The 115343-nt window shown below is 39.2% G+C and carries 92 protein-coding genes (2 of these 92 running past the window's edge); 63 read left to right on the top strand and 29 right to left on the bottom strand.

Annotated elements, in window-relative coordinates; genetic code table 11:
* From coaD to lpxC, 6 genes are all read right to left on the bottom strand, one after another.
* Positions 1-109, bottom strand: partial view of a pantetheine-phosphate adenylyltransferase gene (gene coaD / locus BLT94_RS03740; protein ID WP_014956127.1) — the start only. The gene continues 392 nt to the left of window position 1, outside the view; only the first 109 of its 501 coding nucleotides appear in the window; the start codon lies at positions 107-109; the stop codon falls past the left edge of the window.
* 24 nt (positions 110-133) lie between these two features.
* Entirely contained in the window at positions 134-676 is a 543-nt protein-coding gene (gene rsmD, locus BLT94_RS03735; RefSeq protein ID WP_092230544.1) for a 16S rRNA (guanine(966)-N(2))-methyltransferase RsmD, read from the bottom strand.
* A gap of 5 nt (positions 677-681) precedes the next feature.
* Positions 682-2028, bottom strand: a complete 1347-nt coding sequence (locus BLT94_RS03730) for a sigma-54-dependent transcriptional regulator (RefSeq protein ID WP_092230541.1) — start codon at positions 2026-2028, stop codon at positions 682-684.
* 30 nt (positions 2029-2058) lie between these two features.
* Positions 2059-4269, bottom strand: a complete 2211-nt coding sequence (locus tag BLT94_RS03725) for a sensor histidine kinase (protein ID WP_092230538.1) — start codon at positions 4267-4269, stop codon at positions 2059-2061.
* 37 nt (positions 4270-4306) lie between these two features.
* Entirely contained in the window at positions 4307-4822 is a 516-nt protein-coding gene (locus BLT94_RS03720; RefSeq protein ID WP_245742932.1) for a DUF4390 domain-containing protein, read from the bottom strand.
* An 86-nt stretch (positions 4823-4908) separates the two neighbouring features.
* Positions 4909-5781 carry a UDP-3-O-acyl-N-acetylglucosamine deacetylase gene (gene lpxC, locus BLT94_RS03715; RefSeq protein WP_092231104.1) on the bottom strand — a complete coding sequence of 291 codons (873 nt, stop codon included), beginning with the start codon at positions 5779-5781 and terminating at the stop codon, positions 4909-4911.
* Between the two features lie 183 nt (positions 5782-5964).
* Here lpxC and BLT94_RS03710 point away from each other — a divergent pair, with 183 nt between their 5' ends.
* The 10 genes from BLT94_RS03710 (at position 5965) to BLT94_RS03665 (ending at position 15010) form a co-directional block, all read left to right on the top strand.
* Complete coding sequence (locus tag BLT94_RS03710; protein ID WP_092230533.1) at positions 5965-7500, top strand: YifB family Mg chelatase-like AAA ATPase; 1536 nt, start codon at positions 5965-5967, stop codon at positions 7498-7500.
* Between the two features lie 169 nt (positions 7501-7669).
* Positions 7670-8596, top strand: coding sequence for an Hsp33 family molecular chaperone HslO (locus BLT94_RS03705; RefSeq protein ID WP_092230530.1), 927 nt, complete (start codon positions 7670-7672; stop codon positions 8594-8596).
* 6 nt (positions 8597-8602) lie between these two features.
* Positions 8603-9340 carry a metallophosphoesterase family protein gene (locus BLT94_RS03700; protein ID WP_092230527.1) on the top strand — a complete coding sequence of 246 codons (738 nt, stop codon included), beginning with the start codon at positions 8603-8605 and terminating at the stop codon, positions 9338-9340.
* Between the two features lie 35 nt (positions 9341-9375).
* A complete protein-coding gene (locus tag BLT94_RS03695; protein WP_014959060.1) occupies positions 9376-9681 on the top strand; it encodes a hypothetical protein in 306 nt (101 codons plus the stop codon).
* A gap of 34 nt (positions 9682-9715) precedes the next feature.
* Positions 9716-11566: an indolepyruvate ferredoxin oxidoreductase subunit alpha gene (gene iorA, locus BLT94_RS03690; protein ID WP_092230524.1), complete on the top strand. Its 1851-nt coding sequence runs from the start codon at positions 9716-9718 to the stop codon at positions 11564-11566.
* A 26-nt stretch (positions 11567-11592) separates the two neighbouring features.
* Positions 11593-12186: an indolepyruvate oxidoreductase subunit beta gene (locus tag BLT94_RS03685; RefSeq protein ID WP_092230521.1), complete on the top strand. Its 594-nt coding sequence runs from the start codon at positions 11593-11595 to the stop codon at positions 12184-12186.
* A complete protein-coding gene (gene aroQ, locus BLT94_RS03680; protein ID WP_092230519.1) occupies positions 12183-12638 on the top strand; it encodes a type II 3-dehydroquinate dehydratase in 456 nt (151 codons plus the stop codon). The genes BLT94_RS03685 and aroQ overlap by 4 nt, the downstream gene beginning before the upstream one ends.
* On the top strand, positions 12628-13359 hold the full coding sequence (mqnB, locus tag BLT94_RS03675; RefSeq protein ID WP_092230516.1) for a futalosine hydrolase: 732 nt from the start codon (positions 12628-12630) through the stop codon (positions 13357-13359). Before aroQ ends, mqnB begins: the two co-directional genes overlap by 11 nt.
* A 10-nt stretch (positions 13360-13369) precedes the next feature.
* Positions 13370-14152, top strand: a complete 783-nt coding sequence (locus tag BLT94_RS03670; protein WP_092230510.1) for a TatD family hydrolase — start codon at positions 13370-13372, stop codon at positions 14150-14152.
* Positions 14153-14272: 120 nt separating this feature from the next.
* On the top strand, positions 14273-15010 hold the full coding sequence (locus BLT94_RS03665; RefSeq protein ID WP_092230508.1) for a tRNA threonylcarbamoyladenosine dehydratase: 738 nt from the start codon (positions 14273-14275) through the stop codon (positions 15008-15010).
* Here BLT94_RS03665 and BLT94_RS03660 read toward each other — a convergent pair.
* The 3 genes from BLT94_RS03660 to BLT94_RS03650 all read right to left on the bottom strand — a co-directional run bounded on the left by BLT94_RS03660 (position 14994) and on the right by BLT94_RS03650 (position 18992).
* Positions 14994-16733, bottom strand: a complete 1740-nt coding sequence (locus BLT94_RS03660; RefSeq protein WP_092230506.1) for a long-chain-fatty-acid--CoA ligase — start codon at positions 16731-16733, stop codon at positions 14994-14996. The genes BLT94_RS03665 and BLT94_RS03660 overlap by 17 nt on opposite strands.
* Before the next feature lie 323 nt (positions 16734-17056).
* Positions 17057-18490: an RtcB family protein gene (locus BLT94_RS03655; protein WP_092230504.1), complete on the bottom strand. Its 1434-nt coding sequence runs from the start codon at positions 18488-18490 to the stop codon at positions 17057-17059.
* Between the two features lie 67 nt (positions 18491-18557).
* Positions 18558-18992 (bottom strand): archease, encoded by a 435-nt coding sequence (locus tag BLT94_RS03650; RefSeq protein ID WP_092230501.1) that lies wholly within the window; start codon positions 18990-18992, stop codon positions 18558-18560.
* Between the two features lie 454 nt (positions 18993-19446).
* On the opposite strand from BLT94_RS03650, the gene BLT94_RS03645 reads away from it, so the two are divergent.
* Both BLT94_RS03645 and nadB read left to right on the top strand, forming a co-directional pair.
* The gene (locus BLT94_RS03645; RefSeq protein ID WP_092230498.1) at positions 19447-20064 is read left to right on the top strand and encodes a TIGR04211 family SH3 domain-containing protein; all 618 of its coding nucleotides are present in this window, start codon (positions 19447-19449) and stop codon (positions 20062-20064) included.
* Positions 20061-21680 carry an L-aspartate oxidase gene (nadB, locus tag BLT94_RS03640; RefSeq protein ID WP_092230495.1) on the top strand — a complete coding sequence of 540 codons (1620 nt, stop codon included), beginning with the start codon at positions 20061-20063 and terminating at the stop codon, positions 21678-21680. The genes BLT94_RS03645 and nadB overlap by 4 nt, the downstream gene beginning before the upstream one ends.
* Before the next feature lie 109 nt (positions 21681-21789).
* Here the strand turns inward: nadB and ubiE are convergent, their stop codons facing one another.
* Entirely contained in the window at positions 21790-22491 is a 702-nt protein-coding gene (gene ubiE / locus BLT94_RS03635) for a bifunctional demethylmenaquinone methyltransferase/2-methoxy-6-polyprenyl-1,4-benzoquinol methylase UbiE (protein WP_092230492.1), read from the bottom strand.
* A gap of 103 nt (positions 22492-22594) precedes the next feature.
* Between ubiE and dnaJ the strand changes: the two genes are divergently transcribed.
* Together dnaJ and queD are read left to right on the top strand one after the other, a co-directional pair.
* On the top strand, positions 22595-23695 hold the full coding sequence (gene dnaJ, locus BLT94_RS03630; protein WP_092230489.1) for a molecular chaperone DnaJ: 1101 nt from the start codon (positions 22595-22597) through the stop codon (positions 23693-23695).
* Positions 23696-23716: 21 nt separating this feature from the next.
* Positions 23717-24100 carry a 6-carboxytetrahydropterin synthase QueD gene (gene queD, locus BLT94_RS03625; protein ID WP_092230486.1) on the top strand — a complete coding sequence of 128 codons (384 nt, stop codon included), beginning with the start codon at positions 23717-23719 and terminating at the stop codon, positions 24098-24100.
* 66 nt (positions 24101-24166) lie between these two features.
* On the opposite strand, the gene BLT94_RS03620 is transcribed toward queD, so the two are convergent.
* Positions 24167-25570, bottom strand: coding sequence for an NAD(P)/FAD-dependent oxidoreductase (locus BLT94_RS03620; RefSeq protein ID WP_092230484.1), 1404 nt, complete (start codon positions 25568-25570; stop codon positions 24167-24169).
* A 389-nt stretch (positions 25571-25959) separates the two neighbouring features.
* On the opposite strand from BLT94_RS03620, the gene BLT94_RS03615 reads away from it, so the two are divergent.
* The 9 genes from BLT94_RS03615 (at position 25960) to BLT94_RS03575 (ending at position 33685) form a co-directional block, all read left to right on the top strand.
* On the top strand, positions 25960-27513 hold the full coding sequence (locus tag BLT94_RS03615; protein WP_092230482.1) for a PAS domain-containing sensor histidine kinase: 1554 nt from the start codon (positions 25960-25962) through the stop codon (positions 27511-27513).
* A 2-nt stretch (positions 27514-27515) separates the two neighbouring features.
* Entirely contained in the window at positions 27516-28193 is a 678-nt protein-coding gene (locus BLT94_RS03610) for a response regulator (RefSeq protein WP_092230480.1), read from the top strand.
* A 217-nt stretch (positions 28194-28410) separates the two neighbouring features.
* Positions 28411-28596, top strand: a complete 186-nt coding sequence (locus BLT94_RS03605; protein ID WP_092230478.1) for a hypothetical protein — start codon at positions 28411-28413, stop codon at positions 28594-28596.
* Positions 28596-28904 (top strand): isoamylase early set domain-containing protein, encoded by a 309-nt coding sequence (locus tag BLT94_RS03600; RefSeq protein WP_092230475.1) that lies wholly within the window; start codon positions 28596-28598, stop codon positions 28902-28904. Before BLT94_RS03605 ends, BLT94_RS03600 begins: the two co-directional genes overlap by 1 nt.
* Positions 28905-29083: 179 nt before the next feature.
* Positions 29084-29971: a poly(R)-hydroxyalkanoic acid synthase subunit PhaE gene (locus BLT94_RS03595; RefSeq protein WP_092230474.1), complete on the top strand. Its 888-nt coding sequence runs from the start codon at positions 29084-29086 to the stop codon at positions 29969-29971.
* 180 nt (positions 29972-30151) lie between these two features.
* On the top strand, positions 30152-31345 hold the full coding sequence (gene phaC / locus BLT94_RS03590) for a class III poly(R)-hydroxyalkanoic acid synthase subunit PhaC (protein ID WP_092230473.1): 1194 nt from the start codon (positions 30152-30154) through the stop codon (positions 31343-31345).
* Positions 31346-31356: 11 nt separating this feature from the next.
* Positions 31357-32403, top strand: a complete 1047-nt coding sequence (locus BLT94_RS03585) for a GAF domain-containing protein (protein WP_092230470.1) — start codon at positions 31357-31359, stop codon at positions 32401-32403.
* A gap of 338 nt (positions 32404-32741) precedes the next feature.
* A complete protein-coding gene (locus BLT94_RS03580) occupies positions 32742-33236 on the top strand; it encodes a PilZ domain-containing protein (RefSeq protein ID WP_092230468.1) in 495 nt (164 codons plus the stop codon).
* A 239-nt stretch (positions 33237-33475) separates the two neighbouring features.
* Positions 33476-33685 (top strand): hypothetical protein, encoded by a 210-nt coding sequence (locus tag BLT94_RS03575; protein ID WP_092230466.1) that lies wholly within the window; start codon positions 33476-33478, stop codon positions 33683-33685.
* 120 nt (positions 33686-33805) lie between these two features.
* On the opposite strand, the gene BLT94_RS03570 is transcribed toward BLT94_RS03575, so the two are convergent.
* From BLT94_RS03570 to BLT94_RS03555, 3 genes are all read right to left on the bottom strand, one after another.
* Positions 33806-35008 (bottom strand): M24 family metallopeptidase, encoded by a 1203-nt coding sequence (locus tag BLT94_RS03570; protein ID WP_092230464.1) that lies wholly within the window; start codon positions 35006-35008, stop codon positions 33806-33808.
* Between the two features lie 649 nt (positions 35009-35657).
* The gene (locus BLT94_RS03560; RefSeq protein ID WP_014959036.1) at positions 35658-36122 is read right to left on the bottom strand and encodes a MaoC family dehydratase; all 465 of its coding nucleotides are present in this window, start codon (positions 36120-36122) and stop codon (positions 35658-35660) included.
* Positions 36123-36241: 119 nt separating this feature from the next.
* Positions 36242-36694 carry a polyhydroxyalkanoate synthesis repressor PhaR gene (locus BLT94_RS03555; protein WP_092230460.1) on the bottom strand — a complete coding sequence of 151 codons (453 nt, stop codon included), beginning with the start codon at positions 36692-36694 and terminating at the stop codon, positions 36242-36244.
* A 319-nt stretch (positions 36695-37013) separates the two neighbouring features.
* On the opposite strand from BLT94_RS03555, the gene BLT94_RS03550 reads away from it, so the two are divergent.
* From BLT94_RS03550 to BLT94_RS03525, 6 genes are all read left to right on the top strand, one after another.
* Positions 37014-37274 (top strand): hypothetical protein, encoded by a 261-nt coding sequence (locus tag BLT94_RS03550; protein WP_014959034.1) that lies wholly within the window; start codon positions 37014-37016, stop codon positions 37272-37274.
* A gap of 32 nt (positions 37275-37306) precedes the next feature.
* Positions 37307-37639 (top strand): hypothetical protein, encoded by a 333-nt coding sequence (locus BLT94_RS03545; protein WP_092230458.1) that lies wholly within the window; start codon positions 37307-37309, stop codon positions 37637-37639.
* Between the two features lie 218 nt (positions 37640-37857).
* On the top strand, positions 37858-39609 hold the full coding sequence (locus BLT94_RS03540; RefSeq protein ID WP_092230457.1) for a metal transporter: 1752 nt from the start codon (positions 37858-37860) through the stop codon (positions 39607-39609).
* Positions 39610-39948: 339 nt separating this feature from the next.
* The gene (tmk, locus tag BLT94_RS03535) at positions 39949-40665 is read left to right on the top strand and encodes a dTMP kinase (protein ID WP_092230455.1); all 717 of its coding nucleotides are present in this window, start codon (positions 39949-39951) and stop codon (positions 40663-40665) included.
* Between the two features lie 61 nt (positions 40666-40726).
* Entirely contained in the window at positions 40727-41152 is a 426-nt protein-coding gene (locus tag BLT94_RS03530; protein ID WP_092230454.1) for a DUF3842 family protein, read from the top strand.
* A gap of 113 nt (positions 41153-41265) precedes the next feature.
* Positions 41266-41460, top strand: a complete 195-nt coding sequence (locus tag BLT94_RS03525) for a CooT family nickel-binding protein (RefSeq protein WP_014959029.1) — start codon at positions 41266-41268, stop codon at positions 41458-41460.
* Between the two features lie 247 nt (positions 41461-41707).
* Here BLT94_RS03525 and gltA read toward each other — a convergent pair whose 3' ends face one another.
* Positions 41708-43120: an NADPH-dependent glutamate synthase gene (gene gltA / locus BLT94_RS03520; RefSeq protein WP_092230453.1), complete on the bottom strand. Its 1413-nt coding sequence runs from the start codon at positions 43118-43120 to the stop codon at positions 41708-41710.
* A gap of 35 nt (positions 43121-43155) precedes the next feature.
* Positions 43156-43989, bottom strand: a complete 834-nt coding sequence (locus BLT94_RS03515; protein ID WP_014959027.1) for a sulfide/dihydroorotate dehydrogenase-like FAD/NAD-binding protein — start codon at positions 43987-43989, stop codon at positions 43156-43158.
* A 375-nt stretch (positions 43990-44364) separates the two neighbouring features.
* Here BLT94_RS03515 and hmcA point away from each other — a divergent pair, with 375 nt between their 5' ends.
* The 10 genes from hmcA to BLT94_RS03465 all read left to right on the top strand — a co-directional run bounded on the left by hmcA (position 44365) and on the right by BLT94_RS03465 (position 54002).
* Positions 44365-45972: a sulfate respiration complex hexadecaheme cytochrome HmcA gene (gene hmcA / locus BLT94_RS03510; protein WP_092230451.1), complete on the top strand. Its 1608-nt coding sequence runs from the start codon at positions 44365-44367 to the stop codon at positions 45970-45972.
* 35 nt (positions 45973-46007) lie between these two features.
* The gene (hmcB, locus tag BLT94_RS03505; protein ID WP_092230449.1) at positions 46008-47177 is read left to right on the top strand and encodes a sulfate respiration complex iron-sulfur protein HmcB; all 1170 of its coding nucleotides are present in this window, start codon (positions 46008-46010) and stop codon (positions 47175-47177) included.
* Positions 47178-48347, top strand: a complete 1170-nt coding sequence (gene hmcC, locus BLT94_RS03500) for a sulfate respiration complex protein HmcC (protein WP_092230447.1) — start codon at positions 47178-47180, stop codon at positions 48345-48347. It abuts the gene before it with no gap.
* Positions 48348-48359: 12 nt separating this feature from the next.
* Positions 48360-48491: a sulfate respiration complex protein HmcD gene (gene hmcD, locus BLT94_RS22490; protein WP_085929938.1), complete on the top strand. Its 132-nt coding sequence runs from the start codon at positions 48360-48362 to the stop codon at positions 48489-48491.
* A 32-nt stretch (positions 48492-48523) separates the two neighbouring features.
* Complete coding sequence (hmcE, locus tag BLT94_RS03490; protein WP_014959022.1) at positions 48524-49201, top strand: sulfate respiration complex protein HmcE; 678 nt, start codon at positions 48524-48526, stop codon at positions 49199-49201.
* Between the two features lie 42 nt (positions 49202-49243).
* Entirely contained in the window at positions 49244-50632 is a 1389-nt protein-coding gene (gene hmcF, locus BLT94_RS03485) for a sulfate respiration complex iron-sulfur protein HmcF (RefSeq protein WP_092230445.1), read from the top strand.
* Positions 50633-50665: 33 nt separating this feature from the next.
* Positions 50666-51565 carry a universal stress protein gene (locus BLT94_RS03480; RefSeq protein ID WP_092230442.1) on the top strand — a complete coding sequence of 300 codons (900 nt, stop codon included), beginning with the start codon at positions 50666-50668 and terminating at the stop codon, positions 51563-51565.
* Between the two features lie 15 nt (positions 51566-51580).
* Entirely contained in the window at positions 51581-51934 is a 354-nt protein-coding gene (divK, locus tag BLT94_RS03475; RefSeq protein WP_092230439.1) for a DVU0259 family response regulator domain-containing protein, read from the top strand.
* Between the two features lie 21 nt (positions 51935-51955).
* Positions 51956-53449 (top strand): hybrid sensor histidine kinase/response regulator, encoded by a 1494-nt coding sequence (locus BLT94_RS03470; protein ID WP_092230437.1) that lies wholly within the window; start codon positions 51956-51958, stop codon positions 53447-53449.
* Between the two features lie 115 nt (positions 53450-53564).
* Positions 53565-54002, top strand: a complete 438-nt coding sequence (locus BLT94_RS03465) for an RrF2 family transcriptional regulator (RefSeq protein ID WP_092230435.1) — start codon at positions 53565-53567, stop codon at positions 54000-54002.
* Positions 54003-54022: 20 nt separating this feature from the next.
* Here the strand turns inward: BLT94_RS03465 and BLT94_RS03460 are convergent, their stop codons facing one another.
* Together BLT94_RS03460 and BLT94_RS03455 are read right to left on the bottom strand one after the other, a co-directional pair.
* Positions 54023-55594, bottom strand: a complete 1572-nt coding sequence (locus tag BLT94_RS03460; RefSeq protein WP_092230433.1) for a tetratricopeptide repeat protein — start codon at positions 55592-55594, stop codon at positions 54023-54025.
* A 129-nt stretch (positions 55595-55723) separates the two neighbouring features.
* Complete coding sequence (locus BLT94_RS03455; protein ID WP_175530258.1) at positions 55724-57181, bottom strand: sugar transferase; 1458 nt, start codon at positions 57179-57181, stop codon at positions 55724-55726.
* A gap of 464 nt (positions 57182-57645) precedes the next feature.
* Here BLT94_RS03455 and BLT94_RS03450 point away from each other — a divergent pair, with 464 nt between their 5' ends.
* From BLT94_RS03450 to BLT94_RS03385, 14 genes are all read left to right on the top strand, one after another.
* The gene (locus BLT94_RS03450; RefSeq protein ID WP_092230429.1) at positions 57646-64818 is read left to right on the top strand and encodes a non-ribosomal peptide synthetase; all 7173 of its coding nucleotides are present in this window, start codon (positions 57646-57648) and stop codon (positions 64816-64818) included.
* Between the two features lie 99 nt (positions 64819-64917).
* On the top strand, positions 64918-65697 hold the full coding sequence (locus tag BLT94_RS03445; protein WP_092230427.1) for a hypothetical protein: 780 nt from the start codon (positions 64918-64920) through the stop codon (positions 65695-65697).
* A 3-nt stretch (positions 65698-65700) separates the two neighbouring features.
* Positions 65701-66801 (top strand): glycosyltransferase family 4 protein, encoded by a 1101-nt coding sequence (locus BLT94_RS03440; RefSeq protein ID WP_092230425.1) that lies wholly within the window; start codon positions 65701-65703, stop codon positions 66799-66801.
* Between the two features lie 47 nt (positions 66802-66848).
* Positions 66849-67676, top strand: a complete 828-nt coding sequence (locus BLT94_RS03435; protein WP_092230423.1) for a ParB N-terminal domain-containing protein — start codon at positions 66849-66851, stop codon at positions 67674-67676.
* Between the two features lie 44 nt (positions 67677-67720).
* A complete protein-coding gene (locus tag BLT94_RS03430) occupies positions 67721-68899 on the top strand; it encodes a glycosyltransferase family 4 protein (protein ID WP_092230421.1) in 1179 nt (392 codons plus the stop codon).
* A gap of 74 nt (positions 68900-68973) precedes the next feature.
* A complete protein-coding gene (locus tag BLT94_RS03425) occupies positions 68974-70707 on the top strand; it encodes an asparagine synthase-related protein (RefSeq protein WP_092230419.1) in 1734 nt (577 codons plus the stop codon).
* A 192-nt stretch (positions 70708-70899) separates the two neighbouring features.
* Positions 70900-72168, top strand: a complete 1269-nt coding sequence (locus tag BLT94_RS03420) for a flippase (protein ID WP_092230417.1) — start codon at positions 70900-70902, stop codon at positions 72166-72168.
* A 143-nt stretch (positions 72169-72311) separates the two neighbouring features.
* Complete coding sequence (locus tag BLT94_RS03415; RefSeq protein WP_175530257.1) at positions 72312-73985, top strand: right-handed parallel beta-helix repeat-containing protein; 1674 nt, start codon at positions 72312-72314, stop codon at positions 73983-73985.
* Between the two features lie 77 nt (positions 73986-74062).
* Positions 74063-75145 carry a glycosyltransferase gene (locus BLT94_RS03410; RefSeq protein ID WP_092230414.1) on the top strand — a complete coding sequence of 361 codons (1083 nt, stop codon included), beginning with the start codon at positions 74063-74065 and terminating at the stop codon, positions 75143-75145.
* 22 nt (positions 75146-75167) lie between these two features.
* On the top strand, positions 75168-76145 hold the full coding sequence (locus tag BLT94_RS03405; protein WP_092230412.1) for a sulfotransferase family protein: 978 nt from the start codon (positions 75168-75170) through the stop codon (positions 76143-76145).
* Positions 76142-77227: a glycosyltransferase family 4 protein gene (locus tag BLT94_RS03400; RefSeq protein WP_092230410.1), complete on the top strand. Its 1086-nt coding sequence runs from the start codon at positions 76142-76144 to the stop codon at positions 77225-77227. The genes BLT94_RS03405 and BLT94_RS03400 overlap by 4 nt, the downstream gene beginning before the upstream one ends.
* Positions 77228-77344: 117 nt before the next feature.
* Positions 77345-79321, top strand: coding sequence for an alginate lyase family protein (locus tag BLT94_RS03395; protein ID WP_092230408.1), 1977 nt, complete (start codon positions 77345-77347; stop codon positions 79319-79321).
* Positions 79322-79390: 69 nt separating this feature from the next.
* The gene (locus BLT94_RS03390; RefSeq protein WP_092230406.1) at positions 79391-80704 is read left to right on the top strand and encodes a nucleotide sugar dehydrogenase; all 1314 of its coding nucleotides are present in this window, start codon (positions 79391-79393) and stop codon (positions 80702-80704) included.
* 6 nt (positions 80705-80710) lie between these two features.
* Positions 80711-81886: a glycosyltransferase family 4 protein gene (locus BLT94_RS03385; RefSeq protein ID WP_092230405.1), complete on the top strand. Its 1176-nt coding sequence runs from the start codon at positions 80711-80713 to the stop codon at positions 81884-81886.
* 8 nt (positions 81887-81894) lie between these two features.
* On the opposite strand, the gene BLT94_RS03380 is transcribed toward BLT94_RS03385, so the two are convergent.
* The 6 genes from BLT94_RS03380 to BLT94_RS03355 form a co-directional block, all read right to left on the bottom strand.
* Positions 81895-83151: a hypothetical protein gene (locus BLT94_RS03380; protein ID WP_092230403.1), complete on the bottom strand. Its 1257-nt coding sequence runs from the start codon at positions 83149-83151 to the stop codon at positions 81895-81897.
* 18 nt (positions 83152-83169) lie between these two features.
* Complete coding sequence (locus BLT94_RS03375; RefSeq protein WP_092230401.1) at positions 83170-84165, bottom strand: CpsD/CapB family tyrosine-protein kinase; 996 nt, start codon at positions 84163-84165, stop codon at positions 83170-83172.
* A 55-nt stretch (positions 84166-84220) separates the two neighbouring features.
* Positions 84221-85660, bottom strand: coding sequence for a GumC family protein (locus tag BLT94_RS03370; RefSeq protein WP_092230399.1), 1440 nt, complete (start codon positions 85658-85660; stop codon positions 84221-84223).
* Between the two features lie 26 nt (positions 85661-85686).
* Positions 85687-86778, bottom strand: coding sequence for a polysaccharide biosynthesis/export family protein (locus tag BLT94_RS03365; RefSeq protein WP_092230397.1), 1092 nt, complete (start codon positions 86776-86778; stop codon positions 85687-85689).
* A 12-nt stretch (positions 86779-86790) separates the two neighbouring features.
* A complete protein-coding gene (locus BLT94_RS03360; protein WP_092230395.1) occupies positions 86791-88146 on the bottom strand; it encodes an OmpA family protein in 1356 nt (451 codons plus the stop codon).
* A 111-nt stretch (positions 88147-88257) separates the two neighbouring features.
* Positions 88258-89460 (bottom strand): ExeA family protein, encoded by a 1203-nt coding sequence (locus BLT94_RS03355; RefSeq protein ID WP_092230393.1) that lies wholly within the window; start codon positions 89458-89460, stop codon positions 88258-88260.
* 419 nt (positions 89461-89879) lie between these two features.
* Between BLT94_RS03355 and BLT94_RS03350 the strand changes: the two genes are divergently transcribed.
* Together BLT94_RS03350 and BLT94_RS03345 are read left to right on the top strand one after the other, a co-directional pair.
* Complete coding sequence (locus BLT94_RS03350) at positions 89880-90587, top strand: FKBP-type peptidyl-prolyl cis-trans isomerase (protein ID WP_092230391.1); 708 nt, start codon at positions 89880-89882, stop codon at positions 90585-90587.
* Positions 90588-90593: 6 nt separating this feature from the next.
* Entirely contained in the window at positions 90594-91157 is a 564-nt protein-coding gene (locus tag BLT94_RS03345; RefSeq protein WP_092230389.1) for a flavodoxin family protein, read from the top strand.
* A 142-nt stretch (positions 91158-91299) separates the two neighbouring features.
* On the opposite strand, the gene BLT94_RS03340 is transcribed toward BLT94_RS03345, so the two are convergent.
* Positions 91300-93267, bottom strand: a complete 1968-nt coding sequence (locus BLT94_RS03340; protein WP_322787260.1) for a phosphoenolpyruvate carboxykinase (GTP) — start codon at positions 93265-93267, stop codon at positions 91300-91302.
* 174 nt (positions 93268-93441) lie between these two features.
* On the opposite strand from BLT94_RS03340, the gene BLT94_RS03335 reads away from it, so the two are divergent.
* Together BLT94_RS03335 and BLT94_RS03330 are read left to right on the top strand one after the other, a co-directional pair.
* Entirely contained in the window at positions 93442-94350 is a 909-nt protein-coding gene (locus BLT94_RS03335) for a PHP domain-containing protein (protein WP_092230385.1), read from the top strand.
* 33 nt (positions 94351-94383) lie between these two features.
* Positions 94384-95151, top strand: coding sequence for an alpha/beta hydrolase (locus tag BLT94_RS03330; RefSeq protein ID WP_092230382.1), 768 nt, complete (start codon positions 94384-94386; stop codon positions 95149-95151).
* Between the two features lie 17 nt (positions 95152-95168).
* Here the strand turns inward: BLT94_RS03330 and BLT94_RS03325 are convergent, their stop codons facing one another.
* Together BLT94_RS03325 and hrpA are read right to left on the bottom strand one after the other, a co-directional pair.
* The gene (locus BLT94_RS03325; protein WP_092230380.1) at positions 95169-95867 is read right to left on the bottom strand and encodes a cytochrome c biogenesis CcdA family protein; all 699 of its coding nucleotides are present in this window, start codon (positions 95865-95867) and stop codon (positions 95169-95171) included.
* A gap of 138 nt (positions 95868-96005) precedes the next feature.
* Positions 96006-100043, bottom strand: a complete 4038-nt coding sequence (gene hrpA / locus BLT94_RS03320; RefSeq protein WP_092230378.1) for an ATP-dependent RNA helicase HrpA — start codon at positions 100041-100043, stop codon at positions 96006-96008.
* Between the two features lie 259 nt (positions 100044-100302).
* Here hrpA and BLT94_RS03315 point away from each other — a divergent pair, with 259 nt between their 5' ends.
* The 5 genes from BLT94_RS03315 (at position 100303) to BLT94_RS03295 (ending at position 107237) form a co-directional block, all read left to right on the top strand.
* A complete protein-coding gene (locus BLT94_RS03315; protein WP_092230376.1) occupies positions 100303-101622 on the top strand; it encodes a (Fe-S)-binding protein in 1320 nt (439 codons plus the stop codon).
* 158 nt (positions 101623-101780) lie between these two features.
* Positions 101781-102539 carry a ParA family protein gene (locus tag BLT94_RS03310; protein ID WP_092230374.1) on the top strand — a complete coding sequence of 253 codons (759 nt, stop codon included), beginning with the start codon at positions 101781-101783 and terminating at the stop codon, positions 102537-102539.
* Entirely contained in the window at positions 102536-103405 is an 870-nt protein-coding gene (locus BLT94_RS03305; RefSeq protein WP_092230372.1) for a ParB/RepB/Spo0J family partition protein, read from the top strand. Before BLT94_RS03310 ends, BLT94_RS03305 begins: the two co-directional genes overlap by 4 nt.
* On the top strand, positions 103402-105114 hold the full coding sequence (gene ispH / locus BLT94_RS03300) for a 4-hydroxy-3-methylbut-2-enyl diphosphate reductase (RefSeq protein ID WP_092230370.1): 1713 nt from the start codon (positions 103402-103404) through the stop codon (positions 105112-105114). The genes BLT94_RS03305 and ispH overlap by 4 nt, the downstream gene beginning before the upstream one ends.
* A gap of 17 nt (positions 105115-105131) precedes the next feature.
* Positions 105132-107237 (top strand): FapA family protein, encoded by a 2106-nt coding sequence (locus BLT94_RS03295; RefSeq protein WP_092230368.1) that lies wholly within the window; start codon positions 105132-105134, stop codon positions 107235-107237.
* Between the two features lie 5 nt (positions 107238-107242).
* Here the strand turns inward: BLT94_RS03295 and BLT94_RS03290 are convergent, their stop codons facing one another.
* Entirely contained in the window at positions 107243-108139 is an 897-nt protein-coding gene (locus BLT94_RS03290; RefSeq protein WP_092230366.1) for an acyltransferase, read from the bottom strand.
* Between the two features lie 8 nt (positions 108140-108147).
* A complete protein-coding gene (locus tag BLT94_RS03285) occupies positions 108148-109632 on the bottom strand; it encodes a sigma-54-dependent transcriptional regulator (RefSeq protein WP_092230364.1) in 1485 nt (494 codons plus the stop codon).
* Between the two features lie 246 nt (positions 109633-109878).
* Here BLT94_RS03285 and BLT94_RS03280 point away from each other — a divergent pair, with 246 nt between their 5' ends.
* A protein-coding gene (locus BLT94_RS03280) for a type I polyketide synthase (RefSeq protein ID WP_092230362.1) crosses the window boundary here: on the top strand, positions 109879-115343 show its start. 6409 nt of this gene lie beyond the right edge of the window; only the first 5465 of its 11874 coding nucleotides appear in the window; it begins with the start codon at positions 109879-109881; its stop codon lies off the right edge, out of view.

Below are 115343 nucleotides of genomic sequence, written 5' to 3'. Positions count from 1 at the left end.
CAATCACCTGGTCAAAAATATCCAGGGCCCGTTCAATAATATCAATATGTCCGTTGGTTAAAGGATCAAAGGAACCGGGGTAGATTGCTATTCTTTTTTTGTCCGTCATCTATGCACTATCCTTTTTCTATTTTTATTTTTTGTTTATAAAGGAAATCATTGTTTTTGAGTATTTTTTTTGTCTGTAAATGTCAATGCCGGGAAGTTCAATTTGAAGGCTTTCCTTGCAAGAGTGTTCGGCAATGATGATACCATTCTCATTTAACAGATCTGTAAAAAATTCTTTTTCAAGGGTCTGTTCAATATACCCCTTCCCATAAGGCGGATCAATGAACACAATATCAAATTGCTGCCCATTGAGGCTTTTAAAAGGGCTTGCCTTTAAAATATCACAACAGATGACCGTGGAGTTTTTTTCAAACCGGCAAAGATTAAGGTTTTGACGGATGATATCACAGTCCCTGTCAATAAACGTGGTATGTTCAGCACCTCGGCTTAAGGCTTCTATTCCCAACGCACCGGTTCCGGCAAAAAGATCAAGCACTTTTGCCTTTTTGATGTTTTGTCCCAGGATATTAAAAACAGCCTCTCTTGTGCGGTCGGATGTTGGGCGGATCTGTCGCCCCTGAAGTTTGAAAAGTTTTCTGCCTTTACAACTGCCGCTGATGATTCTCATATCAATTATAAAATGCTTTTTTTAATATATTTTACACTTGTTCCAAGCTTTTGGGCCACAGATACCAGATCCCCGCCTTCCTGGGAAAGTTTCTGTTTTATGAATTCTTTTTCAAACCGTTTTCTGGCAAGTGCCAGATCATCTTCATAAAGAGAAAAGGTTTTTTGGATCAATTCCTTTGGTTTGCATTTGGGATTATAGGGTTCAGGAATATCCGCCACGTCAATATGGTTGCTTTCAACCATTATGTAGAGCCGTTCCACAAGGTTTTTTAACTCCCTGACATTGCCCGGCCATTCATAGTCCAAAAGGAGGTTAAGGGCGTTTTCAGAGATGCTTTTTTTTCTTCCTGAAGACTGTTTGGATAATTTTTCAAGAAAATTGTCCACCAGCAGTGGAATGTCTTGTTTTCTGTCTCTTAACACAGGTACATGAATGGGGATGACATTTAACCTGAAATAAAGATCCTTTCTGAAATTACCGGCTTCAATTTCCTTTTCAAGATTTTTGTTGGATGAAGCAATAAGGCGGACATCCATGTGAAGGGTTCTTCCCCCTCCAATTCTCTGGAATGTTTTTGATTCAAGGGCTCTTAATATTTTTGCCTGGGTATTGATATTCATATCCCCGATTTCATCCAGAAAGAGCGTGCCTCCCGAAGCTAATTCAAATTTTCCTTTGTTTTTTGATGTAGCCTCTTCAAAGGCTCCTTTTTCATGACCAAACAGTTCACTGTCCAGATTTTCTTCGGGAATGGCGGCACAGTTGATAATGATAAAAGGTTGTTCCGGTCTTGCACTGAATTGATGAATGGTTCTGGCAACCATCTCTTTTCCCGTGCCGTTTTCGCCGGTAATAAGGATGGCAGCATCTGAGGGCGCGGCACTCATGATTTGTCCGTATAGTTTTTGAACAGCAGGGCTGGTTCCGGTTATGGAATTTTTTTCAATGCTCTTTTTGCGCAGGTATCTGTTTTCTTCTTCAAGCTTTCTAAAGTTCAGTGCATTGTTGATGGTGACCATAACCTTGTCAATGGATAATGGTTTTTCAAGGAAGTCATAGGCCCCTGATTTTGTCGCATCAACCGCAGATTCAATTGTCCCGTGGCCCGTAATCATGACCACCGGAAGATTGGGGGTTATTTTTTTGATTTCTTTTAAGGTTTCAATTCCGTCCATTCCAGGCATCCAGATATCCAGCAGAACAATGTCAGGGGATTCGGTCTCAATTTTTTTTAATGCTTCATACCCGTTAAAGGCATGTATGACTTCAAATCCATCATCTGACAGAATACCTTCTAAGGATTCTATGATGGCTGTTTCATCATCAACAATTAATACGGCAGGATACATTCTTTTCTCTCCTGTTGTCATTATTTAACATTAAGCAGGCAGCTCAATAATAAATTTTGCACCTTTGGGTTTGTTATCCTGAACCCTTATTACACCATTATGATCGGAAATGATAGAGTTGACAATGGCAAGACCCAGTCCCATTCCAGATTTTTTTGTGGAAAAATAAGGTTCAAATAATTTGGTTTTTTCTTTATCGGATATGCCTTTGCCATTGTCGGCAAATTCAATCCTTACAATTTTTAGAATCTCATCATGGGAAACATCAATCAAAATCATGCCGTCTTTGTTTACAGCATATACGGCATTTTCAAACAGGTTGATAAATGCCTGTTTCATATGCTGATGATCCAGTTCCAACATGGGAATATTATGGGCAAACCTGTATTGGATATCTACATTTTCAAGGCCTTCCCTGTAAAGAGCAATGGTTTCAAGAATAATGTTTTCAATCCTGCATTGGTTAACATTGGCATCTGGAAATTTTGCAAATGCGGCAAACTGGTTGACAAGATTTCTAATCAGGTCCACATGTTCCACAATGGTGTCGGCACAATTGTTAAAAATTTCATCCTGGATTTGTTTTCCATATTTGCGTTTCAGCCTTTGAGCAGATAATTTTATCGGTGTTAAGGGGTTTTTTACCTCATGGGCAATCCTCCTGGCAACTTCTCTCCAGGCAGCCATTCTCTGGGCTTTTTCAAGTTCAGTGACATCATCAAACACCAGAACGGCACCGACATTTTTGTTCATATCATCTTTTAATATATTGAGGTTCAGGTAAAAGTGTTTGGGAGTGCCTGAAATAGCTGCGGAAAGTGGCAGCTCAAGGGTCTCATGGCCCTGAGAAACTTGTTCGTAAATTTTATTGGCAATTTGTAAATAGTCATTTTTTAAAACATCTTTGAAATTTTGATTTAAAATATTTTGGCTGTTAATATCCAGCATGGATTCGGCAGCTTTGTTGATGGTTGTAATGGTTCCTTTATTGTCAACGGAGATCACACCCGCAGAAATGTTTTTTAATACAATTTCAATGTATTGACGGCTTTTTTTAAGTTCAATGTTCTGTTGCTTGAGCATTTCTCCGGAAAACGCAATCTGCTGCCTTCCTGCGGCAAGTTGTTTGGTCATGGAATTAAAGGACTTGATAAGGGTTCCGATTTCATCATCTGTCTGAAAATCAATCTGATAATTTAAGTCCCCATCTGTAACTCTTTGCGTTCCTTCGGCAAATTTCATGATTGGAATTGTAATGGATTTTGCCAGTTGAAACCCGAACCAGACAGCACAGAAAACAACCAGCAAAGCAACAATTGAAAGTGCAATATAGTAAGATATCTGTGCCGGTCTTTTTGCCATTTTAAGCTGATGGTATTCTTCAATTCCCTTTAAAATAGCTTGTAGGTTTTGGGACAGTTCAGGTGATATCAGAGTGGTTATAACAATGAATGCACGGGCTTTTTGGGGGTTTGAACCAAAAGGAATGGTCGCAATGGTTCTTAAAAATTCACCTTGTTTGATGCTCTGGGAAATGGTGTGGCTGTTTTGTCCTTCAGTGATATTGGTCAAATCATTATTGGTCAGAAGGCCGAAATAAAGTTTATCCAGTTCATTTGCCAGGGACAGGCTGATGCGCTTGGCATCCGGCATATAAATTTCAACAGCATGCCGGTTGAATGCCCTTTGAATGACCTGGGAATACCGGGACAGCTTTTTCTCATTTTCTTTGTCCAGAAGTTTTCGGGAGTCTATTTGAAATGCAGCTCTTTTGGCAAAAAATTCGTTTTGTTCTTCAATATATTCATATAGTTTTTGACCGACTGCCAATGAGCTGTCCAAGGTCTGCTCAACCGGCGTGTTAAACCAGAAGGCAATACTTGTGGAAATAAATTGAATGGAAAAAAAGAACAAAACCGTTGTCGGCAGCAGTGCCAGTACAATAAATGCAGCAACCAGACGGGTTTTGAGTTTAGACCCCAGAATGTTGTTCTTTTTTTCATAGTAAAGCTTTGCAAGGTTTCTAAAGACCAGTAACAGCAATGCCAGCAACAGCAATAAATTGGTGTTGATCAGGATAAACATCAATACCGTGCTGGACAAGGGAAAACCACTTCCAAGGTCGGTGACACGGGTTTCAATAAAAGTCAGAATACCAACGGTAATCAGGATAATGAGAATTAAAGCTCCCTCATTTTTTTTAGGGGGCGGGTTCTGTTTTAAATGGTTTGATGGAGGCATATGTTTTGTTTCAGGCAAAAGTCAAGATTGTGCAAAACTAATAGGTAAAATTGATTAAATACCAGTTTGTTTCAAAATCCCAGAACGAGACAAAAAAGAGAACAGTGTGAAGTGATAAGGGCAGGGTAACTTTATCCAGTTTGGCCTTGATTCTGAGCTGGTATTTATCCCCTTTAACAAGTTGATTCAGGGGGATGATATTTAAATTGTCAATTTCAGTCATCAAGGATTTTGCTTTTTGAAATGACGGTGTAATGACTGGTGTTTCATTTTTCCATGGCCTTAAAACAGAGAACTCTTTTTTCAGGGGATTATACTTTAGCGTAGAGTTGATTTGAATATTGGAAATTTTTTTGTCAAACCATAACCCGCCTGTCTTATATAATGTAATATAAAACGAAAATGTGGTTGGGATACCATTCAGGGCGGCCTGGTTTAGTCTCTCCGTGAATGCTTGTTTTACATCAAAATAGGTTAGAAGATCATCTCTTGTGTTGGCAAGTTTGATATTTTTAATTACAGCCGTTTGCTTTGCAACTGCACTACAAGGCAATAAAAAGCAGAGAATTACAAATACTATGATATAGTGTTGAAAATTTGTGTTATGGAGAGAGGATTTTTTCATTATATATAAGGATATTATTTGAATTTTTCCGGTCCTGTTTCCCAGGCATCTTTGTTTTCTAAAAACTTTTCAATGAATAAATGATTCAGGGTGTGTCCTGATTTGTTGGTAACGATATGTCCCCGTATGGGCATGCCAAGCAGGGAAAAATCTCCAAGACTGTCCAAAAGTTTATGTCTTACAAATTCATCAGGATATCTTAGCCCTTCTTTATTTAAAATTTTATTTTTATCAAGAATGATGGCATTGTCAAGACTTCCGCCTTTGCCAAGGCTGAATTTTTTTAACAGTTCAATATCCTGCATAAATCCGAATGTCCTGGCGCAGCTGATTTCTTTTGTAAAATTGTTTTTTGCCCGATCAAATGTGATTTTTTGTTCCCCAATCATAGGGTGGTCAAAATGAATGCGGCAGGTTATTTTAAAACATGGTTCCGGGTACACAATCACTGATTTGTCATTATCTGTTACTTTAATGGGTTTTTTAACGATCAAAAAATGTTTTGGAGCCGATTGTTTTACAATACCTGCATCCTGGATCAGTTGCGTGAAAACTTTTGCGCTTCCATCCATAATGGGGATTTCATAATCATCGACTTCTACAAGGGCATTGTCAATTTCAAGGCCTGCAAAACAGGCCATCAGATGTTCAATCGTCGATACAATGGCACCATTGGTTCCTAATACCGTTGCAAGGCTTGTGTCTACAACCCGTTTGAAAAGCGCCTGGATATCCTGGGTGCCGGGCAGGTCAATCCGCCTGAATTTTATGCCGTGATTCTCCGGTGCCGGGTTCAGGATCAGGTGTGTTTGTTTTCCTGAATGAACCCCTGTTCCTGAAACACAGATGCGTTTTGAAAGTGTTTGTTGTAAAAAATATTTGGTCATAGCCTGTCGTTTTTTTATTATCAACTGAAAAATTTAGTTTGCCATATATATCCGGTTTTTATACACAAAGCAAAGTAAATGAGAAATTTCTTTGGTTCATTGCTCTTTTTTGATAGAGAATAGTAAATAAAATAATGCGAAAATCGTGATAAATATACTTTGACTATTTAAAAAGGATCCAAGTTGCTTGCAAAAGTAGACTCTTGTTCAGTGGTGGGAATTGACGGATTTATTGTTGAGGTTGAAGTTGATATCTCCTATGGTCTTCCTGTCTTTAACATTGTCGGGTTGCCGGAGGTTTCCGTCAGGGAAAGCAAGGACAGGGTGAAGACGGCCATCAAAAATTCCGGATATGCCTTTCCCATGGACAGGGTGGTGGTCAACCTGGCGCCTGCTGATGTGAAAAAGGACGGAACAGGGTTTGATCTGCCCATTGCCATGGGCATCCTGGCAGCATCCGGAGTTCTTTCACCGGACAAGATCAATGCCTATCTTATTTCAGGTGAACTTTCTCTTGACGGGAAGGTAAAGCCTGTAAAAGCCGTCTTGCCCTATGCTCTGGCGGCAAAAGAAAATGGATATCAGGGCATTATCATCCCCTTTGAAAATGCCCAAGAGGCTGCCATGGTATCTGGAATTGATGTGTTGCCGGTAAAAAGCCTGTCGCAAATTGTTGATTTTTTTTCAGGGGTTGGCAAAATTGAAACGGTTTATATGGACGTGACACCGCAGTCAAGTTTCGGAGATGATGCCTGTGAAATGGATTTTTCCGAGGTAAGCGGTCAATTTCATGCCAAAAGGGCCTTGGAAATAGCCGCTGCCGGTTCTCACAGTGTTTTGATGACGGGGCCGCCGGGATCCGGCAAAAGCATGCTGGCAAAAAGGCTTCCCACTATTTTGCCTGAACTGACATTTGAAGAAGCCATTGAGGTTACACGGATCTATTCTGTCCAGGGATTTATTGCAGATAAAAAACAGTATCTTTTTTCAAGACCCTTTCGATCGCCTCATCATACGATTTCAGAAGCAGGCCTTGTGGGTGGCGGATCAAAGCCTGCTCCCGGAGAAATCAGCCTGGCTCACAATGGGGTGCTGTTTTTAGATGAGCTGCCCGAGTTTAAAAAAAACGTGCTGGAGGTATTAAGACAACCCTTTGAAGATGGAAAGGTTTCCATTGTGCGGGCTGGCAGGAGAGCCGCCTATCCGTCACAATTTATGCTGGTGGCAGCCATGAATCCGTGTCCCTGCGGATATCTGTCCGATCCTATGGGCAAGTGTACCTGCACACAGCCCCAGATTCAAAAATACAGATCAAAAATTTCAGGGCCCCTGCTGGACAGAATTGATATCCAGATTGAAGTGCCAAAAGTTGCATATAAGGATCTTGCCGGCAAAACCAAAGGCGAAGCGTCTTGCCAAATCAGAAAAAGGGTCAATAAAGCCCGGAAGATTCAGGAAACACGATTTAAAAAAACAGGTTTGTTCTGTAATGCCAAAATGCACAGCCGCCACTTGAAAAAGTTTTGTCTCCTGGATGAGGAATGTGAAAAACTTCTTGAACAGGCCGTTGATGTTCTTGGGTTTTCCGTCAGGGCCTGCCATTGTGTTATACGGGTGGCAAGAACCATTGCCGATCTTGACGAAGAACCAAAAATTGAGCGGCACCATCTGAGCGAAGCCATACAATTCAGAAGTTTTGACAGGGGATTTGCACAATAATATTGAAAAAAGCAGGAAGAAGAAACGGTAAATATTATAGAATCAAGCTTTACATTAAGAATCCGCTATTTATAATATCTAAGACTGAGAGCAAGGGGAAATATTTGCAATCTGTTTCCAAAAGATAAAAGATAGTCAAAATAACCATAAGTTAAAAGAATGTTGGATTATGATTAAAAAAGATGTGTTTAATAATGATGTCAAAGCACAGTTCAAAGCTTCGGCAAAAGACAGGATATATCGGTTTATCATGGCTGATCAAACGATCAGGGGTGCAATTGTTCATAACACCCGGATGGTCAATGAAATGAGGGCAAACCATGAACTGGGGCCGCTGGAAACCCTGGTGCTGGGTCAGGCTTATATTGCGGCTACCCTTTTGTGTGCAAGCCTTAAAGATAAAAATGACAGGCTCAGTATTGATATCCAGTGTTCAGGACCCGTGAAAGGTCTGGATGTTGAATCCAATGTGTTTGGAGAAGTCCGGGGGTATCTTAAAACCCGCCAGATTAAGGTAACCCATCCTGAAAACATTAAATATTTATCAACACTTTATGGCGCGGGTTTTCTTACAGTGACAAAATACCTGGAGAATTATCCCACACCCTATTCAGGCAAGGTGGCCCTTGAGCATGGAAGCATTGCTGAAGATCTGGCCAATTATTTTTTGGTGTCTGAACAGATTCCCACCGGGTTTAACTTAAGTGTTTTTTTTGATGACAATCAAGAGGTTAAGGGCGCAGGGGGGATTTTTCTCCAGGCACTTCCGGGTGCAGATGCTTCCCGTGTCATTGAAGCTGAAAAAATGATTCAGGGCATTGATTCTCTGGGAAACTTGTTCTCCAAAGGGCAAACACCTGAAGAGATTATTAACAGGGAATTTTCAAGTCTTGAACCGCAATTTTTAAACAACAGCCGGGTGGAGTTTTTTTGCAGGTGTTCAAAAGACAGGATGGAAGGGTATTTGAAAAGTTTGCCGGATAAGGAGAAAAAAGATATCATGAAAAACGGCCCCTTTCCTTTAGAGCTTTGCTGTCATCATTGTAATTCCGTGTATCATTTCAGTGAAAAAGATCTTAAGGTGTTAGGCAGATAAGGTGCTATGAGGCTTGCGGTTATTTCAGACGTTCACAGCAATCTGGATGCATTCCAGGCTGTGCTGGCGGATATCTCAACACAAGCCATTGATGATATTATTTCACTGGGGGATAATATCGGATACGGGGCACAGCCTGAAGAAGTCATTGCCGGCTTAAAAAGGCATGACATATCATCTGTTCTTGGAAATCACGAACTGGCATTGCTGGATAAAGATTATTTGGCGACCTTTAACCCCTATGCAAGAAAAGCTCTGGTCATCAACCAAAAGAAATTATCCGATCCTGCAAAATATTATGTTTCAACTCTGAAATCTTGTCTTGTCCGTTATGGGTGTAGGTTTGTCCATGGTGTGCCGCCGGACAACATTGCCCGCTATGTTTTTCATGAATCTGATCAACGATTGATTCAGATCATGGAACTAATTAAACAGAGAATTGCATTTGTCGGCCACACTCATCAATTGAGAATTTATGAACTTGATCGGGGAAATCTTAAAAAGAAAAGTTTTATGAAATCAACCGTTACTCTTGAAAAAAACAGACGGTATATTATAAATAGCGGAAGCGTGGGGCAGCCACGAGATGGTTATAATGAAGCCAAATATGTGGTATGGGACTCCGTCCGGCAGAGTGTAACGTCAAGATTTGTGCCTTATGATTATCACGCTGCTGCAAAAAAAATTAAAAAGGCCGGCATACCAGGACTATATGCGGATCAGCTTGAGAAATCGGAACTTTGACAATAGCCTTCAACATAGAATGAAAGGTGTTAATAATGTGTAATCATTGTAGCGATCATAGTCATACTCACCAAACGTATCCTGAAATTGTTCAGATTATGCCGGTGCAAACAAAACTGTATGCTGTTTACAAAACAATCAAGCCCCTTGAATTTTCAGTTCAAACAGGGAAGGCAAATATCTGTCTTGTCCCTGTGCTGTTTATGGCTCTGATAAGGCAAGGGGAAAAAACCATGGTTGAGGGTTTTTTTGCTTTTGCCTCCATTAGCTCCTGCGAAGATGTTGAAGGGTTCAAAGGATATGCCTCATCCCTTGAGGACGCGGAAAAATTATATGCATAATAATTGTAAACAGCTTTTAAATTAAGGAGAACAGATGCACAAATTATTGAATGACAGCCCGGGTGAAAAAATCATGCTCCTGGGGAATGAAGCCATCGCAAGAGGTGCTGTTGAGGCAGGTGTGGCATTTGCCACAACTTATCCGGGCACCCCTTCTTCTGAAATTTCTTTGAATCTTTTTCAGATGTCTCAGGAATCAGACCTCTATTTTGAATACAGCACCAATGAAAAAGTCGCCCTGGAAGTGGCGGCTGCTGCTGCCAACTCAGGACTTCGCACCTTTTGCATGATGAAACATGTGGGATTGAATGTTGCGGCTGATCCTCTGATGACTCTGGCCTATGTCGGAGTGACTGGCGGCATGGTGATCCTGACAGCTGATGATCCGTCCATGTTTTCAAGCCAGAATGAGCAGGACAACCGTTATTATGCAAAATTCGGCAATCTGCCCATGCTTGAACCCTCATCCGTACCTGAAGCAAAAGAGATGATCAAGTATGCATTTGAACTTTCAGAGGAACTCAATCAGCCGGTCCTGTTAAGAACCACTACCAGAATTAACCATTCCAATGCCTATGTGACCTTTGGTGATATAAAACCAATGCAAACCAAAGGCAGATTTGAAAAAGATCCGGGCAGATGCGTTACGGTTCCGGTGGTCTCAAGGCAACTTCATGTCAAAGTGCTTGAGAAGATGAACCGAGCAAAAGGCATTGCTGAAACCTCCGAGTTTAACTTGATTGAAGGATCTGGAAAATTTGGTATTATTGCCAATGGTGTCAGCTATCACTATGCTCAGGATGCTGTAAAAGATCTTAGCATTGAAAACGATGCGAAAATTTTACGCCTGGGACTTTCCAACCCCATGCCGGAACAACAGATCAAAGATTTTCTGGCAGATTGCGAAAAAGTTCTTGTCATTGAAGAAGGCGAACCGTTCATGGAGGAAGCTGTAAAAGCCTTTGCCCAGGAGGCCGGGATAATCATACCCATTAGAGGTAAATCAGAAGCATTGTTTTCACGCCTCTATGAATATGATCCTGCCATGGTCAGAAAAAATATGGCTGATTACTTTGGTATTGAGTACACACCAACAGAAAAACTATCTGTCGACAATGTTCCTGAAATTCCCATGCGTCCGCCAAATCTTTGCTCCGGGTGTTCACACAGGGCAACATTTTATGAGATTCAGCAGGCAGCCAAAGATATGGATATCATCTGCCCCAATGACATCGGCTGTTATACTCTGGGATTTATGCCGCCTTTAAGTACGGGTGACTTTGTTATCTGCATGGGTTCTTCGGTCAGTTCTTCCTGCGGATTCAGCCAGGCCACGGATCAGAAAGTGGTCTCGGTTATCGGCGATTCCACCTTTTTTCATTCAGGCATGACAGGACTTGTCAATGCCGTATTCAACAACCACAATTTCACCCTGGTCATCCTTGAAAATGACATCACGGCCATGACAGGACACCAGCCCCATCCTGGTGTTGACATGGAAAGGTTCGGCCTGAGCGGATTCGGCCGGGTGAATATCGAAAAAGTGGTCAGGGCCTTTGGTGTGGAACATGTTTCCATCATCAAACCGTTCAAGGTGAAAAAGAGCATCGAAACCATCAAGGAAGCCCTGGCATACAAAGGTGTTTCCGTTATTATATCCCAGGAACCTTGTGCTTTATATGCAAAAAGCTTGAAATTGCTCAAGCCCAGAGCATTCAAGGTTTCCGACAAGTGTGTGGATCACAAGGATTGCATCAATACCATTGCCTGTCCATCCTTTTATCTTGAAGACGACAAGGTGAAGATTGATGCAGATACCTGTGTAGGGTGTGCAGTTTGTGCCCAGATATGCCCTGAAAATGCGATCACGCCTTTAAAAAAATAACCTTTAAAAAGAGGATCATATAAACAATGGAGACAACCAGATTAATCATCGTAGCTGTGGGCGGCCAGGGCAATCTTCTGGCATCCAAGGTGTTGGGTGAGGCGGCACTGATTTCAGGCGTGCCGGTCAGAATGAGCGAAATACACGGAATGGCCCAGCGGGGTGGTGTTGTTGAATCAGCCATCGTTTTTGGAGATGCAACCAGTTCAATTATTTCAGACGGTGAGGCAGATATCCTGATGGGATTTGAACCTGCTGAAACATTGAGAGCCTTAAACCGGTGCAGCAAGAACACAAAAGTGATCACCAATACAGCAACCCTGCCGCCTTTTACCGTGGCTATCGGCAAGGGGGTTTACCCGGATGTTGAAAATGTGAAAAACCTGCTCAAAGAAAAATGTGCAAGCCTTGTTGCCATTGATGCAATGAAACTTGCCAAGGAAGCCGGAAGCCCCATGAGTGTCAATATTGTTCTTTTGGGTGCCCTGGTCCAGTCAGGCGGACTTGGGTTTACAAAGGAAAATGTGATAGAGGCCATTAAAAGAAGGACAAAAAAAGCGTTTTTAGACATGAACCTTAAAGCTTTTGAAATGGGATATGAGGCGGCAAAAGGCGAATGACACAGAAAACAAAAAAAATTCAAGCGATTAACGGCCCTAATTTGAATATGCTGGGAAAAAGGGAGCCTGAAATATACGGTTCCCTTACCCTTGATGAAATCAATAAGGATCTTGCCCAAAAGGCGTTAAAATTGGGGGTGGATATTGTGTTTTTTCAGTCCAACCATGAAGGGGCAATTGTTGATAAAATTCATGAAATGTTTGAAGACAATATTGACGGCATCATGATCAATCCGGGGGCATTTACCCACACAAGTGTTGCATTGAGAGATGCCATGCTTTTAATGTCCTGCCCGGTCATTGAGATCCATTTGTCCAATATTCATAAAAGAGAAGCCTTCCGCCACAAATCATTGCTGGCGGATATTGTCACCGGACAGATCACCGGATGCGGTCCTTATGGATATACAATGGCATTAAATGCCCTGGTAAATATGATCAATGAATCCTGATCTTCTCATTTTATGTGCCACTCAAGTTGAGATGTCTCATTTTTTAACCCTGTGGCCGGGTGAGTCTAAGCAAGTGACCAGAACAGGTCTTACAATATTGTCCGGTAAGGTTCATGAAAAAACATATGACCTTGTACTGACGGGTGCAGGTGTTTTCAATGCCGCCCATGCGCTTACAGCTTATCTTGAACACGCATCTCCCGTATTAATTTTACAGACAGGTATTGCAGGCGTTTTTCAACAAACCGGTTTGAATATAGGTGATGTTGCCATTGCCACCCAGGAGCATTATATCCATACAGGTGTTCAAACAGATGCTTTTAAAAATGCTCCCCTGCCTTTTGATGTGCTAAAAGACGAGCCTTTAAGCCGGCAGGGGATTTATCCTTTTGACCCGGACATGGTCGATCAAACCCATGACAGGCTGTGCCGGGTTTTTTCAATCACAGGGACCCGGATCGTAAAAGGTTTGTTTATAACTGTTTCAACCATTACATCTTCCCTGAATCGTGCAAATCAGCTCTATTGCACTTTTTCTTCAGTGATGGAAGCCATGGAAGGCGCAGCCTGTAATCACATTGCGGCACTCTATGGCATTCCCATTATTGAAGTCAGGGCAGCATCCAATTTTGTGGGTGAAAGAGACAAGGAAAAATGGGATATTGATTTGGCGGCAAAGCAATTGGGCGTGGTTTGCACTTGTGTTTCCCATTTGATTTGATTGTGAAAGAATGAATTTTATTGATTCACATTGCCATTTGCATGATTCACGGATACTTTTTGATATCCCGCATATATTGGATCGCGCAGACAAAGCAAAAGTCAGGTACATGGTGTCCTGTGCCACCAGTGAAGATAATTTTGAGTTCACGGCAATATTGTCAGGGCAGTATCGTTCGGTTCTGCCCTGTTTCGGGATTCATCCCTGGTTTGTGAAAGCCCGATCCAAACAATGGAAAGAACGGCTGGAACAGTATCTTTTGGCTTATCTGTCCGGTATTGGCGAGACAGGGCTTGATTTTACCGATAAAACGGTTGACCGGGATGAACAGATCAAGGTGTTTGAACACCACCTGGCACTGGCAAGGGAGCTGGAACGTCCCATTACCATCCATATCAGGAAAGCCTGGGATGATTTTATCCATATTCTTAAAAAACATGGAAAACTAAAGGTTCCGGGATTAATTCACTCTTATTCGGGTTCGGCAGACATGATTCCTTTTTTTGAAACCCATGGCCTGTTCATCTCTTTTTCAGGTTCGGTGACAAATCCCGGGGCCAAAAAGGTTGTGGCTGCATTGAAACGGGTATCCAAAAATCGCTTTGTGATAGAAACGGATTCACCGGATATTTATCCGTATCTGTCTGAACCAACTGTTTCAAGACTCAATGAACCTAAAAATCTACCGGCTATCGCACAATTGGCATCCAACAGAATCGGCATGGAATTTGAAGATTTTTCACGGCATGCCTATGAGAACAGTTTGAATTTATTTCATTCAATATTCAAATGAAACTCTTTGCAAATCAAATGTTTGACATTCATTTCTTGTTGTACACAACCCCTTGGGTGAAATGACCGGTCTGCCATTGCAGTTACAGGGAAAAAAAGACAAATAATAAAAGGACACATAATGGATCAGTTTGCTCGAACCCGACAGCTTCTCGGGGCATTGGCAATGGAAAAGATACAACAGTCAACCGTGGCGGTTTTCGGCCTGGGGGCAGTGGGGTCGTTTGCAACCGAAGCCCTTGCCCGTGCAGGGGTTGGAAATTTGCATCTCATTGATTTTGACAGGGTGGATGCAACAAATATCAACCGTCAGCTGTTTGCATTGCATTCCACTATTGGCAGACAAAAAGCCGTCATTGCCGGTGAACGGGTAAAAGATATTAATCCGCATTGCCGTGTTCAGATCCACAGTTCATTTGTCAATGCCCAAAGCCTTGAGGATCTGTTATTCAAAGATATTGATGTTGTGGTGGATGCCATAGACGGTCTTAATTCAAAGATAAACCTGCTGGTCGAAGCAAGACAGATGGATCTTGCCGCGGTTTCCAGCATGGGGGCCGGAGGAAGAACCGATGTCTCCATGATAAAAACCGGAGATATCAGTGAAACCTGTGTCTGTCCTTTGGCAAGGGTGGTCAGGCAGCGCCTTCACAGGCGGGGGTTTTATGAAGGGGTAAGAGCGGTTTATTCTATTGAAAAACCTTTGAACAAGCAAGCCTTTCGCCCTGAAGATGCTGTTGATGCACTAAAGGGTCACGGCCGGTCAAGACCCCCCATTGGAACCGTATCCTGGGTTCCCGGGGTTTTCGGTCTCACCATTGCAGGCGAGGTGATCAATCAGATTACCCAACGTTCTTAAGCTCTTCATCTCTGAGAATCCGTCTTAAGACTTTGCCGACATTGGATATGGGAAGCTCATCCCTGAATTCAATGATTTTAGGCCGTTTGTAGCCTGCCATGTGTTGTTTGCAAAAAGCGTTTATTTCTTCCTGGGTGGCAGTTTCATCCTGTTTTAACTTGATAAACGCCTTTACCTTTTCTCCGCTTTTTTCATCGGGTATTCCCACTACAGCCGCAAGCTCAACTTTGGGATGGTTATATAAAATATCTTCCACATCCCGCGGGTATACATTGAAACCGCTGACAATGATCATGTCTTTTTTCCGGTCGGTAATGGCAACATACCCGTTGCTGTCAATATGGCCGATATCTCCTGTAAGAAAATACCGGTTTCCGTCAATATGGACAAAGGATTCAGCATTGGCTTCCGGGTTTTTCCAATAGCCTTTCATTACCTGGGGGCCGCAAATGGCAACTTCACCGTCTTCTCCACGGGGCATCAGGTTTGAGGGATCTTCAATATCAAGTATTTTTATGTCTGTTCCAGGCAGGGGAAATCCAATAGAGCCGATTTTTCGGTTTTGTTTAAACGTCGGGTTTGCACTGACAACAGGTGCGGTTTCCGTTAATCCGTAGCCTTCAAAAATAATGGACCCTGTTTTGTCTTCAAATTGCTTGCACACTTCAGGAGGAAGGGGAGCGCCACCTGAAAAACATCCCATTAATGAGGACAGATCATATTGATTGATGAGGGCATGATTTGTAAAGGCCACAAAGATGGTTGGTACGGCCGGCATGAATGTGGGTCTGTATTTTTGAACCGCTTTGAGAACCTCTGTAAAAGGCGGTTTGCCTGCCCTGGGGTCTGGAATGCAGATCAATTTGGCGGAAAGTTTTACCGACAGCAAAAGGGCCACGGTAATGCCAAAGCAATGATACCAGGGCAAAACCCCAAGAAACGAGTGAAAACCTTTTTGATAAAGGCGTTCGGGTTTTTTACCGTCACCATGGACAAACCTGGCATATTCTAGTATGGCCATGACATCATATGTGAAATTGGTATGGCTTAGTTCCGCACCTTTTGGCACGCCTGTTGTGCCGCCGGTATACAGCATGATCGCTGTATCTTTTTCAGGGTCTATGGATATTGACGGCGGGATGGGTTTGGAGTATGCAATTATGTCATCAAACATCAGGTGGCCGGGGGCTATTTTGCCGGCCCTTGGAATTTTACCCAAAAGCCCGCCTAAAAATGCTTTGAATTTCGGCAGATAGGATTTGATATTGCACACGATAACCGTATCAACATCCGTACCTTCAACGGCTTTTACAGTGTTTGGATAGAAAACGGGATGATCCATGCAGAACACCATTTTGGATTGGGAATCTTTTAACTGGAGATGAAGTTCGGACGCCGTGTAAATCGGATTGCAGCTGACGGCAACCGCACCTGCCTTGAGAATACCGAAAAGAATTTCAGGAAACTGGGGCAGATTGGGAAGAAATATGGCAATTTTATCTCCTTTTTTGATCCCTTTACCTGCCAGAAAAGCTCCAATCCTGTCGGCAGTGTCTTTGACCTGGGCAAAGGTTCTTGACGCACCATTAAACAGGGTAAAGGGTTTGTCGGGATGCTCCCTGGCAGAATCATCCAGGAATTTAAACAAGGGAAACTTGTAATCCGTACACATATGTGCCACGCCTTCCGGCCAAAAAGGGGTTTTCCATACAGGATCAATCATTTTTATGTCTCCTCTTGCTTAAAGTGTGTTGCCGGGGATAAAGTCCGTGTTTGTACCAAATCTTCATACTAACGGCCATGGCAGAGAACTGCCACAACAAAACCTGAAACTCTTTTATATGAAAGAACTTTTAACCTACTGAAATCAAATATCTTTCATTATTTGTTGTGGCACAGTGATCTGCCATGGCCGTTATTACTACAGTATTTTGTACAAGGTTCATATAAAAAAACAGTAAAACAGTATGAATATGATTATACATAACTATATTCAGGATTGAAAATGTTTTTTTTTGATTTGGCATGTCATGAAATCCCAGAGAGTCAACCTTTTAGCACTGCCATGGGCCGAAGTTTTGCCACCTTTTTGGACAAGCCTGCACCGTGGACAATATCCACCACCTGGGAAATATCTTTATATGCATCGGGCATTTCCTCGGCTAAAGTGGATCTGCCGGTCCATTTCACAAGAATTCCAAGGTCTTCCAGTTCTCTTTGGATGGATCTGCCTCTGCTCGCTTTTTTGGCGGCTTTTCGGCTTAAAACACGCCCCGCACCGTGGCAGGTGGAGCCAAAGGTCTCTTGCATGGCCCTTTGGGTGCCGGCCAGCACATAGGAGGCAGTGCCCATATCGCCCGGTATCAGGATGGGCTGGCCCACTTTTCTGTATTCAGGGCAGATGGACGGGTGTCCAGGACCGAATGAACGTGTTGCTCCCTTGCGATGGACGCATACAATTTGTTTTTTTCCATCAATGATGTGGGATTCTTTTTTTGCAATGTTATGGCACAGGTCATATACCAGGTTCATGCGCAGCGTCTTCGGGCTTATGCCCAGGATATCCATCAGGACAAGGCCGGCCTTGTGCATGAGGACCTGGCGGTTTGCCCATGCATAATTTGCCGCACAGGCCATGGCGCTCAGATAGTGACGGCCCGGTTCGGATTGAATCCTGGCGCAGACAAGCTGTCTGTCCGGAAGGTTTGTCCCCAGCTTATTGGCCTGTTTGGTCATCATGGCCAGGTGGTCGTCACAGACCTGGTATCCCAATCCCCTTGAGCCGGTATGGAGCATTAATGTGACCTGGCCTTCAAACAAGCCGTATGCTCTTGCCGCTTCAAGGTCAAAAATTGTTTCTACCACGCCGACTTCAAGAAAATGGTTTCCGGAACCCAGGGTGCCCAATTGTTTTTTTCCCCGTTCCAAGGCCCGCTTGCTTAAAGTTTCCGGGTCCGCATCCGGCATACATCCGCCATCTTCAGTCCGCTCCAGATCTGACGCATGGCCGAAGCCCTGCTGCACAGCCCACAGGCTTCCTTTTTTCAGGACATTTTTTTCTTCTGAATTTGTGAGTTTCAAAGATCCCGTTGATCCGATACCCGAGGGAATCTCCCTGAACAGGGCATTGATAAGATTTCTGAGATGCGGTCGAACGTCCTTTTCTTCAAGATTTGTGCGGGCCAGGCGTACCCCGCAGTTGATGTCATATCCAACTCCGCCGGGTGAAATCACACCGGTTTCCCAGTCAAATGCCGCAACCCCGCCGATGGGGAATCCATAGCCCCAGTGAATGTCCGGCATGGCCATGGAAGCCTTGATAATTCCGGGCAGACTTGCTACATTGCAAACCTGTTTGAAGGTTTCCTCTTTTTTAATGGCATTCAGTCCTGATTCATTGGTATATATGATTCCCGGTACGCGCATGGAACCTGTTCGGGGTAAAAGCCATTGAAAATCATCAATTTTTTTTATCTGCATGAAGGTCTCTTTTCTTTGTTCGGGTTTGATAGCAAAGCCTTAAAGATTGCGCAGCGCAAAGGAGTGTTTAAATATCAAAAATAATCCGGGCATTCCAGTCATGAGATCTTTGGGTGACGGCAATCTGGTGATAGGTGACGGCTTTGATTTCATTTTTAATTTTATCCTTATCCGGATCAAAGGGATACCAGAGAACACAGGCCTTAATTTCATATCCCGTTAAATTTTCTATTGTAACAGCGGTAATCAGCTTTTCTTCGCCATTCCATAAATACAGCATTTCCCGAAGCCAGTTTACCATCAAATCCGGCCAGTCATCCCCTGAAATATCTAAAAAAAGGTTTTGTGTCTCCCTGTTTTTATCTGTATCCGCGATCAGATCAAACATGGCAAGGGCTGCATTGACAAACAGTGTTTTTTTGTTTTCAGCAGTAACTTGAATGCCGAAATCCGCAGTATGATCAATTAATTTGTATTGGATCATTTTTTTGTATTGCACCATCACATATCCACACTGATTTGTTTTATAAAATCCACACTTGTTTTTTGGGGAAGACCTGTTTTCTTTGTGATATTTTAAAACATATTAAACAAAACATTTGATCTGAAATTTTAGATAAGATATCTTCTTGTGTCAAGAACGGTTTGATAATCTTGGACTTTTCATATTTTATCTGTTCATATATAATAATAATTTTAAAGGTTTTTATGTATGAAAGCCTTTAAAAATTCAAACAGCGACTTTTATGTTTTGTTATGGGCAAACCAATGAGAAAGGCCAAGTCTGCCCGTAGTAGTTATAAAAAATGAAGATGTACGCAAAGTAAAATTATTTTTAGGATGGATACTGTTCAATATTATAAATCCAGATGATTTTTCATGTTGATCTTGACAGGAGGCAATGATAAGGGATGGGACATAAAAATTACGAATTTAGAAAAGGAGACAGCGCTCGGATGAAAAAAAAATATCAATACACTTTGATCCTGTCTTTATCAATGGTGTTGTTTCTTGTCTGTATTTCGTTTGCTGAAGATATTTATGTGACAGGGGTTACAAAAATTACAATGCGGACAGGCCCGGGAGTGGAACACAAAATTGTTCAAATGTTAAAATCAGGCACCAAGCTTGAAATTGTTGAATATCAAACAGACTGGTCCCAGGTTAGAACCAGCGCAGGAAAAACCGGTTGGGTTTTGTCAAGATTTTTAACACAGAAAGTACCGGATGCCCTTTTGGTTGAGCAGTTGAAAAACAGCAATCAGGGCCTGATTTTAAAGTTGGAAGCGGTTCAGGCAAAAAACAAAGATCTTACGGTTAAAAATGCGGCATTGATCCAGGTAGAAGAAAAATATAAAAAACTGAAACAGGAATCTGCTGAATTCTTAATGCTTGATGCAAAGTATAAAAAAATGATGCAGCAGTATGAGACACAGAAAAGCCGGATTGAGACTTTGGAGAGTGAGTTGAACAGTGAGCCCAAACTTTGGTTTATCATTGGTCCAAGTGTTTTTATTGTGGGTCTGTTTTTTGGTTTAGGTACTCGTAAAAAGAAAAGAAGTAGCCTGTTATGATTAAAAAAACTGATTTTTTGGTTATCGGAAGCGGGATTGCCGGCTTAAGTTATGCCTTGAAAGTGGCTGAATTCGGCAAAGTCACCATCATTACAAAAAAAAAGATCCAGAAAACCAATACGGCTCTGGCTCAGGGAGGAATAGCCGCAGTATTCAGCTCCATTGATTCCTTTGACCTTCATATTCAAGACACCCTTGGTGCAGGTGACGGGCTTTGCAACAAAGATGTGGTCAAAATGGTGGTGGAAAACGGGCCAGACAGAATAAAAGAGCTTGTCAGGCAAGGTGCCCATTTTAATAAGGACGGTGAAGGCGAGTATGATTTTGCACTGGGCAAAGAAGGGGGGCATTCTGTTAAAAGAATTGTTTATGCCCATGATCTGACCGGTAAAGAGATTGAAGACACTTTGGTGAAAAATGTCGAGGAAAATGAGAATATAACGATTTTAGAGGATCACATTGCCGTCAACTTGATCACGTTTTCCAGCAGTATTCGAAGCGGCCTTGTTGTCACCCAGCATGAAAATATCTGCTGCGGGGCATATGTACTGGACAATAAAACCGGTAAAATTGAAACCTTTTATGCCGGGGTTACCCTTCTTTCAACCGGGGGAGCAGGCAAAGTTTATCTGTATACATCCAATCCTGACATTGCAACCGGTGACGGAATTGCCATGGCCTACCGGGCCGGGGCATCGGTGGCAAATCTTGAGTTCGTACAATTCCATCCTACATGTCTGTATCATCCGGAAGCAAAAAATTTTCTTATTTCAGAAGCCGTCAGAGGTGAGGGCGCTGTTTTGATTGATTCCAAAGGCCGGCGGTTTATGGAAAAATATGCCCCTGAAAAAGAGCTTGCATGCAGGGATGTTGTGGCAAGGGCCATTGACAGTGAGTTGAAAAAGACCGGAGCGGATGCTGTTTTTCTGGATATCACCCATAAAGATCCTGAATTTATCAAAAAAAGATTCCCCAATATTTACGCCAAATGTCTTGAGTACGGGATTGACATGACAAAAGATCCCATACCTGTTGTTCCTGCTGCCCATTACATGTGCGGCGGAGTGGCCACCGACCTGAACGGTAAGACAGATGTTCAAAGGCTGTACGCAGTGGGGGAAACCGCCTGCACCGGACTTCACGGTGCCAACCGGCTTGCCTCAAATTCCCTGCTGGAAGCATTGGTTTATTCTCACAGGGCCTATCAATCCTCAGTTGAAGAATTTGAGTCCATTGACAACAAAATAACCGCTTCCCTTGATCCGTGGGATGAAACTGATGCAGCAGACAGTGACGAGGCTATTGTTTTATCTCACAACTGGGATGAAATCCGGCGGCTGATGTGGAATTATGTCGGCATTGTGAGGTCTGACAAACGTCTGCAGCGGGCGTTAAGAAGAATCCAAAATATTAATGAAGAAATCAATGAATATTATTGGGATTTTAAGGTGACCTCTGATTTGATTGAAATTCGAAACCTTGCCACGGTGGCTGAATTGATCATTAAATCCGCATTAATGAGAAAGGAAAGCCGGGGACTGCATTATAATATTGAATACCCTGAAAAAGATGATTTAAACGGGTTGCAGCATACTATTCTTAAAAAAACTTTTTAAGACGGCAAATGATATATCAAGGTTTTTGACCCGGCAAATCAGTGCAGCTGTAAAAATTATAACTTTTTCCTTAAAATATAGCCGGACACTATGACAGTGTCCGGCTATATTAAGGCTTGATACCGACAAACAAGGTTACAATTCCAAAGGTCATTTGTTTGAACCGGATGTTTTTAAACCCTGCTGTTTTCAAGATTTTTGAAAATTCAACCGGGGAGGGGAACTTTAATACAGATTCCGGCAGGTAGGTATAGGCTTGCCGGTCTTTTGAAAAAAATGAACCGATAACGGGCAAAAGTTTTTGAAAATACCGAAGGTATAGCGAACTCAAAATTCCTTTTTTCGGGGGGGTCAGTTCCAGAACAGCCAGCCGTCCGCCGCTTTTTAAAACATTGAAAAATTCGTTTATGGCCTTTTGCCGGTCCATGATATTCCGAATGCCAAAAGCTATAAATATGGCATCAAACATATTATGTTGAAACGGAAGACAAAGGGCATCAGCATTTAAAAGAGCAATGTTTTTTTTGTTTTGCTTTATCAGTTTTTGTTTGCCGAGCCTTAACATGCCAAAAGAAAAATCAAGTCCGAAAACTTGAACCTGTTCTTTTAGCTGGGAACTGATTTCCAAAGCCACGTCACAGGTTCCGCAGGCAACATCCAGAATCCTGCCGTCTTTTTTGACAGCTGCAGCCTTTACCATCTGGGTTCTCCAGACCGTGTCCTGGCGCAGACTTAGAAGGCGGTTTAAAAAATCGTATTTTGGTGCAATACTGTCAAACATGTCTTTTACAAACTCAAGTTCTTTATTCATCGTTGACAACCTGGATTTTCGGGTTATTTTATATTGTTTGTCAAGGCAGGTGGAAAAAGTATCATACTAAAGCAAAGATTACAATAGAACGGTTGGGAACCATATGACAGAGAAATGTGATTATTATGAATTACTTGGCGTTGCCAGGGATGTTTCAAAGCAGGAATTGAAAAAAGCGTATCGGAAACTTGCAATTAAGTATCATCCTGATAAAAATCCGGACAATAAAGAAGCCGAAGATAAATTCAAAGAAGCATCTGAAGCCTATGAAGTGTTAAGTGATGATAACAAGCGTCAGATTTATGATCAATTTGGTCACAGGGGACTTGAAGGTGCCGGTCATTCCGGTCCAAGCGGGTTTGAGGATATTTTTTCCAGCTTTGGTGATATCTTTGAAGACTTTTTTGGATTTGGTTCGGGAGGAGGTCGTGGCAACAGGGTGCAGAGAGGCTCTGATTTAAGATATAACATGACCATTGATTTTATGGAGGCTGCCTTTGGTACTGAAAAGACCATTTCCATTCCAAGACTGGATACCTGTAAAGAGTGCCATGGATCAGGATGTGAAGAAGGTTCACGCCCGGAGACCTGTTCTAAGTGTCATGGATCAGGACAGTTTATTCAGAGCCAGGGCTTTTTCAAGGTGAAAACCACCTGTCCGTATTGCAAGGGCAGGGGAACCATTATTGCAAATCCATGCAGCACATGCAGAGGAGCCGGCAGGGTTGAGAAAACACGTAAGGTCCAGGTGAAGATTCCGGCAGGAGTGGACGTTGGATCAAAGCTTCGACTGTCCGGTGAAGGAGAGGCATCACCTTCTCCCGAAGGAACTTCAGGAGATCTTTATGTGGTGATCAATGTCAAGCCCCATAAGTTTTTTCAACGGGATAATGTCGATATTATCTGTGCCATTGATATTTCATTTATTCAGGCCGCTCTTGGAGATGAAATCAAGATTCCAACCCTTGTGGGTGAGGAAAAATTCAAAATTCCAAAAGGCACTCAGTATGGGGATGTTTTCCGGTTGAAAGGGGAAGGTATTGCCTCGTTAAGAACCGGTAGAAGAGGTGATCAGATTATTAAAGTTATTATTAAAACACCCACAAAGCTGAATAATAAACAGATTGAATTGTTGAAAAAATTTGACAAGCTTGATTCAAATAAAATATCCAACAAGCTGAAAAATCTTTTTAAGAACCTTTGAGCCGCTTAAAGGAAAAAAATAATGTTTGAACTTAAGGTAAAAACCCGTTTTGCCGGAGCCCATCAATTGACCATGGTGGGACAAAAATGTGAGAATCTGCATGGACATAACTGGCACATAGAAGTTTGTGTTAAAGGGGAAAAATTAAATTCCGCAGGTGTGCTTGCTGATTTTGGTGATATAAAAAAGGCTGTCCGACAGATTGTCAAAGGAGAGCTGGATCATAAATTTTTAAATGAACTGGAAATATTTGAGGGCAAACAGCCGACATCCGAGCGTATTGCCGTTTATATTGCGCAAAGAGTTCAGGTTCTTTTGGATCAGAGCCTGGATAACGATGTAAAGGTTTCAAAAGTAATGGCCTGGGAATCGGATGATGCGTGTGCCACTTATTTTGCCGGATAGTATTGAAACAGTATGAGTCTCGAGTATTGAGATATGAGTATAAAAATATATATGTTTTGGCATTTCTCAATACTCACACTCATTTTTCACCGCACCACTTATTTCAATAATGTGTTTTGCCGGAATAATACCGGTTGCGGCCGCTGATACAATGTTTCCTGCTACGCCCGGCCCGTCACCTGCCACATACATTCCTTGAACGGCAGTTTCAAGATGGTTGTTTGTTTCCACCTGTGTGGCAAAAAATTTTATTTCAGGTGCATACAGCAGGGTTTCATCATTGGACACCCCGGGTATAACCAAGTTTAAGGATTCAAGGCCTTCGATCAGGTTGGTTAGAATCCTTTCGGTCAGCGCCATGGCAATATCACCGCAAACCACATTGGTCATGGTAGGTTCAATATACCCTTTTCTGACTCTGTTCCAGGTTGAGCGCCTTCCTCTCTTTAAATCTCCAAATCTTTGTAAAATAGGTTTTCCTCCACCGATAATGGTGGCCAGTTTCCCAATGGATTCACCATATGCCTGGTTGTCGGTGACCGGCTCAGTTAAAATTACCTTTGAAAGAAAGGCAAAATTTGTGTTTGCTGATTTTTTATCTGAATAGGCATGACCGTTTACACAGACAAAATCCTGATAGTTTTCCAGGGAAATAAATCCGCCCTGGTTGGTGCAAAACGTCCGGGTCTGATCATCATAAGTATGGGTTTGAATGAAAAAAGTGGGATCGTAAATGACATTGCAAAGATCTTCCATGATCTCATTATGGACTTCGACACGGACCCCGACTTCTATTCCTCTCTGATTAAGATTTATTCCATATTTGCGGGCAAGCGATGCCATCCAGTTTGCCCCGATTCTTCCGGGTGCAAGAATAACATTGGGTGATAAATATTTATCTTTATCCGTTGTGACTCCCTGTATATGCCCGTCTTTTTCAATGATATCAATCACATTTTCTTGGGTTTTTATTTCAAGTCCTTTTGACTGAATATAAGTTGCCATTTCTGCAATAAAGCCGGGCAGATTATCAGAGCCCAAGTGCTTTTGTTTGATCAGCAAAAGATCTATTCCAAAACGTTTGGCCTGTTTTCTGATTTGTTTTGCTTTTTCCATGTTGGTGGGAAACACAGGGCCGTCCATTTTGAATTTTGTAAAAATTTTTTCTGTTTCATCAATCAGATCCTGGGCGGAACTCAACGCCATAAATTGGGTTAAATCCGTTTTCCCAAGCTTGGGTATAAAATTGAGTTTGCCGTCAGAATAAAGGCCAGCCCCGCCGATTCCGGATAAAATATTGCAAGGATCACAGTGAAGACATTTTTGAAGATTATGGTTTGGGCATTTTCTTTTTAAAGGGCTTTTGCCTTTTTCGATTAGCAATACATTTAAATGAGAATACTCTTTTAAGTAATATCCGGCAAAAAGTCCGGCAGGACCACCGCCCACGATAATCACATCATATGCCATATACCACCTGAATATTAAAAATTAGTCTATTTCTTTAATACTCCGGTTTTAGAACTATAACAAGTATGATTTCCATTTCAGGAGCTTTCCTTTTGGTTGCGACAGGTGCCGACATTTTTTCAGACCCGGCCTAAATGAAAAAAAACAACGAAATAGTTGACTAAAAAGTTTCATAAAATTATTAGGAAGGGATAAAAAACATTTTTAATTTATAAATAGCTCAACCTGATGTATATTTGAACATCGTGACTCGTTTTTACACCATTTAATACAGCTAAAAATCAGTACAAAGTTAAAAGTTAAAATCAGTATTGAAATAATTGATATCAGAAAATGGGTTGAGATTTGATTGATCAAATTAGTCTTGATCTTTATTAAAGGCAGGTGAAATGGATTGTAAGCCCACCTATGAAGAATTGGAGCAGAAAGTTGCAACCCTTGAAAAAAGGCTTGGTCAAGCAGAGCTTGAAGTTAAGGCATTGAAAACCAGCGAGATTGAACAAACTGCAATACTTGCCAATATCCCTTTGTTTATGATCATTGTTGATCAGGAAAGGCGTGTGAAAAATGTAAGCAAGTCTATATTACAATTTACAGGCCGAAGACCTGAAGAGCATATCGGTGTCAGAGGAGGAGATGCACTTCGGTGTGTTCATCATCTTGATGACCCGAAAGGTTGTGGATTCGGTTCTTCGTGTTCTGACTGCACTGTTCGGCAAATAGTTCTGGATACACTGAATACAGGAAAATCTTATGTTCAAGTTGAAACACAATTGTCATTTTTTGATGATGTTCAGGCAAAAAGAAATTTACTTGTATCGACAACTTTATTGAAAACTTGGAATAAAAATGTGCTTATTTTTATTGAAGATATAACAGAACGTAAAACAGCTGAAAATTTATTGAGGGAAAAAAAGGATTTTTTAAATGCCCTTCTTGAAACAATTACCAATCCAATTTTTTACAAAGATGCAAATGGAAAGTATGTTGGTTGTAACAGGGCGTTTGAGAAGTTCATAGGAAAATCCAGGTCTCAAATTATCGGCAAGTCAGTTTATGATATAGGGTCCAGGGAAATTGCCGACATTTACTATAAGAAAGATAGAGAACTGTTCAATAAACCGGGTAAACAGCGCTATGAATGGAAAATAAAAAGAAACGATGGAGAATTAAGAGAAGTTATTTTTGACAAAGCTACCCTTCATGATACCAATGGTAATATTACCGGTCTGGTCGGTGTCATCTCGGACATTACCGACCGGAAACATTCGGAAGATCTTGTGCGGGATCTTTCGCAAAGGTTGATACAGGCCCAGGATCTTGAGAGGAAGATGATTTCCTGTGAATTGCATGACAGCATTGCTCAGAATCTTTCCACATTGAAATTATACTGTAAAAAGCTGTTTGAAAATCAATCATTTCCAGAATCAGATATCAAGGGTTTGCCGGAAGATGTTTCCTCTCTATTAGATCAGACCATTACCACGGTCAGAGACCTGGCTTATCATTTAAGCCCGCTCAGCCTGGATCATCTGGGTCTTGTTCCTGCCCTTGAAGTTTTTTGTGAGGAATTCGCTGAAAAAAACGGTATCACGATTGACTTTCAAGCTGCTGGTATTCAGAGGTTAATACTAAATTCCGATACTCAAATCAATTTATACCGCCTGGTGATGGAAGGACTGAATAATATTCGGAAACATGCTGCCGCCTCTAAAGCTGTAATAAAGCTTGTCGGGGCATGTCCGAATATCATTCTTAGAATTGGAGATAACGGTAAAGGGTTTGATGTAAGGCAACAGGAACGTTCAATAGTTAATGAAAAGCGAATGGGTCTTAGAAGCATGAAAGAAAGGGTTAACCTGCTTCAGGGCAGAATGTCAATTAATTCGCAGTTAAACAAGGGGACTGAAATAGTCATCAAGCTGCCGTTAAAGGAGAAATAATAATGGATCGAAAAAAGCGTATTTTAATCATTGATGATCACCCCCTTTTCAGAGAAGGAATTAAAGCCATCATAAAGAACGACAGCCGGTATGATGTGATCGGTGAAGCAGGAACCGGAAAACGGGGTCTTGAATTAACAGGAGAACTCAGGCCGGACCTTGCTTTAGTTGATGTTTCTCTTCCGGATATAAGCGGTTTTGATCTTGTCCGTGATATTTTGAAATATTCTCCGGATATACGAATCCTGGTATTGAGTATGCATTCCAAGGTGGATTATATCGTAAAAGCTTTTCAGGCTGGTGCCAGTGGCTATCTGACGAAAGAATGTGCGGCAGATATGCTGATTAATGGAATTGAGCATACCTTAAAAGGCGATTACTTTATGGACACTTCAGTATCTCAGCAGGTGGTGAAAAAACTGGCTGAATTACCGGGCAAAAAGCCTGTTGCAGCTGTTAAAGGCTATGACGCGTTAACTTCCAGAGAACAGGAAATCATGGTACTTGTGACCAGTGGATTTTCTTCCCAAAAAATTGCAGACAAATTGTTTATCAGCCCTAAAACAGTTCAGAACCACCGTTCTAAAATAATGCGCAAATTAAATGTCAGCAATGTGTTGGATCTGACTAGGCATGCAGCCAAATTAGGTCTGGTTGATCTGGATCTTTGGAAAAAATAATAAAGTATTTTTCCATTATTTTGTTGAAAATATCCTTTGTCTTTACTGGGAAATCATCCCAACTATGCAATTTTCCCCGGTTAAAATAGGTACTTTTACCTATTTACAATAAAAAATAACTTCAGTAATGAATGTCATATCAATAAAATATATTTGCTGGTTTTGATTCTTAGGAATCAGGCGATTTTCTGATCTAATGACAAATTGAGAAATAAAAATGGTTAATGATAAAAAAAATCCTGACAGAGGATATCCGGATTTAACAAAATTTATTCGAAGTATTCAGCGCGTTGAAGGAAAACCGGATTGCTTTGCCCGGAGTGCTTTTGATTGTAATATTACAGATTGCCAATGGCAAAGCTATTGCCTTGAAGAACTAAAGAAAATAAAGGGAAAAAAGTAATGAGCATTAAAAAACAGTATCTTAAAAGCAAGCCTGTTTGCAAGGTGACCTTTCGGGTTCAAAAAGAAGCCAATAACGGGGCGAAAAAAATACATGTGGTTGGAGAATTTAATGAATGGAACAAAGATACAATTCCGATGAAATCCTATAAAAACGGTTCATTTTCAGCAACCATTGATCTTGAGTTGAACAGAGAATATCAATTCAGATATCTTATAGACGGTGTGAGTTGGAGAAATGATTTGGATGCAGATACTTATGTTCACTGTTCCTACGGGAATTGTGAAAATTCAGTGATTATCACTTAGGGCTGCGGATTTGATTGATTCTTGAAATAGAATGTTGAGTGGTTTTGGGTGTTATTAAATTTTGAGTAATTAACCATTGGATTTTAACCCCTTATCTTATTCGCAGATAAAATTTTGTTGCAGACTTTTCAGCAGGCTTTGGGCACAATTGATAAACCATCAGATGAAAGAGAGTTATCATGAGAGATGAAAAAAAAGATCCTTTAGACATTGAATCAATTATGAATACCTGGGCACAGCCCATGGGCGATATCATGGGAGCCATGTCGCAAATATGGTCTGCTTGTCAGACAGCTCGTCAATCCGGGCAACAGGACGAAAAAAAATCAGGCAACTATACAATGGATAACATTAACATAGCGTTAAAAAACTGGCATACCATAGTGTTGGCAATGGCAACACCGGAATCCATGGCCTCTTTTTTTAAGGGATGCAGTACCGTGCCGGACATGTTGACCAAGTTTAATCAGTCGGTTTTGGGCAGTCTTGCTGAGTTTCAAAAAAAAATGAGCCAAAGTGCGAATAGGTTTGGTGAGTCCGTAGATGCCTACCGCTTTGAAAAAATAGATGAAAATGTTTTTCATGTCTGGACTGAATTATATGAAAAAGAATTTCAAAAGTTTTTTTATATTCCCCCGTTAGGATTGACAAGGGAATACCAGGAAAGAATCAATCATATGATGGATAAATTTAATTTGTTTCAGGCAAATCAGGCAGAATTTATGAGGCTTCTTTGTCTTCCCTTTCAACGTTCCATGGGAGTGATGCAGGAGAAAATAGCCGCCTTGGCTAAAATAGGCGAACTGCCTGCTGATTCAAATGAATACTACCAGATGTGGATCAAAATTCTTGAAGGGCATTTCATGACCTTGTTCCAAACCCCTGAGTATATTAAAGCTTTAACAAAAACAATAAGCTCTTTGACCAATTTTTCAGAGGCGAAAAATGCAGTTATTGAAGATATGATTAAAGGATTGCCCATCGCCCATCAATCGGAAATAGACGATTTGTCCAGGGAAGTGTATGAATTAAAAAGACGTATCAGAAGGCTTGAAAAATCCAATTAAACAATGCTGTCAATCTTTTAATGAACAGTAAGGATCTCAAATTTTATAGCTTGAACGAACTTGTTTGTATTTTGGCCCATCTTCTTTTTTTTGTGGGTAAATCAGGGCGAAATATCAAGTCTGGTTTGGGCGTAGAGGTTATTTTGTTTGTGATATTAAAAAATCGTCAGGAGGTTAAAGTTGAAAAAATTTAAGGTGCCGGTTGATCTTATCATGTCAAAAATGGCTGATGATGTGGAAAAGGTTCAAAGCCGTGCCCAAAAAGCTTCGGAAGTCCTGTTGGATTGTCTGGAAACAAAGCTTGCTCAAACTCCTTATGAGGTTGTGTATCAGGAGGATCGTGTCAAATTAAAACATTATCGCGCAACAAAAAAATCAAATTGTAAAACTCCTCTGCTGATTGTTTATGCATTGATCAACAGGGAAACAATGCTGGATCTGCAACCGGGACGCAGTGTGGTGGAAAGGTTTTTGGACCAGGGCATTGATTTGTATATGATTGACTGGGGATATCCAAAAAGAAAAGACCGGTTTCTAGGGTTTGATGATCATGTTAACGGATATATGGATAACATTGTTGATTTTATATGTAAGAAAAATAAAGTCAAAAAGATCAATCTCATGGGAATCTGCATGGGTGGCACTTTTTGCGTTATGTATGCCGCATTGTATCCGGAAAAGATTAAAAATCTTGTCACAACGGTTACCCCTACTAATTTTGACACCCAAAAAGGACTGTTACATATCTGGATGAAACATATGGATGTTGATGCTGTGGTGAATGCCTATGGCAATTTTTCTGCTGACGTCATGAATTTTGGATTTCTTTTGATGAATCCTGCCCGGTTAATGATTGATAAATATATCGGGTTTATAGAGCATATGGATCAAAAGGAGTTTGTTGAAAATTTTGTCCGGATGGAAAAATGGATTTTCGACAGTCCTGACGTGCCTGGTGAGGTTTTCAGGGAATTTGTCAAAGAATGTTACCAGAAGAACAAGCTGATCCAAAGCAAACTTGAAGTTGGAGGTAAGCGAGTGGACTTGAAAAATATAACCATGCCGCTACTCAATATTTACGGGAAGTACGATCATCTGGTGCCTCCTGAGGCCTGCAATCAACTCACCAGGCATGTCGGCAGTAAAGATACCAAGGATATCTGTCTTGATACAGGACACATTGGGATTTATGTCAGTTCAAAATGCCAGGAAGCCTTTACACCCGGGGTAGGCACCTGGCTCAAAGAAAGAGACAAGACAACAAAGAAAGCTCAAACAAAAACAAGGATAAATAATAGCAAAATGGAAGGCTTAAAAAATTCCCTGACGATAAACAGCGCTTCTGATATGAAGTATACAGAACAGGCATCATAGAGGAGAGAATTATGCCCAAGAGAAAAGATTATTTTGATATTTTTTGTAAACTAAGCAAAATATTCGGTACTGCGGCAACCCAGTCTACACTGCTTAATCTGATAGTCGAGAGCGCTGTTGAAACCATGGACGGCAAGGCAGCTTGTCTTTTTCTGCGTGATGTGGGTAATGAATATTTCATACCCAAATCCCAGATTGGTTTGTCTGAAACGTATATGCATGCAAGTCCCAGGGAATCTGCCGGTATCGTCAATGTATTGGAGAAAAAAGGTTATATTGTTTTTGAAAACGCTGCAACTGATGAGCGTCTTGAAAATCATAAAGCAAAAAAAAACGAGGGAATTGCCTCTATTTTAACAGTTCCCGTGCGTGTATCCAATGTCACCCAGGGTGTGCTGTCTCTTTATACGGCAACCCGACGAAAATTTGATAAAAGCGAGATTGATTTTTTATGTGCCTTGGCTGATCAGGGTGGCATTGCTGTTCATACAAACAATTTAATCAATAGACTCAGAAACAATGCCATGTTTTTCCTGGAACTGGCTTCCAGTATCAATTCAAGTCTGGATATTCAAGAAATTCTGGGAAGTTTGACGGTAAATATTTGTGACACCTTGGGGATGAAAGGCGTGACCATTGGGCTTCTGGATGAAGATACAAACTCTATCCAGCTGGTTGCAAGCCATGGGTTAAGTGATGAATTTTTTGAAATATTAGGGGTTATCAATAATGAAACCGCTTCCCGGGCACTTAAGGGAGAAACTATTATTGTCAGTGATACCGAGGCTGACAAACGAATTGAATTTAAAAAGGAAATGAAAAAAGAAGGTATTAAATCCATGATTGTGACCCCGATCCTTGCAAGGGATAAGGTGATTGGGGTGATGCGTCTTTACAGTGCCGATTATACCGGATTTCCTTCTGATGTTTTGGTCATGATCGAAGCATTGGCACACCAGGGCGGTCTTGCCATCCAAAACGCTTCCATGTACCTGAAACTCAAGGAAGAAAAAATCAATTTGGAAAAAGACATATGGAGCCATAGAGCATGGTTTTAATTCGGAATCTTATATGGGATATTTTCCCGGCCATGAGATTTTCCCGGTAAAAAAAGAGTTTTTCTGCCTATTTACAATGGAACTTGAAATTTGTTAAGTTACTAAATTAAAATATGGGTTCATTTCCTGCAACAATTGAGTTTAACATGAACAAAGTCTATCAATATTGAATATCGCACGGATACAGTGTTCTGGAAAAAGTATAGAATCAGCCACCTGAATTCACACTTCTTGAGATGCAGGTTAAACTTAGAAACGGAAAATATTTGGAAAGCTGTTTGGGGATTTCGATTTAGACATTGGGTTATCCCTTTTTTATCTGGGTAGGAGAAACTTTTATGGAAAGAAACAGACGTTTTGAAGTCCGTAAAAATATAAATATACCTATTCTTTATGCAAAAGGTATTGACGATTCGTATCATAAAGCCTTGCTGTATAATATTAGTATGAATGGGATGAATTTTGTATCAGATAAGATGTTTTTAAACGGGGAGTATTTTTTTATCAAAATCAAGGATTCTTCTCCCGGTTTTGAATCACTTAAACCCTATGACGCTTGTACGGCCCAGGTAATATGGTGTGTCAAAACAGATGCAGATTTCAGTTACAAGGTTGGCGTGAAAAGGATTGGTAAGGCAAAAATAGTTAAAAAAGAGGCTGTTGAAAAATCCCATCTTTGTTGTGAATTATGTGCGAATTCCTCTATACAAGAGATCGTAAAAACCGATGAATCTTTGTGTCTGTGCCTGAATTGTTTTACCTTTGTTTCAAAATTGCCATGCAAAGCCTTAAAAAAAACTTTTAACAGATTTATGCTCGGAAATGTTATCTGAATAACTGTCATGGCAGACCTGTTATTTTATATGGGTTTGCCCACAACAAAGAATGAAAGTCACTGTTAAAATTTTTGAAGACTTGTATATGAACTGCCATGACAGATGTGGTCTTTTGTTAAGAATTACCATAATAAAAAATGGAAGTCATGATTGAGGTTGGAAGTATTTTAATACAATTTAATAGTTTATATTATATGAAACAGAAAATGAACATTTAAATTTAAGGAGGAAAGCAAGTGATTTATTACACAAAAATGGAAAGCCAGGATCATGGTTTGCTTGTGTTTAAAGTTATTGGTGTAGAGTCACAACAGGAAGCTCAAAAGATCACTGCGGAAAATTGGGGAAAAACATTAATGGAGGGGCAGACACTGGAAGGCCCCCCAACTATTTGTCCTCTTTTCAGTGATTTAAAACAAAGAGAATATAAAAAAATTACGAAATAGCAGATATTGTTGTTTGCTTTTTTTTGGGGGGTGGATACCGCCACGATAGAGTGGATGGTTGAGTAACCTATTCTATTGTGGCGGTTATGGTTTTTTCTGCGATAAGAAAGACAATTTGTATTATTTGCAGATAAAAATTTTATTGGGTGTAGTACTCAAAAAACATGAACTGTTTTTCGTGATTTGAATAACACTTTCAATACCGGCTGCAAACTCATTTTTAAAGATAAATTTAGGTTCGACGGCAAATACCATTCCGGGTTTTAGTATATCCTTGTTCCCTTTGGATATAATGGGGCTTTCAACCAGTTCCATTCCGATACTGTGTCCAATAAAGTTTGATTTTATACCGGGAAGACCTAAGAATTGTTCCTCATACCCCAGATTTTTAGCGGATTTGATGGCTTTTTCAAAAATATCACCCATTGTAACACCCGGCTTCATTTGAGATAAAAGCGTGTAAAGAATTTCCAGGGCAGCCTTTGAAGCGTCCATAGCCTTTTGGTCCATGTCTCCCAAAACAAACATCCTGGTTTCATCCATATGATACCCATTCAATATGGTTCCAAAATCAATAAGAATAGGTTCATTTCTTTCTATGATTTTTGCTCCTGCTCCAAACGGATGGCTAATGGATGTTCCGATCCCGCAGCAGGGCGTATCCACAGCACCGGCAACCCCTCCGTTTTTACCGCTCAATAAGTGAAAGGGAAAACCTTCTGCACGGTAATGCCTTGTCAATAATGTGCCGGAATGCCCAAATTTCCGTGCAAATGTTTCATATATACCGCAAAATTCCATCTCTGAAATCCCAGGCCTGATGTTTTCTTGGATATAAGAAAAGGTTTTTTCAGATAGTTTGGCTGCGGTTTTCATTTGTTTGATTTCATGGTCAGATTTAATCTGTTTGCAGTCATTGACCACAGGGGTGCAATCAATAAAACAAGTGGATGTAAATAATTTTTGGTAAAAATAAAAATCCCTGACCGGGACAACATCAAAGGTAAGGCCGCATGTTTTGGGTAAATTTGAGTGGAGATTTATTATTTTTTCAGGGATATGAGTTATTGATGGAATTTGAAAGATATTTTTTATGCAGCTTTCTTTTCTTGCTCTTGGTAAATATCTTTTGACAAAAAGAACCGGATCATGATCAATGTTGATATAAAGGTAGCAGTCTTGGGATGTCCCTGAAAAATAGCAAATATCAGGTTTGTGTGTTAAAAAAACAGCCTCAATATTATTATTTTCCATTTTTTGTTTCAGGGTGTAAATTCTATTTTTAATCTCATTTTCAGGTATTTTTGCTAATTCTGTTGTCATGGTTTTTTAATGTCTTACCTCTATCTTTATTTTTATATGAAAGTCTTCAAACATTTAAATAGTGACTTTCAATCTTTGTTGTGGACAAACCAAGGTGACCAGATCGTAGTATAAAATGGCCAAGTCTGCCCGTGGCAGTTATAAGAAAGTCTTGAAAAATCCAAACAGTTATTTTCATGCTTTGTTGTGGACAAACCAAAGTGCAATAACAGTTTTGTCCATGGCAGTTGTTTGAATATGATTTTTGTATTGTACACTTGAATGATAGGCTTTGGCAGAGCATCAACAAATGGTTCAGGGGTTGTCTTTGCAAAAGTTTTTTTTGAGAGTTGAATTTTATCTGGTATGTTGGATAAATTTTCATGAAATGTAAATACACGAAATATCATTGTTGTTCAATGAAAGAAGGTAAGAACTGTTATGGGCAGGCTTGGTATTTTACTTTGCTTTGCACAAAATAAAGCATAAAAGTAGTTTTTTGAATTTTTGAAGACTTTCATCTAAAACGGACATGGCAGCTTGATCTGTCATAACCGTTAGTCAAAAAAATATTGTTAAAACAAACAAAATGTCGCATTGTGCTGTGTGGGCGAACCTATCCTTTCTTTTTACCATCACATTTGCCGGTAAAATAAAAATATATCGTCAATTAAAATTGTTTGATTGGTATGATCGTGTTGCGGTTCTTTTTTATTTTTTCTTTAGGCGGATGGATGATTGCTTTTCCATCAACCACAATAATTTTGTTTTGGTTAAAACAGCTTGTTTCAAGGGTTATTTTGTTTTTTTCAATATTGATTTCTTTGACTTCAACTCTGGCTGTGATGGTATCGCCAATTCGTACGGGAGCCAGAAACTTGAGTTGCTGTTCGCTGTAAATGCTGCCGGGTCCCGGAAGTTTTGTGCCGATTACGGTTGAAACAAAACCGCCAATAAATAGTCCATGTGCGATTCGCCCTTTGAAAAACGTGTTTTTAGCATACTCTTCATTAATATGGGCAGGATTCAAATCTCCTGTTATGCCTGCAAACAGATAAATATCAGATTCGGAAATCGTTTTGGTAAATTCATCCGAGTCTCCAATCTTTAATTGGTCGATGGTTTTGCCAATCATTGTCCTCTCCTTTTTGTTTCAGAATTAAATTAAATCTATGAATGCGGCCTCAAGGTCGTTTCTTTAAGATCCTCTTTTTATTCCTTACCGAGTGGGAAAAAACTGTATGATATTTTAGATTAATCTTCTTTTTTTTGTTTTTTCAGAGAATTGGAAAAAAAATTCATGGGATCCATATTCCTAAAAGTTTTTTCTGCCAGGGTGGAAAAATCCATCCCCATTTCCATGTATGCATTAATCTGGTCATCCATTTGTTTTCGATATCCCAGATAATTTTTAATGGTTGTTTCAAGGTATTTTTCGAAAAATTCATGAAGATGGCTTTCTCCATATTGAATGACAAGGTGAAGCAAGGATACCGGCAGAATGGCATTGTCCTTTTTTGCTTTGTTCATGATGATCTGTGTCAGGACAATAGAAGTGACGTCATTGCCTGTGTTGACATCAACTACCTGGATTCGGAATCCTTTTTTAATGAGATCTGAAACATCTTCAAGAGTTATGTAAGTACTTTTTTTTGTGTTATACAACCGTCTGTTCGGATACTTTTTAATTGTTATGGTATCAGGCAATTGGCTTTCCTTGTTTTTTTACATCATCTGCGGTTAATAAAACACAGTATGATGTTATGTTATATTGCAATATAAACTTTGTCAATATAAATTTTATGGATATTTAATAGTTTGTTTTTATTATATATTTTAAAAAAAATGTATAATAAAACAAATATTGTGCAATGCACAATATTTTTATTGACAAAAATATTTTAATTGATATATTTCAAATATTGAAATCATAAATTTGAGATCCGGTATTTCGTTTGTCGGATAACAATCATCGGATAACAATCAAATGATGTGTCTAAATTAATTACAAAAAAGGAGAATCATTATGGAAACAGCAAATATCGCAAAACAGATGATCGGGTTTCAGAAAAGCGTTTTTGATAACAGCTTTAACGCCATAGCAGTTGTTCAGGATCAAACGGAAACTATGATGAATAATTTTATGGGACAATTTCCCTGGGCCACAGAGGATGGGAAGAAACAGCTAAATGAAACCTACAACTATACTAAAAAGGCCAGGGATGAATTCAAAAAAGTGGTTGATCAGGGGTATAGCCAGTTCGAAAAACTGTTTGATCAAAAATAAATGCATTTTGAACCATCTTTTGGGGGGTAATTATGTATAGCAATAAAATGTTTACCCATTTTGTTAAATGCCAGAAATCCTTGTTTGATAACTCTTTTGCCATGATGGCAACACTTCAGGACCAAGGGCATCAGATGATGGACAAGGTTTTTGAAAAAAGTCCGTTATCGCAGGGTGACAGTAAAAAAATGAGTTCCTATTGGGTTGATTTTCTCAAACAAAACAGGGAAAATTGCAAAGGATATGTTGACAACGGTTTTGATAAAATAATGGACTTATTGGCAGAGTTCGAACCTGTATCATCTGTAAATAAACCGTCAGAAAAGACATCAGAAAAGACATCAGAAAAGACGAGCAAAAAGTAAGAATAAAAGAGATGTCGGCTGAAATATTTTAGTCGACATCTCTTTTGTATGAAAGTCTTTAAAAATTCACACAGAGACTTTCAAACTTTGTTATGGGCAAATCAAGTTGAAATACCAGGGCTGCCCATGGCAGTTATATTGAGATTTACATGTATAAAAATATAATCGGTGGAATGGTCTTCTGTTTCTTGCGTTGACAATATCTTAAGGATGTAATCATGGAAAACTTGTCTAAAAAAAATGAATCAAATCCCAGCTTTTTTTTTGATCAGATGAATGCTGCGCAAAATTTATTCGCAGGATTAATAAAATATAATAACGAGTTTCTTATTCCATATCTGATTTCCACTGCTTACTTCAGCACAGCTGAATTATCAAGGCTGGACAAAGACTCGCTTGGTGAACAGTGGGATGACTATGTCAGGCTTCTTAAATTTAATATGGATCTATTCGGCAGAAGCCTTTGCAGCAGCATGAGGGCTGTAGACGGCTTTATTAATAAAGAGCTGGAAAATTATTTTATCGCTTTTTGTAATTCATTGTCACAGAGTAAAGGAGAAAATCTATCGGATTTTTTTTCGCGACAATTCGACATGATTACAGGCGTGAGCAAAACCCTTCCAAAGGCCATAAGAGACATTGAACCGGAATTTGGTTTCCACTTTGAACGGCATCAAAATCTTTTGTTTGCAGAAACCGAACGTTTTTTGCTTTACAGAATTCAACCTACGGATAAAGATGTAAAAGTGGATGAAAAGGGAAAACCGATAATTATCATCCCTCCTTTTGTTTTGGGCAGCAATATATTAAGTTTTTTACCAGGAGAAAAAAAAAGTTATACCCATTGCTTTGCAAATCAGGGGATTCCCACATATATTCGCATAATGAAAGATATTCACACCACACCGTTTTGTCAGATCATGACCATGGAGGACGATGCCCTGGATACACGGTATTTTTGTGAAAAAGTCATGGAACTTCATGGTAAAAAGGTTACCCTGAACGGATATTGTCAGGGCGGTTTTTCCGCTGTTTGTAATATTCTTTCCAATGAGCTTGACAATGTCGTGGACGCATTAATCACCTGCGTTTCACCCATGGATGGTACACGAAGCAAGGGGTTGGGGGATTTTTTGAACAGCCTTCCCCCCCGTTTCAATGATTTGCTGTATGGAACAAAAACCTTGCCCAATGGAAATAAGGTTGCGGACGGGCAGCTAATGGGTTGGGTATACAAACTCAAAAGTGTTGAAGACCAGGCCCCTGTGGTATCATTTTTAAGAGATATGTTTATGGTGGCACAGATGGAAAAACAATCTCACAGCATCAGTAAAACCGCTGCAGCCATCAACTATTGGTTGCAAAATGAGCGTACGGATATTCCATTATCCATAACTCAGATGAGTTTTGCGTCTTACAATATTCCGGTCACTCCGGACGGCATTTTGCCTGTGAAAATCTTTGACAGGGAATTGAATTTTAAAGGTATTAAAGAAAAAAAGATTCCCTGGCTGATTTGTTATGGCGAAGATGATGATCTGGTGGAAAAAGAGACGGCTCTTGCTCCCCTTGATTATATTGATGTAGAGACCACGCCTTTTCCCAAGGGGCATATTGCCATTGCCACTTCCTGGTCACATCCGGAATCCGACTATGCACTTCACACCCGGTTTGGCCCGAACAAGGAATACAGAGGCCCTGTCCGTTTTCAGCTGGATTTAAACCAATCCCTTGATAAGTCGATATCAACCGTAAATTCAGAATCTAAAATTGAACTAAAAAAAGAACCTGCGGGCCCTCCAATGGAAAAATCTGCAGAAAAATTGGCAGAAGCAGAAAAAGTATTGAAAAAACCAATAAAAGCGGACATAGAGAAAAAGATCAGTCAAAAAATAAAAACAACTGTCGGGGGAAAAAAAATGGCAAAGCAGGCACAAGAGGATTCTAAAAAAAAGACAAAAAAAGCATAGAGTCCATAATATTTGGACAAAAACAATCAAACTCTCGGCCCTTCTGGACGGGAGTTTATTGTTATGGATATCAGCCCGGCCCGATAAGATGGAGTGCTGTGCTGTCCATCTTATCCCGGCAGGCTGCTAATGAATGCAGATTCCAATAAAATTATCCACAATATATACCTATATTGAGGTATGTTTATACAACAAGAATTCGTTTGGGTGTTTTTGTAAGATTCATTTAAATGCCCATGATCTTTTTTTTGTAAAGAGAAGAGTCCAAATGCTTGCTAAGAATTTGGTATATTGCTATAGACTGTGCTTTAACGTATTTAATTAAAATGAAATAAAAATATGGGATTGATAAAATTGGGAGATCAAAATAGATTTATTGTTATTGAAGGTTTGGATGGGGCTGGAAAGTCCACACAAATAAAATTATTAAAGAATTATTTCAATAAAAATGAAATCAAATATAAATATCTCCATTTTCCTCGCAGTGGAGAGGGTTACTATGGAGATTTGATTGCTAAATTTCTAAGAGGAGAATTCGGAAGTTTAGATTCTGTTGACCCTTATCTTGTTGCTTTGATTTATGCCGGTGATAGAGATGATGCAAAAAAAAAGATAACTGGTTGGTTGGAAAATAAATATTTTGTAATTGTGGATAGATATGTTTACTCAAACATTGCATTCCAGTGTGCGAAACTTGACGATGAATCAAAAAAAAATGAATTAGAACATTGGATTCTTGAATTTGAATATTTCTATAATAAAATACCAAAACCGGATTTGTCTATATATTTACATGTTCCATTTTCTTTTGTTGAAACTGAATTAAAAAAAGTCAGGGTTGGAAAAGATAGGGTATATTTGAACGGTAAAAGCGATATACATGAAGCAAGCATCAATTTGCAAAAAAATGTTGAGCAAGAATATTTAAGGGTGGTAAATAAATACAATGATTTCAAAATGATAAATTGCTTGGATACTAATGGCTCAATTCTGTCCTCAGATGCTATTCATAATAAAATGATGTTGCTTGTTAAAAATAAAATAATGTTAAAATAATGAAGTCAGAAATATTTTTAAAATTGTATGAAATAAATTATATAAAGGCAAACAAATAGTTATGGGAGTGAATATCCAGAAAAAAATTTGTGTTATAGATGGCCAGGGGGGAGGCATTGGATCTGCAATTATTAAAAAACTCAAAGAACGGTTTGAAGAACGAATAGAGGTCTTTGCTCTGGGAACCAACGCCATTGCCACGGCCCAGATGCTGAAAGCAAGGGCAAACAAAGGGGCTTCCGGCAGTAATGCCATTGTTCAGACCGTAAAGAAAGCAGATGCTATTATCGGGCCTGTGGGAATTATCATGCCCCAGGCAATGATGGGCGAGGTAACCCCTGAGATGGCGGAAGCCATATGTTCTGCCGATGCTAAAAAAATTCTTCTGCCTCTGACCCAGGAAAACCTGGAAATTGTAGGGGTAAGCGGTCTGCCCCTGCCTCAACTGGTGGATGAATTGTTGGATAAACATTTATCTTTTTTATAAATGCCACGGGCAGACCTGGTATCATATCCTGGTTTGTCCACAACGAAAACTGAAAGTCACGATTAAACTTTTAAAGACTTTCATATAAAAAATATACAAGGAGTGATGGCGTTATGTGTGAAGCAAATGCATATTTACTTGGAAATGACGGCGAATCTGATGAAACATTGTTAATGGAAGCGGTTGACAAGATTGAGCCGGATGAAGATGGTATCCGCCTGGTTTCTATCTTTGGCGAACAAAAATTTATTAAAGGCCATGTTCATTCTTTGTCATTGGTGGACCACAAGGTTTATATTAAACAATAACTGCCGCGGGCAGACATGGTCTTTTGCTCAGATTTGCCCACAACAAAACATGAAAGTCACTGTCTGGATTTTTGAAGACTTTCATATAAAAAGAGAATGGATATAAAATTAAGGTTGGTCAGTGAAAAATTTTTCAATGGCCAACCTTATTATTTTACTTCGCTTTTGAAACCCTGGCCCTCAGGGTCAGGATTTTTATCTTTGTGTTACAAGTTTCCGTTATTGTTTACCCGTAACCGGTTATCCATTACCATCCCAGTGTCAGATAATCGTGTATTGAGTTGGCTGCGGCCCGTCCCGCACCCATGGCAAGAATGACTGTTGCGGCTCCGGTTACAATGTCCCCTCCTGCCCAAACTCCTTTTTTTGATGTTTTCCCGGTTACAGGGTCACCTATGATATTACCCCATTTGTTCAAGGCAATATCAGGTGTGGAATTTGTCAGCAGAGGATTGGCATTTGAACCGACGGATACAACCACAAGGTCGCAGTCAATCATGAAGTTTGATCCTTCAACGGGTATAGGCCTTCTTCTTCCTGATGCATCCGGTTCTCCCAATTCCATTTTAAGGCATTCCATTCCGGTCAGACGCCCATTTTCATCTCCAAAAAATTCAGTGGGATTAGTCAGGAGAACAAATTCAATTTTTTCTTCTTCGGCATGGTGAAGCTCTTCTTCTCTTGCCGGCATTTCTTCTCTTGATCTTCTATATACAACTTTTACAGAGTCAGCCCCAAGACGCATGGCGGTTCTTGCAGAATCCATGGCCACATTGCCGGCACCCAGAACAACAACATTTTTTCCCCGGGCAGTGGGCGTGTCATATTCGGGAAAGAGATACCCTTTCATCAGGTTGGTCCGGGTCAGGTATTCATTTGCCGAATAAATACCAATGAGGTTTTCACCAGGCAGGTTCATGAATCTTGGCAGGCCTGCGCCCACACCAATATAGACTGCGTCATACCCTTCTTCAAACAGCTCATCAATGGTGACCGAAGCGCCTATCACGGTATTGCATTCAATGTTTGCGCCCATTTTTTCAAGGGTGGCCACTTCCGATGCAACAATTTCTTTTGGAAGCCTGAATTCAGGAATTCCATATACCAATACCCCGCCGGGTTTGTGAAACGCTTCAAAAATAGTTACATCATGGCCTTTGGTCAAAAGATCTCCGGCAACCGTCAGGCCGGAGGGGCCGGAACCAATAACCGCCACTTTTTTCCCTGTTTTTTGGGCAACAACAGGGGGGGCTCCGGTTCCGTTTTTACGTTCATGGTCGGCTGCAAATCTTTCAAGATATCCAATGGCAACAGGAGAACCTTTTTTACCTAAAATACACCTGCCCTCACATTGTTCTTCCTGGGGACAGACACGCCCGCACACAGCAGGAAGTGCATTGTTTTCCCATAATTTTTTTGCTGCGCCTGAAAAATTGTTTTCTGCAATTAATTGGATAAACTCGGGTATTTGAACGGAAACCGGGCATCCTTCAACGCAGGCTGGATTTTTGCATTGAAGACATCTTGAGGCTTCGGCCATAGCCATTTCAGGGGTAAGTCCCAAGGGGACTTCTTCAAAATTTCGTCTTCTGATATCCGGGTCTTGTTCTGGCATTTTTGCCCGTGGAATTTTTATCTTTTTTGATTTTTTGTCTGCCATTTATTCCTCCATGTATACAACCGTGATGGTATGGTTTATTGCAGTTTGCATTTTTCATAGGCTTCCAGGCTTAACTTCTCATCCTCAAGGTAGGAAGCAAGGCGCTTGGCCAGTTCATCAAAGTTCACTTTGTGCCCGTCAAATTCAGGGCCGTCTACACAGGCAAATTTGGTCTCATTGCCCACTGTAACACGGCAGCAACCGCACATACCGGTTCCGTCCACCATGATTGGGTTAAGGCTGACAAGGGTTTTAATATTTTTTTCTTTGGTGATTAGGCTGCAAAATTTCATCATTGGGATGGGGCCAATGGCAACAACAAGGTCGATATCATTTTTTTCCAGAACATCTTTTAAAACGTCGGTCACAAAACCGTGATGGCCGTGTGATCCGTCATCGGTACAGATATTTAAAGTGGTGGATGCGGCTTTCATTTTTTCTTCCATAATCAACAGGTCATATGTTCTGGAACCCAATATGGTTGTTACTTCATTGCCGGCTTCTTTAAGTGCCCGGGTAATGGGATGCAGCACTGCAATCCCGGTTCCGCCGCCAACGCAGACGACTTTACCGACGTTTTCGATATGGGTGGGTTTTCCAAGGGGGCCGATCAGGGCATAGTATTCATCGCCAACCATTAACTCTTTAAATCGGGTCGTGGATTTTCCAATGACCATATAGATAATGGTGATAGTACCTTTTTCCGGATTTGTATCTGCCATGGTCAAAGGGATGCGTTCTCCTGTTTCATCCGCCTGAAGTATTACAAATTGTCCGGGTTTGGCTTTTCGTGATATGCGAGGCGCATCTATTTCATTTAGAATGATAGTGCCTTGAGCCATTTCCTCACGAGCCACAATTTTTCCCATTTCTTCCTCCTAATTTCAATGGATCTGTGTATGGATCTGTTCGGTGATTAATGTTTAAATGAAAAATTCAATTCAATTTATGTCTTGAATTTAAGGATTCTATAATACCCTAAAATATTCCATATAATCAAGCGAAAAGACACCCGGGTGATTGAAAGACAAGTGCGTCGGCCTTACAGCAGTGGGATAGCTGGAATGTGACTATGGGTTTGATTGTACTGTGTCCGGCAGATAAAATGATTTAAAATCTATAAAAATAAGGCCATGAAATTTTGAGCTTGACTTAATCACATAAAAATAGTAGGAAATAATCCTATTGATTTAGTTGGGTATATTTGAAATAGTGTTTTTAAAAATCAATCAGGGGATTGAACCATGTCAAAAGTAAAATCATTTCAGCTGATATTTTTTGTGATGATTGTTTTATGCATTTTGTTTCCCTTTATAGGGCAAACCAGTACAAACAACAGTGATGATGAAAAAAAACCGGGGCTTATAAAAATTGAGCTTGAGGATGAGCTTGGCAAGGATGAAATGCCTGCTGTCGGTTTTTTGCATGATCTTCACACTCAGGCTTCGGATGGCGACTGTACAGTCTGTCATATGGAAAAAGACAATACCATTGTTTTTGAATTCAAACGAACAGGCGAGAAAGCATCCATGGATTTTTATCATGACCAGTGTATTGCCTGTCATACGGAAAAAAAAGCCTCTGCCAAGAAGACTGGGCCTGTTGCCGATCAGTGCGGGGCATGTCATGTCGCAGGGGAGCCTGAAGGGTCTTTGCGGGAAAAAATCAGTTTTGATAAATCATTGCATTTTATCCATGAAAGTTCAGAACGGATTAAAGGTATGGACTTGTCAGCTAAAGACAATTGCAGCGCCTGTCACCATAAATATAATGAAAAAACAAAAGAGATTTTTTATGTTAAAGGTGAGGAAGAGTCCTGCTTTTATTGTCATAAGTCTGAAAAAAAGGATGAAACAAGGTCTATTCAAGAAGCGGCTCATGATTCCTGTGTAGCCTGTCATCAAAGCTTTAAAGCGAAAAGTATCGCAATTGATGCCGGGCCTGTAACCTGTGACGGCTGTCATGATAACGAAAAAATAAAAAAAATAAAAAAAATAACCGATATTCCCAGGCTCAAGCGAAATCAGCCGGATGAAGTTGCCATTACAGGCTGGAAGGCGGACGATCAGACAAAGAAAAATTATATGGATGCCGTTGCCTTTGATCACAAATTTCATGAAACAGCAGCGCAAAGCTGTAAAGACTGCCATCATGAGACCTTGAAAAAATGCAATGATTGCCACGGGGCAGAAGGGGGAGAACAAAAGGGCGGGTTTGTCAGTCTTGGGCAGGCCATGCACAAACAAGACAGTACCCGAAGTTGTATCGGATGCCATAAAGACTTCACGAAAAGTGCTGATTGTGCCGGCTGTCACAGTTTGATGCCTGCAAGCAACAGCAATCCCGAATCCTGTAAAACATGCCACAGTATACCGCCGGTTCAATTGGAATCAAAAGACCCTGCTCAAGCGGCAAAAACGGCATTAACAGACCTTTCGTCAAATTATACGATTGTTGCAGAAGACAAGATTCCTGAAACAGTTGTTATTGACGGTCTGGCAGATGAGTATAAACCCAGCCGGTTCCCCCACCGCAAAGTGGTTCAGGCCATTGCCAAGAGAGTTGAAAAGAGCGGAATGGCAAACGCATTTCATAAGGATCAGGCCGGGCTGTGCATGGGATGCCATCACAACAGCCCTAAAACCCTTGAGCCTCCTAAATGTGCGTCTTGTCACAGTAAAGTCGTTCCTGGCCAGGGTGATGGATCTGATGCCATATTTGATGGTGGTTTGGACGGCAGGCCTGGATTGAAAGGCGCATATCATGGCCAGTGCATTACCTGCCATCAGAAAATGGACATTAAATCCGTAGTCGCAACAGACTGTGTCAAATGTCATGAAGCAAAGAAATAGAAACTTCAAAGGATATAAATAATAAGGGTAAAATTATGGCTATTTCTCGTAGAAAGTTTTTGGGGTCGCTTGGCGCGGCCATCGGTGCCACCACAACCGGTGCCCTGACAAAAGCCTATGGTGCCGCAAACAAAAGTTTCAAGGGGTATCCGGGAAGCTCCGGCGTTCTGCACGACACCACCTTGTGTATCGGGTGCAGAAAGTGCGAACAGGCCTGCAACAAGGTGAATAAATTGCCGGAACCTGAAAAGCCGTTTGACGATTTAACTGTTCTTGATCAAAACAGACGTACCCAGGCGGATGTTTATACGGTTGTTAATAAGTTTCAGGCCACAGAACAAGTGTTTGTAAAAAAACAGTGCAATCACTGCCTTGAACCCGCATGTGCATCTGCCTGTTTTGTTAAGGCGTTTAAGAAAACAGCAGCCGGACCGGTTGTTTATGATGCCTCCCTGTGTGTGGGATGCCGATATTGCATGGTTGCATGCCCATTTGAAGTTCCGGCCTATGAATATGACAAGGTGCTGACCCCCAAGGTAACCAAATGTACCATGTGCGCTCCCCGTCTGGAAGAAGGCAAGCTTCCGGGGTGTGTGGAAGCCTGCCCCAGGGAGGCACTGATTTTCGGGCAAAGAGACGCATTGATCAAGATTGCACGATCCAGAATTCACAAATACCCTGATAAATACATAGATCATGTGTATGGTGAGCATGAAATGGGAGGCACAAGCTGGCTTTACCTTTCCGGTCAATCATTTGAAACCATTGGCATGAGAGAGGATTTAGGAACAAAATCAGCGCCTGAGCTTACGTCAGGGCCGCTTTCGGCTGTTCCCATCGTGGTTGGTTTGTGGCCGGTATTGTTGACCGGCGTATATGCCATTTCCAAGAGAAAAGATAAGATTGCCAAAGAAGAACAAGATGATGCATTGCAGGCCGCAAGAGTTCAAGCCAATGAAGAGATGACCCAGAAGATAGAAGATCTCAAGGGAAAAATGAACAAAGAGAAAACAGCTGCCATCAATTTTGAAGTCAAAAAAGCCCTTGAAGAAGCTGAAAAAGCAAGAGAAGCTGCAAAAGAAAGCGAGGCTGCAAAAGAAAGCGAAGCCGCAAAAGAAAAACAAGCTGAAGTTCAGGAAGAGCAGACCGCTAAATCGATTGGCGAACCTGTTGATTCCCTGGAAAAAGGCAAACAGGAGGAATAGATGGATTCGGATAACAGGATTCCTGAAAATAAAAAATTTACTGTGTTTAATGTGGTAACCGGTATTATCCTTGCCGTGGGGCTTGTGTTAACAATCTTGCGGTTTACCATGGGACTGGGTACGGTTACCAACCTTGACAATAACAATCCGTGGGGAATATGGATCGGCTTTGATCTGCTGTGTGGGGTTGCCCTGGCAGCAGGCGGGTATGTTACATCAGCGGCCTGCTATATTTTTGGGTTGAAGCGGTTTCATTCTGCGGTCAGGCCTGCAATCTTAACGGCCTTTTTAGGGTATGCGCTGGTTGTTCTGGCCCTTCACTATGATGTGGGCCGTCCCTGGCGCCTGCCATATCCGGTGTTTTATTCCCAGGGAACTTCGTCTCTTTTGTTTGAAGTGGGACTTTGCGTGTTCCTTTATCTGACCGTATTGTTTATTGAATATAGTCCTGCCGCCATGGAATGGCTGGGGTTGAAGAAGCTGCGAAATATCGTTGTGAAATTAACCTTGCTGCTTACGATTTTTGGCGTGGTTCTTTCCACTCTTCATCAGTCGTCCCTGGGTGCCTTGTTTATGATTGCACCGTCAAAACTTCATCCCTTATGGTATTCCTCCTATCTGCCGGTATATTTTTTCATATCCAGCATGTTTGCAGGCATGTCCATGGTGATTTTTGAGGGCAGTCTGGCCCATCGCCATCTCAAAGATAAGATGGATGAAACTCATTTAAAGGAAAGCACAGGGGTTGTTCTGGGATTTGGCAAAGCAGCTTCCTTTGTCATGATGGGATATGTCGGTATCAAGATCATCGGTATTTCCATTGACAATAACTGGCACTATCTTACTACGGGCTGGGGACTATGGTTTCTTGTGGAGCTTATCGGGTTTGTTGTTTTTCCCGCCATTTTGTATGCTGTGGGGTCAAGGGAAAAGAATCTTACCTTTATCCGGGTGGCATCTGTCTGGACGGTTCTGGGAATCGTACTGAACCGGCTCAATATTTCCGTTGTGGCATTTAACTGGCACCTGCCTTCCGCCCAACGCTATTTTCCCAGCTTTATGGAAATCGCAACTTCTGTTTTTATTGTAACCCTTGGAATAGTGATCTACCGGTTTATTGCAACCCGGATGCCCATTCTTCATGAGCACCCGGATTACAAGACCCATTAGAAGGAGGATACCTTGGAAAACACTATTTTTACACTTCAGGATTTTATGACGTTTACCAAAGGAATGACCTATCTCATTATGGGTGGAATCCTTGTTTTTATGCCGCTTTTCTGGAAATTTCTCACGGACAGAGAAGATGATTAGAGATAATTTTTATTTATATGGAGGATTAAACAATGCATGATCTGTTAACAGGCGTATGCTTCTGGATTGCTCTGGGAGTCTGTTTGATTGGAATGCTTGCCAGATTTATCATGTATTTCAGGGGCTTGAGCTGGCAGTTGGACAGGGTGGCGTACAAAGCTCATCTTGGGGCAGGCTTTAAAGGGGCCTGGCGGTCTATTTACAAATGGCTGATTCCTTTTGGAACTTATGGCTGGCGGACTCAACCGTTTATAACTCTGGCCTTTTTCGGATTCCATATAGGTGCTGTTCTGCTTCCGCTTTTTTTGCTGGGCCACAACCTTTTTCTTAAAGAAAAACTGGGATTTTCATTTTTCACCTTAAATACAAGTGTCGCAGATGTTTTAACCTGGGTTGCGGTTGTCAGTGCAGTGTTTCTTGTATTAAGACGACTGGTTTTACCCGAAGTCAGGATAATGACCACGCTATATGACTATTTTATTTTATTGATATCCCTGGCTCCCTTTGTAACAGGCCTTTTTGCCAGATACCAGGTAGGGGATTATTCATTTTGGCTGAATATGCATATATTTTGTGGAGAACTCCTTTTGATTGCCATACCCTTTACCAAGCTGTCCCATGTGTTTTTGTTTTTCGCATCCCGTGCCCAGCTTGGAATGGATTTTGGAATTAAGAGGGGCGGAATGAAAGGAACAAAAATGGCTTGGTAATGGGATGCCCCATATGCTTGAGCTGTAAGGAGAAATATATCCATGCCTGAAGGAAAATTTTGCAATAAAAAACCCGTTGAAACACCGGAAGGTGTTAATGAATTGCTGTCAGATACCAGTGGGAATATGTATTATAAGGAAATGAAGGAACTGGATGTTGACAGTGACCTTTTGTGGAAAACCATACAAAATACCTGTAAGTCACGCACAAAAACCTGGCTTGAGATCTGTGCCCATTGCGGAATGTGTGCTGAATCGTGTTTCCTTTATCAAGTCAATGGCAGAGACCCCAAGCAGGTTCCAGCCTATAAAATTCAGTCAACCCTTGGCGAAATTATACGCAAAAAGGGAAAAGTCAGTAACCAGTTTATGCGGGATACCATGGAGGTTGCATGGGCAAAATGCACCTGTTGCAACCGGTGCGGTACATATTGTCCCCATGGAATTGATACCGGTATCATGTTCGGATATCTTCGGGGTTTGTTGTACCAGCAGGGTTTTGTGCCCTGGGAATTGAAAATCGGTGCTGGAATGCACAGGGCTTATCGTGCTCAAATGGATGTCACGGATGAAGATTTTGTGGATACCTTTGAATGGATGGTTGAAGAGTATGAAGATGACTATCCAGGGCTTACAGTGCCGGTGGACAAAGAAAACGCCGACATCATGTATACGGTCAATGCAAGGGAAGTAAAACATTACCCTGAAGACCTTGCCGAAGCAGCAGTTTTGTTCCATATGGCAGGCGAGAACTGGACTGTTCCGTCCAAAGGCTGGGAAGAGACGAGTCTTGCCATGTTTGCAGGAGACTGGGCAGCCTGCAAAATGCAGGTGGAAAGCGTGTATGACGCCATGGAAAGATTAAAGCCCAAACGAATGGTGGGAACCGAATGCGGCCATGCCCACAGGGCAACCGTTATTGAAGGGCCTTACTGGGCAGGACGCGAGAACGGTCTGCCGCCTGCCGAGTCAATTCATTATGTGGAATGGCTGGCTGAAGCCCTTAATACGGGAAAACTCAAAATTGATCCTTCCAAAAGGATCAAAGAGCTTGTAACCCTCCAGGATTCCTGTAATTACATCAGAAATCAAGGCTTGAAAAAAGCGACCCGCGATATTGTCAGTCATATTGTTGAACCGGGGTATTTTGTCGAAATGTCACCCAACAAAGAGCATAATTATTGTTGCGGCGGCGGCGGCGGGTTTAATGGTATCGGCCTGTTCAGAAAACAGCGAAATGTCGCTTTGAGAAAAAAACGGGACCAGATTCTGGCCACCGGGGCAAAACTGGTTCTGGCACCGTGCCACAACTGCTGGGATGCCATAAGGGATCTTGAAGAAGAGTATGAGATCGGCATCCGGTGGTCCTTTTTAAAACCGATTATCATTAAAATGCTGGACATTCCGGATCATTTGAAACCTGAGGAATAGGCCGATCATTTAAAGAAATGAGAGGGGTTTGACATGTTTAAAAAGATTTTATTTGCAACATCTGCAAGCGCGGCAAGCGATCATGCAGCAAGGGTGGCCTTTAATATTGCCAAAAGTTATCAGTCCGACTTGAATATTTTTCATGTTCTGGGAGTTCCCTCAAGGGGATACAGCCAGTTTGTCGTGGATGTGAAAACCAAAGAAAGAGTGGATGTTGATGAAGATTATATTGCCTGGGTAAATGAAGAGATTAAAACCTATTATGGCAAATACCTGGATGAAAATCTGAATTATACAATTGATGTTGCTGTGGGATGGCCTGCCCGAGAGATATTGAGACAGGCAAAAACCTTGAAGCCGGACTTGATCCTGATTGGAGGCAGTACCGGTGATGAAGATGAAACGGTTTATAAAAAGAGTTCAGCCGGCACAACCCTGCAGAAAGTTGCCAAAGCAGCCAATTGTCCTGTTCTTGTTGTTAACAGGCCTGCGGCTTCTTTTTGGGGCGGAGTGTCAAATATTGTTTTTGGTACGGATTTTTCAAAAACTTCAGACAAGGCATTTGAATTTGCTCTGAAGGTTGCCAAAACCCTTGATTGTGAACTCCATGTGTTCCATGCACTTGATATTTCTCCTTTGAACAGCGGCAGAATGTTGAGTCAGGATGAGATAGAGCAGCAGATAAGAGAATCCATAAGAAAGATCAGGGCATTGTATGGAGAGCGTTTAAAAGAGTTGAGCAATTATTCCATGGATGTATGGGAAGGCATTCCCTACATGGAGATTGTTAAATATGCCAGGGATAAACATGCGGATTTGCTCATTATGGCGCATCATTCAAGGAAATTACCCTCAGAGGATATACGGCTTGGGGGGAATGTCGAACAGGTTATCGTCAGGGCCGGATGTCCGGTCATAAGTGTAAACAAATAAGTATCAGAGGGTGTTATGAAAAAGAAAATTCTGGTGATTGACGACGATTTGAATGTTAGAGATTATCTGGTTTCCCTGTTTACAGACAATGGATATGAGGTAAGTGTCGCAGGCGATGTAAAAGAAGGGTATGCCGAGGCCAAGAAGGTCAAACCGGACCTGATTACATTGGATATTGAAATGCCCGGAGAATGGGGCCCCAGATTTTACCGCCAGCTTGCACAGGATACTGAACTGAAAAATATTCCGGTGATTGTTATCAGCGGGCTTTCCGGGCATCAGTATGCGGTTGTCAAGGCAGTGGCGTCCATTTCAAAACCCTTTGACCGGGATAAATTGTTGAAAATCGTCAAAGAAACTCTTAATTGATTTGAATATGCAGAATCAATCATGGCAAAACAGATATTAATTATTGACAGGGATGCCGGGCACGCAGGTGCTTTGAAAATTTATACAGAGCGCCTGCAGTACGAGGTTACCATTGCAACCACCTTTGAGCAGGTGGGCTTTGAGCTTGATAACAATATCTTTGATATTATTCTTGCAGATTTGTTCAGCTTTGACGAACTGTTGCCATGCCTTGAATCCATAAAAAAAAAATATCCTATTGTCCAGATTCTGATTTTTGCCGCAAAGGACAAGCTGGATGATGCAATGGATATCTTTGGATCCAAGGCAACCAATTATCTTGACTTGCCGGTTAACAGCAAAGCCCTTGATCTGGCACTCATTACCGCCTGTAAAAATATTTCAACAGATAGAAAGATTATCCGGTATTCCGAGAGGCTTGGAGATCTTCGTCACGCACAAGAACTTTTAAATCAGTTGTTTGATGAAGTTCCCTGCTATATTTCCGTTCAGGATAGAAACTTGCGGATAACGGCTGCCAACAACAGGTTTAAACATCATTTCGGCAGTCAGGTGGGCGGGTTTTGTTATGAACTTTATAAGCACAGAACCTCGCAATGTCCGGATTGTCCCGTGGTGGAAACTTTTCAGGATGGCAAATGCCATCATACCGAAGAGATTGTTACCTCAAAATTCGGCAAGCAATATAATGTGTTGACCCAGACAGCACCCATCAGGAATGAACAAGGCGAGATTACCCAGGTGATGGAAATGTCCACCAATATCACCCAGATCCGGCAACTCCAGAACCATCTTATTTCCCTGGGGCTGATGCTGGGTTCCATGTCCCACGGGGTAAAAGGCATGCTCACTGCACTGGATGGAGGTCTTTATCAGCTTGAAACCGGCCTTGCCCAGAAAGATGATGACAGAATTTCCAAAGCTTTTGGGCTGATTCAGCAGATGTCGGATAAAATCAAGAAAATGGTGCTGGAAATTTTATATTATGCCAAATCCAGGGAACTTCAATATGAAGATATGGATGTTGCACTTCTTGCCGGTAATGTAATTAACACAATTCGTCCGCTGGCTGAAAATTATGCCGTCAAGTTAGATGTTTGTATCCCGGAATCTCTTGGGAAAATTGAGGTTGATGCTGCCTGGATGGAGGCGGCCCTTGTTAATTTTCTTGAAAATGCAGTGGATGCCTGTGTCTTTGACAGGGATAAAAAAGAGCATTGCATACAATTTCATGTCGGTAAAACATCTGATGAGTTTATAGTTTTTACTATTTCAGACAATGGGATCGGCATGGATACGGAAACAAAAAATAAGATGTTTACCCTGTTTTTTACGTCCAAAGGGTCTCAGGGGACAGGGCTGGGGTTGTTTATTGCCAACAGGGTCATTAAATACCATGGTGGGACGGTTGAGGTTGAATCTGAACAGGGCAGGGGAACAAAATTTATTATTCTTCTTCCCCTTCAAAAGCCGGATAATGCAAAAATAGTTGAATTTCCCAGGACAACCCGTTAGACTCATTCCCTTTGCCGTTGATTTTGAGTGATGGTGAATTGTGGGAATGAGATTTTGTGCCTGAATTCCATAAATGGCACATGAATTTAAAATAGGGATTATGTTAGGAAAAACTATGCGACTGACAACCAAAAGCAGATACGGAACAAGGCTTATCCTTGATATCGCAGTTCACGGCAAGGAGAAACCCGTTCCTTTGAGCGATGTTTCCAGTCGACAGAATATTTCATTGAAATATCTGGAGCAGCTTACGGTAAAATTAAAGAAGGCAGGCATTTTAAAAAGTCATAGAGGTCCTTTTGGCGGGCATATGCTTTCAAAATCTCCGGCAGACATAACCATTGGAGATGTTGTAAGAATTCTGGAGGAATCCACGGCCATTACAGATTGCGCAGAAGAGGAAAAACAGGTATGCGGTGTTTGTAACAGAGCTGGTGAATGTCTTTCCAGGTGGATTTGGGTTGAGGCCAGCCGGGCAATGTTTGACAGGCTTGATAAAATAACCATTTCAGGTCTTCTGGCTATCGAGAACAAAGAGTTTAAGAAAAAATAGAAGCAAGAATATCCCGCTCCTTATTTTTGCCGATTTGACGCTTCATCACCAACATCAGGTTGGTCATGCCCGAGGTCTTTGTTGTCCATTTTTTTATATATATGGGAAATCAGCAGGTGTGTGTCTTTCATATCGGGTTTTATCTCAAGACTTTTTTTTGCATGGGCTAATGACGCTTTATACTGCTTTAGAGCAAATAATACCTTGGCGACAGTATAATACACATCAGGATATCGGAGTTTCTTTTTCAGGACATATTGCCCATGTTCAAGGGCTTCTTTGTTTTTTCCATTTTTATGGAGGGTTTTGAGCAAATTGATGCGGGCGGTTAAATAATCAGGATTCAGTTCTACTGCAGTGGAAAATGCTTCTTCTGCTTCTTCGTTTTTTCCGCAAAGTAACAGCTGTGTTCCAAGACTGTTACGAAGATCAGGGAAGTTTGGATTTTTTCTGATATGATTTGATATGAATGGAAGAATTACTTTTGACATACCTGCTGCAGTTTCATTCGAATATTTTGAGCCGCAGAACATTTCAATTATCTCAGAAAAGTTAGGCATAATGTCAATATTTTTATGAAACTCGTCAATGAGTTGTATCTGCAGTTGTTCTTCCTGTAAAAGATTATCAATGGACGCAAATAAATTCTCTTGTGGAAACTGCCTGATTTTAAGGATCATTTTTTTTAATGTTTCAAGGCGATTGTCATTTGGGTAGTAGTAAGTGATTTCTTTGAGATGTTTTTCCGCATCATTGATTTTGCCTGTTTTACAATACAAAGTAATCAGTTTTATCCGGGCGGTTTTATAACTGCCATTAATTTTAACTGCTTTCAAAAGCCATTGAATGGCTTGTCCAATCTCATTGCAGTCTTCTTTCACTGTAGCGATAAGATATATGACATCCGCATAGTCAGGATATTTTGAATGAATTTGATTCAGGTTGTTAAATGCCAATCTGTATTCTCCCATGGCAGCCTGAGCAATGCTCAGTTTCAATTGGGCTTTGATGTAATTTGGATTAAGGTTCAGTGCTTTTTTAAATGAGACAGCAGCCTCGGAGAGTTTGCTTGCGCTTAGCAGGCAGAGTCCAAGATAGAAGTGTACATCTGCGTAATGGGGATTTTTTTCAAGAATATTTCGGTGAATGGCTTCGGCATTTTCCCACATCCCCAGATTATTGAAAACAATGGCCATTTTCAGTTTATTGGGGATATTTTCCGGGTCCAGCTCTTTTAATTTGCTGAAATATTGAATAGCCTTGGTGAATTCCCCTGTATTATTAAGGCAGATGCCGATAAAATAACTCAGTTCCGTATGGTTGGGGTTGTATTTTTGTGCGTTATTGAAATGGTACAGTGCGTCTTCATATTCGGCTTTTGCAAATTTTGTGATGCCTATGTTTCGATGGGCCTGGCTGCAATAGAATTTGGCAAGATTATTTTCAAGGGAAAGTGATTTTTTTGACATGACCCACTTGAATTGGTCAATGGCTTTTAAAAAATTGTTATTGTTATAAAATTTAATTCCTTCTTTATATGCTCGCTCGATTTTTATTTTTTGTGAGCCGAATAATTTATTAAAAAAATCCATATCTTTTCTCCCTATAAAAAACCCGAATATTTAATATAACATAAGGGTATTGAAATAAATCGTAAAGCAATTTAAATGTCTTGTAATTACCAATTCATTTGTTTTCATTTTGTTAAAGGCAACATCCTTTTAATATGCGCCGTTTTTAAAGATAACTGCCGGTATGGTTTTCATAAGAATGATAAGATCAAGTGGGATAGACCAGTTTTCAATATACATTAGATCCAGTTTCATCCATTCGTCAAATTTGATATTATTTCTGCCACTGACCTGCCAGATGCAGGTGATTCCCTGGACAACCGACAACCTTTTCCTTTCCCAGGGGCGATATAGATGCACTTCTCGTTCAATAGCGGGCCTGGGTCCCACAAGGCTGATATCCCCCCGGAATACATTGAACAATTGCGGAAGTTCATCAAGGCTTGTTCTGCGTAACAGTTTGCCTGTGATCGTCTGCCGGGGATCATTTTTGATTTTAAATGCCGGCCCGTTCATCTCATTGAGATGCATCAGTTCATGTTGTATTTTTTCAGCTCCTTTCACCATGGTACGAAATTTAAATAAAATAAATTTTTTTCCATATTTGCCGATACGTTCCTGCCTGAACAGCACGGGTCCCGGGGATGATAACTTTATGGCAATGGCGATAACAATCCAGAAAGGCAGGCAAAGGCTAATCAGGAGAGAAGATCCTGAAAAATCAAAACACCGCTTGAAAAATATATATTTCGGAGTTCTATAAATAAATTTAAAAATTTTAATCTGAATAGAGCCAATGCTTTCTAAATGGTTTATGGTAAATGGTTCTATGTATTTATGATGAAGTTCAAGTTCTGTGGTTGCAAAATTAAGTCCTATGGTTGCACATGTTGTTGAGACAAAATCAAGTGTGGCTTTGGAGTTAAGTGTTGTTGTGCATAATATGTAATCTGAATAGTGTGCAAGAGTAATTTCCGAAAGATTGTTTACAAGACCTAAGACAGGTTTGCCGGATATGATCTTTCCTATATCGTTTTGCTGCTCACTTAAAAACCCTACGATTCTTAACCCTTTTTCCGGGTGTTGATTAATGTGATCGGCAATTTCCAAGGCGTTTGGGCCGACTCCAACGAGTAAAATATGTTTTATGATATTTTTATGGGAGGTTTCATGTGTGATTGTATGCTTGATGAGAAATCGGTTGAAGGCTAATATCAGCCATAGAACTGTTGCTGAGAGCAAACAAAAAGTAAGATTGACGATGAAGGTAAAGCCCATCTTTTTAAAAGGCAATAAGAGCAGAGTTGTTGTTATAAGGCATAAAAGAATGGATTGATATGAAATCGTTTTCAGAGAAAATAAATATTTTGTCTTATAACAATTTGAAAAATAGATAAAAACAGGGGGAAATAAAACAATAAGTGGAGAAAATTGAATATATAAAAAATTTTTATAAAAAAAGGATTTGCTTGCCAATGCGGAAAAAAATGGTAAGGACTTCAGGAAGAATGTCAAAACAGGTATGATTAAAAAGTATAAGATAAGCAAAGATATGAAATCAGAAGTAATCTGTGTTAACCGCACATATTCTTTTTGATCTTTAAACATGTTAAACATAATCCCGTTTTTTATTGTTGGACTTCAACATAATGTATAATACCTTGTAAAATCCCAGTTTTTTCAGGTCATGGAACTAATTATATGACCTTTTGTCAAGTCTAATTTGATACCAGTTATTGATCCTTTATAAACAGACTGTTCGGCGATTACAATGGGGATATTTTTTTGTCTGCGGTGTGCTGTATCAGAATCCAGCATAATCCTTGATTGTTTCTTGCTGGTATACTATATATGATCAATTTTTTATATTGCTGGTTATTTAATATAGTAATATTGTCAATGATTTTATAGTAACCAGACAGTTGATTTGATTGCTTATTGTAATCAAAAAGACGGAGTTATATAATCACACGGATGAGTCTGATTATGATTCAAGCCGTCATCTGACTGAAAATTATCGTCTTTCAAAGATATTCCCCATAAAATTTTAAAAACAACAGGCATCAATAATTATGATTCCATCTGTTTTTTCATCAATTGTAAAACGTTACCCTGATCATAAGGCAGTCTGCCACAATAAAAAATCAATCACATACCAGGAGATTGATTTTGCAGCAGAGTGTCTTGCGTCTCTATTTAGGACAAAACATACAACCCCCGGTATGGTAATCGCCCTGTATCTGCCTTCAGGTATTGAAGCGATAGTTTCAATGCTTGGGGTCTTGAAAGCCGGTCATGCTTATCTTCCACTGGATATCAATGACCCCCCGTCGCGAACAGGGGAGATTCTTGATCTTTCTAAACCGGATATGATTATCACGTTAAATTCTCATAAATTAAATTTTAAAAATAGAGATACTGAATTATTGATTTTGGACACTCTGCTTGATTCTACGGATTTTATTAAAAACAGATCAGAAGATCTTCTATCTGCAAGTGTGTCTCAAGAGACAGACAAAATCTCTCCCAATTGCCTTGCATATGTGATCTATACATCCGGTTCCACTGGAAAACCAAAAGGGATCCCCATAAAACATAAAGCTGTTATTAACCTTCTTGATGATTTTCAGCAGCGAAAATCAATTGATTATACTGACAACTGTTCTTTATGGACAAATCTGAATTTTGATGTTTCGATTTATGAAATATGGTCAGCCCTATTATCAGGCGCAACGCTTTTTATTCCGGATCAGCAGATTAGATCGGATGCTGACCAATTTCTCCAATGGCTTAAAGATAATAATATTACAAGTGCTTATATTCCTCCTTTTATGATAGCTGATCTTGCAGAAAACCAGATGAGAACCCCAATTGCTTTTAAAAGAATATTAACAGGGGTAGAACCCATTCCGGAAAGTATTTTATGCACCATTAAAAGAAATACTCGCGGCCTTTGCCTCATTAACGGATATGGGCCTGCGGAATCAACAATTTGTGCAACATTATATGAAGTTCCTGATTATTCGGAAAATCCCGGAAATGCTCCCATTGGAAAGCCGGTTAATAATTTAAAAGTATATATTCTTGATGAATCAGGAAAACCCGTGAAAAATGGAGAAAAAGGTGAGATTTGTATTTCAGGAATTCAGGTTGCGGAAGGCTATTTAAGAGAAGAATCACTATCTGCAGAAAATTTTCTTGAAAATTTTTTTTCAGATGATTTGCCTGGGTTTTTATATAAGACCGGCGATCTTGGAATCATGTTAAAAACCGGTAATATAATGTTTTGCGGCAGAAAGGATTTTCAGATTAAACTCAGGGGATTTCGCATTGAACCCGGGGATATTGAGAATGTCATCAAGGAGTTTCCCGGAATATCTCAGGCGGCAGTTGTTCTAAAGGAAAATACAGCACAAAGAAAAATATTAACGGCTTATGTTGATTCTCATCCTGATCAGGAACAATTTATCAATTTCTTAAAAAGCAAGCTGCCAAAATATATGGTGCCGACGGCTTTTATTCCTTTGGAAAAAATGCCCCTGACTTCCCAGGATAAAATAGACAGGAAAAATCTAATACAAAGAAAAGATCTGGATGTTCTTATTAAAGAATTACCTCAAACAAAAACAGAAAAAAAAATTGCAGAAATATGGGAGAAATCTTTAAGTATAAGTCCAATATACCGGAATGATAACTTTTTTCTGCTTGGAGGAGATTCCATTTCCGGGGTGAAAATATTATCAAGATTAAACAGGCTTTTCTTGAAAAATATTGAAATTAATACTCTTTTTGAGCATCCTCAGTTAAAGGAATTCTCATTTTTTTTTGAGAGAGATACAAACAAAAAAATAAAGAAAGATATAGTAGAGCAATCTTTGTTCAATCAAGACAGAAACAACAAAACAGAAGGTCTGCCTCTTTTGGATGATCAAAATTTGATTTGGATTTTTGAACAGATCAATCCTGGCAAATCTATTTACCACATCCCCCTAGTTTATAAAATTACGGGTAAGTTAAATCATGATTTTCTCAAACAATCCATTGAAATAATAAAAGAACGACACATATGTTTGAAATCTGTATTCCTTTTCCAGGATGAGGTTACAATCCAAAAAAAAGAGGATGATGTTACCAACCATGGTAACCGAGAACCATTGCATTATAAAATTGATGATATGTCTGTTATTTCCAGTGCAAAACAGGAAAACCTGCTTGAACCGGGAGACAGTCTTACCAATAATGATTTGGAAGAAAGCTGGATTCTTGATAAAACAAAAGAAAATTTCAATCTTGAAACAGGCCCTGTTTTCAGGACTGATATTTTAATGACAGGGGAGTCAACCTGTGTGCTATGTTTTACATTTCATCATATTATATTTGACGGCTGGTCGGCTGGTTTGTTTGCACGGGAACTTGGCAAAATATACAACAGCCTTATTAAAGGTGAAACTCCAAGATTATTGGTGCCCAAAGTTTCATATCATGATTATATTATACCCAGGATTCATGAAGTTAACCATGACTGGAAAACAGCTAAAACGTTTTTTGCATCCTATTTAAAAGATCTTCCCCCAGACAGCAAAAAATATTCCAGGGAGTTAAACGGGGCTTGCTTCCCTGTAAAAATTGATGCCAATACATATAGTAAAATTAAAAATCTTGCTATAGAAAACAGAACCACATCTTTCACTGTTCTTCTTGCTCTTTTTCAAATTCTTCTCTTTGCCGAGACCGGTCAGAATGATCAAATTACAGGAATTGCATATGCAGGCAGGGACAGTGTTGAAACAGAACCAATAATCGGTTTTTTAATGAACACACTTGTCGCAAGAAATCTCATTAAGATTGATCATAGTTTAAGCTCTTTTCTGGGTACTGTTAAAACAAACCTTGAAAAGATATTCAGATATAAAAATATTCCTTTTCAAAAAATTAACCGATTATGCCAAGAGACAAGCAGGCGTGAAAAACTTTTTGAATCCATGTTTCTCATGCAGACAATGGATTTTCCACATCTTGATTTGCAGGAAACCAAAACTGAATATGTACATGTTGACATGGGAAAAGCAAATTGTGACATAACTCTTGAGCTGTATGAGACTGAATCAGGGTTAAATGGATGGTTTGAATACAGAACAGATATTTTTAGCAGGAAAAGGATAAAAAAGGTAACCAAACATTTTAATCAAATTATAGAAAATTTAATTGATAAACCAGAATCAAAAATAAATTCTCTTTTGCATCAAAATATTTACCCCATTTCTCCAATGCAGCATGGAATGCTCATGGAAACCCTTAGATCTCCACAGGGTGCGGGTTCCTATATTGAGCAGATTGTGTTTGATATTCACCAGGATATTGACCTTGAACGGTTTAAAAAAGCCTGGCAAAAAATTATTCGTCACCATGAAATAATGCGACTTGGATTTGCATGGAAAAATTTAGATCAGCCAATGCAGTATATTTCACAAGTTGATGAAATAAATATTGAAATCAACGACTGGAGCCAGGCATCTAAACCGGAAATAGACGAATTTCTGGAAATGTTTCTTAAAGCAGACAGGCGACTTGGATTTTCTCTTTCAAAGCCTCCTCTTTTTAGAATCGCGCTTTTAAAAACAGAAGAAAATCGATACACTTGCATCTGGAGCTTTCACCATGCCATTGCTGATGGAAGAACCATGGTTGTAATATTAAAAGATCTTTTTTCAATATACCAGGACTTGAAAGCTGAACTTCTCCCATCAGGATCATTTAAAAACTATATATTATGGTTGAACAAAGAACAGGGGAACCCAAAGGCACGTGGATTCTGGGAAAATCAACTGAAAGGTTTTACAGAACCTCTCACAATTCCTTTTAACATCCAAAAAAGAGATGGTATGGAAAACAGAAGACAGGAATTTTCCATAGCCATAACAACTGGAAATCAACATACCCGGATATCTTCTAAAAAAACATCTGTTTTGAAAAAAATTTGTCAAAATAATTCCATTACAATGAACTCTTTGTTAATGGGCGCATGGGCCATACTTTTAAGTCATTATACAGGGAAAAAGGACATTGTTTTTGGAACTACAAGATCTGTCAGGCAATGGAGAAGCAATGGTTCCAATGATACAGGTTTGTATATAAATACGCTGCCCATAAGAATTAAAATAAATCCTGAAGAGAATCTTTCAGAATTTTTAAACAGTATTAGAAACGAATGGATGAAAATAAAAGAGTTTGAACATACTTCACTTTCAGATATTCATGCATGGAGTCAGGTTAAGGGAGGTTCTCCCCTGTTTGATATTTTCTTTTCCTATGATTATCATTCCATTGATGCCGCACTTGAGGGTTATAAAGAAAAAATATTTTGTTCCAACGTATCTTTGTTTGAAAGAACACCAGCCTCTTTTTTTTTAACAGTCAATGGAATTGATGAACTCTCTGTCACCATTGAGTATGACAGAAGGAAATTTGATCCTGCCGTCATAAAACAAATACTGGGTCATTTTACTACATTTTTGGAATCGATCTCTGAAAATGTTGATCCAAGGCTAATGGATGTGCCCATATTAACGAATATGGAAAAAAAGGAAATTTTCCGAAAATTAAACACCAATAAAATTCATATCAGACCTGACAGCTGTATACACCATCTTGTAGAGATACAAGCATCCTTAAATAAAGAGGCAATAGCTGTAACAGATCATAAAAGCAGTAGAAGCTATGATGAATTAAACATATATGCAAATCAAATCGCCCATTATCTTATAAAATTTGGAGCAGGGCCTGAAAAAAAAGCAGTTCTTCTGCTTGAACAGGATGCGGATCTTATTGCCGTGATTCTTGGGGTATTAAAATCCGGATGTGCATATGTTCCGCTTGATCCAGGGTATCCGGATGAAAGAATTAATTATATCATAAATGATGCAGTTCCTGAAATTATTATCACCTCAAAAGTCCATGAGCGAAGACTATACGCAAATGGTGCTGCAGTTATTCTGCTTGATAAAAAAATATCAGAAATAACAAACATGGATACGGCCAACCCCAAGACAGGTCTAATTCCTGAAAATATAGCATATATAATCTATACGTCAGGATCAACAGGAAATCCCAAAGGGGTAATGGTGGAGCATAGTTCTTTGGTTGCCTTTACAAGATCTGCAAGCGAAATTTATGATATTAGACCTGATGACAGGGTTCTGCAATTCGCATCCATCAGTTTTGATGCATCAGCAGAAGAGATATTTCCCACTCTTCTTTCAGGGGCAACCCTTGTAATGAAACCCAGAGATATCGTTCATACTCCGTCCCAGTTTTTTGATTTTTGCAGGAAAAAGAGTGTTACGGTTATTGATCTTCCTACATCATACTGGCATATGCTTGCTGACGAGACTGACGCCCTGACCCTGCCGGAACACATAAAACTCATCATAATTGGAGGAGATGAAGCAAATCCCGATAAAGTTGAAAAATGGAACACCAATGTCAATTCAAATGTCAGGCTGATCAACACCTATGGTCCCACAGAAACAACAGTGGCAGCAACATGGGCGGATCTTTCAGCCGGGGCAGGATCAGGATCTTTAAAAGGAAAAGTATCCATTGGTTTTCCATTCCCTAATGTCAGTTTATGCATATTAAATCAATTTCAACAGCCGGCATTGCCGGGAACTATTGGGGAACTTTGCATAGGGGGTACCCAGACTGCAAGAGGGTATTTAAACCGGGACAATCTTACCGCCAGATCCTTTGTTAAATTTAAAGAGATCAACAAAGACACAATTTTTTTTAGAACCGGAGACAGGGTTGAACTGTCAGTTGCAAACGGAATTCTTTTTTATGGAAGAATTGACCGCCAGATAAAAATAAGAGGATTCAGGGTTGAGCCGGGTGAAATAGAACGAACAGCATTGCTTCATGATTCGATTTCAGAATGTGCCATGGTTGTTTCAAAAGATTCTGATGATAATATAAAGACTGCAGCATTTCTCGTATTGAATCAAAAAAACAAACAGGAATTTTCAATAAAAGAATTCAAGGCATGGCTTTTATCCAAACTTCCTGAATATATGGTTCCCTCTTTATTCATTACAACGCAGTCTCTTCCCTATACATCTTCCGGCAAAATTGATTATAAGGCTTTGGAAATACCGAAATTATCAGATGTCCCTGCTGAAAGCACAGAGATTAAACTGTTTAACAATCCATATGAAAAAGATTTAAAAGATATCTGGGAAACCATACTGAATTTTGAAGTTTCCGGGCCGGATGACAATTTTTTTGATATTGGAGGTTCCTCACTTTATGCTATTAAACTTACCAGTGCCATTGAAAAAAAATTCAACGTTTCCATTCCTGTGATAGCTGTTTTTAAATCTGCCACAATAAAAAAACTTGCTAAAATAATTGAAAGAGAAATTCAAGTTTCAAAGCTTAATCCCCGGAGATTAATCAGTAAAAAAGGGGAAAAAATACCCATAATTTTAATTGGGAATTCTGTTGGCAGTGCCCAAAAATATAAAAAAGCAGATCTAAAGGGGCATCCTTTTTACCATGTCCCCATTTTTATTCATTTTTATAATACTGAAAAGAACAAGACGCTTTCTCTTGATATTTGGCAGCTTGCCCAAAAATGTATTAATGATATCAATCATTTTTCACCGTCTGGACCATATATTATAATGGGATCATGTCAAAATTCCATTGTAGCCTATGAAATTGCCTGTCAGCTTACAAATATGAATAAAAAGGTTGAGCTGCTTATTTTAATTGATGAAAATTGGGACAAGAAGACAAATGCATCAGTTGATGGCAAACAAATCAAGGTGTTATCATCATTTTTAAGCAAGCAAATCAATGAAATCAATCAATCGGGTGTTGTGCATATATTCAAAAAAATAATATCAAGGCTAAAAAACAAATTTTTTCTTTATTATAGTTCTCTGGACGGCATAAAGGAGCGCCTTTACACTATGGTTGGAAAATCTGTTCCAGAGGCGGTACAGTTCAGACTCATGGAAAATGTTTTTTACAATGCATGCGAATCCAACCCCTATATGCCCATACCTTATTATGGACGGGTGCTTTTGTTTGATTCAGAAGACTGGGTTAAAACATATTCTCCTAAGCTCAGAACCTATTGCAAAGGAGATATCAAAAAAAATGATGTAAAGACAACACACTCAGGATGGTTTAAGCCTGAAAAGATAGAAATTATAATCAAAGAGATAGAAGAAAATTTAAAATAACTTATATTACAGGTTTCGTAACTTTGACATGAAAGTCTTGAAAAATCCAAACAAAGATTTTCATGTTTGTTTGGAAAATTTTCAAGGAGAACCGTTTATATGTATCTGGAATTTGCAGGCCTGCCGGCTTCAGGTAAAAGCACGTTATCTTCAACTTTGAAAAAATATTTGGATACCTTGCCAAAGCAGGTCTTTTCCAGAAAAGAAGCAATGATACAATCTCTTAGAAGACGGGATGACGGCCACGTTAAGAATGTTTTAAAACTTTTACCATCAAGGTTTTGGTGGCCTTTGATGGGGTCACAATTTGCATTGCCTGAATTTGTTTCCTTGTCTTCCCGTCATTTGAAATTTATTATTTTTATATCAAAAATGCTTTCAGAGTCAAATTTGCCGAAAAGACTCATAGAATCCATATGGGATACGACTGTAAGAACTTTTTCTGAAATACAGCTGATCTCCCAGCATATTGGAGATTCAGAAATTATCATAATGGACGAAGCCTTTTTCCAGCGATGCTTTACTTTGTTCGGATATATGGAAAGTACCATTTCTGATGATTTAATATCTCATTATGCAGAATTAGCACCAATTTCAGATCATATTTTTTGGATCGTTACAAGTCCTCAAAGCTGCGTTGACCGACTTAAATTGCGGTATCAAAATCAAACCTCGCCTTATGAATTGAGTTCAAGGGAGCTGATACGTAATTTTGAATCAGGTAATAATGTCTTAATGCGTTTGAGCAATGCATTGGAATCCCAAGGCAAATGTGTCCATCGCATACCTGGAGATGATGATAAAGACGTATCAATTGCCAAGATTTGCAAGGCAGCAGAGATGATTTTGGCCCAAAAGGATCTAATCAAAAAGGTTTGACAAATGAAAAAAATTGTTTTTTTACATCCGTCTCATTGGGAACAGGCTATGGGAGGTGCGGAACTTCAAATTTCATACCTTGTCAAATATTTTAAAAATATGGGGCATGAAATTCATTTTATTTATGAAGATCAGGGCAATTGTGTTAAAAATAATGAAAACATTAAACTGCACCCGTTAAAAAAAATAAGAATAAGAAAAAAATTGGGGCAAAGATGGTTCTTGTATAAGAAAACAATTAATATAACTTTGGCAAAAATACAACCGGATTTGATTTATACAAGGCTATATTCATCGTGGTCTGGAATTGCTGCGGTATACTCAAAAAAAAATAAAAGTATGCATATCTGGGCACTTGCTTCTGATAAAGATGTTCAGAAAAAAAATATTATTTTATCGTTGTTTCGCCCGTTTGATTTGATAGAAAGAAACATGGTAAACAAGGCATTTTACAATGCCGACAGAATTATTGCTCAAAATATTTATCAACAAAAAGAACTTTTTGCCCGTTATAACCGCAATAGCACCATAGTTCCTCAAATGACACCATTAGTAGAAGAGACGAGAATAAAAAAGGATGCATTTCCTTTACAGATACTTTGGATAGCAAATTTAAAGCCTTTAAAACGGCCTGAAGTATTCATACGGCTGTCGAAAAAATTTGCAGCAGATAAAAGATGCAAGTTTTTAATAATTGGGCGTATGGGCAATAAATATTCACAACTTATTGACAGTGCATCTCAGGAGTTGAAACATTTTCGTTACCTCGGAGAATTATCCAACAATAAGGTGAATGATATCCTTTGCAGATCACAAATTTTAATTAACACAAGTTATTTCGAAGGATTTTCAAACACATTCGTACAGGCCTGGATGCGAAAAGTTGTGGTATTAAGTATGAATTCGAATCCGAATTCCATTTTGACAGATCACAAAATAGGATTTGTTTGTCCAACCTTAAAAGAATTAGTTGAAAAATTGGAACTATTGGTCAGTGACGACCTTTTAAGGGCAGATATGTCTAACAAATCCTATAGATTTGCAGTTCAAAATCATACTTTTGAAAAAAACATTTCAAAAGTTTCTGATCTGATGAATCTATAAAACATAATTCTCCAAAAAGTTCGTCTGTTTTTTTAAGGAATTTGAACATGTCAAGTGATAATGGTCTCACTCAGCCAACGGATCTTTACCCGGATCTTTATGAATATATCCAACGTATTATATTAAAAGAAAAAATTCATGTAATGATTTCTCTTCTGCCATATATTCCAATAGAATATATCAAAAGAGCATCAGAAAAGCTTGACGGGAAGTTAGATGTTTTGTCTGTTTTTGATGGAGGTGTACTTAATACAATTTTGAAATTTTATAAAACTAATTATTACCAGATTATCAAATCTAAAAATCAAATTAGTTTTTTTTCTTTATGTGTATACATGATTAAATTTTACAGATATTCAAGATATATAAAAAGTTTAGGATTTGATTTACCTCTTCTTTTTGATGAACATCAAAAATATGATCCATCCAATCATCTTGGTAAAATTGTTGATTATGACGTTGGAAAAATCCTGTCCGCCAAAGAATTTATTGCTTATGACAAAGATATATTGATGCTATTTGAAAAAAATTTTTTTAGCATCGTTAAAGGATTAAAAAGCACGAATTACTTTCGTATACAGCGGACCAAAAGAAAAATGACTTTAAAGCAAACGCTAAAATGGATTCATAAGTATTATAAACTGTATTGCTCTATGAAAACAGATGGATATAAGATTTTTAACAAAGGGTTGAACTCCTATCCTTGGCTTTTCGTATCAGGTAAAATAACAATGCGAATAGATGGACATCATAGATGCGCTGTGGCAAAACACCTACATATAAAAACGATTCCGGTTTTGCTGGTTGTGCCGGAAGACTTAAAAAACCGTAAGGATATAAACAGTAAATTTCTCGAACAATTATTTGAAGTCTGAATTTTTTTATCAAAACATTAAAGATTATTGGAAAAAGCAAAAATATGAAGAGTAATATTTCTGTCCTTATTTATTCAAGCAACTCCAAATATCAGAAGAAAAATATTGGTGGAGCTGAAACTTCGTTGGGTCTTATTGCAGAAAAATTGGCTGAAAGAGGAATTAAAGTAACATATTTCACAAATGGTTTTTTAAGAATTCCGGGCATAAGAAGAAAAAAAATTAACGGTGTGGATGTCTATTTTTTTACTCCCTGGAGATGGCCGACTTTTAACAATAAGTTTTTATCATTACTTGCATCAAAATTGATCAGAAAGCAAAAACAAACAGCACTTTACCGATTAATTAAAAAAAATAGTATTAATGTTGTTCACACATATGATGCTTTTCCTGAAACATTTGATATTATTGAAATACGGCGCAAATACAATTTGCAGTTTAAAATAATGATGAGGGTTGCCGGATTGCACTGGGCTTATCAAATGGAAAATCATTTGGTTAAACCTGCCACCATCGAATATGTATTTAAAAACATTGATATAATAAATCTTTTGGATATTGGGTTTAAAAAGTTGTTTAACGAAAAATGCAAACAATTTGGGATAAATCTTGTTAATCCTAAATTGTTTATTCATGATATTGGAGTTGACTGCAAATTTTATAAGGATAGGAAAAAACAACCTGAAAATAATAATTTTACAATTGTATGTGCCGCTAGATTCAGTCATATTGCAAAGAGACAGGATTTATTGATAGAAGCTATTAAAAAAATAAAAAATCATAATGTACATGTAAAATTTCTGGGAGACGGGTCATTGCTTAAGAAATATAAAAAGCAGATTGACAGTTTTTCCCTTGGGCATTTGGCTCAATTTTATGGTTATGTTTCAAAAGAAAGATTAAAGGCTATTACGGAAACGGCAGATTTGGTTGCTCTTCCGACTGATTATGAAGGAGTCAGCAAATCTGTCATTGAAGCAATGGCAATGAAATTACCAGTATTGGTTTCTGATGTTCCGGCTCTAAATAGCTTTTTAGTACATAATAAAACAGGCTTTCTCGTTGAAAATACACCTGAAAAATGGGCTGAAATAATATTGAAACTCAATAAAGATCGAAAATTGCTTTGTGAGGTTGCGGAAAGAGGATATCTTTTTACCAGTAAAACTTATAGTGCTGACAACAACATTTTTCGTTTTATTGAAGTTTTCAAGCAGATTTGAAATATTTTTAATCCGACTGTGTGTCATAGGATTACTTTGTTTGATATTGAAAAAATAAGCACAATAGAGGGATAATGTCCAAAATAATATATGTGTACACTCGGAATAATTCTTTTCGCTTAAAAGATAAGGATCGGTTGTTAAAAATATGCAAAGAGCTTGAACCTGAAAATATTGCGTCCAAAATACATCACAAAGCTTCAGTTAATGATCACATTGCCTTTGCAATAATGAATTACACAACTTCTCTTATCAAAAAAGGAAACAGTGTTTTATTGGGATGTTTGTATGATCAATGTGAGAGTTGGGATGAACCGCTAACTGATTTCATGGATGGTTCATATGCGCTTTTTCGTGATAATGAAGATTGTCTTGAAGTGGTAACTGATGCTGTGGCCTCCAGAACGATTTGGTATTATTTTGATGAAAATTGCTTTGTAGCTTCTACTTCACAAAGAGCAATACTTATGTTTATTGGCAGCTTTCATTTCGATGAGAGGGTAATCCCTTGGTTGCTATCAACGGGATCATTAGGGCCGGAACTCTCCTGGGATAAGCGATTAAAAAGACTTCCTGCTGATTCTTCAGTTCTTCTTGAAAAAAAAAAATGGTCTATATCTATGAAACAAGCCCCTATAAATTTTGCGGAGTATAGTCGATCTGATAACGAGCATAAGAAAAAAATGGAAGATGCTATTGATAAAACTATGGAGTGTTTTAAGCACATGAATTTTGAAAAATGGGCGCTTCCGCTTTCTGGTGGCTATGATAGCAGGGCTATTTTGTGTTTTCTTGTTAATAAGGGTTATGTCCCTGAAAATTTTACAACGATTACATGGGGATTGGAACAATCTATCAAAGAAAAAAAAAATGATGCAAAGGTTGCAAAAGATATAGCAAACACATTAGGTGTAACGCATAAATACTATTATACAAACGTGTCTGATGAACCAATAAAAAAGATAATTGATCGGTTTCTTCTTTGCGGGGAAGGACGCATTGATCATCTTTCCGGCTACATGGACGGTATGAAATTATGGAGAGATCTTTTTGATGATGGCAGAGTGGGTATAATCAGGGGCGATGAAGGATTTGGATGGTCTCCTGTATCGTCTGCATTAATGGTCAGGTACTCAATTGGTTGTGCATTATGTTCGGATTATTCTAACTTAGTCAATGTTATAGAAAGGTTTGGTTTATCCAATCAAGTTTTTCCCGCTGAATTAAAGCAAAAAAATGAGTCGCTCAGTACATGGAGAGATAGACTTTACCACGCATATCGTATTCCAACGGTACTGGCCGCACTTTCTGATTTAAAACTGTCTTATGCTGAGCAGATCAGTCCTTTGTTATCCCGCTCAATACTGAATCGAGTAAGAGAAATGCCGGATCGGCTGCGCACAGACAAGGCGTTATTTAAAAAAATTGTTGATTATATTACACCCAAAATACCCTATGCCAACAAAGGGGCAAACGCATCAGTGCAAGATATTTTAAAAAAGGGGCCGGTTATCGAGCTTATTCGAGATACACTCAGGTGTGATTATTCTCGAACTTTGTTTGGTTCGGAATTTTTAAATTATATTGAAAAAAATATTAGTTTTGAAGGTTCTTCAAACAAGAAAAATTCTGTTTCTATTAAGCAATTTATCAAAAAACTGATCCCAAAATTTATCAAAAACTGGCTTAAAAACAATGAGTTGGTATTACCAACTATAGATCCTAATAAGTTAGCATTTCGTGTTTATATCGTAATAAGAATGCATCAAATACTAAGTAAAGATTGTAATAGAATCAAAAGTTATTAGGCGACCGGTTTGATAATATTTTGTCTAAAAAAAGCTGCCATTTTAAGCTGAATACCCAGTATAATAAGGCTTTTCTGAGCGGCTTTGTTCCTGAGGCTTACGCTCTTGAAGATTATCATCAATCGGTGCAAATTGTCCTGTTTTATGTCAGTAGCCTAAAAAAAAATATTTTTAGAGTAATAGGTAACGATAATGTTTGACACTAAAAAAATAAAAATAATTGTCAATAATATAATATATCTGGTGTCTGGAAATATTGCTTCCCTTATATTGGGTTTTTTGTTCAATATTTATATTGCAAAGAATCTTGGTGCATCAGAATACGGGGTCTTTAGCACAGTTGAGGCTTTTGTCGCCCTGTTCGGTTTCCTTGTTTTTGAAGGATATCAAAAAGTTGCAATTAGAGAATGTTGTAAAAATACAGAAAAATTAGTGAATATTATTGAGAGTATTCTTGGGATTAAAATTGTGTTATCCCTTTTGGGGGTGTTTTGCACGATAATCGCGTCATTATTTTTTAATTATACCCAGACGCTCATTATTTATATATCAGTATTCTCATTTAATTTGCTTTTTGGCAGTATCAGTTCAATGCTTCAAGTTGTATACCATGTTAATTCAAAGATGAAATATATAGCTTATACCGATTTGATTCGAAAGCTTATTTACATATTGAGCGCAGGAACCTGCGTTTGGTTTAAGGGTGGAGTTAAGTATTTGATTATCTTTTTTACGATATCAACATTTCTTGATATATTCATCAATTTATATGTAATAAAGAAAGTTTTTTCTATTTCATTTTCAGTTAAAAATTTATTTGTTTATAAATTTAACATTATATTCTTTAAAGAAGCATTTGTTTTCTCTTTATTGGGATTTATTGGCTATTTTCATAGAACCATTGATATTACTATGCTCTCTTGGATGGTTTTATCGGAGGGCGTGGGATTTTATTCAGCTGCAAGCAGATTGATTATGCCATTACATTTGCTTGGAAGAGTGACAAAAGTTGCTTTGTTTCCACAATTTATGGAAATTTTTAAAACTCAAAAAACTATAAAAGCATCACACCTTTTCAAAATATCGGGATTAATAGCTATCTGCATGATACCAATAGCTCTTTTTATTTCAATATTTTCAGAACAAATTATCTTTTATACATTTGGGGAAGATTTTCTGGGTTCAGCAGAGGTGTTAAAATATCTAAGCTGGATGATCCCTTTCGGCATTTTAGCACTCCCTTTTTCCGTATCCATGACAGCAAATCATCATGAAAAAAAAATGATTATGCCTAATATTTTGAGATCAGCAAGCAATGTAATATTAAATTTTATCCTTATTAAAAAATATGGTTATATGGGGGCTGTTTATTCAACTGTAATAACATATTTTTGGTATCATATTATAATAAATTTCGGTTACCAATATTATGTGTTAAAAAAGGCTGGTAATATCGTTTGACTACTCGTCATGAGTGGAGTGCGGAAATATTAAGAAAATATTTTTGAAAAATGTGATAAAGTTTTTGACAATGACCAAATAAAAATTCCATGAGATCAAAACAAAATCAGATTATTGTGTTTCTATTGTTGGTGATCGGTTTATTGGTTGCAGTTAGCTATTTTCAATCAAAAAGCCAGGATGCCGGCTATTCAGAAACCACAAAATACAAACTTGTGAAAGAGATGTTCAGCGACCAGAACCTTACCAGTTCAAAATTTCAAAAAAATATTTCACAAACATATTACATAGATAAGACAAACGGTGATAATAGCGCGGATGGAACAAGCATAGAGAGCGCTTGGAAAGATTTTTCCAAAATTAAAAACGTATCTTTTGCTCAAGGGGATAGAATATTATTAAAAAGAGGAGAAATATGGAATCAGCCATTATATGTTCCCGCCGGTGGCATTGAAAACAAACCGATCATTATAGATGCTTATGGCAATGGTAATATGCCCGTTATTGACATAAGGAACAATTACCTAAATGGAATCAAAATATATCATTCTAATATTGTCATAAATAATTTAATGATACAAAATTCCATTAAAAATTGTATCGCTATGGCAAAAAGTAATGGCTTGAAAAATATCAGGTTGAATAATTTAAAAATATACAATGCAGGTCTTAATGGTATTGCAATAAGTAAAGGTGGAACAAATTTACAAATAATCAACTGCTATATTGAAAATGCGAAAAATAACGGCATAGTTTTGGAAGGATCAGCAGAAAATAAATTGAGTAATGTTATTGTGCGTGATTGCCACATTAAAAAAATTATGGATAATGACGGTATTACTATTCATCAAGATAGCTATGGCAATACTGCCGGATCAAATTTTTTATTGCAGAACAATATTGCTGAAATGTGTGCTGAGCAGGGTTTTGATATAACCACAGGCAAGAATGTATTATTAGTAAACAATATATCGGATAAAAATAAGCAAGGAGGTATTTTAGTCGGTCAATCCGCAAAAAATGTTACGATAAAAAGACACATAAGCACAAATGAGCCTACTGAAAAAAAATCAGCTGCTATTAACCTGCAAAGAAATTTTGGGAATATAAGGCTTTTAAAAAGTATTATAAAAGGAAATGGTTATCATTTGTTGCTTATAAAGGCTAATAATGTAGCTGTTTTTAATAACAATTTTATTTGGAATGGGGGTAGTTCGCCGGTTGATGTATCTGGGGAAATTGATAATATTTATTTTATTAATAATATAATATTATCAAAACAAAACAAAATGAGTCGAATTAGATTTTTAGAAGCATCAAGGCCACCTAACCATAAAAGCTTTTATTTTAACTATAATATATATCATGTGCCTGGTAAGGATGTTGTTTTTTATTATAACAAGAAAAATTATAATTTTAAAAAGTATCAAAAAACATTCAAAGTTGGTAGTCACAGCCTTAATATCAATCCTGAATTCGTAAATTCATCTGGACATGAATTAAAAATTGATTCCCCGGCAATTGACAAAGGATGTTTTTTAACCCATCCAGTCTCACAAATTACCCCAAACAAGGTCGTGGTTCAGAATACATTGTTTTTTTATAAAAATTTCAATTTTAAGAATCGTCAAAGTATAATGTTCAAAGGTATCAATGAAACCTTTAATGTTATTGATGTCGATTATAACAATAGAATTATAACTTTGGATAAAAATATAAATGTAAATCAAAACCACTTAATTGGTTTAAATTATAAAAATTCAGCATTGGATATTGGAGCGTATGAGTTTATAGACTTGTCGCTGCCAATAGATTAGACATCTAATCAATACAGACTTGTTAATATCCTCACTTGAGTCAAAAAGCCTTTTTATTTAAGATCAGAAAAAAAATTATGAACCAAAACCGATTTCTTATTATTAGTCAAAATCAATTTGGATATCATACGGATACATATTATTACTGCCGATATCTCCAAAAATCATTTGATATTAGCTATATATGCTGGGATTACAATTATAAAAAAATCAGCATGGATGGAATTAAGGTTATCTATATTTCAAGAAGAGGAAATATTGCGTTAAGAAATTTAAGGTTTCTGTTTCGAGTTATAAAAGAACTGAAAAATGAGTATGACTTTCATATTATCAAATATTTTAGGGGGTGTTCTTTTTTAAAAGTTTTATTTTACAGACAAAAGTTTTTATTTGATATCAGAACGGCTTCAGTGAAAAAAAATAAAAAGGCCAGATCTTTATATAATTTGATAATGTTATTAGAAGCAAAATTTTTTAAACACGTTTCTGTTATTTCAAATCATCTTGTTGAAAAGCTTGGTTTCTCAAAAAAAAATATATATATCCTTCCACTTGGGGCAGATGCTATTTCGAACACACAAAAAACTTTTAATATAATGAAGCTTTTATATGTGGGAACGCTGGAGAACAGAGATATTGACCAGACGCTAAAAGGTTTTTCAAGATTTTATCATGAATATAAAAATGAAATTAAAATTATTTACACAATCGTTGGGGGTGGAGATAATAACAATGAAAATGAATTAAAAAAAATTGTAACACAAAACAAAATTAATAGCGTCGTTGATATCACCGGACCAATAGCCCATAATAAACTTAAATTTTTTTTTGATTCCCACAATATTGGGGTTTCTTATATTCCTAAAACAGAATATTTTGATGCCCAGCCTCCAACAAAAACATTTGAATATTTAGTTTCGGGAATGCCGGTGATTGCAACCAATACTTCGGGAAACAAAGCGATTATAACTGATGAAAATGGTATTTTAACAAATGATACATCCGATGCTTTTTATAATGGGCTTGTCAGATTCTATGAAAACAGAGAAAATTATTTGTCCAGTCATATAAGATTAAACTCAATGCAATATACATGGGAAAAAATAGTTGATGATCTAAAAGAACATATTTTAAAAATCATAAAATCTAATATGGACTAAATTTATAAGGAGATTTGTATTGATGGGAAATTATGCAGGGCCGATTTTTATTACCGGCATGCCAAGAAGTGGAACAAAACTCTTGCGAGATCTTTTGAATGGACATCCAATGATTTCAATTCCCACAATAGAAACAGAGTTCCTCCCATACTGGGCAAGCCATTGGGAAATTTGGGGTGTATCCCAGGGCAGTTATGAATCATTTTTGAAATTTTATCATAATATTATCCAATTACCATATTTTATTTATATGGCGGAGATGGAAAAACTTATCAAGCCTGATGTCTGGTATCATGCATGTGCTGACTTTAATGTTTCAGCTGTTTTTGAAGCTCTTGTACGACATGATGCCAATATTGAAGGAAGAATGATATGGGGAGACAAATCACCAGGTTATATTCGACACATTCCTCTTTTGAAAAAAATCTATCCCCAGGCAAAAATTATTCATATTATAAGAGATGTCCGCGATTATTGTCTTTCAACCAACAAAGCATGGGGTAAAGATATGCGTCGTGCAGCTCAAAGATGGATTGATAATATTATAAAAGCAAGAAAAGACGGCGAGGATATCAAAAATGACTATTTTGAAATAAGATATGAGGATCTGCTTGAGGATACGGAAAAATCTTTAAGACAGATATGCCTTTTTTTAGATATTGCATACCAACCTCAAATGGTTTGTCTTTTAAAACCAAGTGAAAATATAGGTGATGCCAGAGGGATATCAGGCATCCTTAAACAAAACACAAAAAAGTATTTAACAAAAATGTCTTTTCCCTTAAGAAAAAAAATTGAACACATTTCATATCCTCTGCTTCTGGATTTAGGATACGAATGTAAGGTTTTTAGCTCGGTTAAAAAAATTGGCCGAATAGAATTAATATTTTTAAGAGTTCTTGATGGTATCAATTTGATTCGACTTAGAGGCAAATCCCAAGGTTTCCTGAAATCTTTATATTTTTATATGAATTCTTTCATTCAAATAAAAGAAAAATGAAAATTCTTATAACACTGCCCTTGCGAAAAGATCCTGGAGGCGTTGCAAGTTATTATAATTCAATATTGCCTTATATGCATCAAAATAGAGCCTTACAAATAGAAACAATAGAGATCGGCAGTACCCATGGTAAAAAATATTACAACCATCAAATTATAGATCAAATTCGATTTATAAAAACAATAATTTCTATAAGACCTGATGTCGTTCATATTAATCCATCCTTAAATTTTAATAGTTTTATCAGAGACGGACTATTTGTTTTTTGGGCAAAAAAACAAAAAATACAGGTCGTAATTTTTTTTCACGGCTGGCAAAAAAAATTTGAAAAAAGAATATATGGAATATTAAAATTATTTTTTAATTTTACATATAAGAAAGCAGATTTATTTATTCTTTTAGGTTCAGAGTTTAAAAGTAAACTAAGATCATGGGGAATAAGCAAACCCGTATATTTTTTAACAACAGCCGTTAATGAAATTCTTCTTGATAAATTTTCAATACAAAAAAAAATAACACGTATGAAAACATCCAAATCAGTTCGTCTTCTTTTTCTTTCCAGGCTTGAAAAAGAAAAAGGTGTTTTTGAAACCATAGATGCTTTTAAATTATTGATAGATAAAAAATATAATATAACACTTTCAATAGCCGGGGATGGAAGCGTAACAAAACAAATTGATGCATATGTAACCAGACTTGGTTTAAATGATAAAATTTTTATGCTCGGCTATTTGACTGGAAACAAAAAAGCAAATGCTTTCTCAAAACATGACATTTATTGTTTACCATCATATAGTGAAGGAATGCCAAATTCTATTCTTGAAGCAATGGCATTTGGAATGCCGGTCATTACAACGCCGGTCGGCGGTATTAAGGATTTTTTCGAAGATGACAAAATGGGGTGTTTTTCAGAATCAATTAATTCCGTTGAAGTTGCGGAATGCATAAAAAAAATATTATCAGATAAAGACAAATTATGTGATGTTTCCTACTATAATTATAACTATGCAAAACAGAATTTTATGGCATCAAAAGTGGCTGCAAAATTGAATCATATATATCAAAGATTAAATACGCAGTAAATTGTACAAGATCATATAGCAAAATCTTGAAGATATCGGATATCGATATTATTGATAGAAAGCTTAAGATAGGGGAAATAGAGAATCAATACCTGGTATATAAAACGTCTTTCCAAAATGTCTTTATTGGAAATCTTTTGGAGAATTTTAGAACAAACTAAAAAAATTATAGATAAATACAAGTATCATAAAAGGGATGATTCATTTTTTTCTCCCGGGAAAAAAATATTCCGTCTTGCGGTTCATTGCGATAATAAAATGATAGCGAAGCTTTTTCCCAAAACCGCACAATATCATTTATCCATAGCCGAGCAAACAATTCACAATCAATTATCAGCCTTTGGGATTGATATTTCTTATGGAAAGAGAATTGAATGGAACCGTGATCCTGTGACCCAAAAATTTTGGCCGAAAAAATTCTGGGGGGATATTGATTATAGAAATAAGACATTGGGTGGGGTTAAGTTTGTTTGGGAAATAAATAGGCTCTATTTTCTTGTGTCTCTTGGGATATCCTACAGACTTACAAAAAATAAAAAATACGCAGATAAAGCTGTCTGGATTATCAAATCATGGCTTAAAGACAATCCATATCCGGTTGGAGTAAACTGGGCAAGTGGAATTGAAGCTGGTGTCAGACTTGCCAATCTCATATGGACACTTTCTTTTTTTGAAGACTATTTACTTTCACATGATGATAGAAAAACAATAAATTCATTTGTATGCTTTCATGCTGATCATCTTTACAGGTATCCTTCCAAATATTCCTCTTCAAACAATCATTTTCTTGCCGAAGGGTTTGGATTGTTCATTGCCGGCCTTTATTTTCCACATTTAAAACATTCAAAAAAATGGTTTGGAAAAGGCAAGCTGATTCTTGAAAAGGAAGTGAACCGGCAGATTTTAGAGGATGGTGGAAGTTTTGAATATTCGACAACATATCTTTCCTTTGTTTTTGATTTTTTTTTATTATTTAAAATATCGTGTGATACTTGCGGAATTAAATATAACCTGAGTTTAAATAAACGCCTTGAAAAAGCCTGCGAATTTTTAAAATCTGTTATGGATAAAAATGGTAATATCCCAAACATAGGAGATCAGGACAGTGCCGTACTCGTGAATTTTGGCCTTTCAAATCTTGAAAATTGTTCCTCTATTTTAAATACAGCCTCTTTACTGTTTAACAGAAAAGATTTTTTTACAGGTACTCCAGATTTAAAAACATGGCTCTTAACAGGAGTTTATCAAAATTCCATGTATAGAGATTCTGACAAAAGGCAAAAAAAGAATTCCCGGGAAAATCAAAGTCGGGTGGGCAAACCGTTTGAATTACCGAATAAATGTTCGTTACTGCTACACAAGCAGAGTGGACTTGCCATAATTCGAGATTATATTGAAAAAAAAGAGGTGCTTTTCGTAGGCAACGCAATGCCCCTTGGTATGGCTCCCCTATACGCTCACGGGCATCTGGATGCTCTATCATTTACACTTTCCCTTGATGGACTGGAATTTTTCATTGATCCTGGAACCTATCTTTATCATAGAGGAGAGAAATGGAGAACATACTTTAGATCCACTGCGGCTCATAATACTATTCGGATTAATGAACAGGATATGAGTAAACAGATAGGGGATTTCATGTTTGGAAAGCCATACAGGATAAATAGAAACAGTCTGAAAAGGCATGATGGATATATTGTATGGGAAGCTGGGCTTGAAGCGTATTCAAAGCAAATGCCATGTTTAAATATAAATAGACAGGTTGTGTGGAGATTAAAAGAAAATCAGTTTGTTGTTTCAGATTTTATAATATCTAAAAAAAAAGTTTTAGCGGAGCTTTTTTTTCATCTTCACCCCCTTTGCAAGGTTAAAAATATTGACGGTGAGGTTGTGATACAAAGAGATGAAATAGAGATTATAATTTTGCCGGATATAAGAGGAAATATTGAAATCCTTAAAGGATACCATGATCCAATTGCTGGTTGGTACTCTGCTAATTTTAATGAAATCATAGAAACACATACTATTAGATTTTATAAAATTTTAGATGGTAAGGAAAAAATTACCACCAGCATAAGTTTAAAATGCAATTAGTAACTATATAAAAAAATCAACAGGCTTGTATGTCTAAATAACAATAGTAGCAACTGGAAGAAGGTTACAATGAAGATTAGTATCTTTGGGCTTGGATATGTTGGTGTGGTTTCTGCGGCATGTTTTGCAAAGGACGGACATACGGTAATAGGCGTTGATCCTGTAGATGTTAAAGTGAATATGATAAACAGGGGTGAATCGCCAATTATTGAAAAGGATATAGGGGAAATAATAAAATTTGTGGTTGAGAATGGAAAATTGAAAGCAACCACAAATGCACTGGAAGCGATTGAAAACAGCGAACTTTCTCTTGTCTGTGTGGGAACTCCCAGCAAAATCAACGGCGATCTGGATACAAGCTATGTTCAAAGGGTATGTGAGCATATTGGCGCAGCAATAAAGAATAAAATTCAACGCCATGTCGTGGTTATTAGAAGTACCATAATTCCCGGCACAATTAAAAATATCGTTATCCCGACTCTTGAGGCAAGCTCCGGTAAAATTGCCGGGCAGGATTTCGGTGTATGCAATAATCCTGAATTTTTAAGGGAGGGAACTGCTGTTTATGATTTTTACAATCCTCCTAAAACCGTAATTGGTGAGACTGATGTCGTAAGCGGAGACCTTTTGGCATCCATATATCAAAATCTGGACTGCCCCGTTATCAGAACAGCCATTGAAGTTGCAGAAATGGTAAAATATGTTGATAATGTCTGGCATGCGCTTAAGGTGGGATTTGGAAACGAAGTTGGAAATATCTGCAAATCCCTTGGGGTGGATAGCCATGATGTTATGGATATTTTCTGCAGCGACACAAAACTTAATATTTCACCGTGTTACTTAAAACCCGGATTTGCCTTTGGCGGTTCATGTTTGCCCAAGGATGTAAGAGCGCTTGCTTATAAAGGCAAATCATTGGATATTAATCTTCCCATATTGAATTCCATTCTTCCAAGTAATGATTTGCATATTGAAAATGGTTTACGCATGGTTATGGAAGATGATAATCGACAGATTGGTTTTTTAGGTTTCAGTTTTAAGGCAGGGACTGATGATTTAAGAGAGAGTCCTGTTGTTGAGATGATTGAACGGCTTCTTGGAAAGGGATATGAAATAAAATTGTATGATAAAAATGTAAATCTTGCCGCTTTGGTTGGGGCAAACAAAGCTTTTATATTGAACAAGATTCCGCATATTGCAAAGTTAATGGTTAAAACAATGAATGAAGTTCTTGAACATGCCCAGACGATTGTGATTGGAAATAATTCATTTGAATTTAAGAATATTATGGATAATTTGAGAGAAGATCAAAAAGTGATAGATCTTGTGCGCGCTGTTGACGGCATAAACAGCAATGGATTTTACAAAGGGCTTTGCTGGTAAATAAATATGAAAGTATTAATAATTGTTGAAAATCTTCCTGTCCCTTTTGACAGGCGGGTATGGCAGGAAGCAACAACATTGAAAAACAATGGATATTCTGTTTGTATCATATGTCCTGCAATGAATGGATATTTGAAAAGATATGAATTAATTGACGGGATTCACATATACCGTCACCCTTTGCCTTTGGAAGGCAGGGGTGCTTTTGGCTACATGGTTGAGTATTCGTCTGCGTTGTATTATCAGTTTGTGTTGTCCTTGAAAATTTTTTTTCAACATGGCTTTGATGTCATCCATGCATGCAATCCTCCTGATAATATTTTTATTATTGCTGTTTTTTTTAAATTTTTTTTCAGAAAAAAATTTTTATTTGATCACCATGATATTAATCCCGAGCTGTATCTTGCAAAATTCGGGAAAAAAGATTTGTTTTACCGGCTGATGCTTTTATGGGAAAAATGGACGTTTAAAATAGCTGATGTTTCCATTGCAACGAACGAGTCTTACAAAGCAATTGCCATAAGACGTGGTGGTATGAAGTCTGAGAATGTCTATATTGTCCGAAGTGGGCCTAATTTAGAACGTACAAAAAGAAGGCCTGTAAATGATAAGTGGAAAAAAGGTAAAAAATACTTGGTGGGCTATGTTGGAGTGATGGGTGGTCAAGAAGGGCTTGATTATCTTCTAAAAGGAATATCCTTTCTTGTACATGTATTAAAAAGAGAAAATATCCATTTTATTCTTGTAGGAAACGGAACTGAACTTGAGTTGCTCAAGACCATGGCCCGGCAGTTGAAAATTGAAGCATATGTTACTTTTACGGGCAGAGTGCCGGATGATACGTTGATGGAGATTTTGAGTACCGCTGATGTTTGTGTTAATCCCGATGCTGTAAATGATATGAACGATAAATCCACCATGAACAAGATTATGGAGTATATGGCTCTTGCCAAACCCATTGTTCAATTTGAAATGACTGAAGGAAGATTTTCAGCACAGGATGCATCACTTTATGCTGAGCCCAACAATTATGAATCTTTAATAAAGAAAATTATTGAAATAATAGACAATCCGGAAATGGGAAAACAAATGGGCAATTATGGCAGAATGAGAATTGTTTCCAAGCTTCAGTGGAAACATGAAATTCCAAAATTGCTTTCAGCCTATAACGGTTTAAAATAAACTCCATATCATATCACAGTTTCTATGCTTTTCTTACTGTCATGGAGGTAGGCAATCTGTCCGGCAGCCAAAAAGAATATATACACAAAAATATTTTGCTCAAGGGTTTCAGTATAAAACATTGAAAGGAAAAAAAACATACTAAAACTGAGCATTCCTAAAGAAAAAGCACCTGAAAAATCGTCTTTTTTACATAACTTTGAGGAGTCCAAAAAAACAAAAAAAAGGAATGAATATATTAGGACAATGCCCATTGTTCCAATCTCCCACATAAGTTTAGTAAAAGATACGCTTTTTGCCCCATAATAGATCCCCTCTCTAACATATTTCCCATTAAGTTTCTTGGTAAATCCCTCTGATACATTTCCGGCCCCACGTCCAAAAAATAGAAATCTTATGTCCTTAACCGCGTTCTTAATTGAATTTTTAATGGGATCAATTCGTTTTCTGTTATAATGTGCCACGCGTCCGGGCATGGTAACAAAAGTTTCAATACCATAACCCCATGTTTGGGACTGAAAATGATTGTAAATACCTTTCAATATAAAAAAAGAAGCAACCAGAATTAATATGACCAGCATAATTCGAAAAATAGTTTTTTTTATATCTTTAATAAATATGGCTGGGAAAATCATGGTAATTGGCAAAAGAAGAAAAGTTATTTTTGTTTCATTCAAGGTTGTAGGAATAAATGAGGCTGCAAAAGACAACAGGAATATCGGCAGCGAGATTTTTTTTTTAAAATAGAAAGCAATAAGAAATGAGATTATAATAAGCAAAAATATTGACAATACACCTGATGCATGCACCCCGAGTGTTCCGCCTACTGGATCTCCTCCCTTTGTGGAAAATTCTACAAACCGCTGCCATAGTACGATAGGAAATTGGATCATTGCCAAGATGAATATTATAATGGTGATTTTTTTAAAATCTTGCGTCGAAAATGGAAATATAAGTGGAAGCAAAAAAACAGGAATGAATTTTGTATAAATTCTGAGTCCGGATAGCATTGTCCAAGCGCTAACGTCATTTAAAAAAAAGCCGACAAGCAAATTCGCTATGTATAAAAAGAGTAAAAAGGTATATTTTATTGGTATATGGGTTTGTTTGATAATTGCCATTTTAAATGGGATAGAAACAGCAATAACTATAGAAATAAATTCCGGCAGCCATGTTATCTGCCTTACCCCAATACCATATCTAAAAAAGAGCCAATCCAAAATAAAGATGCTTGTTATAAGCAAATAAAGTAAAGAATTAATCATTTCAGGCTCTTGTAGTCATTATATGAATTTATACACCCAGCCTGGAATGACCTGTTGCAAACGGTTAAGAACTACTCCCCCAATTTGACATTCATCGTTTTGCAAAAGAGATTTTGCTTTTTCCAGAACAGGTCTCTGGACTTGCGCAGACTGTATTATTAAAAAGGTAAGATCTGCAGCAGGAGCTACTGATAAGGCATCAGAGGAACTGAGAACAGGTGGGCAGTCGATAAAGATATAATCATACAATTGCTTACAATAATCAATCAGCTTAACAAAATTTTCCTGTTCCAGGTTACCAAAATCTTTAACCTTTCCTTTGCTGCAGGAAAGGACAAAGATATTAGAAGTTATGGGAATAGCCGCCTTGCGAATTCCAAGCCTGTTGTTAAATACATCAACAAGGTCAGGGGCTTTATTGGAAATATTAAAAATGGTATGCAGTTTTGGGGATTGCAAATTAGCATCAATTACCAATATTTTTTTTGTTGTTGTTTGAGAAGCTACATAATTAACCAAATTTGCCACAACAGTGGAGACGCCTTCTTTACTCCTGCTGCTGATAAAGTTAAAGGCCTTGAACCCGTTTTTTTTATTAAAAAACAAAATTTTTTTATAAAGATCACCAGTCTGTTTTTTGTTTTTCAAGTTTAGAAAACGCCATGCAGACGAAGATTTTTTATCACCTTGATTCATTGAGTTGTAGTCAAAAATAGGTTCTTTTAAATTATTTGCGGAATCCTTTGATTGATAACTTTTTTTGGATACAGGATCTATTGATTGATGCGTATCAATGAGAAAATTATCATCACTGTTTGAATTTTGTTTTTTAATGTGAGCAGCTTGAATATAGCGGTTGCTATATGTAGATTGCCGGTTTTGTTTATTTCCAATATTTTCTTTTTTACTTGATGCAATAGCTTTAAATCGATTTTCAAAAGAATCTGACGGTGAGTTGTCTTTTTCTTCCGGAAAATTCTTTGTAAGTTCAGATTGCCGGTTTGTTACGTTCATAAGTTATATCTCTATATTTGTATTCATGTTTTTATCATTGATAGCATATTAGCTGTTATTTTATTTCATTGTATGTGCAAATTACAGGTAAAGACAAAATAGTTTCAATATCGTCAGAAGTCTTTAATTTATAATCAAGTGTTTCCAGAATAAACGGCAGGATAAGTGCGGCAAAAAAGCCTAAAAAGATTGAAACCTCCAATGCAAGTAATTTGTTAGGTGACTTTTGCCTTAAAGGAGTGGCAGCTGCTTCCACAATGACTATATTTGATAGGTTACTGTCATTGCGTTTTGAAAATAATCTTGAGTCTTCTTTTTTTGACCCATATTTTAAAAGGTTTTTTCTGGCAATGTCTACATCCATCTGAAGTTCTTTATGTTCTTCAGTCTTCTGCTGGAAATCATTGGATTGTTCCTTTAAATTATCAATTTTATTCTTGAGCAGGTCTATTCGTATTTTAAGGGCTTCATTATTCATTTTGTTTGTTTTTGAGGCATTAATACCCTCATTTTTTATTTCCTGGCGCAGCATTGCAATTTGGTCATCAATCTGCTTATACTCCCTGCTTTGCTTGGTAAAGGTTTTACTTATTTCAGTGCGTTTAATCAAAAGCGGCACCAGACCTTTTGCCAACTCAACGATGACCGGCATAGACCGCACTTCTTTAGAAATAACAAAGTCGGTCCCTTTAATTTTTAGACCCTCCTCTAGCATTTTTACTTTAGCTTGATTTTCTGCAATTGTTATTTCCAGATTTTTCAGTTCTGTCTGAAATGATGAAATGAGCTGAATATTGGCAGACGTCTGACTTTCCATATTTACAATATTCCATTGATTATTAAATGCCTTTAATTTTTTTGTGGCTGCTGCCAGTTTTTTTGCGTAATATACCTTTTGTTCTTCATAGAACATCTCAGTATCGCCAAGTGAAAGTGTCTTTTTACGATGTTTCATATAAAATTCGATATGTTTATTCAGCACCTCGGCAACTTGTTCCTGATAGGGCGAGGTAAGGGAAATAGAGATGATATTTGAGGATGAAATTGGATCGACGTTCAAGGCACCTAACAATGCTTTTGCTTTTTTTTCAGAATCTGTCAGAGGTTTTTTAAAAAGTTTCAAGCTGTCAAAAATATTAGATTCGCTTTTTTTTTCCAGGGATTGCTCTGGCGCGGAACTTGTTTGATTATAGTATGCCACAGTACTGTTTATGACTACATCGCTTTTAAGCATCTCAATTTCGGTATTGATGTCTTGGTCGTTTACCGGGCTTGAAAGGTATTGACGCGAGTCATCACCCGGGGAAACAACCAACTCTCCGGCGGATTTGGGAAGAATCATAATTTTTACGGAACTCTCATAGAGAGGGGTCTGGGAAAAAGAATAAAAACAAATGCCGATAACTATGAGGCAGAAGATAAAAATAGCCTGTTTCTGCCAAAAAAACCAGATTCGTGCAAAATCTCTTGATGATTTTAATGTAGTAATTGCCATATTTATAATACCTTTTTTAACAGAATCTATTTTATTATGGGTTTTGTTTCAATCAAAGTCCCGCCAAATGCAGCTCCGCCCATTTCATACGGGCCAATAAGCGAAGTGGGAATCATTTTGTTGATATATTGATCAACAAATAAATTCCTGCGTGCTATTGCTGATTTTGGAACATATACGATATCATATTGATTTAGTACCAGATCCTGGCTTAAGTCGGCATTATATAAGACCTTTTCAAGATTCACAAGTCTGCCCCATGGTCTTCTTTTTTTGTCTCTGCTGATGACAAGTATGGTGCTTTTTTCTGCTGTATCCTTAGTGCCTCCGGCTCTGGCAATTAACTGAGTTACGGTAATGCTCCCATCTACAAGGTAGCTGTCTGGTCTGGAAACCTCGCCCATGATATATACCAGATTGGCTTTCATAACTTTTAAAATCAATGTTATGGTCAAGTTGTCTATTTGGGCCTGATACTGTTTGGTCAGTATTTCTTTTACTTCAGGCAGGGTTTTGCCACCGGCCATGACATCGCTTATGATGGGGAAAGACAGATATCCATCCGGCCTGATGGCTGAAAGTTTACTTTGCCCCCGGCTTGAGGTTGTGATTGCTTTTTTTAAGCGATCAATCGTCCGGTTGTATTGAATCATTGTAACCGTAACAATCGGATCAATGAAATCTTTACCGTATATGTTTTTGATTTTTTTTTGAAGTTGTAACGGTGTAAGTCCCAAAGCATATACTGCGCCTATTTTGGGCATGGTTATATTCCCGTCCGGTCTGACAACCAATTCCCTGTTCATATCAGGGTGATAGGCGAATTCAACTTTTAAAACATCTGCAACCGACAAAACATATGCTTTGGTATCCGGCCTGGGCGTATAATGGTAAACAATTTCCAGGACATCACCTGGGCCAAGCAGATATTCGTGTTCTACCTTGGGCATGGGCCGATCATAAATGGTTTCTTTGCTGATCCCTATCTCTGATTTTCCTGTACAGGAAGTACAAAATATTATTATTAATACCAAGGCGATAAGATTTTTAAAGTTTGTTCTAACTTTGAACTCCTGATAATATTTTATAATTTCTTGGTATTTCAAAATTTTGTTCATGCTTTGATTTTATTACTCCTGTCGTTTCTTGAATTTAAATTCCAGGCGGCGGTTCAACGCACGTCCAGCAGGGTTATCGTTCGTGCTAATCGGGATGGAAAAGGAGTGCCAGCTGATGGATAATCGTCCTGAATCAATTCCTCGTTTTTTCAGGTAATCAAAGCCTGTTTGAGCCCGTTGTCTGGAAAGTTTAATGTTATATTTCATTGAGCCGAAATTGTCGGTATGCCCGCTGATGTGCAAGTCCAGGAATGAGTGTCTTTTGAGCAAAGCCACTACCTGTTCAAGTGCTGTAATACCTTCGGGTTTCAGGATGTGCTTATCAAAGTCAAAGAGAACGTCAGCCTGAAGCACCAGATCCCAGCAACCGTTTTCGTCGACCTTGAGACCCGGCTTTGTCCCCGGGCAATCATCCCTGTCATCGGTCACACCGTCACCATCACTGTCTGGCTGTACCCTGGTCAGAAATATTTCATGGACAAATTGTACCATTTTTTCTTTATCCAGCAGATCATCACCATTGATTGCAAGTCCGCATTGTCCACTCATGGCAATCCTGTCCATAACTTTTTTACCGGAGGGATCTTTCCCGATAAGAATAGTATAAATACAAATATCTTCCTCATATTTTGCTTTTAGATCCTGGGCTGTAAGTACCTCTTTTTCACCCATGTCTTTGCCGTCACTGATTATGATTACGGCTATTTTTCCCTTGTGATTATACCAGTCCTTGCCGGTTGCTTTCAAAGTGGGGGCAAGTGGGCTTACTCCATCAGCATCCAGTATTTTATCAATTGCGTGGGCATATTCATTTTTATTATAATTCAAAAATTTTGTATTGTCATTTTCCTTTAATCCATATTCAAAATTGGTATAGACGGGATAACCAAAGGTCCTTATGGTGCCTGTGAAATCCAGATCCGGAATGGCTTGATTAAATCCTTTGGTAAGTTCCTTGGCAAATTTGAATTTGCTGTACAGAAGATTTTGGTGACAGCGATTGCATTCCATGGCGTATTGTCGTTTGTCCTCGTCGGCAAATTCAAGACCACCGTGTTTTACTGCATGATTTTCAGCATATTCTGGATGCTGATGATCTGTGTGGCAGGCAATACAATCATTGGAAGGTGTGTAAGTCTCTGTCATTGAGGCGGAAGGGTCAAATATAACCGTGAAATTGTCTACCTTTTTTACAAATTCTTTGGTATTAACAGGCTGATTTTCTTTAAAATCAAACCTGTGGAATTCCTTTGAAGCAGTTTTAATAACGTTTTTATCTACAACAGGTGGAGTAGTATTAGCGGCACACCCCAAAAAAATAATAAAGAAAAACAGCGGCATAAGTTTTAGTGTTATTTTATTTTGCATTTATTTTCTCCAGACAACAAAATACTCATTTCAACAAAAAAATTCATAGGGCGATCTACATGTACTATATACTGAGGGTATATGGTTTGTTTTGAAATCTTTTTTTTGTTTTCATTGAGTCTGATTTTTATCAACATAATTATATGCTGGCGCAGGGTAGATAGTTTGGTTGCTGTTATTTTGTAGGTTACTGATTTTGTAAGATTTATTCTGGTTGAAAATGTGAGCCGATAAAAAGAGAATGATTAAGATCAAAATAATAATGAATCCTTTTTTTCCATATCGAGATCCCAAATTTTTAAGATCAATTTTTTTTGGGGGCTTTTTCCCAGATAAATCCTCTCCAGTTTCTCCGGCCTGGGTAATTTCTGCGTGCATATCTTTATCCCGGAATTCCTCATCTTCAGACAACGGGTTTTCAATATAAGCATGGCTTGGTTTCTCATATGAGAATTGAGCAGTCCTTGGTTTTTGTAGATTTTTAATTCCAACCAGTTTTTTTTTTGCAATGGTTTGATTGACCATAGACTGGTCAATCAAATTGAGTTTCTGGTTGCTTGCCGATAAAAGACAATTATCACAAATATTATTGATAAGCCGGGGATTGCCGTTGCTTATCGTTTCTATTACGCTTATGGCTTCATCGTCAAAAACAGGCTTGCCACTTGCGCCGGAGTGTATTAAACGAAAATAAATATATTCTTTGATGTCTTCAAAATCAAAGGGGTCTAAACAATAAATTCTTTTGATTCGTTGCCCCAAAGCTATGTTTTGGGGATGATTCAGTGTCTCTAAAAAATTTTTATGAGCAAATAAAATGATCCGTATGGGGAAATATCCCAAATAATTGTAACTGGCAAAAAGCCTTAGTTTTGTAAGATAAGAATAACTGAATTCCTGGGCATCATCAATTACCAGATAAACAAATTTTTTTTTTCTTTCTTCAATCATATTCTTTTCAAAATATTCATATAAAATATTTTGAAGTTTTAATTCATCGGATGTATCAATTTCATCCATAGCAATTTTTAATTCCACAATAATTTTTTCAAGTAGCATGGGGAAACTATAGGTTGGCGTTGAGATATAAACTGAAGTTTGTTTGTTTTTTTTTAACGCTTTAATGAGCTTAAGCGACAAAAGAGTCTTGCCTGACCCATATTCTCCTGACACAAGAAGAATGGGGTCACTTCTTTTTATCCCTTGAGCAAGGTAATTCCAACAATTTTTATGGGCTTTGGATTTGTAAAAAAGATCTGGCGACGGATGACAGTCAAACGGTTCTTTTTGCATTAGATAGAATTTTTTATACATCAAATATACCCTTTTAAGCGCGAACAAAAAAAATAGTTTTCGAAACTATTACTAATTTTACCATATTAATCAAGATTTTTTGTGTAGCCGTTGTTTTAATAAATTTCTTCCCTATGCTTCTGATTGAAACAGCAAAATATGAAACCCGTAAAATTTGAAGAAAAAGTTCATTATAGTTTATCACTATCGTAAAGTTATAGTGGGATGGGTAGCTCTGATCAAAAGTCTGATATCATATTTGTCCAAATTTTCATATCATTTGTTTTAGATTGCCTTTTTGAAAGTTTGTACGGCCATTGCAAACTATGGATCTTTTTGTTATTCATTAATTAAAGCTCACCAATTTAAACTTTCAGGTTTGATCATAATGGTGGTTTTTGTGATCAAACTCCAAATTTTCAAAATTCAAGGAGACCGTAATGAAAATCCTCAAAAGACTTTTTTTGATTCTGATTGTTGTAATTTTGTTCAATCCGGATGCCTTTGCAAACGAAAAAAAAGAACAGGCTGTTGAAAAAGCGGATCTTGAAAAGCAGATCAGCTATGCACTTGGATATGATATTGTTGATAAATTAAAAGCAAATTTTGAACTGGACCTCAAATTTTTTATCATGGGAGCCAGTGACAGGCATAGCAACCAGCTTAAGCTGACTGAAGACAAATTAAAAGAACTCCTGGTTGCCTTTCAGCAACAGGCAAGGCAGAGGCAAATAGAGCAAATAAAAAAAGACTCCGAGGCAAACCGGGCCAAAGGAATCAAGTTCCTTGAGGAAAATATGCAGAAAGACGGCGTCGTAACCCTGGCGTCAGGGCTTCAATATAAAGCCCTTTTACAAGGCCAAGGGCCTTTTCCAAAGGCATCGGATACGGTAGAGTGTCATTATAAAGGAACTCTTATTGACGGCACTGTTTTTGATTCTTCCTATCAAAGGGGTACGCCTGCAACATTTCAGGTCGGCGGCGTGATCAAGGGATGGATTGAGGCGTTGCAGATGATGAAGGTGGGTTCAAAGTGGCAGTTGTTTGTTCCACCGGATCTGGCCTATGGTGACAGGGGAGCAGGGCGTTTTATTCAGCCGGGCTCAACCCTGATTTTTGAAGTCGAATTATTAAGCATTGTGGAGTAAAATATTATGCTGGTTCTCGGAATAAACGGCAGTCCGCGTCATAAAGGTAATTCCCACTATCTTATGGATAGGTTCATGAAAGAAATGGAATCCAAGGGGCATGACACCCAGGTGTTGAATGCCGTCAAAATGAAGATCAATCCCTGCATTGGTTGCGGTCATTGTGAAACAAAAGGGGTGTGCATTTTTGAAGATGATTTTACCCATATTTTTCTTCCGGAAGTGATAAAGGCAGATATTATAGTGATCAGTTCCCCGGTATATTTTTATGGGTTTCCTGCAGCGATCAAAGCATTAATTGACCGGATACAGGTGTTGTGGTCGCGAAAATACAGGCTTAAGACGGATGAATTCAAGGGCCGCAAACGAAAGGGCTTTCTTCTGGCAGTCGGTGCTACCCGGGGGGAAGATCTGTTTGACGGGCTGAAATTGACGGCCCGGTATTTTTTTGATGCAGCAAATATTGAATATGAAACAGCTCTCTGCTACAGGGGAATTGATGAAAAAGGCGGGATAAAAAATCATCTTGCCGTTAATGAAGAGATTAATAATCTGGTTGCAGGGTTGTAAGAGAAGGAATTCGGTAACAAGGGCAAGACTAAGTTATTTAAACTCGATTATACATTTGCAAGATACACGCAAGGGACAGATTTTAAATCTGTCCCTTGCGTGTACCAACGCTATTTTGGTTTGGCTTGTTTTGTTTGAAATTTTAATTCACAAATATGTCCGGCAATACAATACTGCCATGGGTATCCTTTAATGCTGAAAGGCCTTGTTTTTGTTCAGCTAAAATGTCAAACAGGGTTTGAGGTACTCTTTCTTCTTTGGAATAGGCTTCCTGCTGAAGCTCCAAGCGTTTGATGATATGATCCAAATATAAAGAAAATTGTTTTGTATACAACTCTTTGGTATAGTCTTTGTCGATAATCTGCTTAAACAATGATTTTAAATCATCATATCTGGGAATATTCCCAATTGGGGTTGTGATATGGTCTATTTCATTGTGGGCATATCGCTCAAGCCAGGAAAGCCATACTTTTACATCTTTTTTTTCTCCGAGAAGCCTGGAGGAGTCTCCGCCACGGGCCTTGTCAGTCAGAAAATAATTGAGGCCTGCCATTACGGGCTTATAATCGTTTTTTATTTTGTCACTGCCGAAAAATTTAAACTGGGCATCCATATAATCTCCCAGGGAGCCGGGAATAAATGCTGCATTGGCCCAGGGCGACCTTTTTACACCGGTGGCTCCGACTTCCGTTGCTGTGGCAGCCGACACGATACAGGCTCCGATGACAACTCCTGCATCTGAATTTTGAGCCACCCAGACCGGAGGCATGGTGTCTGCATCCCTGCCACTGTATGTAAAAACCCGTGTCAGGGCACCTTTGGGGTTTTCAGCTTCAGGGGAGTAGTTGTCAAGGCTGGTCGAGCGCAGGGTACACCTGGAATTGGGATGGGACATGGGAACGGGTTTGCCGTTTTTATCGGTTTTGCCTTTATACCAATCTCCCTGGAAATTGATTCCTTTGTCAGGATGGTTTTCATTGTTTCCCACCCAATGGGGAACTTTGTCTTCGTCAATCAGCACATTGGACCAGATCACTTCATGTCCGGGCTGTCGTAAGACTTTCATCAGCAGGGGGTCGCCTTCAAGATTAACATCTTCCACAATACCAAAAATACCGGCTTCCGGGTTGACTGACCGGATGCTGCCGTCATCGGCAATCCACATCTGGGCGAGATCATCGCCGATAAATACATTTCCTGCCATGGCTGTGGTGGTTTTTCCGCATCCGCTGGGAGCGGCACCTGCAAACCATGTCACGCGGTCATTGGGGCCATGTATTCCCGTGATAAACATATGCTCGGATAGTTCCTGTCCAAGGTTTTCATACACAGCTTTGTCTACTGCGAACCTATGGTTTCCTTTTTTAAGCAGCAGGGTGTTTCCGGCATAGGTGCATTTCCAGCTGTAGGTGGTTTTGAATTTGCGATCCATGAACACCCTTGCATCGGGCAGATCTTCGGGCCTGTTCAGCCCTTCGCTGTGAACATTGGTAAAGAAATGGCCAAGATTTTCAACTTCTTTATCAAACGCGGCATAGGCGTTTCTGTAAAGCAGTTCTGCACTGTGGGCGACATAGGTGGAGCTTGTGATTTCCAAAGCAGGATTTGATACGGGAGAGCCCACAGGGCCCCGCATGTAAAATCCAATGATCATGGTCATGCCTTTCATGATATCCGTCATGTTTGACCGGACTTGTTCAAGTGCCGTGGGCCTGTCCATACGGTTGGCAAGAGAACTGACTTGATCTTCCGGGTTTGCGATATAATATGTCCTGTCAATGATTCTACCCTGTTCCTGGGCCAGGTCAAAGTGAATGGTATGCCCCTTCATTGCAAGTGAGCTTTCTTCCTTTTTTTCAAGGGCAAGATTTTTAATAAATTCCCTGTCCTCGGGTGATCCCGTGTTGACAAAGACAGCAGAAGGGTTGCAAAGAACAATTGAATCGGCAATTTTTTTTAAGACTTCAGGGTGTTTGATTTTTAAAATCCGGGTTAATTGTTCATCGTCCATATGTTTTTTAAATATGGATTTGGCGCTTTCTTCGGAATCCACTTTTCCTAATTCATTGATAATATCTATATCGCTACCGGTTTTACACATGTTAATCATTATCTCCAAAATAATTTTATTAAAAGAACTATTCTTTATCTAATATCTGATTTTTAAAAATCAAGTATTATCTTATTATTTTTTAAAAAAATCAAATTGTATTTTTATGATAAGCATTATAAAAACAGGAAGATGGCAAAATAATGATAAACAGGCTGACTTTAAGGAAACGCTATGGATCAGAAAATATTTGCGGATTTACACAATCACACCACGGCATCTGATGGAGATTTTACACCCGATCAGATGATTGAACAGGCAAAAAGTCTTGGTATAAGGGTAATTGGGATCACTGATCATGATACGCTAAAGGGTTTGAAAACCTCAATGGCTGCAGGAAAAAAGAACGGTATTGAAGTGATTCCGGGAGTGGAAGTTTCTATCCGGTTTAAGCGCTCTTATTTTATCGGGACATTGCACCTGTTGTGTTATTTTTTACCGGTCAGGCTTACGGAAGATTCGTTCATGGCAAGAATTAATAAAATTTTGGCCCAAGGAAGGGGAGAAAAACTGGTAAGGGCAAGGGTTGAAGAAATTAATAAATTTTTTGGACCGAACGGGATCTCTCCTTTGTTAAACAGGGATCTGAAATTTGAAGATATCTCTGCATTAAGTGATAATGCCACAAGGCGCCACTTTTCATTTGCGTTAAAGGACGGGTTTGGCATTACCGATGCCGATACCATCAATGCAATAATTGGAAATGACAGTCCTGCATACCTTCCTTCCGGAATAAAACTGGAACAGGCAGTGGACATCATCAGAGAAAAGGGTATCCTTGCTGTTCTGGCCCATCCGGCAGCCGGTTCTTTTCCCGGCAAGGGGCATTATAAAGAAGTGCTGCCGCCTTTGGACATTGTTCAACAGATACTGCCGGAGTTTATTGAAGCAGGGGTTCATGGGCTGGAAGTGTATTATCCCGGCCATACGAAAGCCCATCAGGATCTGATGAAATCCTGGGCAGAAAAATATCATCTTTTGGTGACTGGAGGGTCGGATTGCCATGATGGAATAGAGCGCCCTTTAGGGGTTCAAGGAATATGTGAAACGGAATATGTCGTGTTTAAGGCTGCTTTGGCATAAGTTGGAAAACATTTTTAAACTATCAGGTGGAAGATGACAAATGATATTGTAATGATTCATGGTATGTGGGGAAGTGACTGGTGCTGGACTTTTTTTAAATCGTATTTTGAGGCTCGTGGATATACTTGTCATGTGCCGGTGTTAAGGCACCATGATATTGACCCGCATGATATTCCTCCAGAAGGGTTGGGAACTACAAGCCTTCTGGATTATGCGGATGACCTTGAAGCATATATTCAAAAATTAGATGAAAAACCCATCCTTATGGGACACTCCATGGGGGGGCTTTTAGCCCAGATTCTGGCGGCAAAAGGCCTTGCCCGGACATTGGTGTTGATGACCCCGGCACCCCCTGCGGGGATTCATTGCCTTTCATGGTCTGTAATAAGAAGTTTTCTGGGGCTGTTTACTCAATGGGGATTCTGGCAAAAACCGCATAGGATATCCTTTGAAACTGCTGCTTATGCTATTTTGCATCAATTGACGGAATTCCGGCAAAAAACAGAATATCAAAAAATGGTGTATGAATCCGGTCGGGCCGCATTTGAAATTGGTCTCTGGTATCTGGATCACAACAGGGCATCAAGGGTGGATGAGACGAAAATCACCTGCCCGGCATTGATTGTTGCAGGCTCACAAGACAGGATTGTCCCGGCGCAGGTTGTCAGGAAAATTGCTGAAAAATACCGGCATGTCGCAACCTTCAAAGAATTTAAGTCCCATTCCCACTGGCTGATTGGTGAAGACAACTGGGAAACGGTTGCCGCCTGTGTTTTAACATGGCTTGAGAATGGGGCGTAAGGTTTAAACCGGCTTGATTACAGGATTGCAAAAAGTCTGAACTTGTCGAATATCAGCAAAAGACCGATGGCAATCAGCAGAATCCCGGAAATTTTATTGAGTACCCTGATAAATTTGGTGGCCCGTTTCATGATTTCAAGAATGGAATTGATGAAAAAGGAGAGGATAAGAAAGGGAAGGGCAAGACCTGCAGAGTAAACCGCTAAAAGAAAAACTCCTTTAAGAACCGTCTCCTGGTTTCCGGCAACAATCAAAATTGAGCCCAGCAATGGGCCTATGCAGGGACTCCAGCCGGCACCAAAGGCCATGCCGATAACAAAGGTGCCCATCAGGTGCAAAGGCTTTTCCTTGACATGGATTTTTTTTTCAAAATTAAATCCCTTAATGTTTATGATTTCCAGAAGGTGTAGACCGAAAATAAGAATAATGCCGCCGCCAAGATATCTGACCACCCAGGCGTATTGTGAGGCAAGCCCGCCCAGAAAAGATGCGGACGCCCCGAAAAGAATGAAAATAAAGGAAAAGCCTGCCACATAAAAAACAGTGGATAAAAACACTTTCTGCCGGGTTTGCCTTTTGTTTTCTGTCAGTTCATCCAGGGATAATCCGGTGATAAAAGAAAAATATGCCGGTATAAGCGGCAGGATACAGGGAGAAAAAAAAGAAAGCAGCCCTGCAAGAAGAGCAGCCGGGTAGGTTATGTTTTCGGCAAACACGATATCATCCTTATGTTTATGTTGTTAAATGCTGTTTTAACCTATTTGTTTTTTTTTGTCTATCAAGATTGAATACCTTTTTTTCAATTGCCCGATGAATGGATCTAAACTCAACCGGCAAAAAAAGTAAAAGGTCTGTCAGATCATTGTAGAAAGGCGGATTAAAAATTGATCCAGCTTTTTTGCGGAAATTTTTACCTTTGTTTTTAATTCTTGGGCAAACAAAGATATTTTGTACTCTTCTATGAGCCAGAAAAATTCTTCAACCTGTTGGGATTTTTCAGGCGAGGAGTCTTGTGACAGTGAGGATAAAAGCTGATTCAAATGTTTAGTGTAGCCTGCGGTCTGCAATGCTTTTTTTTCTTCTTTGAGCGGATTGTCAACTGATTTTTGGGCCCTGATCCTGATACAGGCGACATACCGGTGAAGGTGTTCGATTCTCTCCATCTTATACAGATCCAAGAAATTCTCAGGCACAATATTTTTCAAGTCTTTGAAAAGAGCGGTTAAGATATCAAAGGTCTTTTTCTTTTTTTGGTGCTGAAAGGACAGTTTTTGAATAAGTTCAAAACAGGCTTGATATTCTTTGCCCAGGGTTGAGATGTCTTTTATAAATTGTCGGCCGGTATGGTAAAGCAATTTTAATTGCTTTTGGGCATGGGTTTCAAATTCTTTTTTTGTCCGGATATTTTTTGCAAACACGGTCGTGGTGATCCGGTTGAACAAGGATTGCTGAAATTTTGTCTGGCCGCTGAAAAACGGGGCCATCTGCTTAATGTGCGAAGACATGTTGATATCTTTTTTCAAGGCTTTGAAATCATCGGGAAAGCAGAGCTGGAACAATGCGTTTATCCCTTTACAATGGGCGGTTTGTGCCGCCTGTTCCGATTTGAACAGCCTCAGGGATAAAACTATGGTGTCGTTTTTTGTACCGGTTTTGGTTTCAATTTGCAAACCAGGATAGGCTTTTTGCATAAAATCCGGATTTTGATCAATTATGATAACATCTTCAAGATCCTTGAAATTCCACTCTTTAACAGGGGACAGTTCATATTTTTTTTGGGCGGCATGAAAAGCATTGCCTTTTTGAGGTGCCAGGTTGGAACAAAATTCGTTTAAAACGGATTTATCCCGTATGGCTTTGATCTCTTTTCCTTTTTTGTCCCTGATGGAGATCCTCATTTTTAAATGGTCCGGCAGTTCCTTGTCTGACCATAGGGTTGCGGGGATCACAAGGTCAAATCGGTTTTGGATAAAAGAAGAGAGCTGTGAATACAAAGGTTTGTCTTGTTCGGGCATTTCTTTGGCAATGATAGTGGCTTTTTCAGACACAGGAACCAGTTTTACCCGGTATTTTTTGGGAAGTGCTTTGATTAAAGCGGCTATCTTGTTTTCAAAAAGCCCCGGGATCAGTCTGTCCACACTGTTTTTTGATACCAGTGCAGCAGATGCGGCAGGAACTTTAAGGGTTACACCATCCTTTTGAGATCCCGGATTGAATTCATATTCAAGCTTGAATTTGCCCTGCTCCATGGTAAGGGCATCGGGAAACAAGCAGAGTTCAGTTTCATCAACAAAAGATTGCTGAAGATCTTCCAGGGTCATTTTTAAAAAATCCTGATTTTTTTGGTCCTTGATAAATTTGGAAAAGGTTCTGATATTATAAAAAGGTTTGGGAAGCCGTGACTGGTAAAAAAGATACATATCATCTTCAGATGCCAGGATATCCTTTCTTCTGGTTTTATGTTCAAGGGTTTCAAGCTGATCAATCAATTGCCGGTTATGAGTCATGAATTCAAACTGCTGATGGATTTCTCCCTGGACCAGGGCATGTCGGATAAATATTTCTCCGGATTCTTTTGGATTTATCTTGCCATAGGCAATATTTCTGCCATCTACAATAATCAGTCCGAACAATGACACCTGTTCTTTTGCAATGACTTGTCCGCGTTTTTTTTCCCAGTGGGGATCACAATAGGTATGGGTACACAGGTCTTTTGCAATGGGTTCAAGCCATTCAGGGTCAATTGTGGCAACCGACCTTGCAAACAACTGGCTGGTTTTGACAAATTCCGCCGCAACAATCCAGTTTCCGGCAGTGTTGAAAAGGCCGGACCCTGGGAATATCATGGCCTGCTGTCCTTTTGCAGCACTGAATATGTTTTTTTCTTTTTTATGGGCAATATTGGCAATATATCCGGATAAAAGAGATTGATGCAACGCGATATACAAGGGGCCGCCCAAGTTGAATTCTTTGGACTTCATGCCCTGGGTTCCGGTTTGAAAATCAATCTTTTTTTCTCCTCGCACCCCATGCTCTTTGAGTATCCTGACAATTTGTCCATGGATGTCGGTCCATTCCCTCAGTCGCTTGAAGGACAGGAAATGGTCCTGGCAGAATTTTTTGAGCTTGGACCGGGAGTTGAATTTTTTTTCCGCTGCTTTAACTGCATTCCAGATATTTAGAATCGTGATAAAATCAGATCCTGGATCCTTGAACATCGCATGCTGTTGATCTGCTGCCTGAGTTTTTTCCGCAGGTCTTTGTCTTGGATCTGAAATGGCAAGGGCCGTGGTAATGATGACGGCTTCGGCCAGGCAGCCTTTTGTGTCCGCTTCTATCAGAATCCTGGATAATTTGGGGTCTATGGGCAGCTTTGCCATGATCAGGCCGATTTTTGTGAGATTGTATTCCTTTTTTTTTGCCGGTTTATGTTTTGTTGTTTTTTCTTTGATGGCCCCAAGTTCAATCAGTGTGTCAAACCCGTCCTTAACACTTTTGGGAGCAGGTGCATCAATGAACGGAAAGGTTGAAACATCCCCGAGGTTAAGGGCGATCATCCGTAATATGACTTCGGCAAGATTGCTTCTCAGGATTTCAGGGGATGTGAAAAATGGCCTGGCCCCGAAATCATCCTCGTCAAACAGCCTGACACAGATCCCGTTTTCAACCCGGCCGCATCTCCCCAGCCGCTGGTTGGCCGAAGATTGGGAAATGGGGCTCACGGGAAGGGCAGTTGTCCTTGTCCGGGGAGAATAGCTGGGAATTCTGGCAAGCCCGGTATCCACAACATATTTAATTCCGGGTATGGTCAGGGAGGTCTCGGCCACATTGGTGGAAACAATGACTTTTCTTCCCACTTGCCGTGAAAAAATTTTGGCCTGCTCTTGGGCTGAAAGTCTTGCAAAAAGCGGCAGCACAGTTACTCCCGGATGCTGTTTGCCCCGGATCAGTTCCATGGTTTCCCCGATATCCTGCTCTGTGGGCATAAACACCAGGATATCACCTGATCTTGATTGGGACAAAAGAAGGTGAATCGCATCTGCCGCCGCCTCAACATATCCCTGGTCTTCAAAACTTTGTTTTTCGCTATCTTCGTCTAAAAAAGGCCTGTAAAGGGTTTCCACCGGGTACATCCGTCCGGATACTTCAATGATCGGGGCATTGTCAAAGGCTTTGGAAAATTTTTGAGTATCAATGGTAGCGGATGTTATAATCAGCTTAAGGTCTTTTCTCTGCCGGACAAGACGCCTTAAAATTCCCAGAGTAAAATCAATATTCAAGCTTCTTTCATGGGCCTCATCCACAATAATGGTGTCATAGGCACTTAAAAAGCGGTCGGCCTGGGTTTCAGCCAGCAAGATTCCATCGGTCATCATTTTTATATAAGCATTAGCATTTGTTTTATCATCAAACCTGATTTTATATCCCACTGATTGACCAATGTTTTCATTGAGTTCTTCGGCGATTCTTCGGGCCACATTGACAGCCGCGATTCGTCTGGGCTGAGTGCAGCCGATCAGTCCTTTAATTCCTCGTCCTGCCTCAAGACAGAATTTTGGTATCTGGGTGGTTTTCCCGGACCCGGTTTCTCCGGATATAATCACCACTGAGTTGTTTTTTATGGCACAAATGATGTCATCTTTTTTATGGGTGATGGGCAGATCAGGATTGAACGTGATATGGGACGGTTTGTTTAAACGCCTTGATCGTGTCTGCCGGGCTGACCGCTCTGCTTTCTCAAAAAGAGTTTTTATTTTTTTTGCATGGATTTCAATGCTGCAAGGGCTATCGGACTTTAATTTTTTTATGGCTCTGAGTTCCTTTAAAACGGTATGTTTGTCTTTTAACATAACATTGGAACAAAGTGATTCTATTTTTTTTAGTTTTTTCATGGCCTTTGAATAGTAATGTAAAGTTTAAAAAAGTCAAATTTTGAACTTGGCATATAAAATTAGGGTTGACATAAATTATGGAATAAAACACAATAAAAACTGTTCCAAAAATTGGGGGAACGTACAGTACCATAAGTCAAAGCCTTGAATTATATCATAAACAATAAGGCTTTAAAATTGAATCAACAGGTTTGAATCAACAGATCTGAATCAACAGATTTGAATAAATAGATTTGAATCAATAGGGGGGAACAATAGCATGGGAGATACAGCTATTAAAATTGGAGGCGCAAGAAAGAGCGCCTTTAAAGACAAGGTAATGAAACTTTTGCCGGATGGCGGAAATTTGAATGCATGCCTGACATGCGGTGCATGCGCATCAGGTTGTCCTGCAACGGGCCTTGAAGGTATGGATCCGAGAAAGTTCCTGAGAATGGCGGCGCTTGGAATGGATGAAGAGATCTTGAGTACAAACTGGGTGTGGATGTGTTCCATGTGTACGCGGTGCATGTATGTGTGCCCGATGCAGATTAATATTCCGCAGCTTGTTTTCAATGCAAGGGCACAATGGCCAAAAGATAAAAAACCCAAGGGGATTACAGGCTCTTGTGACATGGCATTGAAAAACGATACTTGTTCAGCCATGGGTGCAAATGAAGAAGATTTTCAGTTTGTTGTGGAAGATGTTCTTGAAGAGTACCAGGAAGCACAGCCTGAGTTTGCTGAAATGAAGGCGGACATAAACAGGGAAGGTGCCTATTATTTTTTAAACCAGAATTCAAGAGAGCCTGTGACAGAGCCGGATGAAATGGTGCCGCTGTGGAAAATCATGCATCTGGCAGGCGCAGACTGGACCTATGGGACTAAAGGATGGGCAGCAGAAAATTATTGCCTTTTTTCCGCAGACAATGAAAACTGGGAAAAGATTGTTAGAACAAAGGTAAAGGCAGTTGAGGACCTGGGCTGTAAAGTCTGGCTCAACACCGAGTGAGGTCACGAACTTTTCGCAGTCCGGGCTGGACTGCAAAAATTCAATATACCTTACAACTTTGAAATCAAAAGTATCATTCAACTTTATGCCGAATGGATCAGGGATGGAAAACTCAAGCCGTCTTCGGACTGGAACAAGGAAAGACAAATCAAGTTTACGGTTCAAGATCCCTGTCAGCTTGTCAGAAAATCTTTTGGCGACCCGGTTGCCGAAGATTTGAGATATGTTGTCAAGGCGGTTGTGGGTGAGGAAAATTTTGTTGACATGACACCCAATAGATCCAATAACTTCTGTTGCGGCGGCGGGGGCGGATACCTCCAGTCAGGTTTCCAGGAGCAGCGGCGGGCTTACGGGCAGACCAAAGCCAACCAGATCCTTACAACCAAAGCCTCGTACTGCATCACGCCCTGCCATAATTGTCATGCCCAGGTGCATGATATGGCTGAAGTAAATGATCATGCATGGCAAACCACACATCTGTGGACACTCTTAAACCTTTCTCTGGGAATACTTGGTCCCAATGAAAGAGAGTATCTTGGTGATGATTTGAAAGATGTGGATGTGTTCCATCCGGAATCGGCCATGTAATCGGCATTCTTAAATTTAAGATCAAACTTGAGTCTTGTGCGGCAATTTACTTGCCGTACAAGGCTTTTTTTATGTGTCTGCTCTGTACGATGGAAAAGGGGATTTGACGTTTTTAACTGATTGCCTAAGGATGGCAATTATGATAAGGAATTTTGATTATGACCCAGATTATCAGTATAGCGAACCAGAAAGGGGGCGTTGGCAAGACAACGACCTCTGTTAACCTTTCAGCCGCTCTTGCCAAAATCGGGAAAAAAATTTTGCTTGTAGATTGTGATTCCCAGGCCAATGCAACAACCGGAATGGGAATTGACAAACTCTCCCTGGAGCATTCTTTGTATCAAGGTCTTATAGGTGAGGCTGATATTAATAATATTATATGTCCTACAATGATGCCTAAACTAATGATGATTCCGTCCGATATTGATCTTATCGGGTTTGAAATTGAAATGGTGTCTGCCGACGACAGGGTAAAAAAGCTAAAAATGCTTCTGGAACAGGTAAAGGAAAAATTTGATTATATTATCATTGATTGTCCGCCAGCCTTAAGTTTGTTGACATTGAATGCATTTACGGCTTCAGACGCGGTCTTGATACCCCTTCAAAGTGAGTTTTATGCGCTTGAAGGCCTCGGGCAGTTGCTGGACACCATAAAACGGGTCAAATCTTCTTTTAATCCGGGATTGAAAATCAAGGGAATTCTTTTGACCATGTATGACAAACGAACAAATCTTGCTCAACAGGTGGTTGAAGATGCAAAAAAATATTTTAAGGATATGGTTTTCAAAACAAAAATACCGCGTAATGTAAAGCTTGGAGAGGCACCCAGTTATGGATTGCCGGCTATTTTATATGACAAACAGTCGCAAGGATCAAAGAGCTATGTCGCATTTGCAAGGGAATTTCTGAAGAGATGACAAACAAAAAAAAGAAAAAAACCGGTCTTGGCCGAGGTATTTCAGCCCTGATTCCAGATTTTGATGTACCTGAGAGCAGTCCTGATTTTTTGATGTGTTCCGTTGATGAGATAGCACCTAACCGGTATCAGCCCAGAACCGTATTTGATCGGGAAGAACTGGACAAGTTAAAGGATTCCATTGCACAGCAGGGGGTTCTGCAACCCTTGCTGGTAAGAAAACAAGATGATTCGTATGAGTTGATCGCAGGAGAGAGAAGGCTTCGTGCCGCCAGGGAAGCTGATTTGACCCATGTGCCTGTATTTGTAAAAAATATGACAGATGAACAGGTATTGGAGGTTTCCATTATTGAGAATATCCAAAGGCAGAATTTAAATGTCCTTGAAGAGGCTCAAGCCTATCACCGGTTGATCAAGGAATTTGATTATACCCAGGAAAAGGTTGCAAAAAAGATAGGAAAGAATCGTTCCACCATTGCCAACCTGCTTCGCCTCAGAAGTCTTCCCCAGGTGATTAAAGACAGCCTTGTTGCAGAACAAATATCCATGGGACATGCAAGGGCGCTTTTAGGGGTTGATTCAGAAGAAAGCCGGATTCATCTTTTTGAAATCGTCATCAAAAAAGCATTGTCTGTAAGAGAAACCGAACAATTGGTAAACAATGCCAAAAAAGTTTCTCCCAAATTGAACAAAACCATATCTGCCGAAGAAAAACAATTTCTTGAGGACACCTGTTCACTGATTTCCAGCCGGATTCAATCCAGCGTCAGGATTCAAAAAAAAGGAGATAAAGGCAAGATAGAAATCAATTTTAAATCCAAAACAGAGTTTCAGCGCCTGGTGGATTTTTTGAGCGGGGTTTCATGAAGATATGTGTGGCTAAAACAGCCGGGTTCTGTATGGGGGTCAGGCGTGCTGTGAATATGGTGCTGGATGCTTCAAATATGTCAAAGGAGCCGATTTATACCTATGGCCCTTTGATTCATAATCCCCAGGTGTTGCAGATGCTTGAAGAAAAGCGGATTTTCAGGATTGATGAAATTCCTGAAAAAGGCAGCGGTATTGTTTTGATCCGGGCTCACGGAGTGCCGCCGGAGGATGAAAAAGCCCTTAAAGATGCAGGTTTTACCGTTATTAATGCAACTTGTCCCAGGGTGGTGAAGGTTCAGATGATTATTAGCAAATATGCCCAAAAAGGGTATTCCACAATTATCATGGGAGATGAGAAACACCCTGAAGTTGTGGGCCTTTTGGGATATGCAAAGGGAAAAGGGCATACAATCACATCCATGGATCAGCTGTTGGCACTGCCCAGGTTTGAATCTGCCGTTGTTGTAGCTCAAACAACTCAGAATACAGCTTTTTTTGATCAAATAAAAGCCTGGTGTGAGACCCATTCACCCCATTATAAAATATTTGATACCATTTGCGGTTCCACTGAAAAACGTCAGGCTGAAATCCGTAACCTTGCCGAGAAAAATGACGCAATTGTTGTTGTCGGTGGAAAACAGAGCGGAAATACAAAAAGGCTGGCACAGATCGCATCCCTGACAGGCAAGCCCGTAAGTTGTATTGAAAATATTTCCCAGATTGATTATGGAGAATTGTCATCAGCCGAGTCTATCGCTATTACCGCCGGGGCATCGACTCCCAACTGGATCATTAATGAAACATACAGAGAAATAGAAAGTCATTTTCAACAGCAACATCCCGTGAAAGCGGTTTTATGCTTAATTCGTGATTTTTTGCTGAAGACCAATATAATGGCCGCAACAGGTGCCGGTTTTCTGACCTATGCGTGTTCCAAGCTCCAGGGGATTGCTCATGATTTAGATCACGCTTTGATCGCTATGTTGTATGTTCTTTCAATGCAGATCCTGAATAATTTATTCACCATTAAGTCTGATAAATATAATCATCCCCAACGGGCAGTTTTTTATGAAAAAAACCAGCGGTTTTTGTGTGTTTTTGCAGTTTTGTCAGGTGCGGCAGGCCTTTACTTAAGTTTTATCAGCGGTATGCTTTCTTTTTTTATTTTGCTTTTTATGAGTCTTTTGGGATTGTCTTATAATTTGAAAATCATCCCTTTTGTGTCAAAAAAAAGGCAATTTGCCCGGATAAAAGATATTCCCGGTTCAAAAACAGTTCTTATTGTTATGGCATGGGGAATGGTTACCTGTCTTTTGCCGGCTTTTGCAAATCAAAGTGATTGGAGGTCGGTTGCAGTGGTTTTTTTGTTCGCTGTCGGTCTTGTATTTGGCAGAACTGCATTTTTTGATATTCTTGCTGTTCAGGGTGACAGGATTACCGGAAAAGAAACGCTTCCCATCCTTTTAGGGGAAAAACGAAGTTTTGCTATTATAAAATATGTTTTGATTTTTGACAGTGGGCTTCTTGTGTCGGCATGTTTTGTTGATTTGCTGTTAAGTGGCGCGGTTTTGCTTGCTTTCATACCCCTTGCCATGCTTTTATTAATACAATTTTTTAAAAACAATAGCCTTATATCCGGGGCACATCGAGAATTTATTATTGAAGTTGCATTACTTACCACGGGATTACTGGCCGCTGTAATTTAATCTTATACGGAGAGAGTATGACCAAAGACAGTCCTGATAAATTAAAAATTCCATTAATCGGTCTTTTGGCGGTTAAAAATTTTATGATCAATAAGGAAGATCTTCAAAAGGGGATGTCTCGGTGTTCCAGTGCAAAGGATCTCCAGGCAGCGTTGAAAAAGTATTTTTTATCCAATAAGCTTATCTCTTCACAAAATATGGAAAGGCTTTTACAGGCGGCAAAAGCCTTTGAAATGCGGAAAAAAGAATTCAAGTTCGGTGCTGTTGCCATCCGGAAAGGATTTATTAATAAAAGTGTTTTAAAACTGGCTCTGGAAGAACAGGAAAAGGATATAAAGAACAGCAAATCCCCCCGCCTTGTTGGCGATCTGCTTGTTGAGGCGGGTATGTTTACACCAAAACAGCGTGACGATATCCTCAGACTGCAAAAAAGACTCAAAAAAGAAACCAAAGACACATTAGATCAAAAAGAGAATAAAAATGATCCTGATGAAAATTCATCCGTGATTGAAGAAGATGAAGATATTTTGCTGGAACCTGAAATTATTTCCGGTGGAATCAAGCTTGAAATTTCCAAAGATTTTATGGCGGCATTTTTAACAAAAACAGAATCATTTGATAAAAATATTACCCTTGCACAAATACATGAGGCATTGTTTGATAAAGGCATTATTCTGGGAATTGTTGATGATAAAATGATTTTAGGATTTATTAATTCCAGTGGGTTTAAGACAAAATCTTTCAGGGTTGCTCAGGGGATTACTCCTATTCAGGGCAAAGACGCCAGGGTTGAATTCTTTTTTAATACAGACTATTTGAAAGCCGGTGGGTTTAAATTAGACGGCACTGTTGATTTTAAAGACCGGGGTGAGACACCTTATGTTGAAGAAGGTACCGTGCTTGCTGAAAAAGTTCCCATGCTTGAATCACGACACGGTCAGACGATTTTTGGCGATGAAATTGAAACGGTTTCCGTAAAAGACATTGCCTTGAAATTTGGAAAAGGCGCAAAAATTTCAGAGGATGGATTTAAGATTCTTGCGGAAGTTACGGGATATCCGAAATACACTCTGTCCGGTTATATTTTTGTTCATAGTGAGTATATTACCGAAGGCGATGTGGATTATGAAACAGGCCATATTCATTATGATGGAAATGTCAACGTTAAAGGTAGGATTAAAGCCGGGTTCAAGGTAACCGGCAATGATATTACAGCCATTGAGCTGGATGGCGGCATTATAACTGCGGAAGGCGATGTGATTATTGCAGGCGGCATTAATGAAGCCAATATTTATGCCCGGGGAAATGTTTATGCCAGGTTTATACACAATTCAAAAATTCTGTGCATGGGCAGTGTTGTGATTCAAAAAGAAATTGTTGACTCGGATATTGATTGTTCCGGAAGCTGCGTGGTTGAAAATGGAAAACTCATGTCGTCAAGGATTTCAGCCAAAATGGGGCTTAAAGCCAAGAATGTCGGCACTGAAATGGCCGGTCCCAGTGTTATAAGAGTCGGCCATGACGTGTTTTGTGAAAAAGAACTGGAAAAAAACAGGGAAAAGTTTGAACAGCTGGAAAAGCAGGCTGAACAGCACCGGGAAGACAAAGAAAAATTAGATGAAGAATATAGGGTCGTCCAAAAAAAAATTGCAGATCTTGCCCAATTTATTGACAAATCTCAACAGGAAGAAAAGGAAATTAATTTAAAAATTTCTTTGCTGGGAAAAGATACGGAAAATGACCAGACCGTCACTGAATTAAAAACGAGAATTGACCAGTTGAAGACCAATGCCCAAAAGGCTGAAAAAAGTCTGGATGCCGGTTTTGTTAAGTCTGAAAAGCTTGAGGAAATGATGGCAAAAGAGGATATGAAAATCAATGCCCTGGAAAAAACAAAGGAGAAAATAATTGATGAAAGAACCAACCTTGTTAAGTCTTCCAAAGATAATCCGGGCAAACCGGTCGTGATTATTGACGGGGTGATCATGCCGGAAACCCTGATTGTCGGCAATCACAGTGAAAAGCGGGTGATGGATCTGATTCGGTATGCAAAAATCATGGAAGTTGTATCCACCACTGATGATGGCCAAAATATTTATGAAATGCGGGTGACAACTGTTTAAACAGATTAAATTTTATCCGCTTTTAACTGTTTTATTTTTTCGTCTTTTTTTTGCCATAAAGCATTCAACCACATAAAAAATCGATCTTTATACTCAATGTCATTAAAATAATCCCCGGTCGGAAAATCTGTTAAGGGGATCACTTCAAAATCAACAATTATTTTATTGACCCTGCCTGAAATATAGTCCCAGAATGTTGGAATTTCATCAGGATAGACAATTGTGACATCAATGATTTTATGAAAATAGTCTCCCATGGAGCCTAAAACAAATGCTATTCCACCGGCTTTTGGATTTAAAAGATGCGTAAAATGATTGTCTGGGGCTCCTTTTTTCCGGGGAGTGAGTCGGGTTCCTTCAACAAAATTGATGATGGAGATTGGCGTGTGTTTGAATTTTTCACAGGCCTTTTTTGTCCTTTCAAGATCTTTGCCTTTCAGGTGGGGTTTTTTTGTTAATTGTTTTTTTGAATACCGTTTCATGAATGGAAAATCCAAAGCCCACCAGGCCAGCCCTAAAAACGGGACCCAGATCAGTTCCTGTTTTAAAAAAAATTTCAGCATGGGGATTTTTTTGTTCAAAATGGTCTGCAATGCTAAAATGTCAACCCAGGACTGGTGGTTGGAAATAACAAGATACCATTCTTTTTTTTTCAGGTTTTCAAGCCCCCTGATATCCCATTCTATTTTGCAAAACAGTTTTGAGTTGAATGAATTAATCTCTATCCAGAGGTTGGCAATGGATATCAGTATGTTGTCAATAATAACAACAACACAATAAACCGGGATAAGAAATTTAAATAACGCCAGTAAAATCAATGGAGGGGTTAAACAGATGGTGTTTAATGTATACAATGTCAGGGATAAAATACCTTTGAGTGAGTGGGGTAAAAAATAGAGCATAAACTTTTTCAATCTCTTTTAAAATTTATAATATGTTTTTTTATGGTTCGTCTGTCCAGTCCTGTCAGCTTTGCCACCTTTTCATAGGTGCCGAATTTTTCATACAATAGCCTGCAATATCCTGATACCAGCAACGGCACAGAAATGTTCCGGTTTGAAATTCCCTGTATCAGTTCCTGGGTCAGGGACCCGGTTTCTTTGTCATCTTTTTGTTTGCCTTTATAGTCCCGCCGCAACAGAACGCTTCTAACGCATTGCTCAAGTTCCCGTACATTTCCAGGCCATTGATAATTCTTTCCAAGCCGCCGGTCAATAATTCTTTTGACTTTTAGAATTAATTTTTCAGAACGGGTGCCGGTCATTCTTTGTATGGTGAAATCAAGCAGGTCATCGAGTTCGGACGGTTTTTCCCTGATCCGAGTACTCAGAGGCGGTACTTCAATGATATCCGAACACAGACGGTAATAAAAATCGTCCCTGAACACCTTGCCGTCAAGAATATCTTTTTTGGGCCTGTTGGTCGCTGCAATGACCCGTCCGTTGAATCTTGATGTCTCATGGGTTCCCACAGGGGAAAAAGTTCTTTCCTGGAGAACCCGTAATAATTTGATCTGAACATGGTTGGGGATCTCACCTATTTCATCCAGAAGAATGGAACCATGGGGGCTGCACCGGTCAAACACGCCCTGGTAATCCTCCATTGCACCTGTAAAGGCACCTTTTGTGTGGCCGAATAATTCAGACTCCAGCAGGGTTTCAGGATACTGGGAAAGGTTCAGCGAAGAAAAAGCCCGGGTAAAGCTCTGGGCAAAACATTGTTTTTTTTCATCAAAAGGGATATACCCGCTTCTTCCAATGGCCTTGGCAGCCGTACCTTTTCCCGTGCCGGTTTCCCCTAAAAGCAGGGTGGAAAAATCCTCCATTTTGTTCCATAAGAATTTGTTGTAAAGATCTATATTATAAGTGAAAACATTGTACCATAAATGTTTTTTAAGTGTTTTCATGCATGGGCTGCTGCCCACAAGAGAGTTGGAAATAAAATAAAAAGCCCGTCTGAGCTGGTAGGACAGGGCAAAATAATGGAAAACGCTTTTGTCGTCAAATCCTTTTTTATGGAGCATTTCCATGGCTTTTGGGGCAAACGGAACCTTGACCGGGATGTCCTGAGCTTTGATTTGATCCTTTATCAGCTGATCAAACTCATCTCTGAATTTGTGAAAGATATCAAACAAAAATACAATTGTAATGATCTCCTTGTCCTGGCCTTGAAACGCATTGATGTCGGCACGGCCCTGGCTTTCAAGAGTTTTTATCCGGTGATCCACTTCATTTATACACAGGTCTTTGCTTTCTCTTCGTGAGGCCGAAGGAAAATGGCCTGCAATTTTAATGTCAAGCTTTTCTCTCAAAGCGCTGAAAGGATTTGCAAAAGCGGCATTATAGACTGTCCTGAAAAAGTGGTGTTCTTCTGAACTGAGTTTTGCTTTTTTCAATCGGTTCTCCATCAAAGAGTGTTTTTTTGATAATGTACAATTTTGTACATATTGTATGCATAGAATGCAAGTTAAAAACCGGTACTGAAAGCCGTAAAAAAAGATATAATAAAAAAATACCTATGTTTTCAAGTTGTTATATGTTTTAATTTTGTTGGCACGATATTTGTATTATAAAGCGGCGCAATGTGATTTCCATGGTCGTGCCGTGGAAATAAAAAACAAAAAAATTATGGAGAAACACTTATGATTAGAAGAATACTGAATTCAAGACTTCCTTTGATGGTTTATAATCCGGTAAAGGTATTTGATATAAAGTATTTTATAGAAATTTTCAACGCTGGCGCTCTTCCGGTATTTGATACGGAATTTATACCCCATGATGAGATCCTTCAAAACGCCAGGTTGCTTTCCAGAGAAAAATTAAGTTTTGGTATTCGACTTTCAAATCATGACACAGACCTGATCGAAAAAATCAAACATCTGCAGATGGTGAATCTTGATCTATTAGTTTGTCCTATTTCAAAAGATGATACACCTGCGGATTTCAGCAATTTTGCAGACACTAAAATTGTTCTTGAAATAAAAGATATTAATATCAACGATAAGATTAAATCAGTTGATCCCCATGCTATTGTCCTAAAAGGAAATGAAGCCGGTGGAATGGTGTCAAAATATTCTTCTTTTATCTTGATGCAGTGGTATTTGAAAAATAGCGGACTGCCCCTGTTCATTCATGGCGGTGTGGGAAAGTATACGGCAGCAGGCATGTTTGCCGCCGGTGTCTCAGGTCTTGTCATGGACAGCCAGTTTCTCATGACCGATGAAGCCCCGGTATCGGATAATTTTAAAAAGCTTTTGGGAATGGTGGATGAAAGTGATTCCACCGATATTACGGTTGACGGCAGCGATATTTACAGGGTGTTTGCAAAACTGGGAACTAAAATTGTTAAAGACCTGAAACTCAAAGCAGTTGAATTTGCTGATGATCCACAGGGAAGAAAAAAACTGTATGAATTGATCGAAGATAATATGACTGCATTTGACAAAACAGATGTCCAGTTTATCCAGTCTCTTTTTTATCTGGGCCAGGACGGTATATTTGCAAAAGACTTTATAAAAGAGTCAAGTTGTCTGGGTGATATTATTTCAAGCTTATTTAAAACCATTGGTGAAAATTTAAATTTTATTGATGAGTTTGACCCTGTAAAACCGGACTCTGCATTTGCCGAAGCCCAAGGAACGAAATTTCCGCTGATCCAGGGACCCATGGCAAATATTTCCGACAGTTCTGATTTTGCAAACAAGGTTCTTGAACAGGGGGCTTTGCCGTTTTTTGCAGTGGGAAGTCTTCCTGAACAGCTGGCCGACGATATGCTCAAAGACGGTGCCCGAAAAGTGGATAATTTCGGTGCAGGGCTTGTGGGTATTGAAGCCTTTAATCCTTCTGTAAAACAGCACCTGGATATGGTGAAAAAGTATAAGGTTCCCTATGCATTGTTTGCCGGCGGGATTCCCTCCCAGGTGGCGGAACTTGAAAAAGCAGGCACCAAAACTTATCTTCACACTCCGTCAATTTCCATGATGGAAAATGCTTTGAAAAGCGGGTGCAAACGGTTTATTTTTGAAGGCGGGGAAGCCGGCGGCCATGTGGGAACCCTTTCCAGCATGGTGCTGTGGGAAGCTGCCATTGCCGCCTTGATCAATAAAGAATATGATTTGTCAGATCTGTACCTGGTATTTGCCGGTGGTATTTCCACCTGCTTTGCCTCTTTTTTTGTTTCAGGGTTTGCCTCTTTTCTTGCAGCCAAAGGGGCTAAAATCGGTATCCAGGTGGGAACAGCCTATCTTTTTGCCGATGAAATCGTGGAAACCAAATGCATTAAGTCCCAATACCGGGACATTATCCTCAAAGAAAATGAAACCATGGTGATCGGTAAAAGTCTGGGATTGGCCTCCAGGACCGCTCCGACAGAATTTGCCAGGATGATGGTGGAAAATGAAGCCCGGATGATCAAGGACAAAGAGAGTCTTGAGATTAGAAAAAGGGCTTTTGAAAAAAGAAACATCGGCTCATTGCTCATTGGTGCCAAAGGATTTATCCCGGATTTTAAGAATCCAGGACCCGAGCATTACACTTGGTTTGAGGATGATGAACACAAGGAAAAAGGCAATTTTCTTGTTGGGGACAGCCTGGCCTTTTTTGACCGGTCCGTTACCATCAAACAGATCCATGACAAATATTTTGAAGCCAAATCAACTTTGTATCAAAATGTCAATTTTCTTGAAATTTTTTCAAGCCGTAAAAACAAAATCAACGATGAGATTGCCGTTGTGGGCATAGGGTGTACACTGCCGCATGCACATGACCCGGACAGCCTGTGGGAGAATATTTTGACCAAAAAATACTCCATCAGCCGGATGCCCGAGGAAAGATTTGACCATGACCTTTATTATGACCCGGACAGAAGTGCTGAAGACAAGACCTACACCACACTTGCCGGGCATATAGATGATTTTGAGTTTGACCTGGAACGGTTCGGGTATGCTGAAGAAAAGGCAAAAAAATTGTCCCGCAGCCAGAAAATGGTGTTGCAGACCGCATACAAGGCCGTTGAAAATGCCGGACTACTGGGCGAAAACAATCAGCTTATCTGTGATGATCCTTCAAGGACCGCTGTTATTGTTGCCACCTGCCTTTCCAATGAACTGGGAAATAACCTTCAACTCAAGTACTGGTATCCGGAACTGGTTTCCATGATGGAAAAAACAGATGAATACCAGGTCTTAAGTGATGAAGAAAAACTCAGCGTAAAGCAGACCCTGCTGGAAGGCATGGAAGGTGAAAATCCAGGATATGATCCGGTTCACGGCATGCTTTTAAACATTGAAGCCTCACGGATTGCCCGCCACCTTGGTATCCGGGGTGTAAACTACATTGTTGATGCTGCCTGTGCCTCTTCTGTGACCGCCCTTGATGCCGGAATCGGTGAATTGTTATGCGGTGACCATGATCAGGTCATTGTGGGTGGGGTCAATACCCATCTGGCCCCGGAATCTTTTATCGGGTTTGCAAAAATGGGAACCTTGTCCAGCGTCGGATCATATCCTTTTGATGAGCGGGCAAGCGGGTTTATCCTGGGTGAGGGCTCGGTTATTTTTGTGTTAAAAAGAATGAAAGATGCCATCCGGGATAAAAATCGTATTTTCGGGGTGATCAATTCCATTGGGTCCAGTTCCGACGGCAAAGGAAAAGCCATTGCCGCACCAAATCCGGCGGGTCAGGTATTGAGTGTCCAGCGCTGTTTTGAAAATATAAGACCCGGCATTAAACCTGAAGATATCGGATTTATTGAAGCCCACGGAACATCCACTACTATTGGTGACCAGGCAGAGCTTGAGACCTTGAATTCAGTCTATAAAAATGCAGGTGCCGGTATCAGTTCCATTAAATCCCAGATCGGACATCTTTTGGGATGTGCCGGTTCAGCGGGCATTTTAAAGGCATTATTAACGGTTAACAAAGGTATGCTGCCGCCCAACGGGCAATTTGAAACTCTTTCTAAAAATCATAATTTAAAAGAATCTTCCCTGTTTATTGTAAAAGATGCCAAAGAGTGGACGTCTGACGGTAAAACATCCAGGAAAGCTGCGGTTTCGTCTTACGGGTTTGGGGGGATTAATTACCACATTGTAGTTGAACAGATGACACAGGCTTACAAGTCGGTTCCCCGGGATATTTTTACGGATACCGACTATGACTTTAATGATGACCGCATTGTGGTTGCAGGTCTTGGAGTGTTTCTTCCGGGTGCAAAAAACACCAAAGAGTTCTGGGAAAAGCTTGAATCAGGAAAAAAACAATTGTCCGACATCCCGGCTTCTCATTTTGATAATGATGCGTATTCAAATCTTGATAAAAAATCTCCCTATTGGCTTCCCAAAGTCAATGCAGGTGTGGTCAAAGATTATAAATTCAACAACCTGAAATACCGGATGCCTCCCATGATGGTCAAATCCATTGAAAGGGGTCAGATTTTCGGACTTGAGGCAGCCAATGAGGCTCTTGAAAGCTCAGGCCTTTTGGATCAGTTAAGCGCTGCCAACAAGGTTGGTACTATCCTGGGCACCATTGCCGGAGAGCGGCAGAGCAAAAATATTATCCGGGTTCGAAAACATTTTGTGGGTAATCTGATTAAAAATTGTTCCAAGATTGATTCAGATGCCGGCACAAGGCTTTCCGAACAACTTGTGGAATCTATCCGCAACGCCTTTCCCGAGAACAACGAGGATACAACCCCTGGTTTGTTGTCCAACATCATTTCCGGCAGGATTGCCAATTATTTCGGGTTAAACGGTGCCAATTATGTGATTGACGCATCCTGTGCCTCGTCCTTTATTGCCATGAGAAATGCCGCCCGGAACCTGAAACACAAAGATCTTGATTTTGTTCTTGCAGGCGGAGTCGACTGCAACCTTTACCCGGCTGTTCTCATGGCGTTCAAGCGTCTTGGACTGTTGTCGGAAGGTGATTGCAACTTTTTTGATTCACGGGCTGACGGTTATGTGATGGGAGAGGGCGCAGCCATTCATTTGATGACCACTTATAAGAAAGCCCGGGAGTATGATATGCAGATCCTGGGGGAGATCAATGATTGTGCCGTACGTTCAAGCGTGCCGGATCACCTGCTTTCTCCTTCGGAAAAAACATTTGTCTCCACCATCAATGAAACCTATCATAAAAGCAGCATCAGAAAGCAGGATATCCAGCATCTGGATCTGTTTGCATTTTCCAATATTTTCGGGGATATCGTTGAAAAGCAGGTGGTTGAAAATTGTTTTGATCATGAAATGCATTGCGGAAATGTAAAACCCCAGTTCGGGTATTTCAAGGCTGCCAATCCAGCGGTTGCCATGGCAAAATTGATGCTCATGAACCATAAGGGAAAAATTTTGCCTGACTTTAATTATGAGTCTGAACATTCTATTTTAAATGACAGTAAAATTTTAAAACCTGCGGACCGGATAAAGGTCAGGACCAAGGGTCAGCCCTTCAGGTTTGCATCCAATGTCAATGGTATTGGCGGCAACCACTGCCATATGATCATGAGTACTCTGCCTGCCGTGCTTGAAAAAGAACAGCCGGCAATTGACGTTGAATTCAAGGCAGCAGCCGAGGATGATATTGTATTAATTGATCATGCCTATTCAGCGGATAAAAGGGGTCAAAAATTGAGAATGGTGGCTCTTCTTTCCGGCCAGGGCGCACAGAGAAGCCGTATGATGAAAGAGCTTTTTGAAAAAGATGCCCATATCAGAATGGTCATGGAAAAAGGCGAACGAATTTTTGTTGAACAACGGGGATATTCCCTGCTGGACATGATGTTTGGCACTGATGATGCCATTAATTCAACACAGAATACCCAGCCTGCTGTGTTCCTGTCGTCTGCCGCTGTTTACAGCCGGTTGTCCCAGGAGGGATTTTCTCCGGATTATTTTATCGGTCACAGTGTGGGAGAATACACAGCACTGTTCTGCAGCGGCATGCTTGGGTTTGAAGATGCCATGCGCCTGATCATAAAACGCTCGGATCTCATGTATGATTCCACTCTCAAGGTTCCTGGAAAAATCATGGTGGTGTTTAAAAATGAAAAAGAGACAGAGCATTTGATCAGAAAATCTTTTGTTTCCAATATTTATATCACCAATAA

This window comes from Desulfobacula phenolica (assembly GCF_900105645.1).
GTDB lineage: Bacteria > Desulfobacterota > Desulfobacteria > Desulfobacterales > Desulfobacteraceae > Desulfobacula > Desulfobacula toluolica.
Note: the sequence above shows the minus strand (reverse complement) of the source record. Positions and strands in the feature narration are given on the sequence as shown.

Excerpts from the sequence above, each read along its gene's own strand:
- rsmD (WP_092230544.1), bottom strand. The coding sequence starts at position 676 with ATGAGAATCATCAGCGGCAGTTGTAAAGGCAGAAAACTTTTCAAACTT.
- BLT94_RS03730 (WP_092230541.1), bottom strand. The coding sequence starts at position 2,028 with ATGTATCCTGCCGTATTAATTGTTGATGATGAAACAGCCATCATAGAA.
- BLT94_RS03725 (WP_092230538.1), bottom strand. The coding sequence starts at position 4,269 with ATGCCTCCATCAAACCATTTAAAACAGAACCCGCCCCCTAAAAAAAAT.
- lpxC (WP_092231104.1), bottom strand. The coding sequence starts at position 5,781 with ATGACCAAATATTTTTTACAACAAACACTTTCAAAACGCATCTGTGTT.
- BLT94_RS03705 (WP_092230530.1), top strand. The coding sequence starts at position 7,670 with ATGATTAAAAAAGATGTGTTTAATAATGATGTCAAAGCACAGTTCAAA.
- BLT94_RS03700 (WP_092230527.1), top strand. The coding sequence starts at position 8,603 with ATGAGGCTTGCGGTTATTTCAGACGTTCACAGCAATCTGGATGCATTC.
- BLT94_RS03695 (WP_014959060.1), top strand. The coding sequence starts at position 9,376 with ATGTGTAATCATTGTAGCGATCATAGTCATACTCACCAAACGTATCCT.
- iorA (WP_092230524.1), top strand. The coding sequence starts at position 9,716 with ATGCACAAATTATTGAATGACAGCCCGGGTGAAAAAATCATGCTCCTG.
- BLT94_RS03685 (WP_092230521.1), top strand. The coding sequence starts at position 11,593 with ATGGAGACAACCAGATTAATCATCGTAGCTGTGGGCGGCCAGGGCAAT.
- aroQ (WP_092230519.1), top strand. The coding sequence starts at position 12,183 with ATGACACAGAAAACAAAAAAAATTCAAGCGATTAACGGCCCTAATTTG.
- mqnB (WP_092230516.1), top strand. The coding sequence starts at position 12,628 with ATGAATCCTGATCTTCTCATTTTATGTGCCACTCAAGTTGAGATGTCT.
- BLT94_RS03670 (WP_092230510.1), top strand. The coding sequence starts at position 13,370 with ATGAATTTTATTGATTCACATTGCCATTTGCATGATTCACGGATACTT.
- BLT94_RS03665 (WP_092230508.1), top strand. The coding sequence starts at position 14,273 with ATGGATCAGTTTGCTCGAACCCGACAGCTTCTCGGGGCATTGGCAATG.
- BLT94_RS03660 (WP_092230506.1), bottom strand. The coding sequence starts at position 16,733 with ATGATTGATCCTGTATGGAAAACCCCTTTTTGGCCGGAAGGCGTGGCA.
- BLT94_RS03655 (WP_092230504.1), bottom strand. The coding sequence starts at position 18,490 with ATGCAGATAAAAAAAATTGATGATTTTCAATGGCTTTTACCCCGAACA.
- BLT94_RS03650 (WP_092230501.1), bottom strand. The coding sequence starts at position 18,992 with ATGGTGCAATACAAAAAAATGATCCAATACAAATTAATTGATCATACT.
- BLT94_RS03645 (WP_092230498.1), top strand. The coding sequence starts at position 19,447 with ATGAAAAAAAAATATCAATACACTTTGATCCTGTCTTTATCAATGGTG.
- nadB (WP_092230495.1), top strand. The coding sequence starts at position 20,061 with ATGATTAAAAAAACTGATTTTTTGGTTATCGGAAGCGGGATTGCCGGC.
- ubiE (WP_092230492.1), bottom strand. The coding sequence starts at position 22,491 with ATGAATAAAGAACTTGAGTTTGTAAAAGACATGTTTGACAGTATTGCA.
- dnaJ (WP_092230489.1), top strand. The coding sequence starts at position 22,595 with ATGACAGAGAAATGTGATTATTATGAATTACTTGGCGTTGCCAGGGAT.
- queD (WP_092230486.1), top strand. The coding sequence starts at position 23,717 with ATGTTTGAACTTAAGGTAAAAACCCGTTTTGCCGGAGCCCATCAATTG.
- BLT94_RS03620 (WP_092230484.1), bottom strand. The coding sequence starts at position 25,570 with ATGGCATATGATGTGATTATCGTGGGCGGTGGTCCTGCCGGACTTTTT.
- BLT94_RS03615 (WP_092230482.1), top strand. The coding sequence starts at position 25,960 with ATGGATTGTAAGCCCACCTATGAAGAATTGGAGCAGAAAGTTGCAACC.
- BLT94_RS03610 (WP_092230480.1), top strand. The coding sequence starts at position 27,516 with ATGGATCGAAAAAAGCGTATTTTAATCATTGATGATCACCCCCTTTTC.
- BLT94_RS03605 (WP_092230478.1), top strand. The coding sequence starts at position 28,411 with ATGGTTAATGATAAAAAAAATCCTGACAGAGGATATCCGGATTTAACA.
- BLT94_RS03600 (WP_092230475.1), top strand. The coding sequence starts at position 28,596 with ATGAGCATTAAAAAACAGTATCTTAAAAGCAAGCCTGTTTGCAAGGTG.
- BLT94_RS03595 (WP_092230474.1), top strand. The coding sequence starts at position 29,084 with ATGAGAGATGAAAAAAAAGATCCTTTAGACATTGAATCAATTATGAAT.
- BLT94_RS03585 (WP_092230470.1), top strand. The coding sequence starts at position 31,357 with ATGCCCAAGAGAAAAGATTATTTTGATATTTTTTGTAAACTAAGCAAA.
- BLT94_RS03580 (WP_092230468.1), top strand. The coding sequence starts at position 32,742 with ATGGAAAGAAACAGACGTTTTGAAGTCCGTAAAAATATAAATATACCT.
- BLT94_RS03570 (WP_092230464.1), bottom strand. The coding sequence starts at position 35,008 with ATGACAACAGAATTAGCAAAAATACCTGAAAATGAGATTAAAAATAGA.
- BLT94_RS03560 (WP_014959036.1), bottom strand. The coding sequence starts at position 36,122 with ATGATTGGCAAAACCATCGACCAATTAAAGATTGGAGACTCGGATGAA.
- BLT94_RS03550 (WP_014959034.1), top strand. The coding sequence starts at position 37,014 with ATGGAAACAGCAAATATCGCAAAACAGATGATCGGGTTTCAGAAAAGC.
- BLT94_RS03545 (WP_092230458.1), top strand. The coding sequence starts at position 37,307 with ATGTATAGCAATAAAATGTTTACCCATTTTGTTAAATGCCAGAAATCC.
- BLT94_RS03540 (WP_092230457.1), top strand. The coding sequence starts at position 37,858 with ATGGAAAACTTGTCTAAAAAAAATGAATCAAATCCCAGCTTTTTTTTT.
- tmk (WP_092230455.1), top strand. The coding sequence starts at position 39,949 with ATGGGATTGATAAAATTGGGAGATCAAAATAGATTTATTGTTATTGAA.
- BLT94_RS03530 (WP_092230454.1), top strand. The coding sequence starts at position 40,727 with ATGGGAGTGAATATCCAGAAAAAAATTTGTGTTATAGATGGCCAGGGG.
- BLT94_RS03525 (WP_014959029.1), top strand. The coding sequence starts at position 41,266 with ATGTGTGAAGCAAATGCATATTTACTTGGAAATGACGGCGAATCTGAT.
- gltA (WP_092230453.1), bottom strand. The coding sequence starts at position 43,120 with ATGGCAGACAAAAAATCAAAAAAGATAAAAATTCCACGGGCAAAAATG.
- BLT94_RS03515 (WP_014959027.1), bottom strand. The coding sequence starts at position 43,989 with ATGGGAAAAATTGTGGCTCGTGAGGAAATGGCTCAAGGCACTATCATT.
- hmcA (WP_092230451.1), top strand. The coding sequence starts at position 44,365 with ATGTCAAAAGTAAAATCATTTCAGCTGATATTTTTTGTGATGATTGTT.
- hmcB (WP_092230449.1), top strand. The coding sequence starts at position 46,008 with ATGGCTATTTCTCGTAGAAAGTTTTTGGGGTCGCTTGGCGCGGCCATC.
- hmcC (WP_092230447.1), top strand. The coding sequence starts at position 47,178 with ATGGATTCGGATAACAGGATTCCTGAAAATAAAAAATTTACTGTGTTT.
- hmcE (WP_014959022.1), top strand. The coding sequence starts at position 48,524 with ATGCATGATCTGTTAACAGGCGTATGCTTCTGGATTGCTCTGGGAGTC.
- hmcF (WP_092230445.1), top strand. The coding sequence starts at position 49,244 with ATGCCTGAAGGAAAATTTTGCAATAAAAAACCCGTTGAAACACCGGAA.
- BLT94_RS03480 (WP_092230442.1), top strand. The coding sequence starts at position 50,666 with ATGTTTAAAAAGATTTTATTTGCAACATCTGCAAGCGCGGCAAGCGAT.
- divK (WP_092230439.1), top strand. The coding sequence starts at position 51,581 with ATGAAAAAGAAAATTCTGGTGATTGACGACGATTTGAATGTTAGAGAT.
- BLT94_RS03470 (WP_092230437.1), top strand. The coding sequence starts at position 51,956 with ATGGCAAAACAGATATTAATTATTGACAGGGATGCCGGGCACGCAGGT.
- BLT94_RS03465 (WP_092230435.1), top strand. The coding sequence starts at position 53,565 with ATGCGACTGACAACCAAAAGCAGATACGGAACAAGGCTTATCCTTGAT.
- BLT94_RS03460 (WP_092230433.1), bottom strand. The coding sequence starts at position 55,594 with ATGGATTTTTTTAATAAATTATTCGGCTCACAAAAAATAAAAATCGAG.
- BLT94_RS03455 (WP_175530258.1), bottom strand. The coding sequence starts at position 57,181 with ATGTTTAAAGATCAAAAAGAATATGTGCGGTTAACACAGATTACTTCT.
- BLT94_RS03450 (WP_092230429.1), top strand. The coding sequence starts at position 57,646 with ATGATTCCATCTGTTTTTTCATCAATTGTAAAACGTTACCCTGATCAT.
- BLT94_RS03445 (WP_092230427.1), top strand. The coding sequence starts at position 64,918 with ATGTATCTGGAATTTGCAGGCCTGCCGGCTTCAGGTAAAAGCACGTTA.
- BLT94_RS03440 (WP_092230425.1), top strand. The coding sequence starts at position 65,701 with ATGAAAAAAATTGTTTTTTTACATCCGTCTCATTGGGAACAGGCTATG.
- BLT94_RS03435 (WP_092230423.1), top strand. The coding sequence starts at position 66,849 with ATGTCAAGTGATAATGGTCTCACTCAGCCAACGGATCTTTACCCGGAT.
- BLT94_RS03430 (WP_092230421.1), top strand. The coding sequence starts at position 67,721 with ATGAAGAGTAATATTTCTGTCCTTATTTATTCAAGCAACTCCAAATAT.
- BLT94_RS03425 (WP_092230419.1), top strand. The coding sequence starts at position 68,974 with ATGTCCAAAATAATATATGTGTACACTCGGAATAATTCTTTTCGCTTA.
- BLT94_RS03420 (WP_092230417.1), top strand. The coding sequence starts at position 70,900 with ATGTTTGACACTAAAAAAATAAAAATAATTGTCAATAATATAATATAT.
- BLT94_RS03410 (WP_092230414.1), top strand. The coding sequence starts at position 74,063 with ATGAACCAAAACCGATTTCTTATTATTAGTCAAAATCAATTTGGATAT.
- BLT94_RS03405 (WP_092230412.1), top strand. The coding sequence starts at position 75,168 with ATGGGAAATTATGCAGGGCCGATTTTTATTACCGGCATGCCAAGAAGT.
- BLT94_RS03400 (WP_092230410.1), top strand. The coding sequence starts at position 76,142 with ATGAAAATTCTTATAACACTGCCCTTGCGAAAAGATCCTGGAGGCGTT.
- BLT94_RS03395 (WP_092230408.1), top strand. The coding sequence starts at position 77,345 with ATGTCTTTATTGGAAATCTTTTGGAGAATTTTAGAACAAACTAAAAAA.
- BLT94_RS03390 (WP_092230406.1), top strand. The coding sequence starts at position 79,391 with ATGAAGATTAGTATCTTTGGGCTTGGATATGTTGGTGTGGTTTCTGCG.
- BLT94_RS03385 (WP_092230405.1), top strand. The coding sequence starts at position 80,711 with ATGAAAGTATTAATAATTGTTGAAAATCTTCCTGTCCCTTTTGACAGG.
- BLT94_RS03380 (WP_092230403.1), bottom strand. The coding sequence starts at position 83,151 with ATGATTAATTCTTTACTTTATTTGCTTATAACAAGCATCTTTATTTTG.
- BLT94_RS03375 (WP_092230401.1), bottom strand. The coding sequence starts at position 84,165 with ATGAACGTAACAAACCGGCAATCTGAACTTACAAAGAATTTTCCGGAA.
- BLT94_RS03370 (WP_092230399.1), bottom strand. The coding sequence starts at position 85,660 with ATGGCAATTACTACATTAAAATCATCAAGAGATTTTGCACGAATCTGG.
- BLT94_RS03365 (WP_092230397.1), bottom strand. The coding sequence starts at position 86,778 with ATGAACAAAATTTTGAAATACCAAGAAATTATAAAATATTATCAGGAG.
- BLT94_RS03360 (WP_092230395.1), bottom strand. The coding sequence starts at position 88,146 with ATGCAAAATAAAATAACACTAAAACTTATGCCGCTGTTTTTCTTTATT.
- BLT94_RS03355 (WP_092230393.1), bottom strand. The coding sequence starts at position 89,460 with ATGTATAAAAAATTCTATCTAATGCAAAAAGAACCGTTTGACTGTCAT.
- BLT94_RS03350 (WP_092230391.1), top strand. The coding sequence starts at position 89,880 with ATGAAAATCCTCAAAAGACTTTTTTTGATTCTGATTGTTGTAATTTTG.
- BLT94_RS03345 (WP_092230389.1), top strand. The coding sequence starts at position 90,594 with ATGCTGGTTCTCGGAATAAACGGCAGTCCGCGTCATAAAGGTAATTCC.
- BLT94_RS03340 (WP_322787260.1), bottom strand. The coding sequence starts at position 93,267 with ATGATTAACATGTGTAAAACCGGTAGCGATATAGATATTATCAATGAA.
- BLT94_RS03335 (WP_092230385.1), top strand. The coding sequence starts at position 93,442 with ATGGATCAGAAAATATTTGCGGATTTACACAATCACACCACGGCATCT.
- BLT94_RS03330 (WP_092230382.1), top strand. The coding sequence starts at position 94,384 with ATGACAAATGATATTGTAATGATTCATGGTATGTGGGGAAGTGACTGG.
- hrpA (WP_092230378.1), bottom strand. The coding sequence starts at position 100,043 with ATGAAAAAACTAAAAAAAATAGAATCACTTTGTTCCAATGTTATGTTA.
- BLT94_RS03310 (WP_092230374.1), top strand. The coding sequence starts at position 101,781 with ATGACCCAGATTATCAGTATAGCGAACCAGAAAGGGGGCGTTGGCAAG.
- BLT94_RS03305 (WP_092230372.1), top strand. The coding sequence starts at position 102,536 with ATGACAAACAAAAAAAAGAAAAAAACCGGTCTTGGCCGAGGTATTTCA.
- ispH (WP_092230370.1), top strand. The coding sequence starts at position 103,402 with ATGAAGATATGTGTGGCTAAAACAGCCGGGTTCTGTATGGGGGTCAGG.
- BLT94_RS03295 (WP_092230368.1), top strand. The coding sequence starts at position 105,132 with ATGACCAAAGACAGTCCTGATAAATTAAAAATTCCATTAATCGGTCTT.
- BLT94_RS03290 (WP_092230366.1), bottom strand. The coding sequence starts at position 108,139 with ATGCTCTATTTTTTACCCCACTCACTCAAAGGTATTTTATCCCTGACA.